108 protein-coding genes (1 of these 108 running past the window's edge) are annotated in these 112,685 nt (G+C 69.4%); 72 read left to right on the top strand and 36 right to left on the bottom strand.

What is annotated here, in order from left to right:
* The 5 genes from ACZ6I3_RS29115 to ccsB all read left to right on the top strand — a co-directional run.
* Positions 1-14: the 3' portion of a polysaccharide deacetylase family protein gene (locus tag ACZ6I3_RS29115; RefSeq protein ID WP_469418591.1), read on the top strand. 1,276 nt of this gene lie to the left of the window's left edge; the window shows 14 of its 1,290 coding nt (coding positions 1,277-1,290); the start codon falls outside the window, past its left edge; its stop codon occupies positions 12-14.
* A gap of 66 nt (positions 15-80) precedes the next feature.
* The gene (locus tag ACZ6I3_RS29110; protein WP_469418590.1) at positions 81-683 is read left to right on the top strand and encodes a TlpA family protein disulfide reductase; all 603 of its coding nucleotides are present in this window, start codon (positions 81-83) and stop codon (positions 681-683) included.
* A 1-nt stretch (position 684) separates the two neighbouring features.
* On the top strand, positions 685-1,458 hold the full coding sequence (locus ACZ6I3_RS29105; RefSeq protein WP_469418589.1) for a cytochrome c biogenesis CcdA family protein: 774 nt from the start codon (positions 685-687) through the stop codon (positions 1,456-1,458).
* A gap of 3 nt (positions 1,459-1,461) precedes the next feature.
* Positions 1,462-3,171, top strand: coding sequence for a cytochrome c biogenesis protein ResB (gene resB / locus ACZ6I3_RS29100; RefSeq protein WP_469418588.1), 1,710 nt, complete (start codon positions 1,462-1,464; stop codon positions 3,169-3,171).
* On the top strand, positions 3,168-4,265 hold the full coding sequence (gene ccsB, locus ACZ6I3_RS29095) for a c-type cytochrome biogenesis protein CcsB (protein WP_469418586.1): 1,098 nt from the start codon (positions 3,168-3,170) through the stop codon (positions 4,263-4,265). The genes resB and ccsB overlap by 4 nt, the downstream gene beginning before the upstream one ends.
* A 78-nt stretch (positions 4,266-4,343) precedes the next feature.
* Here ccsB and ACZ6I3_RS29090 read toward each other — a convergent pair whose 3' ends face one another.
* The 3 genes from ACZ6I3_RS29090 to ACZ6I3_RS29080 all read right to left on the bottom strand — a co-directional run bounded on the left by ACZ6I3_RS29090 (position 4,344) and on the right by ACZ6I3_RS29080 (position 7,081).
* Positions 4,344-5,753, bottom strand: coding sequence for a condensation domain-containing protein (locus ACZ6I3_RS29090; RefSeq protein ID WP_469418584.1), 1,410 nt, complete (start codon positions 5,751-5,753; stop codon positions 4,344-4,346).
* A gap of 135 nt (positions 5,754-5,888) precedes the next feature.
* Entirely contained in the window at positions 5,889-6,341 is a 453-nt protein-coding gene (locus ACZ6I3_RS29085; protein ID WP_469418691.1) for a nucleoside deaminase, read from the bottom strand.
* Between the two features lie 8 nt (positions 6,342-6,349).
* The gene (locus ACZ6I3_RS29080; protein WP_469418583.1) at positions 6,350-7,081 is read right to left on the bottom strand and encodes a MerR family transcriptional regulator; all 732 of its coding nucleotides are present in this window, start codon (positions 7,079-7,081) and stop codon (positions 6,350-6,352) included.
* Between the two features lie 82 nt (positions 7,082-7,163).
* Between ACZ6I3_RS29080 and uvrA the strand changes: the two genes are divergently transcribed.
* Complete coding sequence (gene uvrA, locus ACZ6I3_RS29075) at positions 7,164-9,650, top strand: excinuclease ABC subunit UvrA (protein ID WP_469418582.1); 2,487 nt, start codon at positions 7,164-7,166, stop codon at positions 9,648-9,650.
* 690 nt (positions 9,651-10,340) lie between these two features.
* On the opposite strand, the gene ACZ6I3_RS29070 is transcribed toward uvrA, so the two are convergent.
* A complete protein-coding gene (locus ACZ6I3_RS29070) occupies positions 10,341-10,946 on the bottom strand; it encodes a DUF7848 domain-containing protein (RefSeq protein ID WP_469418581.1) in 606 nt (201 codons plus the stop codon).
* A 152-nt stretch (positions 10,947-11,098) separates the two neighbouring features.
* Here ACZ6I3_RS29070 and ACZ6I3_RS29065 point away from each other — a divergent pair, with 152 nt between their 5' ends.
* From ACZ6I3_RS29065 to ACZ6I3_RS29055, 3 genes are read left to right on the top strand one after another with little or no spacing between them, the layout of a single operon-like run.
* Entirely contained in the window at positions 11,099-12,004 is a 906-nt protein-coding gene (locus tag ACZ6I3_RS29065; protein WP_469418579.1) for a helix-turn-helix domain-containing protein, read from the top strand.
* Positions 11,952-12,065: a DUF397 domain-containing protein gene (locus ACZ6I3_RS29060; protein ID WP_469418690.1), complete on the top strand. Its 114-nt coding sequence runs from the start codon at positions 11,952-11,954 to the stop codon at positions 12,063-12,065. The genes ACZ6I3_RS29065 and ACZ6I3_RS29060 overlap by 53 nt, the downstream gene beginning before the upstream one ends.
* Positions 12,053-13,726 (top strand): protein kinase domain-containing protein, encoded by a 1,674-nt coding sequence (locus ACZ6I3_RS29055; RefSeq protein WP_469418577.1) that lies wholly within the window; start codon positions 12,053-12,055, stop codon positions 13,724-13,726. The genes ACZ6I3_RS29060 and ACZ6I3_RS29055 overlap by 13 nt, the downstream gene beginning before the upstream one ends.
* Before the next feature lie 15 nt (positions 13,727-13,741).
* Here the strand turns inward: ACZ6I3_RS29055 and ACZ6I3_RS29050 are convergent, their stop codons facing one another.
* Entirely contained in the window at positions 13,742-14,059 is a 318-nt protein-coding gene (locus ACZ6I3_RS29050) for a PLD nuclease N-terminal domain-containing protein (protein ID WP_469418575.1), read from the bottom strand.
* 67 nt (positions 14,060-14,126) lie between these two features.
* Between ACZ6I3_RS29050 and ACZ6I3_RS29045 the strand changes: the two genes are divergently transcribed.
* Both ACZ6I3_RS29045 and mqnP read left to right on the top strand, forming a co-directional pair.
* On the top strand, positions 14,127-15,578 hold the full coding sequence (locus ACZ6I3_RS29045; RefSeq protein WP_382827279.1) for a menaquinone biosynthesis decarboxylase: 1,452 nt from the start codon (positions 14,127-14,129) through the stop codon (positions 15,576-15,578).
* Positions 15,575-16,477, top strand: a complete 903-nt coding sequence (gene mqnP / locus ACZ6I3_RS29040) for a menaquinone biosynthesis prenyltransferase MqnP (RefSeq protein ID WP_469418573.1) — start codon at positions 15,575-15,577, stop codon at positions 16,475-16,477. Before ACZ6I3_RS29045 ends, mqnP begins: the two co-directional genes overlap by 4 nt.
* Here mqnP and ACZ6I3_RS29035 read toward each other — a convergent pair.
* On the bottom strand, positions 16,467-17,069 hold the full coding sequence (locus tag ACZ6I3_RS29035) for a rhomboid family intramembrane serine protease (RefSeq protein ID WP_469418571.1): 603 nt from the start codon (positions 17,067-17,069) through the stop codon (positions 16,467-16,469). The two genes, mqnP and ACZ6I3_RS29035, sit on opposite strands and share 11 nt — an antisense overlap.
* 280 nt (positions 17,070-17,349) lie before the next feature.
* Between ACZ6I3_RS29035 and ACZ6I3_RS29030 the strand changes: the two genes are divergently transcribed.
* From ACZ6I3_RS29030 to ACZ6I3_RS29000, 7 genes are all read left to right on the top strand, one after another.
* On the top strand, positions 17,350-18,012 hold the full coding sequence (locus ACZ6I3_RS29030; RefSeq protein WP_469418570.1) for a UbiX family flavin prenyltransferase: 663 nt from the start codon (positions 17,350-17,352) through the stop codon (positions 18,010-18,012).
* A gap of 67 nt (positions 18,013-18,079) precedes the next feature.
* Positions 18,080-18,535 carry an Lrp/AsnC family transcriptional regulator gene (locus ACZ6I3_RS29025; protein WP_033314055.1) on the top strand — a complete coding sequence of 152 codons (456 nt, stop codon included), beginning with the start codon at positions 18,080-18,082 and terminating at the stop codon, positions 18,533-18,535.
* An 89-nt stretch (positions 18,536-18,624) separates the two neighbouring features.
* Positions 18,625-19,788, top strand: a complete 1,164-nt coding sequence (gene mqnE, locus ACZ6I3_RS29020; protein WP_469418569.1) for an aminofutalosine synthase MqnE — start codon at positions 18,625-18,627, stop codon at positions 19,786-19,788.
* Positions 19,789-19,837: 49 nt separating this feature from the next.
* Entirely contained in the window at positions 19,838-20,362 is a 525-nt protein-coding gene (locus ACZ6I3_RS29015; RefSeq protein ID WP_469418568.1) for a GNAT family N-acetyltransferase, read from the top strand.
* A gap of 75 nt (positions 20,363-20,437) precedes the next feature.
* Positions 20,438-20,737: a DUF4229 domain-containing protein gene (locus ACZ6I3_RS29010; protein ID WP_469418566.1), complete on the top strand. Its 300-nt coding sequence runs from the start codon at positions 20,438-20,440 to the stop codon at positions 20,735-20,737.
* A 141-nt stretch (positions 20,738-20,878) separates the two neighbouring features.
* Complete coding sequence (locus ACZ6I3_RS29005) at positions 20,879-20,998, top strand: putative leader peptide (RefSeq protein ID WP_469418564.1); 120 nt, start codon at positions 20,879-20,881, stop codon at positions 20,996-20,998.
* A 68-nt stretch (positions 20,999-21,066) separates the two neighbouring features.
* Complete coding sequence (locus ACZ6I3_RS29000; protein WP_469418562.1) at positions 21,067-22,380, top strand: dicarboxylate/amino acid:cation symporter; 1,314 nt, start codon at positions 21,067-21,069, stop codon at positions 22,378-22,380.
* Between the two features lie 34 nt (positions 22,381-22,414).
* Here ACZ6I3_RS29000 and ACZ6I3_RS28995 read toward each other — a convergent pair whose 3' ends face one another.
* Positions 22,415-22,876, bottom strand: coding sequence for a nuclear transport factor 2 family protein (locus ACZ6I3_RS28995; protein ID WP_469418561.1), 462 nt, complete (start codon positions 22,874-22,876; stop codon positions 22,415-22,417).
* Between the two features lie 115 nt (positions 22,877-22,991).
* Here ACZ6I3_RS28995 and ACZ6I3_RS28990 point away from each other — a divergent pair, with 115 nt between their 5' ends.
* Complete coding sequence (locus tag ACZ6I3_RS28990; RefSeq protein ID WP_469418559.1) at positions 22,992-23,663, top strand: TetR/AcrR family transcriptional regulator; 672 nt, start codon at positions 22,992-22,994, stop codon at positions 23,661-23,663.
* Positions 23,664-23,864: 201 nt separating this feature from the next.
* On the opposite strand, the gene ACZ6I3_RS28985 is transcribed toward ACZ6I3_RS28990, so the two are convergent.
* The 3 genes from ACZ6I3_RS28985 to ACZ6I3_RS28975 all read right to left on the bottom strand — a co-directional run bounded on the left by ACZ6I3_RS28985 (position 23,865) and on the right by ACZ6I3_RS28975 (position 26,526).
* On the bottom strand, positions 23,865-24,197 hold the full coding sequence (locus ACZ6I3_RS28985; protein ID WP_469418557.1) for a barstar family protein: 333 nt from the start codon (positions 24,195-24,197) through the stop codon (positions 23,865-23,867).
* Positions 24,198-24,349: 152 nt separating this feature from the next.
* A complete protein-coding gene (locus tag ACZ6I3_RS28980; RefSeq protein ID WP_469418556.1) occupies positions 24,350-25,198 on the bottom strand; it encodes a MaoC family dehydratase in 849 nt (282 codons plus the stop codon).
* Positions 25,198-26,526 (bottom strand): 3-oxoacyl-ACP reductase, encoded by a 1,329-nt coding sequence (locus tag ACZ6I3_RS28975; protein WP_469418555.1) that lies wholly within the window; start codon positions 26,524-26,526, stop codon positions 25,198-25,200. The genes ACZ6I3_RS28980 and ACZ6I3_RS28975 overlap by 1 nt, the downstream gene beginning before the upstream one ends.
* Positions 26,527-26,621: 95 nt before the next feature.
* Between ACZ6I3_RS28975 and ACZ6I3_RS28970 the strand changes: the two genes are divergently transcribed.
* The 4 genes from ACZ6I3_RS28970 to kstD all read left to right on the top strand — a co-directional run bounded on the left by ACZ6I3_RS28970 (position 26,622) and on the right by kstD (position 33,210).
* Positions 26,622-27,932, top strand: a complete 1,311-nt coding sequence (locus ACZ6I3_RS28970) for an acetyl-CoA C-acetyltransferase (RefSeq protein WP_469418554.1) — start codon at positions 26,622-26,624, stop codon at positions 27,930-27,932.
* 231 nt (positions 27,933-28,163) lie between these two features.
* A complete protein-coding gene (locus ACZ6I3_RS28965; RefSeq protein ID WP_469418551.1) occupies positions 28,164-30,086 on the top strand; it encodes an AMP-dependent synthetase/ligase in 1,923 nt (640 codons plus the stop codon).
* A gap of 127 nt (positions 30,087-30,213) precedes the next feature.
* The gene (locus tag ACZ6I3_RS28960; RefSeq protein ID WP_469418550.1) at positions 30,214-31,335 is read left to right on the top strand and encodes a sugar ABC transporter substrate-binding protein; all 1,122 of its coding nucleotides are present in this window, start codon (positions 30,214-30,216) and stop codon (positions 31,333-31,335) included.
* Positions 31,336-31,398: 63 nt separating this feature from the next.
* Positions 31,399-33,210: a 3-oxosteroid 1-dehydrogenase gene (kstD, locus tag ACZ6I3_RS28955; RefSeq protein ID WP_469418549.1), complete on the top strand. Its 1,812-nt coding sequence runs from the start codon at positions 31,399-31,401 to the stop codon at positions 33,208-33,210.
* Here the strand turns inward: kstD and ACZ6I3_RS28950 are convergent, their stop codons facing one another.
* The 3 genes from ACZ6I3_RS28950 to ACZ6I3_RS28940 form a co-directional block, all read right to left on the bottom strand.
* The gene (locus ACZ6I3_RS28950; RefSeq protein ID WP_469418548.1) at positions 33,211-33,873 is read right to left on the bottom strand and encodes a class I SAM-dependent methyltransferase; all 663 of its coding nucleotides are present in this window, start codon (positions 33,871-33,873) and stop codon (positions 33,211-33,213) included.
* 104 nt (positions 33,874-33,977) lie between these two features.
* Positions 33,978-34,250 carry a hypothetical protein gene (locus tag ACZ6I3_RS28945; protein WP_469418546.1) on the bottom strand — a complete coding sequence of 91 codons (273 nt, stop codon included), beginning with the start codon at positions 34,248-34,250 and terminating at the stop codon, positions 33,978-33,980.
* A 126-nt stretch (positions 34,251-34,376) separates the two neighbouring features.
* A complete protein-coding gene (locus ACZ6I3_RS28940; RefSeq protein ID WP_003992177.1) occupies positions 34,377-34,580 on the bottom strand; it encodes a cold-shock protein in 204 nt (67 codons plus the stop codon).
* A gap of 320 nt (positions 34,581-34,900) precedes the next feature.
* Here ACZ6I3_RS28940 and ACZ6I3_RS28935 point away from each other — a divergent pair, with 320 nt between their 5' ends.
* Positions 34,901-35,749 carry a menaquinone biosynthetic enzyme MqnA/MqnD family protein gene (locus tag ACZ6I3_RS28935; RefSeq protein ID WP_468186512.1) on the top strand — a complete coding sequence of 283 codons (849 nt, stop codon included), beginning with the start codon at positions 34,901-34,903 and terminating at the stop codon, positions 35,747-35,749.
* Positions 35,750-35,840: 91 nt separating this feature from the next.
* Positions 35,841-37,742, top strand: a complete 1,902-nt coding sequence (locus ACZ6I3_RS28930) for a serine/threonine-protein kinase (RefSeq protein WP_469418544.1) — start codon at positions 35,841-35,843, stop codon at positions 37,740-37,742.
* Here the strand turns inward: ACZ6I3_RS28930 and ACZ6I3_RS28925 are convergent.
* Positions 37,657-38,229 carry a hypothetical protein gene (locus ACZ6I3_RS28925; protein WP_469418543.1) on the bottom strand — a complete coding sequence of 191 codons (573 nt, stop codon included), beginning with the start codon at positions 38,227-38,229 and terminating at the stop codon, positions 37,657-37,659. The two genes, ACZ6I3_RS28930 and ACZ6I3_RS28925, sit on opposite strands and share 86 nt — an antisense overlap.
* A gap of 204 nt (positions 38,230-38,433) precedes the next feature.
* Here ACZ6I3_RS28925 and ACZ6I3_RS28920 point away from each other — a divergent pair, with 204 nt between their 5' ends.
* Together ACZ6I3_RS28920 and ACZ6I3_RS28915 are read left to right on the top strand one after the other, a co-directional pair.
* On the top strand, positions 38,434-40,815 hold the full coding sequence (locus tag ACZ6I3_RS28920; protein WP_469418542.1) for a serine/threonine-protein kinase: 2,382 nt from the start codon (positions 38,434-38,436) through the stop codon (positions 40,813-40,815).
* A 97-nt stretch (positions 40,816-40,912) separates the two neighbouring features.
* Positions 40,913-45,394: an FtsK/SpoIIIE domain-containing protein gene (locus tag ACZ6I3_RS28915; protein ID WP_469418541.1), complete on the top strand. Its 4,482-nt coding sequence runs from the start codon at positions 40,913-40,915 to the stop codon at positions 45,392-45,394.
* 87 nt (positions 45,395-45,481) lie between these two features.
* On the opposite strand, the gene ACZ6I3_RS28910 is transcribed toward ACZ6I3_RS28915, so the two are convergent.
* From ACZ6I3_RS28910 to ACZ6I3_RS28900, 3 genes are read right to left on the bottom strand one after another with little or no spacing between them, the layout of a single operon-like run.
* Positions 45,482-46,069 carry a hypothetical protein gene (locus ACZ6I3_RS28910; RefSeq protein ID WP_469418539.1) on the bottom strand — a complete coding sequence of 196 codons (588 nt, stop codon included), beginning with the start codon at positions 46,067-46,069 and terminating at the stop codon, positions 45,482-45,484.
* A gap of 12 nt (positions 46,070-46,081) precedes the next feature.
* Positions 46,082-47,545: a hypothetical protein gene (locus tag ACZ6I3_RS28905; protein ID WP_469418538.1), complete on the bottom strand. Its 1,464-nt coding sequence runs from the start codon at positions 47,543-47,545 to the stop codon at positions 46,082-46,084.
* On the bottom strand, positions 47,538-47,816 hold the full coding sequence (locus ACZ6I3_RS28900) for an SAV_915 family protein (RefSeq protein ID WP_469418689.1): 279 nt from the start codon (positions 47,814-47,816) through the stop codon (positions 47,538-47,540). The genes ACZ6I3_RS28905 and ACZ6I3_RS28900 overlap by 8 nt, the downstream gene beginning before the upstream one ends.
* 236 nt (positions 47,817-48,052) lie before the next feature.
* On the opposite strand from ACZ6I3_RS28900, the gene ACZ6I3_RS28895 reads away from it, so the two are divergent.
* A complete protein-coding gene (locus tag ACZ6I3_RS28895; protein WP_469418536.1) occupies positions 48,053-48,355 on the top strand; it encodes a hypothetical protein in 303 nt (100 codons plus the stop codon).
* Positions 48,356-48,676: 321 nt separating this feature from the next.
* Here the strand turns inward: ACZ6I3_RS28895 and ACZ6I3_RS28890 are convergent, their stop codons facing one another.
* Complete coding sequence (locus tag ACZ6I3_RS28890; RefSeq protein ID WP_193505604.1) at positions 48,677-48,937, bottom strand: WXG100 family type VII secretion target; 261 nt, start codon at positions 48,935-48,937, stop codon at positions 48,677-48,679.
* Positions 48,938-49,606: 669 nt separating this feature from the next.
* Between ACZ6I3_RS28890 and ACZ6I3_RS28885 the strand changes: the two genes are divergently transcribed.
* The 4 genes from ACZ6I3_RS28885 to ACZ6I3_RS28870 all read left to right on the top strand — a co-directional run bounded on the left by ACZ6I3_RS28885 (position 49,607) and on the right by ACZ6I3_RS28870 (position 52,417).
* Positions 49,607-50,665 carry a hypothetical protein gene (locus ACZ6I3_RS28885; RefSeq protein ID WP_469418535.1) on the top strand — a complete coding sequence of 353 codons (1,059 nt, stop codon included), beginning with the start codon at positions 49,607-49,609 and terminating at the stop codon, positions 50,663-50,665.
* Positions 50,666-50,677: 12 nt separating this feature from the next.
* On the top strand, positions 50,678-51,181 hold the full coding sequence (locus tag ACZ6I3_RS28880) for an RDD family protein (protein ID WP_469418533.1): 504 nt from the start codon (positions 50,678-50,680) through the stop codon (positions 51,179-51,181).
* A gap of 103 nt (positions 51,182-51,284) precedes the next feature.
* Positions 51,285-52,154 carry a hypothetical protein gene (locus ACZ6I3_RS28875; protein ID WP_469418532.1) on the top strand — a complete coding sequence of 290 codons (870 nt, stop codon included), beginning with the start codon at positions 51,285-51,287 and terminating at the stop codon, positions 52,152-52,154.
* Positions 52,151-52,417 (top strand): hypothetical protein, encoded by a 267-nt coding sequence (locus ACZ6I3_RS28870; protein ID WP_469418531.1) that lies wholly within the window; start codon positions 52,151-52,153, stop codon positions 52,415-52,417. The genes ACZ6I3_RS28875 and ACZ6I3_RS28870 overlap by 4 nt, the downstream gene beginning before the upstream one ends.
* 579 nt (positions 52,418-52,996) lie before the next feature.
* Here ACZ6I3_RS28870 and ACZ6I3_RS28865 read toward each other — a convergent pair.
* The 5 genes from ACZ6I3_RS28865 to ACZ6I3_RS28845 all read right to left on the bottom strand — a co-directional run bounded on the left by ACZ6I3_RS28865 (position 52,997) and on the right by ACZ6I3_RS28845 (position 57,095).
* On the bottom strand, positions 52,997-53,236 hold the full coding sequence (locus tag ACZ6I3_RS28865; protein WP_469418687.1) for an integrase core domain-containing protein: 240 nt from the start codon (positions 53,234-53,236) through the stop codon (positions 52,997-52,999).
* A gap of 486 nt (positions 53,237-53,722) precedes the next feature.
* Complete coding sequence (locus ACZ6I3_RS28860) at positions 53,723-54,013, bottom strand: transposase (RefSeq protein WP_469418685.1); 291 nt, start codon at positions 54,011-54,013, stop codon at positions 53,723-53,725.
* A gap of 292 nt (positions 54,014-54,305) precedes the next feature.
* Positions 54,306-55,130, bottom strand: coding sequence for a hypothetical protein (locus tag ACZ6I3_RS28855; RefSeq protein ID WP_469418530.1), 825 nt, complete (start codon positions 55,128-55,130; stop codon positions 54,306-54,308).
* Between the two features lie 194 nt (positions 55,131-55,324).
* Positions 55,325-55,981: a hypothetical protein gene (locus ACZ6I3_RS28850; protein ID WP_469418528.1), complete on the bottom strand. Its 657-nt coding sequence runs from the start codon at positions 55,979-55,981 to the stop codon at positions 55,325-55,327.
* A gap of 295 nt (positions 55,982-56,276) precedes the next feature.
* Complete coding sequence (locus tag ACZ6I3_RS28845) at positions 56,277-57,095, bottom strand: hypothetical protein (RefSeq protein WP_469418527.1); 819 nt, start codon at positions 57,093-57,095, stop codon at positions 56,277-56,279.
* Positions 57,096-57,495: 400 nt separating this feature from the next.
* On the opposite strand from ACZ6I3_RS28845, the gene ACZ6I3_RS28840 reads away from it, so the two are divergent.
* Together ACZ6I3_RS28840 and ACZ6I3_RS28835 are read left to right on the top strand one after the other, a co-directional pair.
* Positions 57,496-59,421 carry a glycosyltransferase gene (locus ACZ6I3_RS28840; protein ID WP_469418525.1) on the top strand — a complete coding sequence of 642 codons (1,926 nt, stop codon included), beginning with the start codon at positions 57,496-57,498 and terminating at the stop codon, positions 59,419-59,421.
* Positions 59,422-59,473: 52 nt separating this feature from the next.
* On the top strand, positions 59,474-60,721 hold the full coding sequence (locus ACZ6I3_RS28835) for an LCP family protein (protein WP_469418523.1): 1,248 nt from the start codon (positions 59,474-59,476) through the stop codon (positions 60,719-60,721).
* On the opposite strand, the gene ACZ6I3_RS28830 is transcribed toward ACZ6I3_RS28835, so the two are convergent.
* From ACZ6I3_RS28830 to ACZ6I3_RS28820, 3 genes are read right to left on the bottom strand one after another with little or no spacing between them, the layout of a single operon-like run.
* A complete protein-coding gene (locus ACZ6I3_RS28830; RefSeq protein WP_469418522.1) occupies positions 60,718-61,914 on the bottom strand; it encodes an acyl-CoA dehydrogenase family protein in 1,197 nt (398 codons plus the stop codon). The genes ACZ6I3_RS28835 and ACZ6I3_RS28830 overlap by 4 nt on opposite strands.
* Positions 61,915-61,945: 31 nt before the next feature.
* Positions 61,946-63,211, bottom strand: coding sequence for a PIN domain-containing protein (locus ACZ6I3_RS28825; RefSeq protein ID WP_469418520.1), 1,266 nt, complete (start codon positions 63,209-63,211; stop codon positions 61,946-61,948).
* Positions 63,201-65,219: a hypothetical protein gene (locus ACZ6I3_RS28820; protein WP_469418518.1), complete on the bottom strand. Its 2,019-nt coding sequence runs from the start codon at positions 65,217-65,219 to the stop codon at positions 63,201-63,203. Before ACZ6I3_RS28820 ends, ACZ6I3_RS28825 begins: the two co-directional genes overlap by 11 nt.
* Before the next feature lie 204 nt (positions 65,220-65,423).
* On the opposite strand from ACZ6I3_RS28820, the gene ACZ6I3_RS28815 reads away from it, so the two are divergent.
* On the top strand, positions 65,424-65,861 hold the full coding sequence (locus ACZ6I3_RS28815; RefSeq protein ID WP_469418517.1) for an SMI1/KNR4 family protein: 438 nt from the start codon (positions 65,424-65,426) through the stop codon (positions 65,859-65,861).
* 14 nt (positions 65,862-65,875) lie between these two features.
* Here the strand turns inward: ACZ6I3_RS28815 and ACZ6I3_RS28810 are convergent, their stop codons facing one another.
* On the bottom strand, positions 65,876-66,631 hold the full coding sequence (locus ACZ6I3_RS28810; protein ID WP_469418515.1) for a hypothetical protein: 756 nt from the start codon (positions 66,629-66,631) through the stop codon (positions 65,876-65,878).
* Positions 66,632-67,049: 418 nt separating this feature from the next.
* Here ACZ6I3_RS28810 and ACZ6I3_RS28805 point away from each other — a divergent pair, with 418 nt between their 5' ends.
* The 12 genes from ACZ6I3_RS28805 to ACZ6I3_RS28750 all read left to right on the top strand — a co-directional run bounded on the left by ACZ6I3_RS28805 (position 67,050) and on the right by ACZ6I3_RS28750 (position 75,913).
* A complete protein-coding gene (locus ACZ6I3_RS28805) occupies positions 67,050-67,769 on the top strand; it encodes a hypothetical protein (RefSeq protein ID WP_469418514.1) in 720 nt (239 codons plus the stop codon).
* A gap of 17 nt (positions 67,770-67,786) precedes the next feature.
* A complete protein-coding gene (locus ACZ6I3_RS28800; RefSeq protein WP_469418513.1) occupies positions 67,787-68,671 on the top strand; it encodes a hypothetical protein in 885 nt (294 codons plus the stop codon).
* Positions 68,668-69,975: a CpaF family protein gene (locus ACZ6I3_RS28795; RefSeq protein WP_469418512.1), complete on the top strand. Its 1,308-nt coding sequence runs from the start codon at positions 68,668-68,670 to the stop codon at positions 69,973-69,975. Before ACZ6I3_RS28800 ends, ACZ6I3_RS28795 begins: the two co-directional genes overlap by 4 nt.
* A gap of 44 nt (positions 69,976-70,019) precedes the next feature.
* Positions 70,020-70,976: a type II secretion system F family protein gene (locus tag ACZ6I3_RS28790; RefSeq protein WP_469418683.1), complete on the top strand. Its 957-nt coding sequence runs from the start codon at positions 70,020-70,022 to the stop codon at positions 70,974-70,976.
* The gene (locus ACZ6I3_RS28785; RefSeq protein WP_469418511.1) at positions 70,973-71,896 is read left to right on the top strand and encodes a type II secretion system F family protein; all 924 of its coding nucleotides are present in this window, start codon (positions 70,973-70,975) and stop codon (positions 71,894-71,896) included. The genes ACZ6I3_RS28790 and ACZ6I3_RS28785 overlap by 4 nt, the downstream gene beginning before the upstream one ends.
* A 74-nt stretch (positions 71,897-71,970) precedes the next feature.
* Positions 71,971-72,222 carry a hypothetical protein gene (locus ACZ6I3_RS28780; protein WP_010041603.1) on the top strand — a complete coding sequence of 84 codons (252 nt, stop codon included), beginning with the start codon at positions 71,971-71,973 and terminating at the stop codon, positions 72,220-72,222.
* Between the two features lie 60 nt (positions 72,223-72,282).
* Complete coding sequence (locus ACZ6I3_RS28775) at positions 72,283-72,744, top strand: TadE family protein (RefSeq protein ID WP_469418509.1); 462 nt, start codon at positions 72,283-72,285, stop codon at positions 72,742-72,744.
* Positions 72,745-73,173, top strand: coding sequence for a TadE/TadG family type IV pilus assembly protein (locus tag ACZ6I3_RS28770; RefSeq protein ID WP_469418508.1), 429 nt, complete (start codon positions 72,745-72,747; stop codon positions 73,171-73,173).
* Positions 73,170-73,640: a pilus assembly protein TadG-related protein gene (locus tag ACZ6I3_RS28765; RefSeq protein ID WP_469418507.1), complete on the top strand. Its 471-nt coding sequence runs from the start codon at positions 73,170-73,172 to the stop codon at positions 73,638-73,640. The genes ACZ6I3_RS28770 and ACZ6I3_RS28765 overlap by 4 nt, the downstream gene beginning before the upstream one ends.
* Before the next feature lie 52 nt (positions 73,641-73,692).
* Entirely contained in the window at positions 73,693-74,358 is a 666-nt protein-coding gene (locus tag ACZ6I3_RS28760) for a hypothetical protein (RefSeq protein ID WP_469418506.1), read from the top strand.
* Between the two features lie 5 nt (positions 74,359-74,363).
* Positions 74,364-75,395 carry a hypothetical protein gene (locus ACZ6I3_RS28755; RefSeq protein WP_469418505.1) on the top strand — a complete coding sequence of 344 codons (1,032 nt, stop codon included), beginning with the start codon at positions 74,364-74,366 and terminating at the stop codon, positions 75,393-75,395.
* Positions 75,396-75,685: 290 nt separating this feature from the next.
* Positions 75,686-75,913 (top strand): hypothetical protein, encoded by a 228-nt coding sequence (locus ACZ6I3_RS28750; protein WP_405506973.1) that lies wholly within the window; start codon positions 75,686-75,688, stop codon positions 75,911-75,913.
* A 65-nt stretch (positions 75,914-75,978) separates the two neighbouring features.
* Here the strand turns inward: ACZ6I3_RS28750 and ACZ6I3_RS28745 are convergent, their stop codons facing one another.
* Complete coding sequence (locus ACZ6I3_RS28745) at positions 75,979-76,332, bottom strand: hypothetical protein (RefSeq protein WP_469418503.1); 354 nt, start codon at positions 76,330-76,332, stop codon at positions 75,979-75,981.
* Positions 76,333-76,534: 202 nt separating this feature from the next.
* On the opposite strand from ACZ6I3_RS28745, the gene ACZ6I3_RS28740 reads away from it, so the two are divergent.
* Both ACZ6I3_RS28740 and ACZ6I3_RS28735 read left to right on the top strand, forming a co-directional pair.
* Positions 76,535-76,756, top strand: coding sequence for a hypothetical protein (locus tag ACZ6I3_RS28740; protein WP_469418501.1), 222 nt, complete (start codon positions 76,535-76,537; stop codon positions 76,754-76,756).
* A 20-nt stretch (positions 76,757-76,776) separates the two neighbouring features.
* The gene (locus ACZ6I3_RS28735; protein ID WP_469418500.1) at positions 76,777-77,202 is read left to right on the top strand and encodes a hypothetical protein; all 426 of its coding nucleotides are present in this window, start codon (positions 76,777-76,779) and stop codon (positions 77,200-77,202) included.
* Positions 77,203-77,224: 22 nt separating this feature from the next.
* Here ACZ6I3_RS28735 and ACZ6I3_RS28730 read toward each other — a convergent pair whose 3' ends face one another.
* From ACZ6I3_RS28730 to ACZ6I3_RS28715, 4 genes are all read right to left on the bottom strand, one after another.
* Positions 77,225-78,277, bottom strand: a complete 1,053-nt coding sequence (locus ACZ6I3_RS28730; protein WP_469418498.1) for a hypothetical protein — start codon at positions 78,275-78,277, stop codon at positions 77,225-77,227.
* Positions 78,274-78,927 (bottom strand): hypothetical protein, encoded by a 654-nt coding sequence (locus tag ACZ6I3_RS28725; protein ID WP_469418497.1) that lies wholly within the window; start codon positions 78,925-78,927, stop codon positions 78,274-78,276. Before ACZ6I3_RS28725 ends, ACZ6I3_RS28730 begins: the two co-directional genes overlap by 4 nt.
* A 146-nt stretch (positions 78,928-79,073) precedes the next feature.
* Positions 79,074-80,051, bottom strand: a complete 978-nt coding sequence (locus tag ACZ6I3_RS28720; RefSeq protein ID WP_469418496.1) for a hypothetical protein — start codon at positions 80,049-80,051, stop codon at positions 79,074-79,076.
* On the bottom strand, positions 80,002-80,667 hold the full coding sequence (locus tag ACZ6I3_RS28715) for a hypothetical protein (RefSeq protein ID WP_469418495.1): 666 nt from the start codon (positions 80,665-80,667) through the stop codon (positions 80,002-80,004). The genes ACZ6I3_RS28720 and ACZ6I3_RS28715 overlap by 50 nt, the downstream gene beginning before the upstream one ends.
* 318 nt (positions 80,668-80,985) lie before the next feature.
* Here ACZ6I3_RS28715 and ACZ6I3_RS28710 point away from each other — a divergent pair, with 318 nt between their 5' ends.
* The 4 genes from ACZ6I3_RS28710 (at position 80,986) to ACZ6I3_RS28695 (ending at position 86,463) form a co-directional block, all read left to right on the top strand.
* Positions 80,986-83,964 (top strand): BTAD domain-containing putative transcriptional regulator, encoded by a 2,979-nt coding sequence (locus ACZ6I3_RS28710; RefSeq protein ID WP_469418494.1) that lies wholly within the window; start codon positions 80,986-80,988, stop codon positions 83,962-83,964.
* Entirely contained in the window at positions 83,961-84,692 is a 732-nt protein-coding gene (locus ACZ6I3_RS28705) for a prepilin peptidase (protein WP_469418493.1), read from the top strand. The genes ACZ6I3_RS28710 and ACZ6I3_RS28705 overlap by 4 nt, the downstream gene beginning before the upstream one ends.
* A 107-nt stretch (positions 84,693-84,799) precedes the next feature.
* A complete protein-coding gene (gene mqnC, locus ACZ6I3_RS28700; protein WP_468186648.1) occupies positions 84,800-85,999 on the top strand; it encodes a cyclic dehypoxanthinyl futalosine synthase in 1,200 nt (399 codons plus the stop codon).
* 17 nt (positions 86,000-86,016) lie between these two features.
* Entirely contained in the window at positions 86,017-86,463 is a 447-nt protein-coding gene (locus tag ACZ6I3_RS28695) for a hypothetical protein (RefSeq protein WP_469418492.1), read from the top strand.
* Positions 86,464-86,485: 22 nt separating this feature from the next.
* Here the strand turns inward: ACZ6I3_RS28695 and ACZ6I3_RS28690 are convergent, their stop codons facing one another.
* Positions 86,486-87,553 (bottom strand): chitinase, encoded by a 1,068-nt coding sequence (locus ACZ6I3_RS28690; RefSeq protein ID WP_469418491.1) that lies wholly within the window; start codon positions 87,551-87,553, stop codon positions 86,486-86,488.
* Positions 87,554-87,764: 211 nt separating this feature from the next.
* On the opposite strand from ACZ6I3_RS28690, the gene ACZ6I3_RS28685 reads away from it, so the two are divergent.
* From ACZ6I3_RS28685 to ACZ6I3_RS28670, 4 genes are read left to right on the top strand one after another with little or no spacing between them, the layout of a single operon-like run.
* Complete coding sequence (locus ACZ6I3_RS28685; protein ID WP_469418490.1) at positions 87,765-88,238, top strand: hypothetical protein; 474 nt, start codon at positions 87,765-87,767, stop codon at positions 88,236-88,238.
* Positions 88,239-88,252: 14 nt separating this feature from the next.
* Positions 88,253-90,502 (top strand): bifunctional polysaccharide deacetylase/glycosyltransferase family 2 protein, encoded by a 2,250-nt coding sequence (locus ACZ6I3_RS28680; protein ID WP_469418489.1) that lies wholly within the window; start codon positions 88,253-88,255, stop codon positions 90,500-90,502.
* Positions 90,502-91,596 (top strand): acyltransferase family protein, encoded by a 1,095-nt coding sequence (locus tag ACZ6I3_RS28675; RefSeq protein ID WP_469418487.1) that lies wholly within the window; start codon positions 90,502-90,504, stop codon positions 91,594-91,596. Before ACZ6I3_RS28680 ends, ACZ6I3_RS28675 begins: the two co-directional genes overlap by 1 nt.
* Before the next feature lie 44 nt (positions 91,597-91,640).
* Complete coding sequence (locus tag ACZ6I3_RS28670) at positions 91,641-92,336, top strand: demethylmenaquinone methyltransferase (RefSeq protein WP_469418485.1); 696 nt, start codon at positions 91,641-91,643, stop codon at positions 92,334-92,336.
* A 12-nt stretch (positions 92,337-92,348) separates the two neighbouring features.
* Here the strand turns inward: ACZ6I3_RS28670 and ACZ6I3_RS28665 are convergent, their stop codons facing one another.
* Together ACZ6I3_RS28665 and ACZ6I3_RS28660 are read right to left on the bottom strand one after the other, a co-directional pair.
* Complete coding sequence (locus ACZ6I3_RS28665) at positions 92,349-92,660, bottom strand: PASTA domain-containing protein (protein WP_189728562.1); 312 nt, start codon at positions 92,658-92,660, stop codon at positions 92,349-92,351.
* Positions 92,661-92,793: 133 nt separating this feature from the next.
* A complete protein-coding gene (locus ACZ6I3_RS28660; protein WP_469418483.1) occupies positions 92,794-93,300 on the bottom strand; it encodes a GNAT family N-acetyltransferase in 507 nt (168 codons plus the stop codon).
* A gap of 98 nt (positions 93,301-93,398) precedes the next feature.
* Between ACZ6I3_RS28660 and ACZ6I3_RS28655 the strand changes: the two genes are divergently transcribed.
* Positions 93,399-94,694 carry a geranylgeranyl reductase family protein gene (locus ACZ6I3_RS28655; protein WP_469418482.1) on the top strand — a complete coding sequence of 432 codons (1,296 nt, stop codon included), beginning with the start codon at positions 93,399-93,401 and terminating at the stop codon, positions 94,692-94,694.
* A 273-nt stretch (positions 94,695-94,967) separates the two neighbouring features.
* Here ACZ6I3_RS28655 and ACZ6I3_RS28650 read toward each other — a convergent pair whose 3' ends face one another.
* Positions 94,968-95,813: a C40 family peptidase gene (locus tag ACZ6I3_RS28650; RefSeq protein ID WP_469418480.1), complete on the bottom strand. Its 846-nt coding sequence runs from the start codon at positions 95,811-95,813 to the stop codon at positions 94,968-94,970.
* A 724-nt stretch (positions 95,814-96,537) separates the two neighbouring features.
* On the opposite strand from ACZ6I3_RS28650, the gene ACZ6I3_RS28645 reads away from it, so the two are divergent.
* Genes ACZ6I3_RS28645 through nuoN form a run of 14 tightly spaced genes read left to right on the top strand, consistent with a single transcriptional unit; the run spans position 96,538 to position 112,573 of the window.
* Positions 96,538-96,897 carry an NADH-quinone oxidoreductase subunit A gene (locus ACZ6I3_RS28645; RefSeq protein ID WP_003974383.1) on the top strand — a complete coding sequence of 120 codons (360 nt, stop codon included), beginning with the start codon at positions 96,538-96,540 and terminating at the stop codon, positions 96,895-96,897.
* 13 nt (positions 96,898-96,910) lie between these two features.
* Entirely contained in the window at positions 96,911-97,465 is a 555-nt protein-coding gene (locus tag ACZ6I3_RS28640) for a NuoB/complex I 20 kDa subunit family protein (protein WP_003998928.1), read from the top strand.
* A complete protein-coding gene (locus tag ACZ6I3_RS28635; RefSeq protein WP_469418479.1) occupies positions 97,462-98,205 on the top strand; it encodes an NADH-quinone oxidoreductase subunit C in 744 nt (247 codons plus the stop codon). The genes ACZ6I3_RS28640 and ACZ6I3_RS28635 overlap by 4 nt, the downstream gene beginning before the upstream one ends.
* Positions 98,202-99,524 carry an NADH-quinone oxidoreductase subunit D gene (locus tag ACZ6I3_RS28630; RefSeq protein WP_215119578.1) on the top strand — a complete coding sequence of 441 codons (1,323 nt, stop codon included), beginning with the start codon at positions 98,202-98,204 and terminating at the stop codon, positions 99,522-99,524. The genes ACZ6I3_RS28635 and ACZ6I3_RS28630 overlap by 4 nt, the downstream gene beginning before the upstream one ends.
* Positions 99,521-100,381, top strand: coding sequence for an NADH-quinone oxidoreductase subunit NuoE (gene nuoE / locus ACZ6I3_RS28625; RefSeq protein WP_469418477.1), 861 nt, complete (start codon positions 99,521-99,523; stop codon positions 100,379-100,381). Before ACZ6I3_RS28630 ends, nuoE begins: the two co-directional genes overlap by 4 nt.
* Positions 100,381-101,727: an NADH-quinone oxidoreductase subunit NuoF gene (nuoF, locus tag ACZ6I3_RS28620; RefSeq protein WP_469418475.1), complete on the top strand. Its 1,347-nt coding sequence runs from the start codon at positions 100,381-100,383 to the stop codon at positions 101,725-101,727. The genes nuoE and nuoF overlap by 1 nt, the downstream gene beginning before the upstream one ends.
* The gene (locus tag ACZ6I3_RS28615; protein WP_469418474.1) at positions 101,724-104,228 is read left to right on the top strand and encodes an NADH-quinone oxidoreductase subunit G; all 2,505 of its coding nucleotides are present in this window, start codon (positions 101,724-101,726) and stop codon (positions 104,226-104,228) included. The genes nuoF and ACZ6I3_RS28615 overlap by 4 nt, the downstream gene beginning before the upstream one ends.
* On the top strand, positions 104,225-105,604 hold the full coding sequence (gene nuoH, locus ACZ6I3_RS28610; RefSeq protein ID WP_469418472.1) for an NADH-quinone oxidoreductase subunit NuoH: 1,380 nt from the start codon (positions 104,225-104,227) through the stop codon (positions 105,602-105,604). Before ACZ6I3_RS28615 ends, nuoH begins: the two co-directional genes overlap by 4 nt.
* Before the next feature lie 16 nt (positions 105,605-105,620).
* Positions 105,621-106,259, top strand: a complete 639-nt coding sequence (nuoI, locus tag ACZ6I3_RS28605) for an NADH-quinone oxidoreductase subunit NuoI (protein ID WP_469418682.1) — start codon at positions 105,621-105,623, stop codon at positions 106,257-106,259.
* Positions 106,259-107,101, top strand: coding sequence for an NADH-quinone oxidoreductase subunit J (locus tag ACZ6I3_RS28600; protein WP_469418470.1), 843 nt, complete (start codon positions 106,259-106,261; stop codon positions 107,099-107,101). The genes nuoI and ACZ6I3_RS28600 overlap by 1 nt, the downstream gene beginning before the upstream one ends.
* Positions 107,098-107,397 carry an NADH-quinone oxidoreductase subunit NuoK gene (gene nuoK / locus ACZ6I3_RS28595; protein ID WP_003992252.1) on the top strand — a complete coding sequence of 100 codons (300 nt, stop codon included), beginning with the start codon at positions 107,098-107,100 and terminating at the stop codon, positions 107,395-107,397. Before ACZ6I3_RS28600 ends, nuoK begins: the two co-directional genes overlap by 4 nt.
* Before the next feature lie 15 nt (positions 107,398-107,412).
* The gene (gene nuoL / locus ACZ6I3_RS28590) at positions 107,413-109,326 is read left to right on the top strand and encodes an NADH-quinone oxidoreductase subunit L (RefSeq protein WP_469418469.1); all 1,914 of its coding nucleotides are present in this window, start codon (positions 107,413-107,415) and stop codon (positions 109,324-109,326) included.
* A gap of 5 nt (positions 109,327-109,331) precedes the next feature.
* Positions 109,332-110,927: an NADH-quinone oxidoreductase subunit M gene (locus ACZ6I3_RS28585; RefSeq protein WP_469418468.1), complete on the top strand. Its 1,596-nt coding sequence runs from the start codon at positions 109,332-109,334 to the stop codon at positions 110,925-110,927.
* Positions 110,924-112,573, top strand: coding sequence for an NADH-quinone oxidoreductase subunit NuoN (nuoN, locus tag ACZ6I3_RS28580; protein WP_469418466.1), 1,650 nt, complete (start codon positions 110,924-110,926; stop codon positions 112,571-112,573). The genes ACZ6I3_RS28585 and nuoN overlap by 4 nt, the downstream gene beginning before the upstream one ends.
* The last annotated feature ends 112 nt before the right edge of the window (positions 112,574-112,685 follow it).

Raw genomic sequence — 112,685 nt, 5'->3', positions numbered from 1 at the left:
AAAACGCTGCCTGAAATGCGGTTTTCCGCCCGCAAGGGGGGTGCGCGAGAGCCCCGGAACGGGCATGCGAAACTTTTCACATGAGTGCCGCCAGCCGCGCCCCCCTGCGTAACGCCGCCCTTGCCGCCGGTCTCGCCGCGACCGCACTGCTCGTCTCCGCGTGCGGCTCGGGCGGCACCTCCGGCGGGGGCGGCAACACCAACTTCGTCACCGGCTCCGACGGCACCGCCACGGCCGCCAAGGGCGAGCGCACCCCGGCCCCCGAACTGTCCGGCAAGACCATCGCCGGCAAGACGCTCGACGTCGCCGACTTCAAGGGCAAGGTCGTCGTCCTCAACGTGTGGGGCTCCTGGTGCAACCCCTGCCGCGCCGAGGCCAAGTACTTCGCGAAGGTGTCCAAGGCGTACGCCGACAAGGGCGTGCAGTTCGTCGGCATCAACACCCGCGACACCTCCACCGGCGCCGCCCTCGCCTTCGAGAAGGACTGGGACATCACCTACCCCAGCCTCTACGACCCGACCGGCAAGCTGCTGCTGCGCTTCGACAAGGGCACGCTCAACCCGCAGGCGATCCCCTCCACCCTCGTCCTCGACCGGGACGGGAAGATCGCGGCCCGCTCGCTGTCCGCGCTCAGCGAGGAACGCCTGCTGAAGATGCTCAAGCCCGTCGTCGCGGAGAAGTGACGTGACCGACGTCACCACCCTCGCCGCGGTCGCGGACCCCAACGGCACGGTGCTCAACGGCGCCCTGCTGGCGGCCCTGCCGATCGCGCTGCTCGGCGGCCTCGTCTCCTTCTTCTCGCCGTGCGTCCTGCCGCTGGTGCCCGGCTATCTCTCCTACGTCACCGGGGTCGCCGGAACCGACCTCGCCGAGGCCCGGCGCGGCCGGATGGTCGCGGGCGCCTCTCTGTTCGTCCTCGGCTTCACCGCCGTGTTCGTCTCCTCCGGGGCTCTGTTCGGCTACTTCGGCGACACGCTCCAGGAGCACAAGGACATCCTGTCCAAGGTGCTCGGCGTCTTCATGATCCTCCTGGGCGTCTTCTTCATGGGCCTGATGCCCTGGCTCACCCAGCGAGAGTTCCGCTTCCACCGCAAGCCGGTGGCCGGGCTGATCGGCGCTCCCCTGCTCGGAGCGCTGTTCGGGATCGGCTGGACCCCCTGCATCGGCCCCACCCTCGCCTCCGTGCTCGTCCTCTCCTCCGACCAGGGCAGCGCCGGACGCGGCGCCCTGCTGACCGTCGCGTACTGTCTGGGGCTGGGCGTGCCGTTCGTGCTCGCCGCGGTCGCCTTCCGCAAGGCCCTCGGAGCCTTCGGCTGGATCAAGCGCCACTACGTCTGGGTGATGCGGGTCGGCGGCATCATGATGATCGTGACCGGTCTGCTGCTGCTGACCGGCGCGTGGGACCGCATCGTGCAGGAGATGCAGGTCTGGTCCGACGGCTTCACTGTGGGGATCTGATCGATGAGCAAGACCACCGCCCCCGACCCGGCCCCGCCCGCCGGTGAGGACCAGGACCTGGGCGCCGCCGGCTCCCAGCTCTCCACCGCCCCCAAGGAAGACCTGCCCAACCTGCCCGCCCTGGGCGTCATCGGCTGGGCCCGCTGGTTCTGGCGGCAGCTGACCTCCATGCGGGTCGCGCTGCTGCTGCTCCTGCTGCTCTCCCTCGGCGCGATCCCCGGCTCGCTCATCCCGCAGTCCGGCCAGGACGAGACCAAGGTCGCCGACTTCCGCGAGAACCACGAGACCCTCGGCGAGATCTACGACAAGCTCGGCCTGTTCCACGTCTACGGCTCGGTGTGGTTCTCCGCGATCTACATCCTGCTGTTCATCTCCCTCATCGGCTGCATCGTGCCCCGCACCTGGCAGTTCGTGGGCCAGTTGCGCGGCCGCCCGCCGGGCGCGCCCAAGCGGCTGAACCGGCTGCCCGCCCACACCACCTGGCGCACCACGGCCGAACCCGAGCAGGTCCACGAGGCCGCCCTGGCCCTGCTCAAGAAGCGCCGCTTCCGCGCCCACCTCGCCGGTGACGCCGTCGCCGCCGAGAAGGGCTACGTACGCGAACTGGGCAACCTCGTCTTCCACATCGCCCTCATCGTGATGCTGGTCGCCTTCGCCTGGGGCCAGCTCTACAAGTCCGAGGGCAACAAGCTCGTCGTCGAGGGCGCCGGCTTCTCCAACACGCTCACCCAGTACGACGACTTCAAGTCCGGCAACCTCTTCTCGTCGGACGACCTGGTGCCGTTCAGCTTCAACCTGAAGAAGTTCACCGGCACCTACGAGCGCACCGGCCCCAACAAGGGCACCCCGCGCGTCTACGAGGCCGACCTCACCTACAGCGACGGCCCCTACGGCAAGGACCGCGACACCACCGTCAAGGTGAACCACCCCCTGGAGATCGGCGACTCCAAGGTCTACCTCGTCAGCCACGGCTACGCCCCGGTCATCACCGTCCGGGACGCCCAGGGCAAGGTCGTCTACGAAGACGCCGTGCCGCTGCTGCCGCTGGACGCCAACGTCACCTCCTCCGGAGTCGTCAAGGTCCTCGACGGCTACCGCAACGCCCAGGGCAAGAAGGAACAGCTCGGCTTCAACGCGTTCCTCGTGCCGACCTACGGCGGCCACGCCAGCGGCACGATGCTGTCGCAGTTCCCCGCGCTGGACTCTCCGCTGCTCGCGCTGTCCGCCTACCACGGCGACCTCGGGGCCGACTCGGGCATCCCGCAGAGCGTGTACCAGATGGACAAGACCAACATGAAGGAGTTCAAGGACTCCAAGGGCAAGCTGTTCAAGAGGCTGCTGCGGCCCGGCGACTCCATGACGCTCCCGAACGGCGCCGGTTCGGTCACCTTCGGCAAGACCGTCAAGGAGTGGGCCGGCTTCCAGGTCGTCCAGGAGCCCGGCGGCGGCTGGGCCCTCGCCGGGGCCCTCGCCGCGATCGGCGGCCTCGCGGCCTCCCTGTTCATCCAGCGCCGCCGTGTCTGGGTGCGCGCGGTCCGAGGCGCCGACGGCGTCACCGTCGTCGAGATGGGCGGCCTCGGCCGCAGCGAGTCCGCCAAGGTCCCGGAGGAACTCGGCGACCTCGCCGGGATCCTCTACGACCAGGCCCCGGGCGCGCCCGACCCCGACGACCCCGCAGATTCCCCCGTACCTGCCGAAGGGGCTGAGAAATGACTCTCGCCGCCGCAACCGATCTGGCCGCCGCCGCCAACGAGAATCTCGCGAGCATCAGCAATGTGCTGATCTACTCGTCGATGGCCGTCTACACCCTGGCCTTCTTCGCGCACATCGCCGAATGGCTCTTCGGCAGCCGCAGCAAGGTGGCCCGTACCGCCGCCGCGCTCACCGGGCAGGCCGAGAAGAAGGCGGCCCCGGCCGTCACCGTGAACAAGGCCGGCGGCACCGCCGTCCTGGAGCGGCCGAAGGTCACCGTGCGGGCCGCGTCGGGTCAGCGGGACGTACCGGACGGGCCGGGCGCCGCCGGTGGCGACGAGCAGGGCGACCTGTACGGCCGGATCGCCGTCTCCCTCACCGTGCTCGCCTTCCTGATCGAGTTCGGCGGTGTCCTCACCCGCGCCCTGTCGGTGGAGCGGGCGCCGTGGGGCAACATGTACGAGTTCAACATCACCTTCTCCACGGTCGCCGTCGGCGTGTACCTCGGGCTGCTCGCCCTGAAGAAGAACGTCGGATGGCTCGGCCTGCCGCTGATCACCACGGTCCTGCTCGACCTGGGTCTCGCCGTCACGGTGCTGTACACGGCCAGCGACCAGCTGGTCCCGGCCCTCCACTCGTACTGGCTGTACATCCACGTCTCGACGGCGATCTTCTGCGGCGCGGTCTTCTACGTCGGTGCGATGGCGACGATCCTGTACCTCTTCAAGGACTCCTACGAGAACAAGCTCGCGACCGGCGGCACGCCCGGCACCTTCGCGACCTCGGTCCTGGAGCGGCTGCCGTCCTCCGCCTCGCTCGACAAGTTCGCCTACCGCGTCAACGCCGCCGTCTTCCCGCTGTGGACGTTCACGATCATCGCGGGCGCGATCTGGGCCGGCGACGCCTGGGGCCGCTACTGGGGCTGGGACCCGAAGGAGACCTGGTCCTTCATCACCTGGGTCGCCTACGCCTGCTACCTGCACGCCCGTGCCACCGCGGGCTGGAAGGGCCGCAAGGCCGCCTACCTGGCCCTCCTCGCCTTCGGCTGCTGGCTGTTCAACTACTACGGCGTGAACATCTTCGTCTCCGGCAAGCACTCCTACGCGGGCGTGTAGGCCCGGGCGACGCACGAAGGCCGGTCCCCGCGACTCCACGTCACGGGAACCGGCCTTCGCCGTCTCCAGGCGCGTCTCCTAGGACCGGCCGACGGTGCTCGTGACGATGTCCCGCAGCCGCTCCGCGTACAGCCGCAGGTTCTTGTGGGCGATGTCCGTGTCCGGGTAGCGGCTGGCGAACCACAGGCCCTCGTGGAGCCGGGTGATCCAGGCGCACACCTGGTCGCCGTAGGACACCCGCAGCAGCCCGTACGCGTTCCGGTCCGTCCATTGGTCGGAGCCGGGGATGGCGCGGGTGTCGACGAAGGAGACGATCGAGTAGAGGTCGGGGGAGGTGGGGCGGAAGTCGGCGCCGAGGAGGTGCAGGACCCGGGCGAGGGGGATGCGGGCGAGCCGCCGGTTGGCCTGGAGGGCGGCGCGTACGGTGCGCAGGGCGCTCGGGAAGTCGGGGGCCTCGGACATGGGGATCTCGATCGGGGCGCCGCCCACGTACCAGCCGACCGACTGCGACCACTGGGACTTCACCCGGGTGTGGAACGGCACGACCGTGCGGTAGACGGGCTCGCCGCCGATCTCGTGCACGATCAGGGCGCTGGCCGCGAGGACCCCGACGAGGCTTCCGCCGTACGGGCGGCAGTACGCCTCGAACGCGGCGGCGGCGTCCGCGTCCACGAGCATCTCGCGCATGAACTTCTGCGTGGGCAGCCCGCCCTCGGGATCCAGCCCCAGGTCGATCGGGAAGCTCGGCAGCCGGCCGTCGCAGCGCTGGATGAACTCCCGCCAGCGGGCGACGGTGTCGTGGTCCGCGTCGATGCGGTCGGCGTCCGCGCGCTCGGCCTCGCAGAAGTCGACGTAGCTGCCGACCGGTTCCGGCACCGGTGCCGCCGTCACCTCACCGCCCGCGCGGGCCGCCTCGTACAGCTCGTGGATCTCGGCGGGGATGCGGTGGATGGAGTAGGCGTCGACGTTGCTGTGGTCGAACGCCATGTAGACGCTGGTGCTGTCGTCCCGGACCACCGCCGTGTAGATGAGGTTGGGCCAGCGCAGGGCGTCCGCCGTGGTGTCGAAGCGGTCCTGGAGGTGCTGGGCCAGGGCCGCCGGGTCGGTGAAGTCGCCGGCTTCCTCGCGGTGCAGGGACACCGAGGAGGCGTCGAGCGTGAAGCGGCGGATGGAGTCGCCGGGACCGCCTGCCCAGCGGAAGCCGCTGCGCAGGGTCTCGTGCCGCAGCGTCCAGCCGCGCAGCGCCTCGCCCAGCGCGTCCAGATCGGCCCGCCCCGGGATGTCGAACGCCGCGCCCAGCCAGGTCGGCACGAACAGCCCGTCCTCGCGCACGGACCGCGCCGTCCGGAGATGCGACTCCTGGATGTACGCCGGCGGCCTGGAGTCCTCCGGCAGCGCCTTCGCCGTCGCGACGGTCGCCGGACTGAGTGTCCATTCGACGAGTCGCCCAGGTCGCACCTCGCAACGCTGGATGTCAGTCATTCGCACAGGGCGTCTCCGTTCGCAGGTGGGATAGACCCGACCAAAGGAATGCCGAACTCGCCTCTGGCGACACTGGTTTTCGCCACATTTCAATGGAACGGATGGCATCTCGAACGGTGATACGAGCCCTGAACGGTGCGCTCAGTTGACGCCGATGTCCTCGTTCCACAGCGCCGGGTTGACCGCGATGAAGTCCCGCATCAGGCCGGCGCACTCCGCGTCGTCCAACAACACGATCTCCACACCGTGTTCGGAGAGCCAGTCGTGACCCCCGTGGAAGGTGACCGCCTCGCCGATCACCACCCGGGAGATGCCGAACTGCCGGACCAGACCGGAGCAGTACCAGCAGGGGGACAGGGTCGTCACCATCGTCGTGCCCCGGTACGACCGCTGCCGCCCGGCCGCCCGGAAGGCGGCCGTCTCCGCGTGCAGGCTGGGGTCGCCGTCCTGCACACGCCGGTTGTGGCCGCGGCCCAGCAGGGTGCCGTCGGCGCCGTAGAGGGCAGCGCCGATCGGGATGCCGCCCTCGGCGAGCCCGGCGCGGGCCTCCTCGACGGCGGTGGCGAGCCACGCGCATGCCTGCGCCTGGTCCATGACCTCGTTCATCGGGTCTCCTTCGTCGCTCCGGTGAGCCGGTCGAGGTAGGTGTGGAGGGCCCCGGAGCCCTCGATCATGGCCCTGGTCCGGGCGGTCAGGGCCTCCCCGCGCGCCGCGACGGCCGCGCGCAGGGCCGCACTGCTGCCCTCCCTTCTCAACCCCTCCAGCACCGGCCGGATCTGGTCGAACAGGTAGTGACTGCGGCGCAGGGTGTGCACGAGCCGGGCGTCGCGCACATCGGCCGGTTCGTAGACCCGGTATCCCGTGCCGCGCTCGCGCCGGGGTGCGAGCAGCCCGGCCGCCTCCCACACCCGTAGCGCGGACGTCCGTACGCCCAGCAGCGCGGCCACCTCACCGATGCGCAGCCCGCCGGACCGGGGGAACGGGGCGGGGGGCCCGGCCGCCAGCAGTTCCAGGGCCTCGCTCGCCGCCCCCAGCGAGACGCGCTCCTCGTGCAGGGCGGCATGCGCCGCGTCGACCAGCGCGAGGGCGCCCGCGGCATCCCCCTCGTGCAGGGTCCGCATGATCCGCGTCGCCGCGACCGGCCCGTACCCGCGCATCAGGGTCCGGTACGCCAGCAGCGCACCGCGGTGCACCTCGGTGAAGGCCCGGTAGCCGGACGCGGTCCGGTCGGCCGGCGGGAGCACCCCGGCGTCCTCGTAGTTGCGGATCTGCTGCGTCGAGACCCCGGCCGACCGGGCGAGGTCGACGGGCCGCAGGCGGCGTGCGTTCGTCATCGATTTGAAGGTTACGGCAGCGACCATCACGCCGTATCGCTCAAAAGTCTCAACACCGCACTTCAATGGAAGACTTGAAGGAATGGACTCCTTCATCCGCGTGACCGGCGCCCGGCTCCACAACCTCAGGAACGTCTCCCTCTCCCTCCCGAAGAACAAGCTGGTCGTCCTGACCGGCCTGTCCGGCTCCGGCAAGTCCACCCTCGCCTTCGACACCCTCCACCGCGAGGGCCAGCGGCAGTACATGGAGTCGCTGGGCATGGTCACCGGCCTGGTCAGCAAGCCCGCCGTCGACTCGATCACCGGCCTGTCCCCGTCCATCAGCGTCGACCAGCACCACACCAACCGCAGCCCCCGCTCCACGGTCGGCACGGTCACCGAGGTGTTCACCTACCTCCGCCTGCTGTGGTCGCGCATCGGAGTACGGCCGTGCCCCGGCTGCGGGAAGGAGATCCCGCCGTCGTACGCCGAGGGCGACGAGGACGCCGAGGCCGGGCAGACGCCCTGCCGGCACTGCGGCACGCCCGTGCCCGAGCTGGTGATGGGCTCCTTCTCCTTCAACAAGCCCGCGGGCGCGTGCCCGGAGTGCACCGGCCTCGGCGAGGTGATCCGGCCCGACGTACGGCGCCTGGTCGACGGCACCCGCACGGTCGCCCAGGGCGCGGTGCAGGGCTGGAACGCGAAGTACACCGACTGGAGCCTCCCCGTGCTGCGGGCCGCCGCCGGCCACTACGGCTTCACCTTCGACGCGGACGCCCCGGTCGACGAACTGGGCGACATCCCGAGGGACCTGCTGCTCCACGGCGTCGAAAGCCCCGAGTTCCGGCGGCACTTCCCGGACACCGATCCACCGGCGACCGTGTCGGGAGGCCGCTTCGAAGGGGTCGCCACAGCGCTGCTGCGCCGCTACAACGAGCGCGCCGACGACCCCGAGTACCGCGAACGGGCCGAACAGCAGGGCCTGCTGAAGCATCCCTGCGGGGAGTGCGGCGGGACCCGGCTGCGGCCGGAGAGCCGGGCGGTGACCGTCCACGGACACACCATCGTCGAGGCTGCCCGCCTTCCCCTGACCGACCTCGACACCTGGCTGGCCGGTCTGCGGGAGCGGTCGGACGGGGACGAGTGGCTGCTCGTGGAACCGGTCGTCGCCGACCTGGAGGAGCGGGTGCGGCGGCTGGTCGACGTCGGCGTCGGCTACCTCACCCTCGGCCAGGCCACGCCCAGCCTCTCCGCCGGCGAGACCCAGCGCCTACGCCTCGCCGCCCTGCTCGGCTCGGGCCTCACCGGCGTCCTCTACGTCCTCGACGAGCCGACGATCGGACTGCACCCGTCCGACACCGAGCGCCTGGTCCGCGTCCTGCGCAGGCTGCGCGACCTGGGCAACACGGTGCTGGTCATCGAGCACGACCTGGATGTGCTGCGGGCGGCGGACCATGTCGTGGACGTCGGCCCGGGGGCGGGACGCGACGGGGGCCGGATCGTCGCCGAGGGCACGCCGGAGGAGGTCGCGGAGGCGGAGGGTTCACCGACCGGGGCGTATCTCTCGGGCCGGGTGACACCGCCGGCGTCACGCGAGCGGGGTGGCTGCGGAGGGCCGGCCCTGGTGATCCGGGGTGCCCGGGCCCACAACCTCAAGGACCTGACCGTACGGATCCACCTCGGCCGACTGGTCACGGTCACCGGCCCGTCCGGCTCGGGCAAGTCCACGCTGCTGCTCGACATCCTGGACCGGGCCGCGCGCCGCCGCTTCAACGGGGCCGGGGAGCAGCCCGGCGAGCACGACGGCATCGACGGCTGGGAACACCTGGGCAAGATCGTCACGGTCGACCAGGAGCCGGTGAGCCGGCTGCCACGGTCGAACGCGGCGACGTACTCGGAGGTCTTCACACCCATAAGGGAGGTGTTCGCTGCCCGGTCGAAGGGGGCGCTCACGCCGGGCCACTTCTCCTTCAACACCGCCGGCGGTCGCTGTGAGCGCTGTGAGGGAGCCGGGGTGCTGTCGGTCCACATGCACTTCCTGCCGGCCGTGGACGTACGGTGCCCCGCGTGCCGGGGGCGGCGGTTCCGGCCCGACGTGCTCGGGGTCCGATACGAGGGGTACGACATCGCGGCCGTACTGGAGGCGACGGTGGACGAGGCGCTGGGAGTGTTCCAGGAGGTGCCCGCGGTGGCCGGACGGCTGCGGCGGATGGCCGATGTCGGGCTCGGCTACCTGCCGTTGGGCCAGCCCGCGACCACCCTGTCGGGCGGCGAGGCCCAACGCCTGAAACTGGCGAAGGAACTGGGGCGCAGGGCAGCCGACCGCACGCTCTACGTCCTCGACGAGCCGACGACGGGCTTGCACGCGGCGGATACGACCCGTCTCCTCGGTGTGCTGCAACGGCTGGTGGACGCCGGGCACTCCGTGATCACCATCGAGCACAACGTGGACGTGATGCGGGCGTCGGACTGGCTGATCGACCTGGGGCCGGTCGGCGGCGCCGGAGGAGGCCGGGTCGTGGCGGAGGGAACCCCGCAGGAGGTGTCGACGGCACGGGCGTCCCGGACGGGTGGGTTCCTGACTGGCTGACCTGTGCCGTGCTCTTGGGGCCGCCCGCTTCCTGGCCAGTGTCGTGCTTCCACGGCCTGCCTCAAGGGCGCTTCGCGTCGCCTTCGGCGATGACCCTGCGGGCCACCCTTGACCCAGGCCGTTCCAGCACGAGGAAGAAGCGAGCGAGCGGCCCGGAAAGGCGGGTGGCCAGACCCTGTCTGCGATCTTCACCCCGTTGCTGGGCTGACCGGCGCCGACGGGCGCCCTCGCGCCTCGCCTGCACGCCGGGTGGGCTCAGCGGCGATCGGTGGGTGGTGGGGAGTGGAGCCTTTGGGCACGGTGGCCAGCTCCTACCAGCGGCGCTGCTCCCGCCCTTGGCCCATCCGCTCCAATCACAAGAGAAGCTGCCCTTTTTGAGTGGGTATGGGGTCGACGGGGTTCACCGCCACCCACTGCCGCAGGCCGCTGAGCCCGCCCGGCGTGCAGGCGAGGCGCGGGCGCGCTGCCCTGGCGCCGAGTGGTCGTATGACGGACCGAAGGGGTCGCCGGCCTGGCCACCCGCGTTTCCGGGCCGCTCGCTCGCTTCTCTCCCGTGCTGGAGCGAGGCGAGTCAAGGGTGGCCCGGAGGGCCATCGGCGAAGCCGACGCGGAGCGCCCTTTACTCGGCTCGTGGAAGCACGACACTGGCAAGAAGCGGGCGGCCTCGACAGTTCCTCTCAGTCGGCCTTGTCAGCCCTGCCTCTCCAGTACCGCGTAGTCCGCGAAGCTGCGGCGGTAGCGCAGGTGCCGGGTCTCCTGGGTGTGCCTGCGCTGCCACTCCTCGACCTCGGCGGGGGCCGAGCAGGGCCCGGAATCGGCCCCGCAGTCCGCGTCCTCGCCCGAGACGCAGTACGCCTGGTACTCGGGCAGGGCGGAGTCGTCCTGGACGATCGTGTACGGGACGTACCGGAAGAGCCTGCGCCCTGTCGATTCCCCGCCGTGTTCTTCGCGTTGGTGCTTGCGCAGCAGGACGTTCGCGTCCGTCACGGCACTTCCGTCGAACGCCGCCCGGGCCTTGGCCCGCCGGGTGGCGAGTTCCTCGCAGGCCGTGCAGCCGGGCACCGGGACGGGGGGTCGGGTCGGGTCGCATGTGATCCCCTCCCTGGAACGGCCGTTGGCCGCGCGTACGCCCGCGCTGATCCGTTCTTCCCGTGTCGCCTCGCGGATCCGCTCCGGGTCGGCCTGCCACTCCCGGCCGCCGCCGACCGGGCGCAGCATGACGTACGAGCCGGTTCTGTCCTGGTACTCGCCGACCTTGTTCGTGTGGGGGTCGTAGACGAGCGATCCCGGTTCCATTGCGTGCTCCTCCATAACTCTGGGTGTATCGAGCGTTGCGCAGGGGAATGGGCCGGATCAATGTTTCGGACGTGCGGGTGGTGCACTGTCACGGAGGGGGAGCCGTGAGTCGGCGGAATGGCGGGGTGGGGTCGGGGGTCAGCACGGCGGCCGTGTTCGGGGAGGTGCTCAAGCATTTCCGCGAGGCGGCGTTGCTCACGCAGGAGGGGTTGGCGGGGCGTATCCCGTGCGACCGCTCGCACGTGGCGCGGGTTGAGGCGGGTACGAGGGTTCCGACGGACGGTTTCGCCAAGACCTGCGATGAACTCCTGTCCACGGGTGGGGTGTTGACCCGGCTGTGGGGCCGGATCGACTGGTATCCGCAGGTGGAGCATCCCGACTGGTTCCAACGCCGGGCGGAGATGGATGCGAAAGCGGTCAAGCTGTACGAGTACCAGGACATGGTGGTGCCGGGCTTGCTTCAGACGGCGGACTACGCAAGAGCGCTGCTCTCCCAGAAGGCCAGTGGCGAACTGCTGGAAGACCGGGTCCGCGCGCGGCTGAGCCGACAGCAACGCTTCCTCGCAGCGGACGGTCCGCTGTACATCGCCGTGCTGGACGAGAGTTGTCTGCGTCCCGTCGGGCCCGCAGCCGTGATGCGTGATCAGTGCGCACACCTGCTGAGCCTCGGGCAGCGCCCCAACATCCGGATTCAAGTAGCCCCGGCCGGTCGCTACGACCTCGTCCGCCCCAACAGCTCCATGTCCCTGATTACGCTGCCGCACAGCGAGCAGTGGATCTACTCCGAGTCGCTGAGCCGTGGCTACTTCAACAATGATCCGAACGCCTGCGACAAACAGTGCCAGGCCTATGATGTGCTCAGGGCTGACGCTCCGTCTGCCCCGGAATCGGCCGCATTGATCAGGGAGGCGATGGAAGGGTATGAGCGGGACGATGAACAGCCTCGTCGCAGCTACCTGGATCAAGAGCAGCTACAGCGGAAACGACGCAGGCAACTGCATAGAAATAGCCCCCGGTTTCCCCAACACCGTCCCCATCCGCGACAGCAAAGCCCCTGACAGAGCCGTCCTGTTGGTGTCCCACGAAGCCTGGGCGGCATTCACCTCGTGTCTTCGCTGAAGCCGGACGACCCGCGCTCCATCGGCGACTACCAACTGCTCCGGCGGCTGGGCGCCGGCGGAATGGGCCGGGTCTACCTGGGGCGTTCCCCGGGTGGGCGGGACGTCGCCGTCAAGGTCGTGCACGCCGAACTGGTGCGCAGGCCGGAGTTCCGGTCCCGGTTCCGCCGGGAGGTGGAGGCGGCCCGGTTGGTCAGCGGTGCGTTCACCGCCCCTGTCATCGACGCCGACCCGGACGCGCAGCTGCCCTGGCTGGTCACCAGCTACATCGCGGGTCCGTCGCTGGAGCAGGCGGTCGTAGAGCAGGGCCCCTTCGGTACCGACGCCGTACGGCGCCTCGCGGCGGGGCTCGCCGAGGCGCTCGTGTCGATCCACTCGGTGAACCTGGTCCACCGTGACCTCAAGCCGTCCAACGTGCTGCTCGCTCAGGACGGGCCGCGTGTCATCGACTTCGGGATCGTGCGCAGTGTGGAGGGCGACTCGATCACCGGAACGGGGCACATGGCGGGCTCGCCCGGGTTCATGGCGCCGGAGCAGGTGAGCGGCGACGAGATCACGCCCGCCACCGACATCTTCTGCCTGGGCGCGGTCCTGGCCTTCACGGCGACCGGCGTCAACCCCTTCGGCGGCGGCCTCACTCCCGCCCTGCTCTACCGGGTCGTACACAACGAGCCCGATGTCACCGCCATCAGCGACCCGGCGCTGCGGGCCCTGATCGCCGCGTGCCTGGCGAAGGATCCGGCCGACCGTCCCACGCCGCGCGACATCCTCGCCCGGATCGGTCCGGCCGACGCCGAGAGCACGATGGCCCTGCCGCGCATCGCACCAGGGCGCCAGGCCAGGCCCACACGTGAGGCGGTCCCGCCCCGACCGGTACGACCGGAGACTCGGGTCGCCCCCGCCCCGGCACCTGCCCCTCGTAGCCGACGCGCGCTCCTGCTCTCCGGGGTCGGCGCGCTCGCCGCGCTCGGCGCCGGTGCCGGGGTCTGGCTCAGCCGGCCCGAGGCCGATGACGAAGCCGCCGACCCACCCCAGACCGGCGGTGCCCCGGCCCCGGCCCGACCCGTCGGTCTCTGGCCCCTCGACGAGGCCTCAGGCGCGCTCGCCCGGGACACCGCCGGTGACAACGACGGCACCGCGAGCGGGGTCAGGTGGCGGGCGGGTGGCCAGGGCGCCGCCGAGTTCGACGGGACCGGCAGCCAGATCATCACCGAGGTGCCCGTGCTGAGGACCGGTGCCGGACGGAGCTTCACGGTCGCGGCCTGGGTGCGGCTGGCGACCGAGCCGGGTACCTTCGCCACCGCCGTCAGCCAGGAGGCCGGTGACGCCAGCGGCTTCTACCTTCAGTACTCCAGCGACGAGAAGCGCTGGGCCTTCGCGCGGCCCGGGCAGCGCGCCGTGGGGTACTCCGCGCCCGCCGTGAACACCTGGACGCATCTGGTGGGCGTCTGCGACGGACCCGGACGCAAGCTGCGGCTCTACGTCGACGGCGTGCAGCAGGCGGAGACCCGTGACACCCGGCCGCTTCCCGCACCCGGCGGTCTGATGATCGGCCGCGCGACCTTCGACGGGCGCCCCAGCGACTTCTTCCCCGGCGCGATCAGGGACGTACGCGTCTTCGACAAGGCCCTCACCAGCGCCCGGATCAAGACGCTGATGTAGGCGGCGCGCCGACGGTCAGGGCTCGTCCCGCTTCGGGTCGTCGTCCTTGCCCTTGTCCTCGTCGAGGGACTTCAGGAAGTCGGGGTTGTCGTCGGGCGCGACCCACTGCTGTGAGCGGCTGCCCCGGACTCCGGACCAGCCCTCGGCGGCCGGGCGGCGCTTCTTTCCGGCGATGAGCCAGGAGATCGAACCCACGAGCGGGAAGACCAGCACGAGGAGTGCCCAAATCGGCTTGGGCATGTGACGGATGTCGTCGTCCTTCGTGCTGATGCAGTCGATGAACGCGTACACGCTCAGCGCCAGCGGCACGAGGAACATAAGTACCCGGAGCATGCGGCCTCTCAGCGAAAGCGGGTGGGCGGTTCAGGGCCAGGGTAGCCGCTCGGGGATACTGGACCGCATGGCTTACGACGATCTTCGCTCCCTGCTCAGGGCGCTGGAGCGCGAGGGCGACCTCAAGCGCATCAAGGCCGAGGTGGACCCGTATCTGGAGATCGGGGAGATCGTCGACCGGGTGCAGAAGGCCGGCGGCCCCGCGCTGCTCTTCGAGAACGTGCGCGGGTCGGGCATGCCGCTCGCGATGAACGTGTTCGGCACGGACCGGCGGCTGCTGAAGGCCCTGGAGCTCAAGTCGTACGGCGAGATCTCCGAGCGGATCGGCGGGCTGCTGAAGCCCGAGCTGCCGCACGGGTTCGTCGGCGTGCGCGAGGCCTTCGGCAAGCTCGGCTCGATGACCCACGTCCCGCCGAAGAAGGTCAAGGACGGCCCGGTGCAGGAAGTCGTCCTGACCGGGGACGACGTCGACCTCGACCAGCTGCCCGCCCTGTTCACCTGGCCTAAGGACGGCGGCTCCTTCTTCAACCTGGGGCTCACCCACACCAAGGACCCGGAGAGCGGCGTCCGCAACCTCGGTCTGTACCGCCTCCAGCGCCACGACAAGCGCACCATCGGCATGCACTGGCAGATCCACAAGGACAGCCGCAACCACTACCAGGTGGCGGCCAGGCGCGGGGAGCGGCTGCCCGTCGCCATCGCCTTCGGGTGTCCGCCCGCCGTGACGTACGCGTCCACGGCCCCGCTGCCCGGGGACATCGACGAGTACCTGTTCGCCGGGTTCCTCGCGGGCAAGCGGATCGAGATGGTCGACTGCAAGACCGTGCCGCTCCAGGTGCCGGCGCAGGCCGAGGTCGTCATCGAGGGCTGGCTGGAGCCCGGCGAGATGCTGCCGGAGGGGCCGTTCGGTGACCACACCGGCTTCTACACGCCGCAGGAGCCCTTCCCCGCGCTGAAGATCGACTGCGTGACGATGCGGAAGCGGCCGCTGCTCCAGTCGATCGTGGTGGGTCGCCCTCCGACGGAGGACGGGCCGCTGGGCCGGGCGACGGAACGCTTCTTCCTTCCGCTGCTGAAGATCATCATCCCAGACATCGTGGACTACCACCTGCCGGAGGCGGGCGGCTTCCACAACTGCGCGATCGTCTCGATCGACAAGAAGTACCCGAAGCACGCGCAGAAGGTCATGCACGCGATCTGGGGCGCGCACATGATGTCGCTGACCAAGCTGATCGTGGTCGTCGACTCCGACTGCGACGTCCACGATCTGCACGAGGTCGCCTGGCGGGCCCTCGGCAACACGGACTACGCCCGGGATCTGAGCATCGTCGAAGGGCCCGTCGACCACCTCGACCACGCCTCCTACCAGCAGTTCTGGGGCGGCAAGGCGGGCATCGACGCGACGAAGAAGTGGCCCGAGGAGGGCTACACCCGCGACGGCGGCTGGCCCGACATGGTGGAGTCCGACCCGGAGACGGCGGCGAAGGTGGACCGCCGGTGGAAGGAGTACGGGCTGTGAGCAGCGCCTCTGCCGCCATTCCCCAGCCGGGACGCACCAAGGCGTTCCTGCGCCTGGTCATGATCGAGCACTCGGTCTTCGCCCTGCCCTTCGCCTACATCGCCGCGCTCTCCGCGATGTTCCAGGTCGACCGGAACATCCACTGGGGCCGGCTGCTGCTGGTCACCGTCTGCATGGTGGGGCTGCGCACCTTCGCCATGGCGGTCAACCGGATCATCGACCGGGAGATCGACGCCCGTAACCCGCGGACGGCGCAGCGCGAGCTGGTGACGGGTGCGATGTCGGTCCGCCACGCGTGGACGGGCGCGCTGGTCGCCCTGGTCGTCTTCCTGGGCGCGGCGGCCCTGCTCAACCCCCTCTGTCTGGCCCTGGCCCCCATCGCGGTGATCCCGATGGTGGTCTACCCCTACGGCAAGCGCTTCACGAACTTTCCCCAGGCCATCCTCGGCCTCGCCCAGGCGATGGGCCCGGTCGGCGGCTGGCTCGCCATCACCGGCACCTGGTCCTGGGACGCGGTCATCCTCGGCCTCGCCGTCGGCATCTGGATCGGCGGCTTCGACCTGATCTACGCCTGCCAGGACGTCGAGACCGACCGCGAGATCGGCGTCATGTCCGTCCCGGCCCGCTTCGGCATCCCGGCGGCGGTCTGGGGAGCGCGGGTCTGCCACGCCCTGACGACGGCCCTCTTCGTCTGGTACGCCCTGGCCACCGGCGCCGGCGCCTTCTTCTGGCTGGGCCTGCTGATCGTCGCGGGCGCGTTCCTGTACGAGCACTCGATCGTCAGGCCCCATGACCTGTCCCGGGTGAACAGGGCGTTCTTCAGCGTCAACGGCTTCATCGGGATCGCCCTGTTCGTGTGTGCGCTGCTGGATCTGCTGGTGCGTGGCCTCACCGTATGAGCTCGGGCGGAGCCGGGCGGCGGCGGAACGCGAACGCCGCCGCCACCCCCGCCAGCAGGCCCAGCAGATGGCCCTGCCAGCTGACGCCCGACTGGGTCGGGGCCAGGCCCGCCAGGATCGAGCCGCCCCAGATCGCGGCGATCAGGACGCCGGTCAGGATGCCCAGGGGGCGGCGCTCCAGGAAGCCGGTCACCAGCAGGAAGCCGAAGAGGCCGAAGATCAGGCCGGAGGCTCCCGCGGTGTTGGTGTGGGGCGGGGCTATGAGCCAGACGCCGAGGCCGTCGACGAGGATGATCAGCGCGCAGACCAGCAGGAAACGGCGCAGCCCGCTGAGCGCGGCCAGGAAGCCGAGGACCAGCAGCGGAATCGTGTTCGCGGCCAGATGAGCGAAGCCGAAGTGGATGAAGGACGACGGGACGACGTCCACCAGCTCGGACGGCTCGCGCGGGGTGACGCCGAAGCCGTCCAGCGCGTGGCCGCTCGCCACGTCCACCACTTCCAGCAGCCACAACAGCGCGACCCAGGCCAGCATCAGCTTGCCCGCGGCCATCGCACGGTCGCCGCGAGACCGGCCGGCTTCCACACCCGACATGGCGACCCCCAGTGCTCGCTCGTCCCCCTAGGGGTCCTCGCACTGTGAGCGCCCGGGTCGCGCGGCCTGGTGCCGCACCTCGCCGCGTTGCCGAAACGCCCACGTGGCTCCGCCACGAGGACGCTCCGGCGCCTTGCGATGCACGGCACCAGACCACGCGCCCTGAGCGGGCGCTCACAGTGCGAGGACCCCTTAGTGCAACGGCCCACCCCCCTGCGCCGGTTCCCACCCTGTGACGCCCGATAGGCTCGGTGTTGTGAACCCAGTCAAGCCAGGCGAGATGCCGCGTACGCCTTGGATCGTAGGGGTGTCCGGGGCCTCCGGCACCCCGTATGCCGCTGCCGTGCTGCGGGCTCTCCTCGCGGCCGGCGAGAGTGTCGACCTCGTGGTGTCGCGGGCCTCGCGGCTCACCCTGCTGGACGAGACCGGGATCTCCTTCAGGGACGCCCACTGGCGGGACGACCTGCGGGAATGGCTGTCCCGGGGTGCCGACGGCAAGCCGGACACCTTCGCCGTCGACCTCGACGCCGTACGGCACTGGAGCGCCGGCGACCTGGCCGCCGGGCCCTCCTCGGGGTCGTACCCCACCAAGGGCATGCTGATCGTGCCCGCCTCGACGGCGAGCGTGGCCGGGGTCGCGCTCGGGCTGTCGAAGGACCTGCTGCAGCGGGCGGCGAGCGTGACCCTGAAGGAGGGCCGCCCTCTGGTCGTGGCCGTGCGCGAGACCCCGCTGAACGGCCAGACCCTGCGGCACCTGGTCACCCTCGACGACGCGGGCGCGAGCGTCGTACCGGCCTCACCCGCCTTCTACGCGGGCGCGACGCACATCCAGGACCTGGTGGACTTCGTCGCCGGACGCGTGCTCGACGCGGCGGGCGTGCCGCACCGGCTCTACCGCCGTTGGCAGGGTGAGCTGGGCGGCGGATCACACCGCGCCGGCTGAGCAGGCTGAGCACGACCCCGAACCTCATCGGACCCACAGACAACTTCAGCGGAAGGCTTCGATCGCAATGGACGCGGTGGACAGGCAGCTCATCCAGGCCCTGAGGGAGAACGGCCGGGCCTCCTACGCGGAGCTGGGACGCCTCGTCGGACTGTCGGGACCCAGTGTCACCGACCGCATCAACCGGCTGGAGGCGGCCGGTGTCATCACCGGCTACCGGGCCACCGTCGACGCCGCCTCGCTCGGCCTCGGCGTCACCGCCCTCATCGGCATCTCGCTCTCCGACGCCACCGACCACGAGGACGTGGCGCAGCGGCTGAAGGACCTCTCGGAGATCGAGGACTGCTGGTTCATCGCGGGCGACGACTCGTACATGCTCAAGGTGCGGGCGGCGGATGTCGACGGCCTGGAGAAGATGATCCGGCGGCTCAGCGGCATCGAGGGCGTCTCCCGGACGCGTACGACCATCGTGCTCTCCACCAAGTGGGAGAACCGGGTCGGGGAGCTGCCCGAAGAGGAGTAGGCCGGTAGGCCCGAAGGGCCGTATGGGGGCACCTCCCGCCCGAAGGGTGGGGGCGTACGGTGGGGTCGTCTTCGGAGAAAGGTGTGGGCATGGATCTCGGGCTCAAGCGCGAGCTGGAGGAGAAGGTCAGGTCGGGCGTCCGGCTGACCCGTGAGGACGGCATCGCGCTGTACGAGTCGGACGACCTGGCCTGGCTCGGCGGCCTCGCGCACGAGGTGCGCACCCGCAAGAACGGCGACGTCGTGCACTTCAACGTCAACCGTCACCTCAACATGACCAACGTGTGCACGGCCTCCTGCGCGTACTGCTCCTTCCAGCGCAAGCCGGGGGAGAAGGACGCGTACACGATGCGCATCGAGGAGGCCGTCAAGCTCGCCAAGGCGATGGAGGGCGAGAACCTCACCGAGCTGCACATCGTCAACGGGCTGCACCCGAACCTGCCGTGGCGGTACTACCCCCGGTCGCTGAGCGAGCTGAAGAAGGCGCTGCCCGGCGTCTCGCTCAAGGCGTTCACCGCCACCGAGATCCACCACTTCGAGACGATCTCCGGGATGCCGGCCTCCGAGATCCTCGACGAGCTGATCGAGGCCGGTCTGGAGTCGCTGACCGGCGGCGGCGCCGAGATCTTCGACTGGGAGGTCCGGCAGCACATCGTCGACCACCGCACCCACTGGGAGGACTGGTCGCGCATCCACCGGCTCGCGCACGAGAAGGGTCTGAAGACCCCGGCCACGATGCTGTACGGCCACATCGAGGAGCCGCGTCACCGTGTGGACCACGTGCTGCGGCTGCGTGAGCTGCAGGACGAGACCGGCGGCTTCCAGGTCTTCATCCCGCTGCGCTACCAGCACGACTTCGTCGACGTGAAGGACGGGAAGGTCCGCAACCGGCTTCAGGCGCGGACGCAGATGGCGACCGGTGCGGAGGCGCTGAAGACGTTCGCCGTGTCGCGGCTGCTGTTCGACAACGTGCCGCACGTCAAGGTCTTCTGGGTGATGCACGGGGTGCAGACCGCGCAGCTGGCCTTGCAGCACGGCGCCGACGACATGGACGGGTCGGTCGTCGAGTACAAGATCACGCATGACGCGGACAACTTCGGCACGCCGAACAAGCTGACGCGTGAGGACCTGCTGGACCTGATCCGGGACGCCGGGTTCCGGCCGGTTGAGCGCAACACGCGGTACGAGATCATCCGTGAGTACGAGGGGGCCGACCCGGAGCGCCGGGAGTCGCCTCAGCCGATGCGGGTCTGACTCGTTTCGGGGCGTGCGGGCGCGTTGTCGTAATAGCTACAATCCCCGCATGCCCCTTACCTTCACGCTCGATCCCGCCGTCACCCCCGAGCTGCGTGACGGCATTCTCGATCTGTGGGCCGACGTCTCCAGTGCCGGGGGAGCCGTCGGGTTCGTGCCGCCCGTGACGCGGGAGGACATCCGGCCCTCGCTGGTGAGGCACTTCGCGCAGATGGCGGAGGGCACGGTCAGGCTGCTCGTCGGGCGCGACGAGGAGGGGCGGGTCGCGGCGACCGCGTTCCTGACCCTCAACACGCACCACCTGATGACGCACTGGCTGTGGCTGTACACGGTGATGGTGCATCCGCGGCACCACGGGAAGGGCTACGGCCGTGATCTGCTGGACGCGGCAGCGGAGGCGGCCCGGGGTATCGAGGGCATCGGGGCGATCCGGCTGACCTGCCGGGGCGGGCTCGGTCTCGAGCGGTTCTACGAGTCCTGCGGCTACAAGGAGGTCGGCCGGATCCCGGGTGCCATCAGGGTCGCGCCGGGCGACGACCGGGACGACGTCGTCATGCTGCTGCCGCTGAACTGACCCCCCTGAAAGATCGGCCGCCGGGCGTGCTTCACTGAACACTGGCCCTGTTTGGAACCGGAAGAGTGGATTGAGATGCTCCGCTACACACTGATGCGCCTCGGGATCTTCGTGGGCTGCCTCGTGGTCGTCTGGGGCCTCGTCTACTCCGGCCTCGCCCCGCGTGGCCTCGGCGACAGCAACGGCCTGTGGATCGTGACCCTCGCCCTGCTGCTCTCCGCGCCGATCAGCTTCGTCGTGCTGCGCAAGGAGCGGGACCGTGCCTCCGTGCAGGTCGTGGAGCGGGTCGACCGCATGAAGGCCAACATGGAGGCCAACCGCAGCCAGGAGGACCCGGCCGACGACACGAGCCGGGCGCAGGGCCAGGCCTCGTAAGCTTCCTCACAAACGCGCGCAGCGCCCCGTTTCCGTACATGCTCGGAAACGGGGCGCTTTGCCTTGTATGGGTGCCTGTGCGTTTCTGCCTGTCAAAGCGAGGCTTTGGGGTCCTCAAAGTTCAGGTGTTAAGGTGTCGCTGTGTTGAACTCAGCAGTCGTGCCTCCGCGGCCCCGGAGCGTTCCGCTCCGGAGGCTCGCGCTGGTCGCGCGACTGCACGTGGATCTCTGTCGGTGCGCGTCCGCTAACTGTCGTCTCTGACGTAACGCCAACCCCCGTCGTCTCCCACGTCAGCTCCCCCCTACGCGTCCCCCCAACGGAGTCAGTCCGTGTCCTCAAACACGAAATCCTTCAAGGTGCCCTTCTGGGCCCAGATACTCGCCGGTCTCGTCCTGGGTGTGCTGCTCGGCTGGCTCGCCCGGAACCAGGACCTGTCCTGGCTGACCACGACCCTGGAGAAGGTCGGCGACACGTTCATCGGCCTGCTGAAGCTCGCCGTCGCGCCGCTCGTCTTCTTCGCGATCCTCGTCTCGATCACCAACCTGCGGAAGGTCAACAACGCGGCCCGCCTGGCCTCGCGCACCCTTCTGTGGTTCATGGTCACCTCGCTGATCGCGGTGAGCATCGGTCTCGTCATCGGCCTGCTCACCAACCCGGGCGCCGGTACCGGCCTCACGCCCAAGGACGGCGCGAAGCCCGAGGAGACCGGTTCCTGGATCGACTTCCTCACCGGCATCGTGCCGACGGACGTCATCACGCCGTTCACCGAACTGAACGTGCTCCAGATCGTCTTCATGGCCGCCGTCGCCGGTATCGCCGCCCTCCAGCTCGGCGAGAAGGCCCAGCCGATCCTGAACCTGAGCGAGTCCGTCCTGGAGCTGCTCCAGAAGGCGCTGTGGTGGGTCATCCGGCTCGCCCCGCTCGGCACGGTCGGCCTCATCGGCCACGCCATCGCCACCTACGGCTGGGACCTGATCGGCAAGTACGCGACGTTCACCGTCGACATCTACGTCGGCTGCGCGATCGTGCTGTTCGGCGTCTACCCGGCGCTGCTCGCGACCGTCGCCAAGGCCAACCCGATCCAGTTCTTCAAGGGCGCCTGGCCCGCGATCCAGCTGGCCTTCGTCTCCCGCTCCTCCGTGGGGACGATGCCGCTGACGCAGAAGGTCACCGAGCGGCTCGGCGTGCCGAAGGAGTACGCGTCCTTCGCGGTGCCGTTCGGCGCCACGACCAAGATGGACGGCTGCGCCGCGATCTACCCCGCGATCGCCGCGATCTTCGTCGCCCAGATCTTCGACATCCAGCTGGGCGTCGGCGACTACCTGCTGATCGCGTTCGTCTCGGTGGTCGGCTCCGCCGCCACGGCCGGCCTCACCGGCGCGACGGTCATGCTGACCCTCACCCTCTCCACCCTCGGCCTGCCGATGGAGGGCGTCGGTCTGCTCCTCGCGATCGACCCGATCCTCGACATGATCCGCACCGCGACCAACGTCGCCGGCCAGGCCCTCATCCCGGTCCTGGTCTCCGCCCGGGAGAACCTGCTCGACCGCGAGGCCTACGCCACGGCGGACGGCTCCTCCCTGGACGACCCGTGGGACGAGAAGCGGGACGCGGAGCGCGAGCAGGTGCCTGCCGCGGCATGACGGGACACCGGGGGCACGCCTGACGGCTCGACGGCTACGGCGGAACCTCGCCGAAGTCGCCGAAGTCGCCGACCTCGCCGGCCTCGCCGAAGAGCAGGCGGTGCCCCCGGGCGGTGTCCATGTACTCGCGCACCCGGTGGACCAGCCCGTCCCGGAGCTCGAAGACGAAGCAGTAGTCGTTGGCGTAGTGCCTGCCGTCGGCCAGGGTCGCCGTCATGGTCTCCTCCACGACCACCCGCTCGCCGTCCGCGTGGAACCCGTGGAAGGTGACGGTGACATCGCGTACGAACAAGCGCGGGAAGTCCTCGGCGAGGAAGCGCACGATCGCCTCTCTGCCGACCATGTGGTGCGGAGCCTCCAGCGCGACGGCGGTGGCGTTGCCCGGCGGTGCGCACCACTCCGCGTCCTCGGTGAGGACCTCGAAGATCCGGTCGGCGTCGTGGCTGGCGAACGCCTTCCAGGCGTTCTCGACGACGCTGCGGCTCTGTTGTGACATGCACGGGACCCTAGGCGACCGCGGGCGATCGGGCTGGCGATGTTCCGACAACACCCCCTGGGGTCTCGGGACTCGGCTCGGGGCGATGGCCCGTTCGGACCGTACGCTAAGCCGTATGGGTGCCGTGAAGACCAAGCGGATGCCGCGTGCGGTCCGCGAACAGCAGATGCTGGACGCCGCCGTGCGGATCTTCGGCGGGCGGGGCTACATGGCCGCGTCGATGGACGAGATAGCCGAACTCGCGGGCGTGTCGAAGCCGTTGGTCTATCTGTACCTGAACTCCAAGGAAGACCTCTTCACCGCCTGCATCCGCCGCGAGGCCAAGGCCCTCGTGGCGGCGGTGCGGGCCGGGGTCCGGCCCGATCTGTCCTCCGACCGGCAACTCTGGGAAGGGCTCGGGGCGTTCTTCGCCCACACCGCGCGCAACCCCGACGCCTGGTCGGTCCTGCACCTCCAGGCCCGCACACACGGCGAGCCGTTCGCCGCCGAGGTCGCCGCGATGCGCGAGGAGATCGTCGCGTTCGTGACCCAGCTGATCCTCACCGGTGCCCGCGAGGCCCACCACGACCCCGACCTCCCGGAACGCGAGATCGCCGGCCTCGCCGAGGCCCTGGTCGGCGCCGCCGAGTCCCTCGCCGCCTGGGCCAACGCCACCCCGGGCATCACGGCCCGCCAGGCCGCGACCACGATGATGAACTTCGCCTGGGCGGGCCTGGGCGACCTCATGGCAGGCCGGCCCTGGACACCTCCGGAGGAGGAGCAGCCGGGCGCTCAGCGTGGCGTTTAACATCGCCGATCACTCGCCCTGCTGACCTGCGGTTCTTCCAGGGACAGCGGGGGGCCGTTCTCCCTGTCGATGTGCCCGGAAGCGAGGCGTTGGGTCTGTTGTCAGGGCCGCCGATGACGGTGATGTCACTTCCGCCGCGTGAGCCCCGCAGTGGGTTCGGGCCTGAGGGCCCAGCACCCACCGCGGAGCGATGAGTCGGCACTACTGGTAGCGGATGCGGCGCGGGACAGCGAGGTACTGGCCGTATTCGCTGAGGTAGTCGTCGAGGAGTTCACGCAGCTTCCCGGCCTCTGCCGGGAGCGACGCTGAGAAGGCGGCCCACCCGGTGAAGGTCAGTTCGTACGGCAGGTCGACGAGGCCGGTGACCGCGTCCCAAAAAGCGTTCCAGTTCCGGCCGTAGAAGTCGGGGAACATCAGCTCCCGCTGAAGGAGTTGTTGGAGGCCCTCGGCGTCCCGTACCTCGGTCAGGTCGATGACCAGTGAGTCGGGGACCGTGGGTTCCGCTTCGTTTGTTCCGTCTGTCTCGTCCGTCATCACGGCCAGGATCTTTCCGTAGGTGGTATTGGACGCCCAACGCGGCGTCAGCGGACTGTTCGGCGGCGAGACTCTTCATCAGCGGCCGTTCCTTCACGCGACGTTGCTCGACACCTCGAAGCGTGAAGAACGGCCGAGGTTGAACACCAAGCTCAGACCGGGTAAACATCCCCCGCCACATGCACCCGCTCGTCCCCGTCCCGCAGTTCGAAGCGGTCGTCCTCCGCCGCGTACGTCACCGTTCCGGGCAGCGGCACCGGCGCCCTGAAGTCCGCGCGGACGTGGCAGGAGTCCGGCGCGCCGTGTGCGGCGAGGCAGCGGGCGAGGGTCCACATGCCGTGGGCGATGGCCCGGGGGAAGCCGAAGAGGCGGGCGGTGAGGGGGTGGAGGTGGATCGGGTTGCGGTCCCCGGAGGCGGCGGCGTAGCGGCGCCCGACGTCCTCGGCGAGCCGCCACTCGGCGACGGCGGGGAGGGGCTTGCGGACCTCCTCCGCAGGAGCCCGGGCGGGCCGTCGCGTGCCGTGTCGGGCGAGGTATGTGCTGCTCGACTCCCAGACGAGGTCCCCGTCTTCGCGCACCTCCGTGACGACCGTGGCCTGCGTGCCGCGCCGGTGCGGTGCCAGCCCGGCGACCCGCACCGTGAGTTCGTACGCGCCGGTCGCCGGCATCCCCCGGTGCCGGGTGACCGTGATCGACGTGTGGACCAGGCCCAGCAGCGGCAGCGGGAAGTCCCGGCCGCTCATCAGCCGCATGGCCAGGGGGAATCCGAGCACGTGCGGATACGTCAGCGGCAGCGCGTCCTCCCCGGTCGGGAACCCGCAGACCCGCTCGTACGCCGCCAGCCGCGCGAGGTCGACGCGCAGTCCGGGCAGGACGAGGCGGGTGCGGGGGAACTCCGCGTCGGGGGCGGGCCGTTTGAAGGGGGAGAGCAGGGCGCCGCGGGCGAGGAGCGGCGCGAGGGAGGGGGACCCGGTGAGGACGAGAGCGGCGGCGTCGGCCATCACGCCCCCAGCAGGCTCTGGCCGCAGACGCGCACGACCTGGCCGTTGACCGCGCCCGAGCCCGGGTGCGCGAGCCAGGCGGTGGTCTCGGCGACGTCGACCGGAAGACCTCCCTGGGCGAGGGAGTTCATCCGGCGGCCCGCCTCGCGGATGAACAGCGGGACGGCGGCCGTCATCTTCGTCTCGATGAAGCCCGGCGCGACCGCGTTGACCGTCACCCCGTGCTCCGCGAGCGCGCGCGGCGCGAGGGAGCGGACCAGACCGACGATGCCCGCCTTGCCGGCCCCGTAGTTGGTCTGCCCCGCGTTGCCCGCGAGGCCCGCGATCGAGGCCGTCGCCACGATCCTGCCGCCCCGCCGCAGCGCCCCGGCCTTCAGCAGCGCGTCCGTCGTGCGCAGCACGCTCGCCAGGTTCACCTCCAGCACCGGGATCCAGCGCTCGGCCGGCATGTTCACCAGCCGCCGGTCGCGGGTGATGCCCGCGTTGTGGACCAGCAGGTCAAGGCCGTCCGGCAGCGCCTCGGCGATCCGCGCGCCCGCGTCTGCGGCCGTGATGTCGAGGGGCAGGGCGCTGCCGCCGATGCGGTCGGCGACGCGCCGGGCGTCCTGTTCGGCCCCCGGCACATCGAGGACGACGACCCGGGCGCCGTCCCGGGCGAGTGTCTCGGCGACCGCCTCACCGATCCCGCGCGCGGCACCGGTGACCAGGGCGGTCCGGCCGGTCAGGGGACGGTCCCGGTGGGTGAGGGGGCGGTCCCGGTCGGCGGCGGCTTCGGACTCCTCGCCCGCCCCGACCTCGATGACCTGCCCGCTCACATACGCCGACTTGGGCGACAGCAGGAACCGAAGCGTGGACTCCGCGGCGGACGCGTCCGTCAGCCGGACCAGGTTCACCGTCCTGCCCCGGCCGATCTCCTTGCCGAGGGAGCGTGTGAAGCCCTCCAGGGCCTGCTGGGCGGCGGCCTGGTGATGGTCGGCGGGGTCGAGCGGCGCACCGAGCACCAGCACGCGACCGCTCGGGGTGACCGACCGTATGACGGGATGCAGCGCCGCGTGCACCTCGGCCAGCCCCTCGACGTCCCGCACCCCGCTCGCGTCCAGGACGACGGCGGCGGCCCGGTCGGAGCCGGCCGGGGCGAGTCCCGTACGGGCGAGGACCGGCGCGAGGTCGAGGCCGGACCGGCAGGCGGTGAGGTGACGCAGGCCGCCGTTCAGGGCCGGGTGCTCGGGAGACCAGCGGGTCAGCGCCGCGGGCTGGGGCAGGCCGAGGCGGCGGGTGAGGAGACGGCCGGGCGCGGTACCGGTGAAGCGCAGATAGCGGTCGGCCATTCCAACTCCCAGCTGCCGGAGGACACTCGTTCTTCCTTACTCTGGAGTAAGGTTACCGGAGGTAATGCTACGTCACGGGCGAGGAGCGGGTCGAGATGGAGCAGGTCGAGATGAGCCCCCGGCGGATCGCGCCGTCGGTACGGCGCGTGGCGGTCATCGGCGGAACACGCATCCCGTTCGCCCGCTCCGACGGCCCCTACGCCACCGCCTCCAACCAGCAGATGCTCACCGCCGCCCTCGACGGCCTCGTCGAGCGGTACGGCCTCCAGGGGCCCGGCGCGGTGGGCGAGTTCGTCGCCGGCGCCGTCCTCAAGCACAGCCGCGACTTCAACCTCGCCCGTGAGACGGTCCTCGGCTCGACGCTGCACCCGCGCACCCCGGCCTACGACATCCAGCAGGCCTGCGGCACCGGACTCCAGGCCGTCATCGCCGCCGCCAACAAGATCGCCCTCGGCCAGACGGAATCGGCGGTCGCGGGTGGCGCCGACACGGCCAGCGACGCACCCCTCGGCGTCAACGACACCCTGCGCCGAATCCTGCTGGAGACCCGGCGCGCGAAGTCGGCGGGCGCCCGCCTCAAGGCCCTCGCGAAGGTGCGCCCGTCCCACCTCGTCCCCGACATCCCGCGCAACGCCGAGCCCCGCACCGGCCTGTCCATGGGCGAACACGCCGCCGTCACCGCCCGGTCCTGGGGCATCGGCCGCGAGGCCCAGGACGAACTGGCCGCGGCGAGCCACCGACGGCTGGCGGCGGCGTACGAACGCGGCTTCTTCCAGGACCTGGTGATCCCCTTCCGGGGCCTCGCCCGCGACCAGAACCTGCGCCCCGGCTCGACCGCGGAGAAACTCGCCTCCCTGAAGCCGGTGTTCGGCCTGGACCACCCCGGCCCGACCATGACCGCCGGGAACTCGACCCCGCTGACCGACGGTGCCGCCACCGTCCTGCTGGCGAGCGAGGAGTGGGCCCGGGAGCGCGGCCTGACACCGCTGGCCTACCTGACCGCGTACGAGACGGCCGCCGTGGACTTCGTGGACGGCGATGTCGCGGGCGGCGACGACGGCCTGCTCATGGCACCGGCGTACGCCGTTCCGCGCATGCTGGAGCGGGCCGGGCTGAATCTGGCCGATTTCCAACTGATCGAGATCCACGAGGCGTTCGCCTCCCAGGTGCTGGCGACGCTCGCCGCCTGGGAGAAGCGAGGGCTCGGCACGGTCGACCGCGACCGGCTGAACGTCGCCGGCTCGTCCCTCGCGACCGGGCACCCCTTCGCCGCCACCGGCGCCCGGATCGTGGCCACGCTGGCGAAACTCCTCGCCGAAGCCGAACAGGACGCGCCCGCACGCGGACTGATCTCGGTCTGCGCGGCGGGCGGACAGGGGGTGACGGCGGTCCTGGAGAGGGCCTGAGTGTGCGGCTGCGCCAAAACTGAAAGTCCCTCACGTAACCCCCGAGATTGCACAGGCCCGGCTCCGGACCATCCCCGAACCCGCACAAACCCGCCACGTGAGGGCCGTACGATCCCGTTCCTACCGGCAGTAACCCCTTTCTGCGGGTTCAGCCGGTTGAGCGCCTCGGCGTGCGAGGCACGTACGTCAATGCAGCAAGCAGTTCACCGCTGCACGCCCCAGGAGCCGCCCGTGTCCACTGCGTATCCCTCCTCCGCCTACGGCGACGACGTGTACGGAGGGCCGGTCCTGGTCGAACCCGAGACGCGGCGGCTGGACGGGGTGGTGCGGGAGGCCGCCGTACCGCCGCTGGCGCCGCCGTGGACGCACGGGTCGCTCGCCGACCTGCCGTTCGACAACGCGAGCGCGGAGCCGGACGCCGTGGTGCTCAGCCGCAAGGACGCCGAGGGGAACTGGAGCGACGTCACGGCCGCCGAGTTCGCCGCCCAGGTGCTCGCCGTGGCGAAGGGTCTGATCGCCGAGGGGCTGATGCCGGGCGACCGGGTCGCCGTGATGGCCCGCACGATCTACGAGTGGACGGTCCTGGACTTCGCCGCCTGGGCGGCCGGACTGGTCACCGTCCCCATCTACCCCACGTCCTCCGTCTTCCAGGCCCGCTGGATCCTTCAGGACTCGGGCGCCGTCGCCCTGGTCACCGAGACCGCCGCGCAGGCCGCCGCCCTCGGGCCGGAGCGCGAACGCCTGCCGGACCTCCACCACATGTGGGTCGTCGAGAAGGGCCATGTGGACCGGCTCGCGGAAGCCGGGGCGCACCTGGCCGACCACGAGGTGGAGGTGCGGCGCGGCATGCTCGGCCCCGACACGCTCTCCACCCTCGTCTACACCTCGGGCACCACGGGCCGCCCCAAGGGCTGCGCCCTCACCCACGGCAACTTCTTCGCCGAGGTCGACAACGCGGTCGAACTCCTCTACCCCGTCTTCAGGACGAAGACCAGCGAAGAGGCCTCGGTCCTGCTGTTCCTGCCGATGTCCCACGTCTTCGGACGCATGGTCGCGATCGCCTGCGTCCGCGCCCGGGTCCGGCTGGGCCACGCACCGAGCATCAAGGCGGACCACCTGCTGCCGGACCTGGCGAGCTTCCGGCCGACCTGTCTGCTGGCCATCCCGTACATGCTGGAGAAGGTCTTCAACTCGGCCCGGGCGAAGGCCGAGGCGAGCGGCCGGGTGACCTCGTTCGACCGCGCGGTGTCGGTGGCGCGGCGCTACGGCGAGGCGATGGAGGCCCAGCAGACCGGCACCGGACCGGGCCCCTCCCGCGCCCTGAAAACCGCCCGGGTCTTCTACGACCCCCTGGTCTTCCGCCGTATCCGCAACGCCATGGGCGGCCGGGTCCGTTACGCGATCTGCGGCGGCTCACCACTGGGCCGGCGCCTCGCCGCGTTCTACGCCGGAGCCGGCATCGAGATCTTCGAGGGCTACGGCCTGACGGAGACCACCGGCGCCTCGACCGTCACGCCGCCCCTCAAGCCCCGCCTGGGCACGGTCGGCTGGCCGCTGCCCGGCACCCGCGTCCGTATCGCCGCCGACGGCGAGATCCTCCTCGCCGGCGACCATGTGCTGCGCGGCTACTGGGACCCGGCGGCCGGCGGCGTCGTCCCCGCCGCCCCCGACGGCTGGCTCGCCACCGGCGACCTCGGCGAACTGGACGACGAGGGCTACCTCACGATCACCGGCCGCAAGAAGGAACTGCTCATCACCTCGGGCGGCAAGAGCGTCGCCCCGGCCCCGCTGGAGAACTGGCTGCGGTCCCACCCGCTGATCTCCCAGTGCCTCGTCCTGGGCGACGGCCGGCCCTTCGTCTCGGCCCTGATCACCCTCGACCCGGACGGCATCACCCACTGGCGCCAGATGAACGGCAAACACCCCGTACCGGCCAAACTCCTCGTCGACGACGAGGATCTGCGGGCCGTCCTCCAACGCGCCGTCGACGAGGCCAACAAGATGGTCTCCCGCCCGGAGTCCATCCGCGCCTTCGCCATCCTCCCCGAGGACTTCACCGAGGAGGCGGGCCATCTGACGCCCTCGATGAAGCTCCGCCGCCAGGCGGTACTGCGCGCGTTCACGGACGAGGTCGAGGGGCTGTACGCACGCTGAGGCGGCCGGGCGTGAGGCGGCCTTTGCGATGTCTTCACACGATTTTCTTGACGCCGCACGCCGTCTCCCCTTGGCTTTCGAGCAATCCCGTCGCGATGCCCCCCTCCCCCCACGGAAGGCACCATCAGTGAAAGCGCGTAACACCCGTCGGACCGCTGTGCGCCCTGTCGTCATAGCCCTGGCGGTCTCCGTATCGGCCCTGTCCCTCACCGCGTGCGGCGACGACGGGAGTGACGAGACCGCCGTGGAGAAGGGCAACGACATCACGGTGGGCCTGCTGCTGCCCGACCGGGACACGGCCCGCTTCGAGAGGTTCGACTACCCCCTGATCAGGGACGAGGTCGCCTCCCTCACGGAGAACAAGGGCAAGGTACGGTACGCCAACGCCGAGGCGAGCGTGTCCAGACAGAGTGCGCAGTTCCAGAAGATGATCGACGACAAGGTCGACGTCATCCTGGTGGACGCGCTGAACTCCAAGACGATCGCCACGGACGTCCGGAAGGCCAAGGACGCCGGCATCCCGGTCATCGCCTACGACCGCCTCGCCGAGGGCCCGATCGACGCCTACGTCTCCCACGACAACGAACTCGTCGGGCAGGTGCAGGGCCGCGCCATCATGAGCGAGCTCGGCGAGAACTCCGAGAAGAGCAAGGTCGTCATGATGAACGGCGACCCCGGCGACCCGAACACGGCCCGGTTCAAGGACGGCGCGCTGAGCGAACTCCAGGGCCAGGTGGACATCGTCGAGCAGTACGACACCAAGGAGTGGAAGCCCTCCATCGCCAAGGCGAACATGGAGAAGGCGATCCGGACCGTCGGACTGAACAACATCGCCGCCGTCTACTCCGCCAACGACGGCATGGCGGGCGCCGTCATCGAGGCGATGGAGGAGGCCGGAGCCGGCAAGATGCCGCCGGTGACCGGGCAGGACGCCAACCTGGACGCGGTGCAGCGGGTCGTGTCGGGGGAGCAGTACATGACCGTGTACAAGTCCTTCCTGCTGGAGGCGACCAACGCCGCGAAGATCGCGGTGGCCAAGGTCCAGGGCCGTCAGATCGAGTTCGCCGCGCTGACCCGGGAGACGGTCGACAGCCCGACGGCGAAGAACGTCCCGGCGATGCTCGTGCCGGTGGTCGCCCTCACCAAGGACAACATCAAGGAGACGGTGATCACGGACGGCGTGTACACCGTGAAGGACATCTGCACCTCGAAGTACAAGGCGGACTGCGCGGCGATCGGCCTCGAGTAGCCCTTGACTTCGCGGGGCGCCCGCGCGACATTCCCCACCCCCGTCTGTCGCGCTGGAGCCGTCATGACCACTGACACGAACTCCGCACCACCCGCTGGTACCCCTTCCCAGGCTCCTGCCCGGGCTCCTTCCCGAAGACGAGTGCTGGCCGGAGCCGCCGGTGCCGGGCTCGCGGTCGCCGCCGGGGTGCAGCAGGGCGCCCAGGCCGCCGACTTACCCCCGCTCGGCACCTACGACGTCGTCGTCATCGGCTCCGGCGCGGCCGGGATGACCGCCGCGCTGACCGCCGCCGGGCAGGGGCTGAGCTGCGTCGTCCTGGAGAAGGCCCCGACCTTCGGCGGCTCCGCCGCCCGCTCCGGCGCCGGGATCTGGATCCCCAACAATCCGGTCCTCCTCGCGGCCGGCGTACCGGACACCCCCGCGAAGGCCGCCGCCTACCTCGCCGCCGTCGTCGGCCCGGACATCCCCGCCGACCGGCAGCGCGCCTTCCTCACCCACGGCCCGGCCACGATCTCCTACGTCATGGCCCACAGCCCCCTGCGCTTCCGCTGGATGGAGGGCTACAGCGACTACTACCCGGAGCTGCCCGGCGGCCTGCCGAACGGCCGCTCCATCGAGCCCGACCAGCTCGACGGCCGGATCCTGGGCCCCGAGCTGGCCCGGCTGAACCCGCCGTACATGGACGTGCCCGCCGGGATGGTCGTCTTCAGCGCCGACTACAAGTGGGTCACCCTCGCCGCGGTGAACGCCAAGGGCGCGGCCGTGGCGGCCCAGTGCCTGGCACGCGGTACGGCGGCCGCGCTGCGGGGCGAGAAGCCGCTGACCATGGGCCAGTCGCTGGCGGCCGGGCTGCGTGCGGGACTGCGGTCGGCCGGGGTGCCGGTGTGGCTCGACACGCCGCTCACCGACCTGCACGTCGAGAACGGCACGGTCACCGGAGCGGTCGTCACCCGCGACGGCGTCCCCGGCCTGGTCCGCGCCCGCCGGGGCGTGATCGTCGGCTCCGGCGGCTTCGAGCACAACGCGGCGATGCGCGCACGCTTCCAGCGCCAGCCCATCGGCACGGACTGGACGGTCGGCGCCAAGGAGAACACCGGCGACGGCATCCTGGCGGGGGAGCGGCTCGGGGCGGCCCTCGACCTGATGGACGACGCGTGGTGGGGCCCGGCGATCCCGGTCCCGGGCCAGCCGTACTTCTGCCTCGCCGAACGCACCCTCCCCGGCGGGCTCCTGGTCGACGGGTCGGGCCGGCGCTTCGTCAACGAGGCCGCCCCCTACAGCGACGTCGTCCACACCATGTACGACGCGCGCGGGGCCATCCCGGCCTGGCTGATCACCGACCAGAACTACCGCAACCGCTACCTCTTCAAGGACGTCCTGCCGGCCCTGCCGCTCCCCGCCGGCTGGTACGACTCGGGCGCGGCCCACAAGGCCTGGAGCCTGGACGCCCTCGCGGCCTCGATCGGCGTCCCGGCGGCGGCCCTGCGCACGACCGTCGACCGCTTCAACTCCCAGGCCCGGCGAGGCGAGGACCCCGACTTCCATCGCGGCGACAGCGCCTACGACCACTACTACACGGACCCGTCCGTCCTCCCGAACTCCTGCCTGGCCCCCCTGTGGCTGCCCCCGTACCACGCCTTCCGTATCGTCCCCGGCGACCTCGGCACCAAGGGCGGCCTGCTGACGGACGCCCGGGCCCGCGTCCTGCGGGAGGACGGCTCGGTCATCCCGGGCCTCTACGCCGCCGGCAACGCGAGCGCGGCGGTCATGGGCCACAGCTACGCGGGCGCGGGGTCGACCATCGGCCCGGCGATGACGTTCGGGTACATCGCGGCGAGGGACATCGCGGGGGTGCTCCAAGCCGACAGAGGCTAGCTAGGCGGTGGGCTCCGGTGGCTTGCGGGCCACGAGGCAGGCCTGGGGGACCGGCTCCCCGAGTTCCTCGTCGGCCTCCCGTACGGTCCGGGAGCGCAGGGCGAATCCGGCGGCTTCCAGCAGGGTGATCATCTGCTCCGGCCGGCGCCGCCGGAAGTCCAGTGCCACCTTGTGCCCGAAGGCCTCTTCGTAACGGCGGCGGGGCTCGTCCCCGGCCTGGAAGCCGAGCAGCAGATGCCCGCCGGGCCGCAGGACGCGGTGGAACTCGGCGAAGACGGCGGGCAGGTGGTCGAGGGGGGTGTGGATGGTCGAGTACCAGGACACGACCCCGTCGAGCGAGCCGTCGGGCAGGTCCAGCGCCAGGATCGAGCCCTGCTCGAACCGCAGGCCGGGGTTCTCGCGGCGGGCGATCGCGAGCATCGACTCCGACAGATCGAGGCCGAACATCGACAGCCCCCGGCCCGCGAGAAACGCCGTCACCCGCCCGGGCCCGCACCCCAGATCAGCGACCTCGCCCCCCTCTCCCACCAGCTCCGCGAAACCGGCCAGCAGTCCCCGGTCCAGGGGCGTGGTCCCGTGCAGCCCAGGGAAGTGGGCGGCGTACTCCTCGGCCACGGTGTCGTAGAAGGTACGGGTCTCGATCACGAAGTCGGCGTCGGTCATGCCCCGAGACCCTAGTGCGGGGGCCGGACCGGCTGCCTGCTGTTTGCTTTTCGGGCCCGGGCCAGGTCCTGGCCTGCCCACTCCCCACCCCTCGGCCCCGGGGCCTAGCTGGTCGGCTCGCGACCCTCGCCCTCGTCCGGCCGGTCGTCCCTGGGACCCTCGGCCGCCCTCATGGCTCCGGCCCCTGCCCCCGCTCCGATGGCCGTGCCCAGACCCAGGCCCAGGGCCAGTCCAAGGCCGATGTTGTCGAAGACGGTCATGCCGAGGGCCAGCCCGAGGGCCGTGCCGAGTGACAGGCCGAGTGACACTCCGGTCGCCAGATGGTTGGGCGCGGGAGTTCCGCTTTCCTGCTCGCTGTTCTCTTCATGCCCCTGCATCCGGCCATCTTCTCCCAGAATTAGCCGGAAATTCACTGGTCTCCCCGGAACGGGAGAACCGGAACTGGACGGGAAAAGGCAGGAGCCCCGACGCCTGACGGCGCGGGGCTCCTTGGGTACTACTGATCAGACCGGCGTGACGTTCTCAGCCTGCGGACCCTTCGGGCCCTGCGTGACGTCGAAAGACACCTGCTGGTTCTCCTCGAGGGAGCGGAAGCCGCTCGCGTTGATCGCGGAGTAGTGGACGAAGACGTCGGGGCCGCCGCCCTCCTGGGCGATGAAACCAAAGCCCTTTTCGGCGTTGAACCACTTCACGGTTCCGGTAGCCATAAGCCCTCCTTGGGCCCAAAAGGGTTGCCCTGCTCCAGAACCAGCAAGTGTGAAGATGAATTCTGCACAACTGCATACGTCTGAGAATGACGAGAGCCCGCGGTCACATGCTCCGCAGGCTCTGTACTGCAAGGGAAACCAAACTGCAACTTGCGATGAGCCTAGCACGCAGGCCCCGGAATGCAATAGGGGTCAAGATCACGTCACCCGAATGTTTGAACATCCCGCCGCCACCTGGCTCAGAGGGCCTCTGTCGCGGCTCACGAACCCACGGCGGGGCCGGACGCCGGCCACTGGGCCGAGAGGGCTAGCCTCACGATGTGGACAATCCTCGCACCCGGCCGCGCGTCGGCCACATCCAGTTCCTGAACTGCCTGCCCCTCTACTGGGGGCTCGCCAGAACGGGCACGCTCCTCGACTTCGAGCTGACGAAGGACACCCCGGAGAAGCTCAGCGAGAAGCTGGTGCAGGGCGAACTCGACATCGCCCCGATCACCCTGGTCGAGTTCCTCAAGCACGCGGACCAACTGGTCGCCTTCCCCGACATCGCCGTCGGCTGCGACGGCCCGGTGATGTCGTGCGTGATCGTCTCGCAGGTCCCCCTGGACCGGCTGGACGGCGCCCGCGTCGCCCTCGGCTCGACCTCCCGCACCTCCGTCCGCCTCGCCCAGCTGCTCCTCGGCGAGCGCTTCGGCGTACGGCCGGACTACTACACGTGCCCGCCCGACCTCAGCCTGATGATGCAGGAGGCCGACGCGGCCGTCCTCATCGGCGACGCGGCGCTGCGCGCGAACATGCTCGACGGGCCGCGCTTCGGCCTGGACGTGCACGACCTGGGCGCGCTGTGGAAGGAGTGGACGGGTCTGCCGTTCGTCTTCGCGGTCTGGGCGGCGCGCCGCGACTACCTGGAGCGCGAGCCGGTCCTCACGCGCAAGGTGCACGAGGCCTTCCTCGAGTCCCGCAACCTCTCCCTGGAGGAGGTCGGCAAGGTCGCCGAGCAGGCCGCCCGCTGGGAGGACTTCGACGAGGAGACCCTCGCCCAGTACTTCACGACCCTCGACTTCCGCTTCGGCGGCCCGCAGCTGGCGGCGGTCGCCGAGTTCGCCCGGCGCGTCGGCCCGACGACCGGGTTCCCGGCGGACGTGAAGGTGGACCTGCTGCAGCCGTGAGCGGGCGCTCCTCCCGCACTACTCTGCTGGGAGTGCAGGCGGACGGGGGCCCACCCGGGCCTCCGGACGCCTACGGGGGAGGGGTGACGCCATGCGGCCGCTCGAAGTCGACGAACCCACGGTCGTGGGGCCCTACCGGCTGCTCGGCCGGCTGGGCTCCGGCGGGATGGGCCGGGTCTACCTGGGCCGCAGCGCCGGAGGCCGTACGGTCGCCGTGAAGATCGTGCACCCGCACTTCGCGCTGGACGAGGAGTTCCGGGCGCGCTTCCGGCGCGAGGTCGAGGCCGCGCGCCGGGTGGGCGGCGCCTGGACGGCCTCGGTCCTGGACGCGGACCCGCAGGCGCGGGTGCCGTGGGTGGCGACGGCATACGCGGCGGGCCCGTCACTGTCCGCCGCGGTGGCGGACTTCGGCCCCCTGCCGGCCCACACCGTACGCGCCCTGGGCGCGGGACTCGCCGAGGCGCTGGCGGCGGTGCACGACCTTGGCCTGGTGCACCGGGACGTGAAGCCGTCGAACGTCCTGCTCACGCTCGACGGCCCCCTGCTGATCGACTTCGGGATCGCCCGGGCCACGGACGGCACGGCGTCCCTGACCTCCACGGGCGTCTCGATCGGCTCGCCCGGCTACATGTCGCCCGAGCAGATCCTCGGCAAGGGCGTCACCGGCGCGGCGGACGTCTTCTCACTGGGCGCCGTCCTGGCGTACGCCGCGACCGGCCAACCGCCCTTCCCCGGTGACTCCTCGGCGGCCCTGCTCTACAAGGTCGTCCACGAGGAGCCGGAACTCGGCCTGCTCGACGGGGAGCTGCGGTCCCTCACGGCCGCCTGCCTGACGAAGGACCCGGGCGCGCGACCGGCCCCGGCGGAGCTGGCCCGACGGCTGGCTCCCGAGGGAGCGGCCCGGCTGGTGACGGGCGGGTGGCTGCCGGGGCCGCTGGTGGAGCAGGTGAGCCGGAGCGCCGTACAACTGCTGAACCTGGAGGCGGCGGGGCCGGGAGGCGGGGGGCCTTCGGGGCCGGTGGGGTTCAGCAGTCCTTCTGTGGGGGTGGGGGAGGTGGAGGCAGGGGCAGGGGAGGTGGCTGAGGCTGCCGGGGCCGGGGTGTTCGGACCTCCACCGGTCATGCCGACGTCGCCTCCTGTCGTGCCTCCTCCTGCACTGCCGCCGTCGGCCATGCCGTCATCCGGTGGTCCGTCGGCCGGTGGCCCGTCATCCGGTGGTCCGTCGGCCGGGTTCGCGTCGTCGCCGCTCCCGCCGGCTGCACCGATCCCACCGGCTGGGCCTGCCGCGCCCGGCTGGGCTCCGCCGACCACCGCTGCGCCGGGCGGGGGTGGAGGCTCCTCCGCAGCCGTACCCGCACCCCGGGACGCCGGCCCGCAGGACACGGCCCCGTCGTCCACCGGGCGCCGCCCCGGCAAGGTCACCGTCTCCGTGGCCGCGACGTCCGCGCCGGAGGGCGGCGGGCGGGTGCGGAGGCTGAGCTGCTCGGTCGCGCTGGCGGTCGCCGGGGCGATGGCGGCCGTGACGATCGGGACGGTGTTCGTGTTCGACCTGCTGCCGGGCGGCCGCAACGCACAGGACGACAGGGACACGGCCGCCCCGGGCGCCGACTCCTCACCGTCGGCCGACAGCGGTGCACCCGGTGCGGTGCCCGCCGCCTACCTCGGCACCTGGGAGGGCCAGGGCACCGCCCTGGACGGCAATCTGCCCCTCGGCACGTTCCGGATCACGGTCGAACGGGCCGCCGTCGGCCAGGAGCTGGGCCGGCTCCGCCAGACCGACCAGATCGGCGGCGTCTGTATCGACGTACTGACCCTGAAGCAGGTGACGAAGAAGGAGCTCGTCGCGACGTCCGTGGGCGCGAAGACCAACCACAGCGGCTGCAACCCGGCCGCCACGACCGTCCGTCTCAGCCCGGTGGGCGACGATCTCCAGTACCGGTCGGAGAGCGAGGAGTCGGGCCGGCCCCAGGCTCGGATGTCGAAGGTGCGGTAGCGGCCGACCGGCCTCCGTACTTCACGAACAGGGTGATCAGCAGCGCGGCCGCCGTGAGAGTCGCGACCAGGCCGACGACCCACAGCCAGGGGTAGTGCACGTGCACCCAGCAGGGGCCGCCCTGGCTGTAGCAGTCGCCGCCCCAGTTCCGGCGCCGCTTGGGCCGTATGGTCGTCTTGATCGTCCCGGCGACCAAATACCCCGCTGCCAGCCCGGGCAGAGATGCGGCCACCCACGCCAGCGAACGTGACCTGCTCTTCTTCCAGTTCATCCGGGTGAGCGGCCACACCCAGGTCAGGAAGACCAGTGGCACCAGGGCGCCGACGGTGGCGGCGAAGGCGTACGCGCCGCCGGGCCACGCGGGAGCGAAGTGACCCCAGAGGTCGTGGCTCCAGTACATGTCGAAGAAGACCAGCGGCATGATCAGGGCGACGAAGCAAGGCAGCACCAGGCAGCCGAACAGGCGCTCTCCGACACTGGTCTTCACACGGCGAAGAGACGGCGGACGCCCTGGCCTGTGCACGTATCGCAGGGCGGGCCTGGCCGCCTTCCCCCTCTTCGGCTTCGCCGAACTTCTGCTCATGGCCCCTAACTCCCACCCTCATTCAGGTGCTCACTACTGTGTCTGCGATAGCGAACACCATTAGACGCGACTGACGCGCCACACCGCGTATTGCCGGGAAGGCTCACCATGGAGACATTGCAGCCGGACGATCCAGCGGAGTTGGGCACTTACCGGCTCCTGCGAAGACTCGGCGCCGGCGGCATGGGCCGCGTCTACCTGGCACGTTCACCGGGTGGCCGTACCGTTGCGGTAAAGGTCGTACGTCCGGATCTCGCCGCGGACGGCGACTTCCGTGACCGCTTCCGGCACGAGGTCGAAATAGCCAAGGCCGTCTCCGGCCGCTTCACCGCCCCCGTCGTGGACGCCGACCCGGATGCGCCGCTGCCGTGGTTGGCAACCTCCTACGTGCTCGGCCCAGACCTCACAGACGTGGTCGCCACGCACGGTGCACTGCCGGAGCGCACCGTCCGGGCACTTGCCGCCGGCCTGGCCGCCGCCCTCCAGGAGGTTCACGCGGCGGGGCTGATCCATCGCGACATGAAGCCGTCGAACGTCCTGCTGGCGGCGGACGGTCCGCGCGTCATCGACTTCGGGATCGCCCGGGCGGTGGACGGAAACCGTATGACGCAGACGGGAGTCGTGGTCGGCTCACCCGGCTACATGTCACCGGAGCAGGCGCTCGGTCAGGACATCAGCACGGCGGGGGACGTCTTCTCGCTGGGCGCCGTGCTCGCGTTCGCGGCGACTGGCAGGGGAACCTTCGGCCATGGTGCCGTCTCGCACGCCTCGTTGCTGTATCAGGTCGTGCATGGCGAGCCCGACCTGGAGGGCGTACCGCAGCAACTGCTGGGCCTCGTACGCGCGTGCCTCGCAAAGGACCCGGCACATCGGCCAGCGCCGTCGGAAATCGTGACGGCGCTCGCTCCGCAAGGCGTCGAGGGTGTTCTCAGCGACTGGCTGCCGTCAGCGGTGGCATCGACGATTGCCACGCACGCGGCCGGAATTCTGGACCTGGAGGCTCCGCAGCCGTCTCCGACACCGATTGCCGCATCCTTCGGGCCAGCACCTGCGATGGCGGACGAGACGCCGGCGTCAACGACCACACCGTCGCCTGGGTATGGCTACCCCGCGGTCCCGGGACATGTCAGCACCCCTGTGGCTGCCTACGGCGGTCCGGGGCCCGGCTACGCCACACCGCCCGGCGGCGCCCCCACTCCGGGATACGGGACGACCGCACCAGCCTACGGCGCTCACGAACAACCTTTCGTGGTAGGACCGTCCTCCACCAGGGCCACCGCCTCCACGGGGCACTCCCGCCGCCGCGTCCTCGGTCTAGCGCTCGGCGGAGCCGCCGCCGTCGCTGCGGCGGGCGGGGGGACCGCTTGGTGGCTCGGCCAGGACGAAGACTCCAAATCCACGGCTTCCGGCACAAGCGGCGAACCCGCCGAGGAGAACTTCACCACCCCGCCGGCCGGCGTCGCCCCCCAGCCGCTGTGGCACGAGACGGCAGCGGAGGACAGCACCACCACCGACGTACCGCTCCTCACCCACGAGGGTCTGCTCCTGGTCAGCGGCGACCCCCTGGTGGCCTACGACGTGAAAACAAGCGAGACCCGCTGGTCGAAGCCCGACGTCTGCGCCCCCGGCTCCCAGCTCCTGTTCCATGACGGCAAGGTGTTCCTCACCGATGGCGGCACGGAGGGGGTCCTCGTCGCGCGCGACGTGAAATCCGGCAAGGAAGTGTGGCGTAGCCGCCTCGGCAAGGCACTCGGAGTCGAAGGCACCATCGCCATCGACGACAAGAACGTGTACGTAACGGCCACCGACTATGGCCAAGCCGCGAGTGCCACCAAGTACCGCACTGCGGTCGCCGCCATCAGCCACAGCACCGGTAAGAAGGTGTGGCTCCAGCATCGCGACTGGGGCACGAGGGACTACGACGTCCAAGGAACCGTCTCCGGCAAGTACCTCGTCTACACGGACTCCAACTACAACCTCACCGTGCGCGACACCGCCACCGGTGACCAGCTGTGGACGCAGAAGATCGGCGACGACTGGGCGTGGCAGCCGACGGTCGCGGACGGCCTCGTCTTCCTGCCCGGCGAGAAGCTCACGGCGGTGGACGCGGAGACAGGCCGCACACGGTGGACGCTCTCCCCCAAAGGCCGGCGTGGCTTCAACAACCCGGCCGTGATCGACGGCGTGCTCTACGTCAGTGACTACGACCGCGGTATCTGGGCCGTCGACGTCAAGACGCACAAGCGGATCTGGCTCTGCGAGGACCAGGATCGTGGCGGGGCGGAGTCGTTCGTGCGGGTCGGCACGACGCTCTACTGCGCAGCCGGGCCGCTGTCCGGCGGCGTCATCGCTCTTGAGGCCAAGACCGGCGACGTCCGCTGGAGCTGGACCGATAACAAGGACTCCGGTGCCCCGTGGCAGATAGCCCCGGCGGGAAACCGAGTGTTGGTGACGAACGGGCCGGAGATCTACGCGATGCCGGCAGTGTGACGCCGGGGCGCTGGGGCGCGATTCCGGGGGCTGCCATAGTCTCCGTTAGCTGAAGTTAACGAACGTGGCCACAGGGCCGACGGGGAGGATGACCATCATGCGGATGCTGGTCACGGTCGTACGTGAAGGCGGTGAGCCGGAGGACGTCGTCGTCGCCGCCGACGACACTGCCACGGCAGGTGATGTCGCGGAGGTGCTGGCGCAGGCCGTCGAAGGACGCTTCGCCCCGCGTGGCGGTGGGACGGGGAACGTCGTCGCCATGCCCGGCACCTCACTGGCCTCGTTGCCCGGCTACGGGGCGGCGGTGGCCGGAGCCCCCGGGCTGTGGGCTGACGGCGTGCTGTGCGATCCGGCGTCTCCGGCGGCCGACGTCCTGCGGGACGGCATGCGCGTTTCCGTCGACCGCTCGATAGGCCCGCTGCTGCGCAAGGGCGAGCCCGTCGGACAGTACGAGTTGAGAGTGGCGGGTGGCCCAGGTTCCGGGCGGGTCGTCCGGCTGGGTGTCGGAGCGGCCACCGCGGGATCGGCACCCACCTGTTCGTTGCCGTTGCCGGACGCCGGACTGCCGCCGGTCACCCTCCGATTGACGATCGACCTTCAGGGCAATGTCACCCTCACTCCGGAGGCAGGGGCCGGTCTCCGACTCAACGATGACGCAGTGACGGCCGGGACTCCCTGGCCGCTCGGCGGTGTCGTACGGGTCGGTGACTCACTGCTGGTGCTCGACAAGGTGGCCGAGCCGGACGCGCACCTGTCCGCGATGAGTGAAGGCGGCCTCGCCTACAACCGCCCCCCTCGGCTCTCGCCGCTGCGGCCTCGGCGGCGACTGGCTGTGCCGGTGCCTCCCTCCAAGGGAGAACGAGCGCGTTTCCAGTTCATCATGGCGTTCATGCCCCTGCTGTTCGGGCTGTCCATGTACTTCATCACCAAGCAGATCTACATGCTGCTGTTCTGTCTGATGAGCCCGCTCATGATGCTGGGCCAGTGGATCAGTGAGAACCGCGAGGGAAAGAAGAAGCACAAGACGTCCCTGAAGCAGTACAAGAAGGACCTCGCGGCCCACGAGGCAGAACTCGTCACCCTCAGCAAGGAAGAACAGCGCGCCCGCCGCGAGGACAACCCTGACCCGGCTGAGATCCTCCTCTTCGCGACCGGCCCTCGCCGCCGCCTGTGGGAGCGCCGTCTCACTGACCCGGATGCGATGCAGCTGCGCATCGGGGTCGGCGCCCTGCCTTCCGACGTGGAGCTCGTCTTCGCGCGCGGCGGTGCGTCGCACGACGAGGAACCCCCGGAGCCCCCCACCCTTCCGGATGTCCCCGTGACCCTGCCGCTCGCCCGGCTCGGCGTGGTCGGTATCGCGGGTGACCGTGCCCGTGCCCTCGCCACCGCGCGTTGGCTGAGCGTGCAGGCCGCCGTGTTGCACAGCCCTCGGGACCTGTCGCTGGTGTCGCTGGCCGCGACACCAGCCGCCGGCGCCGAGTGGCACTGGGCGCACTGGCTGCCGCACACCAACCCCGACGACGGACAGGACTGCGTCGCTCTGGTCGGCTTCGACTCGGAGGGCATCAGCCGCAGGGTCAACGAGCTCCTCAACGAGCTTGCTCGACGCAAGGCGGCCCGCGAGCAGCACAACATGACGGGCCAGCTGTATCCGGACGCCAACGTGCTCCTGATCCTTGACGGGGCTCGGCTGCTGCGCCGCGTCCCCGGTGTCCCGCAACTCCTGACCGAGGGACCGCAGTACGGCATCTTCGCCCTATGCATCGACGAGGACGAGCGGCTGCTCCCCGAGGAGTGCAAGGCCGTCGTGGCCTGGTCGCCTGACGCGTCCCACCACGTCCGAGTGCGCGGCTACGGTCTGGAGGCCGCCGGTGACGTCCTGGCTGACCAGGTCCCCTACGAGTGGTGCGAACTCCTGGCCCGCTCCCTCGCCCCCATCCGCGACGTCAGTCGCGACGACGCCGACTCCGCCCTGCCCACCTCGGCCCGGCTGCTGAACCTGCTGAACCTGCCCAACCCAGCGGGTGCCGACGTGGAACGCATCTGGCAGGTGGGCGGTTCGACGACTTCCGCACCGATCGGCCTCGCCGCCGACGGCGCCTTCGTCCTGGACATCCGCCGCGACGGGCCGCACGCGTTGGTCGCCGGTACGACGGGTGCCGGTAAGTCCGAACTCCTGCAGACGATCATCGCCTCGCTGGCGGTGGCGAATCGCCCCGATGCCCTGAACTACGTCCTCATCGACTACAAGGGCGGCAGTGCTTTCATGGACTGCGCTCGCCTGCCGCACACCGTCGGCATGGTCAGCGATCTCGACGCGCACCTGACCGAGCGGGCCCTCGCCTCGCTCGCCGCTGAGTTGCATCGCCGGGAGCGAATCCTCTTCGACGCCGCGGCCAAGGACATCGAGGACTACAACGACACCCGCAAGCTTCGCCCCGAACTGGAACCGATGCCCCGGCTCGTCCTGGTCATCGACGAGTTCGCGTCCCTGGTCGCCGAACTGCCCGACTTCATCGCGGGCCTGGTCGACATCGCACGCCGAGGCCGCTCGCTCGGTGTGCACCTGATCCTCGCCACGCAACGTCCCGCGGGTGTGGTGAGTGCCGACATCCGGGCCAACACCAACCTCCGCATCGCCCTGCGAGTGACGGACGCCTCCGAGTCGATGGACGTCATCGACGCACCGGACTCGGGAGCGATCGCCAAGTCGACCCCGGGCCGTATGTACGTCCGATCCGGAGCCCAGTCCCTGGTCGGTGTGCAGTCGGCCCGTATCGGTGGCCGTCGTCCGGCCACGGGCCAGACAGGCCCGAAGGCCACGCTGATCCCGTTGCCCTGGAACGCCTACGCCCGCCCGCTGCCCAAGCGGGACGAAGCGCAGGACGACGGCACGATGGTCACCGACCTGGCTGTCCTCGTGGACGCGGTACGCGACGGCGCCGAGCGGATGGGCTTCGGCGAACAGCGCAGCCCGTGGCTGCCGCCGCTTGCGGAGTCGGTCACGCTGGACGAGCTGTCCACGTACGGCGGCGCACCGGGCACCGCCCCGGGCGACGACGTGGCCCCGATCCCGTATGGCTTGGTCGACTTGCCGGCGAAGCAAAGCCGCATGCCGGTATCCCTGGACCTCGTGCACGGTGAGCACACCCTGCTGCTCGGTGGCGCTCGCTCGGGCCGCTCGACGGCGCTGCGCACCCTGGCCGGTTCCCTGGCCCGGAACACCTCACCGCTAGACGTGCATGTTTACGGCATCGACTGCGGCTCCAACGCCCTGCTGCCGCTGGTGCGGCTGCCGCACGTGGGCGCCGTCGTGACGCGCGACGAGCCGGACCGGGTCCGCCGTCTGATCCAGCGTCTCCAGGTGGAGGTCGCTCGCCGCCAGCAACTCCTGGCGATGGAGGGAGCGTCGAGCGCGGCGGAACAGCGCGCGGGTGCCTCTCCGGAGGAGCGCCTGCCCTGGATGGTCCTGCTCCTGGACAGTTGGGAAGGCTTCGCGTCGACCTTCGAGAATTACAACTACGGTCAGCTGCTCGAAGCGGCCCAGCGGCTCTTCCGCGAAGGCTCCGCAGCCGGTCTGAAGGTCGTCATGACAGCCGACCGCAGTGGTCTGAGCGGGCATGTCTCCTCGGCCTTCGCCGACCGTCTCGTCATGCGCTTCGCCGACCCGAACGATTACTCCACGGCCGGTCTCCAGGCCCGCGAGGTCCCGAAGAACATGCCGCCCGGACGCGCCCTGCGCATCACGGACACCGGCGTGGACGAGACGCAGATCGGCCTGCTGGCGCAGGACCCGGCCGGCCAGACCCAGGTCCGCGCGCTCCGCGAGATCGCCGAGGAGGCACGGACCCGCCACGGCCGGGTCCCGGCGGGCCGTCGCCCCCTGCGGGTCGACGCCTTGCCAGCGCGCATCACGGCATCGGAAGCGATGGCCTTGGACCCGGACTTCCTCCCGCCGTCCCCTCTGTGGGCGCTGCTCGCCGTGGGCGGCGACGAACTCCACCCCATCGGTGTCGACCTGGAGGAGAACGGACCGGGCTTCGTCATCGCGGGCCCGCCGAAGTCGGGCCGCTCCACGGCACTGCTCTGTGCCGCCGAGTCCCTTCTGCGTTCGGGAACCCCCCTGGTGGTCGTGACACCTCGCCGGTCCCCGCTGCGGGATCTCGAGGGCCGAGAGGGGGTCCTCGGCGTACTCAATGCGGAAAGCTCCGGTGACGACCTGGAAGAGCTCCAGGACCAACTCGATGGCCGGCCGTACGTCGTCGTGGTCGACGACGCCGAACTCCTCTACGACCAGCCGCTGGACGAGCCGTTGGAAGGCGTCATCCGAAAGGGAGCCGACGGCGGCGTAGGCCTGCTTGCCGCCGGCACGACGGACTCACTGTCCGGCCAGTACCGGGGCTTCGCGGTCGAGGCCCGCAAGTCCCGCAACGGCATGCTGCTGACGCCGCAAAGCTCCTCGGACGGCGAGCTGTTCGGCATCCGCCTGCCTGCGAACAGCGGAGGCGGAGGAGCGGGCAGCGGATTGTTCGTGGCTGGCGGGACGTTCGTGCCGGTTCAGGCTGTGATGAACGGCTGACCGAGAGGGCTCCCGCTTCAGTGAGCGGGAGCCCTCAGCGCTGTCTGCCCGACGAGACCAGGGAAGTTCGTTCCGCGAACGCCCTTGTCACTCGGTCTTGCCACTTGCCGACGAGGCGAGCGGTTCGTCCGGGCCGAATGTGCGAAGGATCCAGAGGCGACGCCAAGTCACTGCCACGGCGAGGCCGAGGCAGATGATGGCCAGAGCCGAGGTGCCGTAGGCTGGCAGATTCGCTGGCGGATCTGCCACCCAAGCGCGAGTTAGCACTCGCGACGGGTCATTGCGATCGTACGTGACGATCAATGCCGCATCGGTGTGCGTGTCGGGGTACATCCCTGCGTAGTCCGAAAGCTCAACCTCGCTCCCGGCCCTGGGGCCGGTGACGAGGCGGACCTTTACGTATTTCGGTTTTGAATCGACACCGACAACTGTGGCGGCAGAATCGACCCCGCGGGAACGCAGATCCTCCACCAAGTTGCGCGGAGGAAGCCAAAGGGCCAGAGTGATCCCGACGCACAGTAGAAATATCCCGGACATTGCCATAATGACACGCCGCTGCGGAAGCTTTGGTCGCGGCTTCCATTCAGATGCTTTGGTAGCCGCCGCGCCTGCCGCCTTCACGTGGGGTGGCAGTTGGTACTGGTCTGTATGGCGCTTTCTGTTCTTTTTAGTCATAGCCAGGAAACCTCACGAGAACCATCCGCTCACCGTATTTTTTACGCCTGATGCAGCATCGCCAATCGCCTTCCCAGCACTCTTGGCCGCTCCTGTAACGGCGTTTACAGCCTTCCTGCCAGCTTCCGTCTTGATGGCGTAGGACACGGCGTAACCGACACCGAATCCCACTACGACACCAGCTGCGATGCCCCATCCAACCGGTCCCCCTACAGCAGCGACTGTTGCCGTAGCGGCCCAGGTTCCAGCCATACCAGCTGCCATGCCGCCGACATTAGCGGCAACGGCTACATCTTTTTCTTCGCCGTTGCTGATGTCCCAACCGATCGCACCAACGGTGAGAAGACTCCCGACGAGTGGCAGCTTTCCGCCGGTACGTAGGGCCCGACCCCAAAGTGATGTCGTGCTGGGCGGCCTGAGGCCGGGGACCTTGCCGATCAGCCAGCTTCCCCCATCAGCGATGGAAGCCTCCATTAGCCGGGAAAACGAACCCATTCCGAACTTGGAAAGAATGCGTTCCGCTTCGCGTGCGGACTTCCCAGAAGCTTTGGCAGCGCGACTGGTTGCATTCTTGAATGCTCGCTTCTCTGCCTTACTCATGGCGTTGAGGCGCTGTTCCTTCAACTGAGCCGCTTCATCGCTGAAATTTTGCGCATTCGTCCAGAAATGGCTCGCGTATTTTGATTGAACGCCCAGGACGCTGGCCAGTAGGCCGGCGCTGTCAGACCATGTGTCTGCTGGGTCGAGCAACTTCTTTGCAGCGATCTGCGCATGCTTCCATGCAATGTCCCAAAGATCCGGGTCGTCTCCCTGCATGAGTGCTCGGTTGAAGACTGCGGTGGGCTCGTCCTTAGTGAACTGGCCATGAAAAAGAGCCGCCCTCTTTTCGAACCCTGCAGCTGGGGTCTCGGCGTTGACCGCCGTGGTAAACGCGGCTCCGAAGACCTTCACATCATCCTTGGCTGTCGGAGCGTTAGCGGCGACAACTGCCATCGGCAGGTTCTTGACCAGGTCTGGATCCATCTTGGCGTAGAATGCCGAAGCGAAGTCGGGGTCGCCCTTGTGCTTCGCCAACTCCTCGGCAATGCGATGGAATTCAGGCCCTGCTTTGCTTGGGTCGAGCTTAGCTGCTTCGTTTGCATCCTCTGCAAGTTTCTTGCCCGCGCCCTGTGCTTCACCTATCGTTGCGATGGGTTCGCGAATCTGCACCATGGAGCCGGGCTTCTGAATTCCCTTGTGGTCCAGCTCCATTGCTGCTGCGAGGGCCTGACGGCGGCGAAGCATAGGCAGTTCGTCATCAACCCAGCCAGCAATCTTTCCGATTTCCGTCAGATTGCTCGTCTCTAGCCCAAACTTCTGAAACCTACCGACATATGAGGATCTTGCGCCATATAGCTTCTTGCTGCTGGACTCAAGGCTCTTGATCGTCCTCAAGAGGTTATCTGGGTTGATTCCGGAGAAGTTGGGGTCAGCCACTGGCGGACTCCCCTTCCGCGTTGGCGGCTAGTTGGGGGTCAATCAGTACTGCGGCGGCACCCGAGCCGCTAAGTGCCGCTGCAACTTGCTCAGTAGGGACGATGACCCAAGGCTGGGCCTCTCCCATGGCCTCGACCAGCAGGGGGACGGACGTGAAAGCCAGGGCCACGAGTCGCTCTTCGCCGCCTTCGCCTGCCATGGGCACCAGGATGACGTCGACAGTGCCGTCGCTGAGAGGGGAGCCGTCAGGGCCCTGAGGCACCTCAGTCATGGTGGGTAGTACGAGGGCTTCGGGGGCGTCGCCGGCCGTTTCGGGTGAGGTCATTGCCTCAGGTTATGAGGTGATGGAGTGGCAGGCAATGTGATCTCCTGACGGCCTATCGAGACTCGCAGAGTTGACGCTCGCCGCATGCCACTTCCAGGAGGAGCTAGATCCGCGGTCTCGGAGAGCGCTGGTACGGTGAGTATTCGCGTCGGCCTGAAATGCGATGAACGAGGGTGAGTGTTGTGGCAGATTCAGAGGCTAAGGTGCCCAATCCGCGGAAGGCGGACCTCGAAAGGCTGCGTCGTGATCTAGCCAAGGAGGTGGAGAGCATCAGGAAGGCGCTCAAGGGCCCGACGGAGGAGATTGGTGGCGACACGGTCTGGGTCGGGAAGAACGCTCGAGCCTGGCACAGGGAACTGGACGGACGGCACAAGAAGCTTGGTGAGCAAGTCGACAAGCTGCTTCCCATCATCGACGCGGCCATCCTCAGTGAACCCGAGAAGGTGTCACCGAGCGAGGCGCGGGCGTACAACAAGGAAGTGTGAGCCCGAGTATGCAAAACGGGCTGTAGAGCGGAGGTTCCCACAGCCTTCCTCTTGCGTTTCCTGCTACGCAACAGGCAACAAAGCGGCGTCGTGCCTCCCGGTAGACGTGCTCTTCACAGAGGCTTGAGGTTCAAATCGCCAGGTCGAGAAGCCATAGAGGGAGAGCCAGAGGCCAAAGTCTGGGACGTCTCTCCTTGACGTCCAAGTGCTGCCTGACGCATCTCCGCAGAACCCTTTAATGCCGCCAGGGCACCCCGTCCGAGATCCGTTGGCCTCGAAGGAATGCCCCGGCAGGGTGCGACGTTCGCGTCCCGGCTCTGCTCAGGTCGCGCGCTCGATGTTGTCGGCGCTGGTGTTAGCCGACTTGCTCGCGTCGTTCAGTGTGTCGACCCACTTGTCGAACGTCGGCTTGACGTCGTGCCAGTCGTTGCGGAAACGGTCGGCCTTAGGGCCCTTCCAGTAACCCGAGCTTTGGCTGGTGGCCGTCTCCAGAGCCTTGATGAGGCCCTGCAGGTCGGTGGCCTTCTTGCCGAAGAGCTTGGACAGCTCCCGAAGCTGAGTCAGATCTGCACCGCGATCCATGGCAATCCTCCCCGTGTCACGTGAGTAAACGGACTATCCGCTTGCAACATGGGACGCTACCGCACCAGACGTAGTTGCAGTCCAGCGCCTTGGGGGTTGGGAGTTCGCGTGAACGAGTGGTGTTCATCCCGGTCGGGAGCTCGAGGCGGGGCTGCAAGGAGCGCACGCCTGGGGCAGAGGGGGAGATGCCATGTCAAATCACGACATCAGGGGCTCGTTGGCGGGTCAGCTCACTGACGTCGCCGGCCGACTAATCGACTCACTTGCGAATGCAGCCAAGAAGCGCAGCGCAACGAGGGTGAAGCGCCGGTCGGATTCGAACGCGAACGAAGTCGCCGGATGGCTCAAGGGTAAAGCGCCCCCATGTCGGCGAGGGTAGGGGCGGGGTGGCGTGCCTCACCCATCGATATCCGACATGGCCGGACACCTATTTTGCAATGGCCGCAAGCCCACGGGCGCCACCGTTCGAGGCGTGAGGTGTAGGGAATTAGAAGAATGTGAAAATTTCCGGCAGGATCCGCTTGTGGTTCGTCGAGGGCGCCTTGCTATCGTGTCCCGAAGCGACCATGTGCCCAGAAGGGAAGGAGGCGCATGGTAGCAGGGGAGCGTTAGAGCTCTGCGCCGCAGTAATGACGAATTAATAGGGGGTTCTGCGTGACGTTCAGGGGGATGTCCAAGGATAAGGCACGCAAGCTGGGTGCCGCGCTGGACGTCGCTGACGGCGCACTATCCATTCAGGGTCCGCTAGTGTCCGGAATCCTCGCGAAATGGGAAGGGGATCAGGGAAACCTCAAGCGTTTTCGGCAGGATGCATCCTGGGCCCGCGATCAGGCCAAGGATGTGCGTCGTCGGCTGGGGATCCTGGACGCAGACCCGAGCGCCGAGCTCATGTTCATGGGGCTCACTGGAGTGCTCAAGACCTGGCAGGAATACCAGGAGCATAAGGGTGAAATCGGCGAATATGTGGACGAGTTCAAGGAAATAAAGAAGAATGTGACGATGCCGCTGCGACTAACGAAGGTCGCCTCGGGCATTGAGGCTTCCTTGCAGCTGTACCAGCGTTGGGCTCAGGGGCAGAACGTCGCCGGAGCCAAGGCCGTCCTTGAACTGAACAAGTACTTCGGTATCACCGGTGACCGGCTGAAGCTGAAGAATATCGAGTACATGCGTGAGCTCTTGAAGCTCCAGAAAATTGAGGGTCTTTACCAGCAGCCCTGGAAGTGGCAGCAGGGTCTTCGTACCTTCCTCACTACCAAACTAAAGATCCCCCTGCCGGCCAAGCTGCTCGCTCAGGCGCCCGGGCTCAGTATTCTTGACCGCGTCGGCCTGCCGCTAGCGATCATCCACGGCGTCAAGCAGCTGGTCGCGCCTGACCATAATGGCGTTTTGGGCGGGTTCGACCGCGGCATGGGGTTTGTGGAGGCGGCTGGCGCCGGGGCGGTCCTGGGCGGATCAGCCGCAGCGACAGCCCTTGGTGCCAGCGCGACGGTTGCGGCGGCGGTCCCTGTAGTCGGCTGGGTGGCTCTCGGTGTGGCTGGCGCCTACTTCCTCGGCACGTGGGCGTGGGATAACAGAGAAGCGATCGCGAACACGACCAAGAAGGCTTGGAACGCGACGACTGAGTGGGCGGGGGATGTGGCGGACAAAGGTGAAGAGATTGTCAACGGCGCAAAGAGTGCAGTCACGAATCTAGTCCCCAATACTATCAAGAAGTACAAATTCTGGTAGGAGATGGCTCCGGTGGAATCGAAGGACTTGTTCGGTGTGCCACGGGGTCAGCGCCTGAACCGAAACGCTGCTCTGGTGCCAGCTCCTGCGTCCATGGGGCGTCGCTACGGAGCGGCGGCCATTGACGGAATGCTCGCGATTGTCTGCGCGAGCATCTCCGGGCTGGTGTATGTGCTGAGCGTCCCGGCGTCGGAGGCGCTCCCGATGGCCAGCGGGAATTTGTGGCTGCGGATCTTCATCGCCGGAATCGGCGTCTCGGTGCTCAATCAAGTATTGTTGGTCCTGCTATTCCGCTGCAGCGTAGGCAAGATGCTCGTTGGCACGCGTGTGGTCCGGCTGGCGGACGGCGGTCGGCCACGGCTTTGGCAGCTCCTTGTCCGATGGATCGGCGGTATTGCGTACGGGCTCACGATCCTGCCCCTCGGATTCTTCCTTGGCGGCAGCGATGCACCCCCGCTTGATTTCGCTGGGGTGCGCATCGTGAAGACCGCGGGTATGCGGTCCGGACAGGCCTGACGGCCTCACCTTTAGTCGCGAGAATCACTCGAAACTCTAGTTTCTAAGCCCTCGGGCGACTTCTGAATCGACTGCAGAATATCAAAGGATTCAAGGACTTGGTATGGCAAACCCCGAACTCGACCTCGAGTTGGAAAAGTTCCGTGAACTCGTTGGCAAGGCACTCGCAGAAGGGGGGACTCAGCCACTCATCAAGCTAACGGACGAGGAACTTGCCGTGCTGGACCCCAGCGGTCTCCAGGACGTCGTAGCGCCGACACCGCATCTGATGACGCTGTCCGAAGAGCAGCGCGAGTGGGTTCTGGCAACAGCACTTCGCTCGCTGGTCTCCCGGGGTGCGGTGGAGGTCGCGAACATCTCCGAACTCGACGCTGTCCTGCGGTCCGAGGGGACCGACTCGCAATCCACCGCCGATGTGGACATGCGGGTTACACCTGAGGTCAGCATGGCGCTGACGCTGCGGCGCACGGCCGCACGGGCGCTCGCCGTCGAGCAGCAGACGTCCAGTGGCAGCGTGACCGCCTTCGTTTTCGTGCATTCCCCCGAGCTCTTGCTGATTGAGCAAGTCACCAGTGGCGGCATGCACATCTTCACGCTTGCCAGCAAGGCGCGCGACGCCGCCAGGATCGTCCAGGCGCTGGTAGACCCCTTCGGCACGGCTGACCGAGATGGAAAGGTGCTGCAGCTCGACCAGTCGGCCCTGACCGCCGACACGGTGGACAAGAAGCTGGCCTCCGTGATTGATAGAGCTTTGGTGGTGAGCCAGTTGATCGTGCTCGCCGATGAACCCGGTCCGCTTCTCACGACGTACGCGACCGACTGCGAAGTGTGGGCGGTCAACGTGGACTCACCGCAGGCGCCGACCGGCATCACCGCGCAGGCGATCAGCGAGCGCACACTTGAGGGACTTATCATCAAGTTGATCGGCCAGCCAGCCGCACCTAAGAAATGGTCCACGGGGTGGGGAAAGTGAGCTATCGCGTCGAAGAGTGCAGGAAAGATCTCAACAACTTGAAAAGGTTCGCGAACGAGATCGACAAGACGCTGGACGCGGTGGACGCGGCGTCCGGCGCCGAGACCTGGCAGGGCCCGGCTGCCGACAAGTTCCGTTCGGAATGGAACGTCAGACGGAAAGCGATCCACGATGCCCTGGACGCGGCACGGGGGCAGTACAATAAGATCTTGCAGCGCGTGCAGGACGAAGAGGACAAGAAAAAGACTGGTGCTGCGAAGTAGGTAGTGTTATCGAACCCGTCCTGCACGTCACGGCCATTGATGAGGTTCCTGATGACCGACGCGAACTCACACGTCTACGAGGCGCACTTTGTCCGAACGCCCTTCCAATTGCTCAGCGGATTGAAGTGGAAGAAGCTGGTTGCCTTCCGCGTCGACAGGGAAGGGGTACTGCTAGGGGGTGCTCCTGCACGTTACGAGGCCCAACTCGCCCACGTTCCATGGAGCGACATAACATCCGTGGTGGTGTGGCATCAGCGCACAGCTGGGAACGGGATCAACTACATCGGAGTGCAACGGAAGCCCGGAGCGCCCGCTTTGCCTGGGATGAACAGCGGCGTCAGTCGAGAACGGGCCGAGAAGTTGGCCCCCCATGTGGACTACGAGCTGTTCCTGGCTAGCCGCCCCATCAACCTCTGGCGGTTGGACCCAGAACGGCTCCAAGCTGCGGTGGACACGTTTGCACCTCAAGTTCCCGTACTCGTCTACTCTCAGCCGCACCTCCCATAGATTCCGCGTGCTTGCTGACGTTGAACCGCTCCGGGGTCGTTGGAGGCTCTATACGTTGCCTCCAGCCGCCGGTCAGGGCTGGAGTGGAGCGCAGTGGCTGGTCTGGTGCTCGCGGGGCGGGATGCCTCCGATAGCCGTATGGAGGCGCTGGTTGTTGAAGCAGTCGCCCCATTCAGTTGTGGCGAGTTCGATGTCGGCCAGGCCGTGCCAGGGTTGACAGGGCTTGATTAACTCCGTCTCGTAGAGGCCGATCTGGGACTCCATGAGGGCGTTGTCCAGGGCGTCACCGACGGTGCCGATCGAAGCATCGATGCCAGCCTCGACGAGATGACCAGGCCGGCGCGGTGGTGGTCGGCCATTGAGAAGCCGACGATCTCGCGGGTTGCGAGGTCCAGCCAGGTCGCCAGATACAGCCAGCCCTCATCGGTGGTGATGTAGGTGATGTCGCCGAGCAGAAGTCGCGGCAGAGCAGGTCCGGGGCGGGCACCGCCCTTCTGGCCGGGCGGGTCAGGATGCGGCGCTTGCGCTGTGTGACACCGCTGATGCCGCGTTCGCGCATGACGCGCTCGATCCGTTTGCGTTTCACCCGATGTCCGAGCCGACGCAGCCGACGTAGATGCGTGGCACCCCGTAAACGCTGCGGGAGGCGTGGTGCAGCAGGTGATCTCGTGCGCCAGGGCGTCATCGGCGGTTTTCCTCACTGGCCAGCCACGCGCAGAAGGAGGAGCGGGCCACCTTCCACTCACCTTCGCGAAGAAGACCGCTACTCTTCGCAGCACCTCGATCGTCTCCGCATGCTCAGCGGCCAACCTCCGCAATCGGCACAGCTCTTCGCGTTCGGCCGTCGTCAGCGCTCCCGGCGCCCTCTGTACATGGTCGATCGTGCCCCTGCTTGACCCAGTTCCGCAGGCCCTCGGCACTGACCCCGATCTGACGGGTCACCTCGGTGACGGTCTTCCCGGAGGAGCGCACGAGCGCGACCGCGTCCCGCTTGAACTCCTCCGTGTACCGCCTGCTGCGGTTGCTCTTACTTCCTACCTGGCTTGTCTTCCTTTTTGGAACCTCATGTCCCAGTCTCCAGGTGTCCACGATCAAGGGGAAGGCTCACTTTCGTCCGGCCTTGCCAGGGCATCGAGCTGCCACATCCACGTTACGGAGAGCTCTTAGCTCGGGTGGAGCCGGTACTCAAGCCCCTCATCAGCGGTCCGTCGATGCTTCCGGCCCCGGTGCCCCCCCTCGGATCATCAACAACAGGAGGGGAAGCCATGCCGGACCGGAAGGCCGGAAGCCCATTGCGCCGCCACGAAAACGGTAGCGGGGGAAGGACGTGCTATGACTCGATCCTCTCAGGGAATCGAGCCTCCATCAGACCCGAAGCGGTTCATCGATTGACGGCCTGGATTTCTTGGACGGTGACGTTCTGGTCGTTGCCGAAGGTGCCGTTGGGGAGTTGTGTCGGGTTGGGGTTGCCCGTGCCGGTCCAGGTGATCTCCCAGGTAACGGTGGCCTGGAGCTTGAAGGTGCCGTTGCCGGACGAGCGGAGGTACCTGATGCCGCACGGCGGGTTCCGGTCGGCCTTGCCCTTGGCGTAGGGCTCGCCGATGGAGCCGTCGTCATTGATCGTGCACTCGCCGGAGGCGGGGTAGGTCTCGGCGTCGGGTGTGCCGGGCTCCAGTTTGAGCGAGACCGGCTTGGCGATGGTAGTGGCCTGGATGCCGAGGCCGCCCACGTTGAGCGCGGCGGTGACGGAGACCTCCTTGAACCTGGCTTTGTCCAGCCAGGCCCAGGTGGGGAGGTTGACCTTGGTGGTCGCCTCCGGGGCGAGGTCTACTTCGGTCGTCGGCAGTTGGATGCGGTTGTAGGCGAGTTCGGCGAGGACTTGCGGACTGACCGTGTTCTCCACGGGCGGGGCGGCACCGTTCTCGACCCAGAAAGGCGGCTTGTCACAGAGCTGGGCCTCAGGCTCCGTCCAGCGGTCTTCGTCGCGGACGGCCACCCACCAGTTCCCTTCGTCCTTCTTGTCGAGGTTGTAGTTCTTGTACTTTCCGTCCTTGTATTCGTTGCGGAACATGCCGACAGAAGCCTTGGCGTAGCTGTGCTGGCCCGGAGTGTTGACTGTCTCGTCGTACATGTTCTCGACGTACTTGGAGAACTCCGCCGCGGAGCGCGGTTCGTACCAACATGCGGGTGGGGTCCAGTTGCTCACAGGAGTGACGTTGCCCCTGCCTTGACCGCCGGTGGTGGTGCTTGTGTACCTGATCATGGAGACGAGGTCGCCGCCGGAGCTTTTGCCGCTGGTGTCGACCTCGGCCTCGGACGCGCCAGGGCCCTTTGCTTCTGCGGTGCCGACTGTCATTCCGAGAGCCACGATGAGAACGCTTGCTGTGGCTATGCCACGGGTCACGGCGCGCACGCCTTGTCCCCTCTCTTTGACAGCACCTCTGTGGTTTGCCAGATCCCCTGGCTGTTCTTCTTGAGCTGCGTGCTGTACGTGACGTACGGACTCTCGTCGGACGGCGTCTTGTCCACCGTTCCGGTCTTGCGATTCGTGTTGTGGGCCTTGCTTTCGTCGGCGCAGTAGACGACCGCGGCCGTGTCGTTGTCCGCGACTTTGACGTTCGGGCTGAAGTAGCGCGTAACGCCTGTCCAGGTAAGGTCCTCGTCCAGCCAGGCCTGGACCCACTTCTGCGCGCTCACGAGCGCTTTGCCCTGGCGGTAGTACGCGAGTGTCGCCGAGTTCGTGTCACCACGTAGGATCGCATCGTCCACCGCGTTCACCGTCTGCGTTACGTCGGACAGCACCGCATCCTCGGTCGGATCACCCGTCTTCCAGCTCTCGAACTTGTTCTCCACGCCTTTGGGAAACGTGATCTTGGGCCTGTCGGTGGGGCCGGATGCGCTGGCGCTTGGTGAAGTCGGCTTCGCCGCGTCGCCCGCATCGACGCCTGCGATCTTGTCGTTGCTCTTCGAGCTGTTGTCCCCGCTTCCGCAGGCCGTCAACAGCAGTGCTGCCGTTGCCGCCAGTGCGGCAGCAACGGGCAATGGGCGGCGCTTCACAGTGGCTCCCCGTGAGACAGAAGTTCAGTCAAAGCACTGACGGTATCGGTGAGGTTCCCGGTTTCACCAGAGCGGACCTCAACGAGAACAGGGGCAAATCCGGGTGCATCAGGGCTCTCGTGGGCCGGTTGTGTCCTGATCGTGCCCAACCAGGGGGCAGCCCCGGATGCGGCAGTGTGCGGCTTCCGGGTCATGGTCGTGAGGTGTCTCGATTCGCTAGTGCGGTGTCCCGCACCTTGGGCGAGCCGGTGGGACAGGGAGTACGCCCCCGTGTGAGTGGATGCGTGCGCTGCGCTCAGTACAGCGCGCCGTTCGGCACCTCGACCTGCCGGTACTCGACCCACCGGCCCAGCCGCTCATCACGGCCGGCCATGACGAACAGGACGAACGGGGCCGGAAGGCCGATCAGGGCCACCGTCCACTGGCGGCTGTCCGCGGGGCGCGGGATCAGCGCGCCGAGGAGGTTGCCGACGGCGGCGCCCGCCAGGAGGCCCCAGAGCGCGCCGCCCGGGAGGAACACTGCCGGGAAGCCGTCGCGGGGGAAGTCGAAGGCGTAGCCGCTTGCCAGGCCTGCCACCAGGCCGATGAAGGTGCAACAGAGCACGGTGACCGCTGTGAGCTGGTCTCGGACCTGGGTGGCGAGGGCGCCCTCGCCTTCGCTCCGTGGCTCGCGGAACACCCCTCCCGAGCCGACGGCGAACAGCGGCACGCCGAGCACCAGCAGGATCGCCGCACCGAACAGGCCGCCGTTCTTGCCCGGGGCGTCCGAAGCCGGGAAGAAGCCCTGTACCTGCCACGCCAGCGCCGCCATCAGCGCGACGTACAGCCCGTAGCCGGCGATCAGCGCCCAGCCCGTGCCGATCCGGGCGCGTCGGGCCAGTGCCAGGGGAGTGTGGAACAGACCTGCCACGGGGAGTGCGATCAGGGCCCAGGCGAAGATGAAAGCGTCGGAGGCGCGGCTCTCGGCCCGGATCGCATCGCGGAGTTCCGGCGGTGTGGGCAGCAGCAGGGCCAGGAGCAGGGAGGCGACCGCCGCTGTCGTGCCTGCCGAGATCCGTGCGGCCTTGGCTCCCTGCGTCCTCCGGACTCTGCCCGTGCCCGTCGCCGAGTTCATCCCTGGCCGTCTCCTGTGAAGCTCCCCGTTCCCCCCATACGCCACCCACTCCGAAACTACACTCGCGCCCCATGCGTAACTCCCGCAGCATGCAAGCGAAGTCGGCCCCCCTTTCGTGCGGAAGGCTCCCTGGCGTGAGGTGCGGGAGAAGACGGATCGTGGGAAGCGGGGTGTGGTCCGCGCCCGGGGGCGGTGACGCACCCTGAGCCCCTCCAGGTCCAAACCCCCCGCCAAGGCCACCTCGAAACCCCGCGCCCGTCACAAACAGTCCCGCGACCCCCGAGCCCACTGGCTGCTCCTCGCCCTCACCCTCCCCCTCGTCTTCGCCTTCCTGATCTTCGAGGGCTGGACTCAGCACGAGGTCGACGCCGCCAAGACGCGGTCGGCGTGCACCTCGCCGGTGCCGGATGCCGTTGCCCGCGGCGGGCCCGTGATCGGGATCAACCGGGACGGGATTCGGACCGGGGGGATGCCCGCCCGGACCGTCGCGCTCACCTTCGACGGGGGGCCGGACCCCGTGTGGACCCCGCGGCTGCTGGATCTGCTCCGCAGGAACAACGCGCGGGCCACCTTCTTCGTGCACGGCGCCCAGGCCGCCCGGCATCCCGAACTGGTGCGGCGGATCCGGGCCGAGGGGCATGAGATCGGGTCCAACACGTACACCGGGGCCGTGCTGGGGGAGTCGTCGGCGCCCCGTTTCGAGGCCGAACTCGAGATGACCCAGAGCGCTCTGGCCGGGACCACCGGGCAGCGGACCAACCTGCTGCGGATGCCGCGGACCACCACACCCGACACACTCTGCGGTCGGGAGTGGGACGCGGCGCGCAAGGCCACCGGGTACGGGTACGTGCTCGTCGCCGCCGACAAGGGCTCGCGCAAGCCGGCGCAGGGGATCGTCCGGCAGTTGAGCCAGACGGAGAGCGCCTACGCGGAGGTGCGCAGGCTGCTGAAGAACCGGGGTGTCGACCGGTTCACCACCGTGTCCGACGGGCTCGGGCTGGTGCCCTACACCTCCCCGTCCCTCCTGGAGCGCTCGCTGGGGCAGGGACTGATCTGGATCACGCGGATCGGGCAGGTCTTCTCCACCGCCATGATCTGGATCCTCGGCGTCGCCGGTGGACTCGGGGTGCTGCGGCTCTTGCTGCTGGCCCTGTTCGCGCGGGCGCATGTGCGCCGGCTGGAGCGGTTCCGGACCGGGGCGCCCTGGATGCGCGACACGTCCGGGCCGGTGACCGTGCTCGTCCCGGCGTACAACGAGGAGGCCGGGATCGGGTCGACCCTGCGGTCGCTGCTCGACTCCAGCCATCGGGAGCTGCAGATCATCGTCATCGATGACGGGTCGAGTGACCGGACCGCCGATATCGCCGAGAACATGGGGGACGCGCGGGTGGAGGTGGTGCGGCAGCCGAACTCGGGCAAGGCCGCCGCCCTCAACACCGGGCTCGCGTACGCCCGGTACGACATCGTCGTGATGGTCGACGCCGACACCGTCTTCGAGCCCGACGCCATCGAGCGGATCGTCCAGCCGCTCGCGCATCCCGCCGTGGGTGCCGTCAGCGGCAACACCAAGGTCGGCAACCGGCGCACCCTGCTGGGCCGATGGCAGCACCTGGAGTACGTCTTCGGCTTCAACCTCGACCGGCGCATGTTCGAGGTGCTGGAGTGCATGCCGACCGTGCCCGGCGCCATCGGGGCGTTCCGCCGGGACGCGGTGATCGGCGTCGGCGGGGTCAGCGAGGACACCCTCGCCGAGGACACCGATCTGACGATGGCCCTGTGGCGGGCCGGGTGGCGGGTGCTGTACGAGGAGTCCGCCGTCGCCTGGACCGAAGTACCCACCACCGTCAGGCAGTTGTGGCGGCAGCGGTACCGGTGGTGCTACGGCACGCTGCAGGCGATGTGGAAGCATCGGGGGGCCTTCTTCGGCCGCGGGACCGCAGGGCGGTTCGGGCGGCGCGGGCTGACCTATCTCGCGCTCTTCCAGGTCGCGCTGCCGCTGCTCGCGCCCGTCATCGACGTCTACGCCGTGTACGGCGTGCTGTTCCGCGATCCGGTGGAGTCGGCCGGGGTGTGGTTCGTCTTCTTCGGCGTGCAGGTCGTCTGCTCGGGATACGCGCTGAGACTCGACGGGGAGCCGGTGCGCGCCCTGTGGTCGATGCCGTTCCAGATCGTCGTCTACCGGCAGTTGATGTATCTCGTCGTCATCCAGTCGCTGGTGGCGTTGCTGGTCGGGAGCCGGCTGCGGTGGCAGCGGATGCAGCGCTCCGGTACGGCCGCTGAACAGATCGGTGGGCCGGTTCCGTATAAGAGCGTGCCTATGCGTTGAACCGACAGCATCCCCCCACAGCATCGCCGAGGTGAAGCAGCGGAATGGGCCGATGAGCGACTGGACCGACCCTGCGGGAGACCAGCGGGCGGGAGACCAGCGGGCCGGGCGGGATCCGAGAAGGGTCCCGTCCGCGTCCCCCCTGGTGCCCCCGCCCTCGATCCGTACCGCCCCCTTGCCCGGCATGTCCTCGCAGGCCGCGCCCGGCCGCTACGACAGCGGCGTCGAGGAGGGTGGCCGAAGGAGCGAGCAGGGCCGGAGGGGGCCACGAGAGCGAAGAGACGGCAGCAGAACCCCCCGCCGCCGGGCCGGACGCGGCCGCCGCTTCGTGCGCACGGCCGCCGTCCTGTCCACCGTCCTGACGCTCGCCGGCGCCGGTACGTACGTCTGGGCCGACACCCGGCTCAACCAGCAGGTCGACCTCGCGACGCTCAGCGACCGGGTGCCGCGCGGCGAGGGCACCAACTACCTGGTCGTGGGCTCCGACAGCCGCGACGGCCTGTCGGAGAAGGACAGGAAGGACCTCAACACAGGCTCGACCGACGGCCGCCGTACCGACTCGGTGATCCTGCTGCACACCGGGGAGAACGGCACCACGATGCTCAGCCTGCCGCGCGACTCCTGGGTGACCCTCCCGCCCTACGTCGATCCCGGCACCGGCAGGAGCTACCGGGCCACGCCGAACAAACTGAACGCGGCGTTCTCGCTGGGCGGCCCCGACCTGCTCGTGCAGACCGTGGAACGCAACACCGGCGTGCACATCGACCACTACGCGGAGATCGGCTTCGCCGGCTTCGTGGGCGTGGTGGACGCGGTCGGCGGCGTGGACATGTGCCTGGACAAGGCCGTACGGGACAAGGACTCCGGAGCCGACCTGCAGGCCGGCTGCCAGACCCTCGACGGCTCCGAGGCCCTGGCCTTCGTACGGCAGCGCAAGCAGGAGGCCCAGGGCGACCTGGGGCGTACCCGCAACCAGCAGAAGTTCCTCGCCGCCCTGGCCGACAAGGCGGCGACCCCGTCCACCCTCGCCGACCCGTCCAAGTCCCTCCCGACCCTGAACGCCGGCCTCGAGACGCTCATCGTGGACGAGGGCACGGAACTGCCCGACCTCATGAAGCTGTTCGAGGGCATGAAGAAGGCCACGGCCGGCGGCGGCAGCCGGCTCAACGTGCCCGTGGCCGACCCGGACCTGCGGACCTCCAAGGGCAGTGCGGTGAAGTGGGACGACCGGCGGGCCCGCGCCCTGTTCGCGGCGATACGGGAGGACCGGCCGCCCGGCACATCAGGCAGCGGCGGCTAGACGAAGGGTGTGCCCGGCTCCAGCCCCGCCAGCACCCTGCCGTACAGCTCCAGGTTGGTCGCCGGATGGACGAACGCGTGCAGGTTCAGGGCCCGCAGATCGCGCACGGTCCGCTGGATCGGCACCTCCTCGTGGAGGGAGGAGGCGCCCGAGGCCGAGCCCAGCAGGTCGGCGGCCTCCAGGCAGAGCCGCGCCACATAGCCGCTGCGCGCCCGGACCCCGGCCCGTTCCTCGGTCGTGTACGGCTCCCCGCTCGCCGCCCGCTCCCCGAGCAGCGTGACGATCTCGTCGGTCAGATGCTCGGCGCAGGAGATCTTCAACGCCGCCTCGGCCGTCTGCAGATGGGTGACGGGGGCCTCGTGCTGCCGCTCGTAGAAGGTGTACGTGATGCCCCGCCGGTGGATCCGCTCGCGGAACTCCGCCAGTGCCGAGCGGGCGAGGCCGAGGGCGTTCGGCGTCGCCCAGACGCAGAACATCAGCAGCACCGGCACCCGGTAGAACGGGTCGTCGGCGTTGGCCTTCGACGCGAACTCCCCGCCGAGCAGCGGGGCGACCGGCAGCACGCGGTGAGCCGGTACGACGACATCGCGCGCCACGACACTGTTGCTGCCACTGCCCGCGAGCCCCGACACCCGCCAGTCGTCGAGGATCTCCAGGTCGGCCACGGGCACGGCCGTCCACACCGTCTCGGGCCGCCCCTCGATCCGGGCGGTCAGCAGATGCCAGTCGGCGTCCCGGCAGCCGGTGGCGAAGGGCGAGGTCCCGTTGACCACATAGCCGCCGTCGCCCGTCGGGACCGCCGTCGCGCTCGGGATCAGGCTGCCGCCGACGCGCACGTCGGGGCTGGTGAAGATCTCGTCCTGCGCCTCGTCCGGGAAGAGCGCGGCGACGTACGCGCAACCGGCCTGGATCAGCGTCATGAAGCCGGCCGAACCGCACGCGGCGGACAGCTCCGCCAGCGCGTCGACCTGGGTGCGCAGACTGCTCTGGTAACCGCCGTACCGCCGGGGCACGTTCATCCGCTGGATCCCGGTACCGGTCAGCGCCTCCACGACCTCCCGCGTTACCCGCCGCTCCCGCTCGGTCCGCAGGGCGTGCCCGCGCACGAGAGGGGCGAGTTCGCGGACGCGCTCGACCAGGCCGGTGTCGGTGGGAGGTACAGGCAGAACGGTGTCTCGCGTGCCCGAAGTCATGGCTGCACCGTGACCTGCCCCCGGCCCGGTGTCAACGGGACCTGATCCTCCGGGAGTTGAACCCGGCCAACGGCGCCTTCAACGAGCCGTACCCCGTCGCGGCCCACACGCTCCGCTCGGCCGGCAGCTCGAAGTAGGGGACCGTACGGCCGTCCTCGTCCGTGTCGGTGAGCACCTCCGGGGCGCGGCGGTCCCGCAGCGCGTCCGCGCACTCCTGGCACACCGCCACGTCCAGCCGGTCCCGGCGGCCGAGCGCACGCCAGCCGGTGCGGAGGGCGGCGCGGCCGTGCAGGGGGTGGAAGAAGCAGCGGGGGAGGGCCGCGTCGTCGCCGGCCAGGGCATCGCGGCCCTCTTGGACCAGGGCCAGGACGCCTGCCAGGTCCGGCAGGCCGCTGGCCTCGTCGAGGACCGTGCCGGCGGCGGCGTACGCGTCGAGGGCGTGCTGGAGACCCGGCGTCGAGGCCAGGTCGGCGGCCTGGGTGGCCTCGCCGAGCGCCAGGACCTCCGCCTCCGCCCGGCGCCGCAGCTCCGCCTCGTCGGCCGCGCGGGCCGTCGCGAACACCAGTTGGGGAATCGCGGGGGCGGCCGGGGCGGGCTTGCGGGAACGGACCGCGGCGCGGGTCGCGAGGGCGGTCAGGGTCAGTACCGGTACGCCGACGAGCAGCCACCAGAGGCGGCCGCCCGAAGCGGACTCGGCCCGCTCCGCTGCCCGTTCCTCGGCCTGCTCCTCCCGTCGTTGCGAGTCGTCGTCCAGGTCCTTCATCGCCTCCGCGTACCGCTGCGTGCCCTTCCCCTCCGCCACCAGCTCCACGGCCTTGGCGGTGAGGTCGGCGAGCCCCGCGTCCCGTGTCTCGTCCAGGAAGCCGGCGGCGGACACGGCGTCCCGGGCCTGGTGGGTGTCGGCGGGCCACTCGTCGCCCGTCAGGGAGTCGGGGAAGTCGCCGTCCGTCGTGATGAGGATGAGCTCGCGCTGGTCCGGGAGCCGGTCACGGACCATCCCGGCCAGGACGTCGGAGTCGCCGTCGAAGTTGTCGCCCCTGGTGAGAGGCATGAGTACGACTTTGATCGGCAGGCCCGTCCGGCGGATCTGCCGCTCCAGCTCCCGCTGCCGGGAGGGTGGTACGGCATCGGCGTACGCCTCGTCGACGTAGACGGGAGAGGTGCGCAACGCGCTCGCGATGCGCTGCCCGGCGCTCGGGGCTTCGCCGTCCGCTGCCCGGGCGGCGGACGCGGTGGTGAGCGCGGTCAGCAGCAGGACCGCGAGGACGGTGGTCAGGCGCTTGACGTCAGTGGACACCTGCGGTCTCCCTCACCTTCTCGATGAGACGGGTGATTCCCTTGGGTACGGCGGTCAGCGGGCCGTCGGTCGCGTCGTAGTACGGCAGGCGGCCGCTGCCCGAAGGGGCGGGCAGCCTCATCAACTGGTCCGGCATCCCGAGCGGATCCGCGATGGCCGAGTCGCGGCACAGCGCGCAGACGGGAAGCAGGCGCCGGCCGGTGCCCTCGGCGGAGACCCGCATGTGGGAGAGGCGCACGCCGGGCCCGTGCAGGGGGTTGACGCCACAGCACAGGTCGTTCCGGTCGCCGGTGAGCGCGGCACGGCCCGCCCGGGCGAGCACGATGACGGCGACCAGGGTCGCGGGGTCCGTCCCGGATCTCCGGGCGCGGTCGGGGTCGCCGTCGACGAGGAGCAGCGCCGCGTCGAGGTGGTCCCAGGCGCCGGCGCGCTCGTCACGGCCGGTGAACTCCCTTGTCAGAGTGGTGAGTTCCGCGTACGCGGTACGCCGGAGGTAGGACGCCGACGGCTCGGTCGGGGCCGTGAGGGGCAGGCCGTGGGTCGGCTCGGGCGCGGGAGAGCGCCACCGCAGCAGGCCGCCGACACCCCACGTCAGTCCGGCCACCACCCCGGACAGCAGGAGTGCCGCGAAAGCGCCCACGAACAGGCCGGGCCAGAAGTCGGTGGCGAACAGGGGCGGGAGGGCGTACTCCTGGTCGGCGTTCGGGGCGGCGGCCGGCGTGGATTCGAATCCCGGACGGTCCGTGCGCGGGGCCTGGTCGACGAAGGTCATGAGCTTGTCGAGGCGCTCGCCGAGGAGATGGTCGTCGGCCTCGTCCGCCCTGCTGTCGCCGAGCGTGACCGCGTCCGGCAGGTCGAAGGACAGGCTGTCGGCGTCGATGCGCAGGCCGTAGTTGTAGACGTCGATCGTGCCGTCGTCCGGGTCGGCCACGACGTACAGCCCGTCCTGGCGCGCCTTGGCGTGCACGGCCGCGGCGAACAGCCACGAATCGCCCGCCGACTCGCTCTCGGGCGTCTGCGGCACGAGGGAGACGTACACCGGGCCGCCGCCGTCGGAGCGCCGGAAGTCGCGGATCCTGTCGTGCAGCCGGTCCATTTGGCGGGAGTCGAGAACCCTCGGGCTCTCCGGGTCGGCGTAGACGGCGTCCTGCTTCAGGCCTGCCGCGACGCGTTCGACCCGGGCGGACATTTCGGCGGGGGTGGGTGGCTGGGCAGCGCTCGACCTGGTCTGGTCGAAGACGACGGGAGCGGCGAGGGCGATCGTCGCGGCGGTGAGGGCGGCCGCGCCGGGCACGAACCACCGAGGGACGCGCCGCTCGGCTCCGGAACGCCGGCGGTGGCGCCGCGCGTACCAGGCCGTCAGCACGATCATCAGCGGTACGCCGGTCAGCAGGATGCCCGTGAGGAACGACTGGTTGTTGCGGTCGGAGGGCCCGATGTACAGGTCGGCGGGCTCGTCGTCCTGGTACTTCTCGCGAGCCGCCTCGGCACGGGCGCCGGCCTTGTCGCCGCCCAGGGCGATGACATCGGCGAACCGCTCGAAGCTGCGCAACGGGCCCGCGTCGTAGGGGAGTTCGTACCGTGTGGCGGTGATGGCGGCATCGGCGGGCACGCGGACGCCGTAGGCCGTGGCCTCCGCGAGGCCCTCCCCCTCGAACAGGACGTACAGCCCGTCCCGCCCGAGCCGGTCGTGCACCGCGCCGAGCAGCTGCTTGCCGTCCGTGCTGCTCTGCATGGGCAGGACCAGGACGTACGTCGGCACGCCGGTCTTCTTCGCGAGCCTGGCGAAGCCGGGGGCGGTGGACCGCGGGACCTCGCGGGGGAGTTGGTCGGTGACGTGGACGGGGTTCTCGCGGAGGCGGTCGGCGAGGTAGGCGGCCTGGGTGACGGGCGCGGCCTCCGCGGCCCGGGCCGGGGTGGCGGTTGCGAAGACACCCGCTACGGCGCAGAGGGTGAGCAGCACCCGGAGGAAACGGAACCGGTCACTGCTCCACACCGGTATTTGCACTGCGTATGCCCTGTTTGTCACGGCTGCTCTCACCGGTATGCCCCCCGCGTTCCGATCGCTGTCCGGGCGGCACTCTACTTGGGGGTTCGCTAGTGCTACAGGTCGCCTGGTCCCCGGCGGGGCTGATCCGGAGGGGTCAACACCGGCCGGTGCAAGGATGGGTGGCGCTTTGCCGGGCTTGGCGCGACAGGGAGTGAGGGCGGTATGTGGCGCGAGTCGTTCGAAGACTTGGTGACGAGCCCCTGGCGCCCTCCCGCCTCCCCCGCCGCCCTCCACGCCGTCGAGACGACCCTGGATCGACCCCTGCCACCCGCCCTCCGCTCTCTCCTCCTGGAGGCCGACGGGATCGAGGGCCCCTACGGCGAGGACATCGTCTGGCCCGCCGACCGCATCCTGGACGACAACCTCGCCTTCCGCACCCGACCCGAACTGCGTCCCCTTTACCGCCCCTTCGACCCGTTGCTGTTCTTCGGTGACAACGGCGGGGGAGACCAGTTCGCCTTCGTACGGGCCCCCGGCACCGATGCCTGCGGCGTTCATGTCCGGGACCACGAGACCGATGAACGCAGCCTCGTGGCGCCCGACCTGGGCAGCTATCTGCGCGAGGCGTTGGGAAGCGACGGGGAGGACTGGTACCGGTAGCGGAACCCGGCCCTTCAGCCCAGCTTCGCGTTCTGCGCCTTCACCACCGCCGCCGGGAGCTTCGCGTCGCCCGGCCTGTCCTGGACCATGGCCATGCCGTCGACGGAGAAGTAGACGGCGAGGACGTCGCCCTTGCGGACGGCCTGGGCGTGCATGGTGTGGGTGATGCCCTTGAAGGTCGTCGTGGAGCGGAAGGCCAGTGACTCGTCACCACCCTCGGCCACCGGCTTCTCGCTGGTGACGGAGTCGTACGCAGCCGTGTCCTTCGCCTTCGCCGTGAAGCCACCGCCGCACGAGTCGACGCCCTTGGCCAGCCCGGCGAAGGCGGACTCGGCCTTGCCGGGCGCGTACGTCGTGAGCGTGATGTACGTGAACTGGCTGCCCTCCAGGACGGAGCGGGTCAGGTCGCCCTGAGGCTCGCCGAGGGGCAGCTGGTTCATCGCGTGGACCAGTGGTGCGCAGGCCGGCTTGTCGACCGTGACGTCCTCCGGGGTCTGGGCGAAGGCGTACTCGTCGTCCTCCTTGGAGGCGGGCTTCACGGAGAGCCCCGGCACGTCCTTCTTCGTGACCATGAGCTTCGCCAGCCGCTCGGCCGGAGTCACCTGCTTCGCCCGGGACGCGGTGGGTCTGGGCTCAGCGGTCGCCGAATCCGAGTCGGCGTCGCCGCCGCACGCCGTCAGCGTGGCGAGGGAGAGCAGGGACAGGGCGGAGGCGGCGAGCGCGGCCCGCTTCATGGAGGACTCCTCGTTGGGGGGCAGACCGAAGATCATGGCACGGCGAATTCCCGCCCTACGTGAGTGAATCGTGTGGGCATCATGGCCGAGGCGTGACGAAAGGGATGGTTGCCGTGCGTCCGTCACTCCGGGGCGGATTCGCTGCCGCACAGGGAGCCGCACCGTGAACGGCCTGTCGGTGTGCCGCCCTCAACGGGTTTGTCCAGGCCCGAAGTTGCAGATGGATAACGGTGCGTGCCGTGAGGTTCAGGACGTAGGACGCGCCTTGAGGGGCTTATGTGCGGCTGATACGGTGCGATGGCTTGACACTCACCCCCAGTGCTGGCTATTCGCCCAGGCAGGGCGGGTGCGTCCGGCCCGTTCCGCAGATTCCGTGCGGGGCAGGCGCGGGTGAAGTGTCCGATTTTGAAGCCAAATTGACAGACATCATCTTGGGTGTACGGGGAGCGGTTGCGTGAAGATCCAAGAGCGTACGGGGGCGGGCGCGGGCCGTTCCGCCTCTCCGGCTCAGCCGTCGGTCGGCGACCGCCTTCCCACACCACCTCGCGAGCGCAAACCGGCACTGGCCGCGCTCGCGGTGCTGCTCATCCTGGTGGGTGCGCTGGGCGCGACGATGCTCGTGCTGCAAGCCGGTGACCGGGTCGAGGTCGTCAAGGTGACGAAGGAGATCCAGGCCGGGGAGTCCGTCGGTACCAACGTCACCTCGGTGATGGTCGCCGCCGACGACAGCATCAACTACGTCACGTGGGACCAGCTGACCACGCTGAAGACCCTCAAGGCCAAGACGACGATCTACCCCGACACGGTCGTGATGGGCCAGATGTTCGGCAAGACGGCGAGCCTGCCCGCAGGCAAGGCCTCCGTCGGTCTCGCCCTCAAGGAGGGCCAGTACCCGTCCGACATCAAGGGCGGTGACACCGTCGCCGCCTACCGGGTCAGCACCAGCGGAACCCCCTCGAACAGCGCCGACGACAGGACCGGCTCGAGCGGCACCTCCTCCTCCGGCGCCATCGTCGACAACGCGCGTGTGAGCAATGTCGCGGAGGACGACGACGCCACCGTGAGCACCGGAAACCTCTCGATCACGGTCCTGGTCGACGAGGACGACGCGGCCGCGCTCGCCTCCGCGGCGGCCGCGAACCAGGTCGCCATCGTGCACGTCCCCGGCAACTAGAAGGCGGCACCCATTCCATGGCGCTCATCGCTCTCGCCGCCGACAAGGGTTCCCCCGGCGTCACCACCGCGGCCGTCGCTCTCTCGGCGGTCTGGCCGCGCCGTGTCCTGCTCGCCGAGGCGGACCCGGCGGGCGGTGACCTCGTCTACCGCAGCGCAGCCGCACACGGCGGACCGCTGAACCCCAACACCGGCATGCTGTCCATCGCCGCGACCGCGCGCCGCGGACTCGTGCCGGACCAGCTCTGGGACCACGTACAGCCGCTCAGCGGCGGCCTCGAGGTGCTCGTCGGACTCGGCAACGCCGAGCAGGCGGCGGGCCTCGCCGGGCTGTGGCCGACCCTCGGGCACTCCTTCGCCTCCCTCGCCGACTCCCCGAACGCCGCCGCGGACGTCATCGCCGACTGCGGCCGTATCTGCGGGGACACCCCTGCCGTCGAACTGCTCCCGCACGCCGCGCTCGTGCTGCTCATCTCGCGCACCGAGCCGGAGGCCATCGCCCGCGTCCGCGACCGCGCCGCCGCCCTCGCCGGCAAGCTGCACGGCGGATCGCGCGGCGTCGCTAGCCTCGGCACCCCGATGATCGGCGTCGTCCTGGTCGCCGACACGGGCACGGCGGGCAAGCTCGCCTCTCAGGTCAACGACATGCTCGTGCACGCCCAGACCGGCGCCCGCGTGGTCGGCACCATCGCCGACGACGCGGCCGGAGCCGACCAGCTGGCCGGCCGCAGGCGCGGCCGTCTCGACAAGTCGCTGCTGATCCGCACGGCCCGCAAGGTCTCGGCCGACATCTACCAGCAGTACGGCGCCGCCTGGGCCGCCTCCGCCCAGGCGAACCAGGCCCACCAGGCCCAGCACCACCACCCGGGCCAGACGCAGGGCCACGCGGGGGCCGGCGCATGACCGCTGTCGACCACCAGTTGGTCAAGCGGTTCCGCCAGGACGCCGGCGACCGTATCGCCGAACAGCGCCGACAGGACCAGGTCAACAACGTCACTCCGATGTCCACGGAGGACGAACGGCACTACGCGCGTGCCGTCATAGCCCAGATCCTGGAGGAGTACGCCCGCGCCGAGATCAACGCGGGCCGTACGCCGCTGGACGCCGAGACCGAGGAGCAGTACGCGTCCGCCGTGCACGCCGCGCTGTTCGGCGTCGGCCGGCTCCAGCCGCTGCTGGACAACCCAGATGTCGAGAACATCGACATCAACGGCTACGACCAGGTCTTCGTCGGATACGCCGACGGCCGTGAGGTGACGGGCGACCCCGTCGCCGAGACCGACGAGGAGCTCATCGAGCTCATCCAGGTGCTCGGCGCGTACTCGGGTCTGTCCTCCCGCCCCTTCGACTCGGCCAACCCCCAGCTCGACCTCCGGCTCCCCGACGGTTCACGTCTGTCGGCCGTCATGGACGTCACCCGGCGCCCCGCCCTGTCCATCCGCCGCGCGCGCATGGGCAAGGTGTTCATCTCCGACCTCGTCGGCAACGGCACGGTGACGCCCGAGGTCGCCCACTTCATGGCCTGCGCGGTCCGCGCCCGCAAGAACATCATGATCGCGGGCGCCACCAACGCCGGCAAGACCACGCTCCTGAGGGCCCTCGCCAACGAGATCCCCCCGAACGAGCGCCTCATCACCGTCGAGCGGGCCCTGGAGCTCGGCCTCGACACCTTCGCCGACCTGCACCCCAACGTCGTCGCCTTCGAGGAACGCCTGCCCAACTCCGAGGGCCAGGGCATGATCTCGATGGCGGAGCTGGTGCGGCGCTCGCTGCGTATGAACCCCTCCCGCGTCATCGTCGGTGAGGTCCTCGGCGACGAGATCGTCACCATGCTCAACGCGATGTCGCAGGGCAACGACGGCTCGCTGTCCACGATCCACGCCAACAGCTCCCACGAGGTCTTCAACCGTATTTCCACGTACGCGTTGCAGGCCAGGGAGCGGCTGCCCATCGAGGCCAGCCAGATGCTGATCGCGGGCGCGGTGAACTTCGTCGTCTTCATCCAGCGGCGCAACAACTACGGCAACGGCGGCCGCCTCCAGCGCATGGTCACCTCCGTCCGCGAGGTCAACGGCGTCGACGGACGCGTCCTGTCCAGCGAGGTGTTCGCGGAGGCTCCCGACGGCCGCGTCGTACCGCACGCCCCCATAGCCTGCGTGGAGGAACTGATGGCACACGGCTACCGGCCGACCGGGACCTGGGGGTGACGGGGATGAACACGACTCTCGCCGCACTCGGCTCGCTCGGCTCCATGGGCGGCCTGTTCTCCACCACCGTCCTGTACTCGATCGGCAGCGGCGTCGCCGTCGGCGGCGGCATCGCGCTCCTGCTCGTCGCCGTACGCGGCCTGCCCGTCAAGCCCGACCACGAGAAGCAGAAGGCCGCCGAGCGGGCGAGCGAACTCATCCGCTTCGCCGGACAGCGAGGCTCGCTCGCGGCCATCGTCGGCCTCGTCGTCCTCCTGCTCACCCGCTGGGCGGTCGCGGGCATCGCGGCCGGCGTCCTCGTCTTCTTCTGGGACCGCCTGTTCGGCGGCGCCGGCGAGGAACGGGCCGCCATGCGCCGCGTGGAGGCCCTGGCCTCCTGGACGGAGTCCCTGCGCGACACCATCGCCGGTGCGGTGGGCCTCGAACAGGCCATCCCGGCCTCCGCCCGCGCCGCGGCCCCGGTCCTGCGCCCCCACCTCGACGCGCTCGTCGACCGCCTGCGCTCCCGCACCCCACTGCCCGAGGCGCTCCAGCAGCTCGCCGACGAGATCGACGACGCCTCCGCCGACATCATCGTCGCGGCCCTGATCCTCAACGCCCGGCTACGCGGCCCCGGTCTGCGCCAAGTGCTCGGCGCCCTCGCCAAGTCGGCCCGCGAGGAGGTCGACATGCGGCAGCGCGTGATGGCCCAGCGGTCGTCCACGCGGCGGTCGGTGCAGATCGTCGTAGCGGTCTCGATCTCCTTCGTCCTCGGCCTGTCGATCTTCAACCGTGAATTCGTGGAGCCGTACGGCACGCCCGCCGGCCAGCTCGTCCTGGCCTGCGTCTGCGGCCTGTTCGCGCTCGGCTTCTGGTGGCTGCGCAAGCTGTCCACCATCGAGACACCCGAACGCTTCCTGGTTCGGGACGAGGCAGCCGTCCAGTTCGTCCGTCCCAGGACGCCGTCGCAGCAGTCGCAGCAGTCCCAGCAACTGCCGCAGGAAGAGGGGGCACGCCGATGAACCTCACGATGCCGCTCGTCGTCGGCGCCGTCATCGGCCTGGGCATCTACGCCCTGGTCCGCGCCCTCATGCCCAGCCGGCGGAGCGCGATCTCACAGGTCGCGCGGATCGACGCGATGCGGGCGCGCGGCTCGGCGTACGAGTCGGCGCGCCGCGAACGGGAGAAGGGGCGCCTCGGCGCGCTGCGGGCCGAAGTCGGCCTGCGGGTCTCCGAGTTCTATCTGCAGCAGGGCTGGGAGCAGCGCTCGCTGCGCGCGGACCTGGCGGTGCTGGAGCGCAGCTGGGAGAAGTTCCTGGCGACGAAGGTGCTGCTGGGTGTGGCGGGCCTGTTCTTCGGCCCGTTCCTGTTCGCCATCGTCTGGACCCTGGGCGTCGGCAGGAGCCCGATCATCCCGGTGTGGCTGGCGCTGCTGTTCGCGGTGGTCTTCTTCTTCCTGCCCGATCTCGAGGTACGGCGGGACGCGGCGGAGAAACGGCGCGACCTGCGGCGCGTGATCGGCGCGTACCTCGACCTGGTGTCGATGAGCCTGGCCGGCGGACGCGGTCTGCCGGAGGCACTGATGGCGGCGGCGGAGGTGTCGGACGGCTGGGCCACCCAGCGCATCCGCAACGCCCTGTCCGACGCCCGTATCACCGGCCTCAGCCAGTGGCAGGCGCTCGGCCAGCTCGGCGAGGAGATCGGCGTCGAGGAACTCAAGGACCTCTCCGCCTCCCTCGCCCTGGTCGCGGACGACGGAGCGAAGGTCCGCGAGTCCCTCGCCTCCCGCGCCGAGACCATGCGGCACCGCGAACTCGCCGAGATCGAGGGCAGCGCGGGCGAGAAGTCCCAGTCGATGCTCGTGGCGCAGCTGCTGCTGTGCGCCGGGTTCCTGGTGTTCCTGATCTTTCCGGCGGCGATGCGGGTGTTCCAGGTGCAGTGAGCCGTGCATGACCCTTGCAGCGACCTTCACAACTCCAGAACTTCCGTGAACCGATTTCGAAAGGACAAGACGTCATGAACGGACGCAACTTCCACACCGGTATCCCTGCCGTGGACTTCCTGGTCACCTTCCTGCAGGCCCGCACCGAGCGTGCCCGCTCCGGCGAGCTGGACCGCGGTGCCTCCGCGGTCGAGTGGGTCATCATCTCCGCGGTCGTCGTGGCGATCGTCGGTGTCGTGGCCGCCATCATCAACGCCGCGCTGAGCGAGGGCGCCAACAAGGTCGGCGACTGCATCAAGGGCGCGGACGCGGGCAAGACCTGCTGATCGCCTGCCCGGCGTAGGCAGAGTCGCAGGGACAGACGTAGGGACAACGGGGTTCACGGGATGCCGGCAGACGTGATCAGACGGGTACGCCGCAGGGTGCGGGCCGCACGGAGAGCGGCGGCCGCCCGCGGTGACTCAGGCATGACCGCGATCGAGTTCGTCCTGCTCACTCCGGTCCTCTTCTTCATGATCTTCGCGACGGTGCAGTTCGCCCTGTACTTCTTCGCGGACCACGTGGCCCAGGCGGCGGCCCAGGCGGGAGCGCGCAAGGCGCGTGCCACGGCCGACGAACACCCGGGTGCGTGGCGGGGCGAGGCGCAGGACGTGGTGGACGCCTACATCCGCCAACTGGGCCCGCAGCTGGTGCTGGGGCCGGACGTGACGATGCTCCAGCCGGACCAGAACACGGTGGGCGTGGAGATCGCTGCGCGGGTGCCGACGGTGTTTCCCGGGCTGGATCTGACGGTGCACGCGCAGTCGGCCGGGCCGGTGGAACGGTTCGTACAGGACGACGGGAACTGAATGTCTGTCCCTTCCCTTCCGCAGGGCCGCTGGTCACAGGACGACCGGGGCCTGTCCACCGTCGAGGTCGTGATCCTCGCCCCGGTGATGATCCTGTTCATCCTCGTCCTGGTGGCCTTCGGCCAACTCGTGGACGGCCGCGGGGCGCTCGACGGAGCGGCCAGGGACGCGGCCCGCGCGGGCTCGATCCAGAAGAACCACGCCACCGCCATGGCCGAGGCGAAGAAGGCCGCGGAGGCGAACCTGACGGACGTCTGCGCGGGTCCCGTGTCGGTCGTCCAGACGAGCGACGGCTTCGAGCCCGACACCATCTTCACGGTCGAGGTGAGCTGCGAGGTGCGAGGCCTCGCCATGCTCGGCCTCGACGTCCCGACGACGCTGACGGCGAGCTTCAGCTCTCCGCTGGACCCGTTCCGGAGGTCGGCGTGAGCCACCACCGCTCGTCCCCGCGCTCCTGGTGGGCGTCCCGCAGCGCGCGTCTGGACGACCGCGGCTCGGGCGCCGGCGCGGTCATCATCTTCACGCTGGTCTTCCTCTCCCTCTCCGCGTTCGTCATCGACGGCGGCCTGTCCATCTCCAAGCGGGAACGGGCGGCCGACATCGCGGAACAGGCGGCCCGTTTCGCCGCCCAGGACATCGACCGCGAGGCCCTCTACGACGATGTGGGCGGCCCCGCTCCGATCAATTTCGAGAACTGCAACGCCCGTGTGAAGGCCTTCGCCCGCGAGATGGACATGACGGGCGCGGACATCGCGGCGACCCACTGCGTGGCGGCGACCGCCGAGCAGGTGGAGGTCGACGTGCAGCTCACCTACTCCCCGGTCTTCACGGGGATGTTCTACGGCGGCGACGTGGTCGTCCACGGGCAGGCGGTGGCACAGAACGAGGTCCAGTGAGGCCCTGTCGCCCTCACTGAGCACCGATCCCCCCCACTGGAGGTACACCCCCATGCGCACACGCACGACCACGGCGGCCGCGACCGCCCTGACCGCGGCGGTGGCGCTGCTGCTGACGGGCTGCGGTGGCTCGGAGACGGCGGACAAGAAGGACGACGAGAAGATCGCGGGAGCGGACGCGGGGTCGGGCTCGGGCTCGGCGAACCCGTCGGCGTCGGCCCCGGCCGACGACATCGACCGGCCGGAGATCAAGCTGCCGGCGGATGTGGAGAACGTTTTCGAGGGCGGCACGACCGGTGACCCCGTCAAGGACGCCGTACTCGCGGACAACGAGCGGATGATCAACTCGATCGACGAGGCCATCACCGTGGACGCCGACAAGCACCCGGCGCTCAAGTTCTACAGCAAGGACGACGCCCTGATCGCGGCCGCGACCTACGTCCAGTCCTTCTACGACGCCGGAACGTCATGGGCCGGCGAGACGCGCTACTACGACCGCGAGGTCACCCTGGACGGCGAGACGTCCGCCACGATGACGTACTGCGGTGACGAGACGAAGTCCAACAGCAAGGACCGCAAGACCAAGAAGGTCAAGCAGGCGCCGGGGTCCGCGGACGACTACGTGTCCTACAACGCGCGCATGCGGAAGAACGCGACGGGTGTCTGGCAGGCCGTGAAGGTGACGTCCGAGCGAGGAGCGGAGAAGTGCCGACCGTGACATGCATGCGTACGCGAGCCGGGGTCGCCGCCGCGCTCGCTCTGCCGCTGGCTCTCATACCGACAGTGGCACAGGCCGGAGGCAAGACGGACCAGGGCGCCAGCCTGGGTGATGCGCAGGGCGGCAAGAAGGGCCAGAACATCACCGTCCGGACCAAGGTGCGGACGACGGTCGACGGCGCTCCCGGTTCCACGAAGTCCGGCTCCCTGTCCTCCACCGACAGCAACTGGACACCCCCGGCCTGCTGGTACGAGCCCGCGTTCTCGCCCAAGGAGATCCAGTCCACGGTGAAGTCGTGGCGGAACTTCGACCTCTCGTTCTTCTACGGGATCGGGGACTTCATCGGCGACTCCCTGGACGTGCGGTACAAGGACGGGCACCCGTACAAGAACTACAACCTGGACAAGCAGGGGGAGGGAATGTTCTGGGCGGCCGCGGTGAACCCCAACCGCAAGGACGAGCCCGAAGCCCTGTCCTGCGACAAGCCGCCCTTCTGGGTCGACGAGGGCGACCCCCCGAAGGAGCCCCTCGCCGTCTCCCCCAAGGTCCTCGCCGAGTACGCCTACGACGAACTCCCCGTCCCCGACACCGAGATCAAGATGGCGCCGACGGGCAAGTCGACCGTCAACCTGCCCACCTGGATCTGGCTCGACAAGGCCAAGTTCAGGAAGCTCTCGGTGACGGCGAGTCTCCCTGGCACGGGCCTGTCGGCGACCACCACCGCCGAACCCGTCTCCCTTCACATCGAACCGGGCACGGCCGACGCCGAGACCTACCCCGCCTCCGGCGAGTGCGCGATCAACGAGGACGGCAGCATCGGCGAGCCGTATGCGAAGGGCAAGGCCGGCAAGACCCCGCCCTGCGGCGTGAGCTACCTGCGCTCCACGGGCGACGGCGAGTCCTACCCGCTGAGCGCCACGGTCACCTGGAAGATCAACTGGACGAGCACGAACGGCGACGGCGGCGACCTCCCCGACGGCACATTCGGTACGACCCAGGACGTGACGGTGCAGGAGATCCAGTCGGTGAACCGCTGATCCGGAACATTCGACGGATCTGCACACCGTTCACCGCAGGGTCGTAGGCATCCCGGACAGGGGCCGCGCTCGGCGTATTTCCCCCGCCGCGCAATACATTCCCGTATCGCGATGTGGCGGAAAATGTGAAGAGAGCGCGGCGCCCGGTGACCAAATGGTCACACCCATGAATTGGGCCCCCGATATCCACCCCACCGTCATAGCCACTGGCTGGCCGCCCCTTCTCCCGGCGTGCTTTGATCGGTCACGCTCGAGCACTTCGAATTATTGAACGAAGGGAACCGCCCCCCATGGCCTTCACCCCGCAGATCGCGACCGCCCAGATGTCCGACGCCGAGCTGGACACCATCGCCGGCGGCCAGGCGGGCGCCGCCGCGGGTGCCGGCGCCGCAGCCGGTCTCTACGTCGAGACCTCGGCCGCCGGTGTCAACGCCGGTGTCGGCGGCGGCGTGGGCCTCGCCGTCTCGCCGCAGGGCGTCGCTGCGGACCTGCACCTCAACGCTGCCGTCGCTTCCTGACGCAGGCACGCGAAAGGCCCCGGATCTCCGGATCCGGGGCCTTTCCATGTCTCTCGGACAGCGGGTCACTTACCCCCGCCGCCCCCCTTGCCGCCCTTACCGCCCCGCTTGTCCTCGGTCTTCATCGCGTCGTTCGCCTTCTTGGCGAGCTCGTCATCAAGCTTCTTGAACTCACGGACAACGGCATCGGACATACTCGCCAGCGCGTCGAGTTGTTGCGTGATGTCCTCGCGCCCGTCTTCCCAGTTGGACTCGAAATCCCCGAGCGCGTCATTGACACTGCCGTCGCCGATGTCGTCCTTGTAGGACTCGAAGAGCTTCTTGGTGTGATTCAGACGGGTCTTGATGGAACGAAGCCGGCGCCCGTAGCCCTCCAGCTCGCTCAGCGGGAGCGCGAGGTCGCTCTTGCCCTTGCCCATACGGCAGTCCCCCAACGTCCGACGCACCCGGTCTCACTTGAACGGTACCCCGGGCCGATCTTTCCGTCGAACGATTGTGCCTTGCACGACTTCGCCGACGATGTCTCCGAGGGGCTGCGTCTGGTCAAGGGCATGGCGGGGGAGGGCACGCTCCTGGAGTGGGCGGGCAAGTCCGCTGACGTGTTCAAGGAGGACTTCGCGGATGTCCCGAAGAACCTCGTGGCCGAAGCTGGAGCGGGCCCAGTCCCTGGCGGACAAGGCCTTGCGCAAGGGCCGTGAGGCCCGTGACCACCTCTCCTCGGCCCAGTCGAAGCTGACCTCGGCCGACTCGTGGGTGACGCGGATGGGCAAGGAGGCGAAGATCGACCTCCACGAGATCGGTGAGGACGCAGCGACCGAATTCGCGGACAAGCACGCCTCTTGAAGTTCTAGGATCGGGGCATCGTGAGCAGCACCTCCAAATACCGCTTCCGCAGTACACGGGGTGGGCTCGCCGCAGCCCTGACGGCCGAGTGGGGAGCGCCCGCTGTCGGTGACGTCCATCTGCAGGTCCACCGGAACGTGCGCCTGGCGCTCCCTCCGGGAATCAACTGGCGGGACGCGGCCTGGCTTTCCTTCGGCCTTGCGGTACACGCACCCGAGCTCGCGTCACGGCACCCGGAAGGGCTGTGCGTCAGAGTTACGTCGTTCGACTTTCCCCCTGATCATTTCCGCTCGGAAGTCGCGGCATTGGCCATGGACGGCTGGCTCCGACAGGAATTCGACCTTCCGGACCGTGGGCTGAGCGTTTCCTTCGACGCGGCAGGGGGCGCCTACAGGTTCCAATGGGGAACGCATGACGAACCGTTCTCGGACGAGCTCGTGAATTAGTTGCGTTCCCTTTCCTCTCGCCTCAGCGGTTGATCGACTGGATCTCCTGGACGTTCATGTCCTGGGTGGTCTCGAAGGTGCCGTCGGGCAGGTTGCCACGGGAGCCGTCGGAGCCTTCCCAGGTGATCTGCCAGGTGACGCTGGCGGAGAGTTGGTACGGGGTGCCGGTCGTGGCGCGGAGGTAGCGGATGCCGCACGGTGGGGTCTTGTCGGCGTTGCCCTTGGTGTAGGGGGTGCCGATGGAGCCGTCCTCGTTGATCTCGCAGTCGCCTGACGCGGGGAACACTTCGGCGTCCTTGGTGCCGGGTTCCAGGTGGAGGGCGACGGGCTTGGCGGTCGTCTCCGCCCACAGGCCCGTTCCGGGGAGTTCGGCGCGGACCTTGACGTCCTGGAAGGTGCCCTTGTCCAGCCACACCCAGGTCGGGAGGTTCACCGTCGACCTGGCCGCCGGCTTCAGCTCCACCTCGGTCTCAGGGACCTTGACCTTGTCGTAGGCGTAGTCGGCGAGGGTCTCGGGCGTAGGGGCGTTGGGCTCGTCGGGGATCTCGCCGGCGTCCTGCCAGAACATCAGCCGGCTGCACAGCGACGTGTCGTCGACCTCGGTCACGTCCGGAGAGACCCCGCGCCAGAAGTAACCGTCCTTGCCGAGGTTGTAGTTCTTGTACCCCTTCACGGTGCCCGGCTTCGTGAAGATGGTGATGGCGTCCTTCTCGTCCCTGAAGTGGTCGGTCCAGAGTTCCGAGCCGTACCAGCCGTCGCGCAGACCGGCGTCGCCGCTGCCGTCGTTCTCCGAGAAGTTCTTCAGCTGCTCGGGGGTGAAGACGGGCTCGTACCAGCAGGGTGGAGGCTTCCAGTTCGTGTCCGTCGATGCGACGGTGCCCTGCTTTCCACCGGTGGGGCCGCTCACTTGGCTGACCTTGATCCGGGACTGCGAGGCGGAAGCGGAGATCTCGTTGTTCTTGGCTCCGCCGCCGTAACTGCCTTCCCCGCCGAGGGCGACGGCAGGCACGGGGGCGAGGAGAGCGACGGTGAGCGAGAAGACCGTGAAGGGCCGGGAGGAGTATGAGGTCCTCACTGTGCGCAGCCACCCCTCTCCGAGTGGGCGGACACTGCCTGCCACACACCCTGGGCGTTCTTGCCCATGGAGATCACGTAGAGGACCTCGGGGTCCGTACCCGCCGGGTTCCCCTTGACCTCGCTGGTCTTGCGGTTCTTCGTGGAGGCCTTGCTCTCATCGGTGCAGTAGGAGAGGGACGCCGCCGCCTTGTCCTTGGCGAGGGTGACCTTGGGGTCGAACACGGGCAGCTTGCCGATGACGGTGAGGTTCTTGTCCGTGTAGGTCCTGATCCACTGCTGGCTCTGCAGGAAGCCGTTCTTCGTGTCGTAGAAGGCGCGGTCCTTGCTGCCGGGATCGTTCTCGATGATCGCCTCGTAGCCCGCCCGGAGCTGCTCCTTGCCGTCGTTGAGCACCGCCTGCTCCACAGGGTCGCTGCTCGTCCAGTTCGCGAATGTCAGCTGGAAGCTGCTGGGGAGCTTGATCACCGGGCGCTTTACGCCGGGTGCCGCGGGCGACGCCGTTGCGGAGGCCGAGGGGCTGCTCGAGCCGTTGCCCGCCCCCTTGATGTCGTCCGACGACGAGTCGTCGCCCCCGCCGCAGGCGGTCAGAAGCAACGCCGCCGTTGTGGCGAACGCTGCGGCAGCGGTGGTCAGAGCGCGGCGGGCCACAGTTGATCTCCCCCGTTGTTTCGGTGTACGCGACAGGGAACGAAGCTATCAACGGAGGGGATTGGACCCTTGAGGGGCAGGGGTGGATTGTGTGGGGAAGGTGAGGAGTGTGGCGTGGCGGTTGCGAACGACTTGAGGGCCGGTGGTCAGCGGTTGACCGACTGGATCTCCTGGACGTTCATGTCCTGGGTGGTCTCGAAGGTGCCGTCGGGCAGGTTGCCACGGGAGCCGTCGGAGCCTTCCCAGGTGAGCTGCCAGGTGACGCTGGCGGAGAGTTGGTACGGGGTGCCGTTCGTGGCACGGAGGTAGCGGACGCCGCACGGTGGGGTCTTCTCCGCGTTGCCCTTGGTGTACGGGGTGCCGATGGAGCCGTCGTCGTTGATCTGGCAGTCGCCGGAGGCGGGGAAGGTTTCGGCGTCGTCCGTGCCCGGCTCCAAGTGAAGGGCGACGGGCTTGGCGGTCGTCTCGGCCCACAGGCCCGTGTTGGGGAGTTCGGCGCGGACCTTGACGTCCTGGAAGGTGCCCTTGTCCAGCCATACCCACGTGGGCAGGTTGACCGTGGATCTGCCCTCCGGCTTCAGGTCGACCTTCGTTTCCGGGACCTCGCCGGCGTCTACCCAGAACATGATGCGGCCGCAGTCCCACGAGTCTGAGTCCATGGGGTCGGGCGCCACACCACGCCAGAAGTAATCGTCCTTGCCGAGGTTGTAGTTCTTGTACCCCTCGGCCGTGCTGTTCTTCGGGCTGTGCATGTCGAAGTTCTCGGCCGGCTTGCCGTCCCGGTAGTGATCGGTCCAGAGCCCCTTGCCCCACCAGGACTTGTGAATGCCGACGTCACCACCGCTGTCCGTGTCCACGAACCTCTTCAGCTGCTCGGGGCTGAGGGCGGGCTCGTACCAACAGGCCGGCGGCTTCCAGTTGGGGTCGACCGTACCGAGGTTGCCCTTCTTGCCGCCGCCACCTCCACCGCTCGGGTACGAGAGCTGGATGTTGGAGACCGAAGCCGACAGTCCGCCTTCGCGACGAGGGATCCCGCGGCCAAGGCCACGATCAGCTTCGCCCGCCCGGAAGAGGTCAGCCTCGGCACTCTTCCGCCTTCCCCTCGACGGTGACCTGCTGGGCACGCCACACCGGCTTGCCTTGGACGGACGCCATGAGGATGGTGAACTTCTGGTAACTGTCCAGGCTTTCCTTCGTACGGTTGATCTTCTCGGACTTGACTTCCTTGCCGTAGACCTTGGACTGGTCCTCACAGAAGGTGACGTTGACCGTCTTGACCTTCTCCGACTCGTCCACCGGGTTGATTTCGGCCTGGTAGTACCGGTCCTTGCCCGTGAGGGTCCAGCCGCCGTCCACGTACTCCTTGATCTGCGAGTTCGCGTACTGGGCAGCCTGGCCCGACGAATAGAACTGGAAGGCGGGATCTGCCGGATCCTGCTTCGTGATGCCGTGGTTCAGCGCGCGGATGTAGTTCGCGGCGTCCTCCAGGGCTGCCGCGCTGTGCTGGTCCGACGGCTTCTCGAAGTCGAAGACCAGGTCCAGGTCCTCGGGGAGGCTCACGTCGGGCCGGTCGGCATCGGTCGGTGCCGACCCGGAGGCCGAGGCGGAAGGGCTGCTTGCTCCCTGGTCCGCTCCCTCGATGTCGTCTGACGAGTCGCCGCCCCCGCCGCAGGCGGTGAGCAGCAGGGCTGCTGTCGCGGTCAGCGTGGCAGCTGTGGTGGTCAGAGCGCGGCGGGCCACGGTTTCTCCCCCGAGGGTGGCGTGTGCGACAGGGAACGAAGCTATCAGGGCTGGGTGTGCCCCTTCGGGTAGCCATGGGGGATTGTGTGGAGTGCGTGAGGGGTGTGCGTGGCAGTTGCGAAGGGGGGTCGGCCCGGGGGTCCGGCCGCCCGCGCGAGTCCAACCCGCTACAGGGGCAAATCGGGTGTCAACCAGGTTCCGTCCCTCCACCCTTCGACGACCTCAATAAGAGTCCATAAGATCTCTGTAGGCTCAGCACACCCCTTACTGCACAGCTCTGCCTCACGGCACTCCACACACGACCCCAGGACACCCGCCATGCCGCGACGCCGCACCTCAAGCTCGTCAAGCTCGACGGGAAGTACCACGGGAGCGACGGCCCCGAGGAATCGGACGCCGCAGCCGGTGAGGATCCGGCGGCGGTCGTTCGGGGACTTCGTCAAGGCGTTCTTCGCCTTTGTCGCGCTGGCCGTTCTGCTCGTCGGCGTGCCGGGCGCGCTGGCCACGCAGATCGGGTGGCCGTTGCCGAACGGGGTGCCGAGCTTCGACTGGCTGCAGCAAGAGATCACCGTTCAGACGTTCCTGAACATCCTCACCGTCGTGGTGTGGCTGGCGTGGGCGCAGTTCACCGCCTGCGTGCTCGTGGAGATGAAGGCCGCGCTGTCCGGTGTCGGCGTGCCGGGGCGCGTACCGGGCGCCGGGCCCAGTCAGTTGCTCGCGCGGCAGCTCGTCGCCGCGCTGCTGCTCGTCGGCGCCACGGCCGCCAGCTTCGCGCCCGGTCTTTCGCAGCTCGGGCAGACGTACGACGCCAACCAGAAGCCCACCGTCGCCTCGGCCCAGCAGACCCCGGGCGGTCTCTTCGCCCAGCAGCAGGGGCAGGCCGCCGACACCGCGTCCGCCCTCGCCGAGCAGGCCTCGCACGCCGCCTCGCACGCGGAGGCCGGCGGCAGCACCGCCAAGCAGGGCGACACGAAGTACTACCGGATCCAGCCGCCCGAGGGGCGTCACCACGACTCCCTGTGGGAGATAGCGGACCGGCACCTCGGTGACGGGCGTCGCTACAAGGAGATCTTCGAGCTCAACAAGGACCGCGTCCAGCCGGACGGTTCCAAGCTCTCCGAGGCCAGCCTCATCCGGCCCGGCTGGATCATGGAGATGCCGGGCGACGCGCGCGGCGGCGACCTCGTCGAGATGCCCGACGAGGCACCCAACGTGTCGCCCGACGTACAGCAGCAGATCAGCGACTACGCGCAGAGCGGCGATCACGCCCAGGGCGGAGGCGGCGCCCAGGGCGGAAGTGACCAGGCGCAGGGCGGCGGCGCCACCCAGGTGTCCGTCCCGGAGCAGCAGCGGCCCGCCCCGGACACCGGTCACCAGCAGGCCACCGCCGTTGACGCCGAGTCCGACAGCGCCTTCGGCCTGCCCGAGGCCCTGCTCACCGCTCCCCTGCTCGCCGCCGGTCTCCTCGGCGCCCTGGGGCGGCGGCGCCGGCAGGCGCTGTGGCAGTCGGCGTTCGGTGCCGTCGGCGGGCGGCGCGGCATGGAGCCGCCCACGCCGACCGGGGACGCCCAGGACGTCCAGGACGCGCTGCTCGTGGGCGCCGACCCCGAGGGCGTACGGCTGCTCGACCGGAGCCTGCGGGGGCTCGCCGCCTCCCTCGCCGAGGAGTCGCGCGCGCTGCCGGTCGTGTACGCGGCCTGGCTGAGCAACGGCGATCTGCACCTCCAGCTCGCCCAGCCCGCCGGGAAGCCGCCCGCCCCCTGGCAGCAGGGGCAGGACCAGACCTTCTGGATGCTGGCCAGGACCGACGCCGAGCGCTACGAGGACACCGACACGGCCGCGCCCTACCCCGGGCTCGTCAGCCTCGGCACCATGGACGACTCGCGGCTGCTGCTCAACCTGGAGGCGGTGCCCGGCATCGTCTCGCTGAGCGGCCGGGAGGCCGACCGGGCCGCCGTCTTCGCCTCCGTCGCCGCCGAGTTGGCGACCAACGGGTGGTCCGACCGCATGACCATCACGCTCGTCGGCTTCGGCGAGGACCTGACGCCGCTCGCCCCGAACCGGATCCGGCACCTCGAGGACATCGAGGCGCTCGTCGAGACCATGGAGGCCGAGACGCGGCAGCGGCGGGGCGCGCTGGGCGCGGCCGGGCACGACTCCGTGCTCACCGGCCGCACCGGGCCCGCCCAGCACACCCGCTGGGCCCCGCACCTCGTCCTGCTCGCCGCCCAGCCGTCCGCCGAGGACGCCGTCAAGCTCGCCGAACTCGCCGCCGACGCCGGGCGTCTCGGCATCGGCTACCTGGTCGGCACCGAGACCGGCGATCTGCCGGGAGCCGCCTGGGAGATGGAGGTCACCGGCCAGGGCAAGCTGCTCGCGCCCCTGCTCGGGCTCGAACTCGACGCCCAGCTGCTGCCCGCCGCCCAACAGCGCGCCGTGGTCGAGCTGTTCACCGACGCCGACCCCGAGCGCGAGACGAACGGGCCCGTCACCACCCCGCCGTTCCTCGTCGACATCAGCGAGCACGGGCGGCCGGCCGTCTACGCCCGTCTCGTCGGGCCGTACGAGATCATCGGCCTGGACACCCCGGACGGGGAGCGCAGCCCGCTGCTGCACGAGGCGCTCGCCCTGCTGCTCCTGCACCGCGAGGGCGTGCACCCGCGCGTGCTGGCCTCGGCGCTGTGGCCGCGCGGCGTCACCGACGACGTACGGGACGCGCTCCTGGACCGGCTGCGGGTGTGGCTCGGGGCCGACCCGGACGGCACGCGGCGTCTCGGCCGGGACGAGACGGGGCGGCTCACGCTCGCCAAGTCGGTCGTCTCCGACCTGGACGTGCTGCGCTCGCTCTACCACGAGGCCACGCAGGGCAAGGGCGTTGACAGCCGGGCCGTGCGCGGGCGGCTGCTCACCGACGCACTCGTGCTGGTGCGGGGGCCGCTGCTCGCCGACCGGCCCGAGGGCCGCTACCGGTGGCTCACCCACGAGATCGTCGACGCGCAGCTGCCGCTGCTGGTCGCGGACACCGGGCTCGCGCTGTGCGAGTTCCACATGGAGAGGGACCGTGCCGAGAAGGCCATCGAGGCTCTGAACGCGGCGCTGCGTACGGCTCCGTCCGACGAGCGGCTGTGGCACGAGCTGCTGCGCGCCACCCACGCCACGGGCGACACGTCCCAGCTCACCGCGCTCGCCACCGATCTCATCGGCCGCAGCGGGGCCCGGGGCCTGCCGCCGCGCACCGAGGCACTGCTCGACGAGCTGCTGCCGACCTGGCGCGACGCGATCGCCGCGGTGGGATGAACACCGGGCTGCTGATCATCGCCGCCGCGCTCTGGGGTGCGGCGGCGGGGTCGTTCCTGCCCCGCGCGGCCTATCGTTTCTCGGCCCCGGCGGGCGAGCCGTGGCGCGACAGCTGTCCCGGCGGGCATGCCCTCAGCGGGTGGCTGGGACGTGCCTCTTGCCCGCAGTGTGAGGAGGGGGCCGGATACGGGCCGCGTACGACCCCCCTGGTGATCGCCACCGCCCTCGTCTGCGCCGCCCTCGCCGCCGCCACCGGCACCCGCCCCGAGCTCGGTGTCTGGCTGCTGCTCGCCCCCGTCGGGGTCCTGCTGACGGCCGTCGACTTCCGGGTGCGGCGGCTGCCCGACCCGCTCACGCTCCCCTTCGCCGGGGCCGCGCTCGCCCTGCTCGGCCTGACCGCGCTCGTGCCCGAGCACGCGGGGGAGTGGACGACCTCCCTGCTCGGCTCGCTCGCGCTGGGCGGCGGCTACTTCGTGCTGTTCCTCATCAACCCCGCCGGCATGGGCTTCGGCGACGTCAAGCTCGCCCTGGGCACGGGGGCGGTCCTCGGCTGGTACGGATGGCCCACCGTGATGCTCGGCACCTTCGCCGGGTTCCTGCTGGGCGCGCTGTACGGCGGCGCCCTCGTCGTCGCGCGCCGAGCCGACCGCAAGACGGCGATCGCGTTCGGGCCGTTCCTGATCACCGGCGCCCTCCTGGGGCTGCTGGTGGGTGCCTACACGGCCTGACGTCCGGACCCCACCACCCGCCCCGGCGACGGCCTGACGTCCGGTCCGCACAACCCCTGGCGTACGCTGGCCTGGTCCGTCCACAACCCTTACGAAAGGGACGCCCGGTGACCGAGAAGGCCGACCTTCAGCCCATCCTCGACCGTGCAGCCGCCGGTGGGCGGATCACCCCGGACGAGGCGCTCGTGCTGTACCGCGACGCCCCGCTGCACGCGCTGGGCGCCGCCGCCGACGCCGTACGCCGCCGCCGGTACGCGGGGACCGAGCACATCGCGACGTACATCATCGAGCGCAACATCAACTACACGAACGTGTGCGTCACGGCGTGCAAGTTCTGCGCGTTCTACGCCCCGCCGAAGGCCAAGGACAAGGGCTGGACGCGCGACCTCGACGACATCCTGCGCCGGTGCGCGGAGACGGTCGAGCTGGGCGGCACCCAGATCATGTTCCAGGGCGGCCACCACCCGGACTACGGCGTCGAGTACTACGAGAAGCACTTCGCCGCCATCAAGCAGGCCTTCCCGCAGCTGGTCATCCACAGCCTGGGGGCGTCCGAGGTCGAGCACATGGCCAGGATTTCGAAGGTGTCGGTCGAGGAAGCCATCCAGCGCATCCACGCCGCCGGGCTCGACTCCTTCGCCGGTGCCGGTGCCGAGCTGCTGCCCGAGCGGCCCCGCAAGGCCATCGCCCCGCTGAAGGAGTCCGGCGAGCGCTGGCTGGAGATCATGGAGATCGCGCACGGACTGGGCGTGGAGTCGACGTCCACCATGCTGATGGGCACCGGCGAGACCAACGCCGAGCGCATCGAGCACCTGCGGATGATCCGGGACGTACAGGACCGCACGGGCGGCTTCCGCGCCTTCATCCCGTACACCTACCAGCCCGAGAACAACCATCTGAAGGGCCGTACGCAGGCCACGCTCTTCGAGTACCTGCGGATGATCGCCATCGCGCGGCTGTTCATGGACAACATCGCCCACATCCAGGGCTCCTGGCTGACCACGGGCAAGGAGGTCGGCCAGCTCTCCCTGCACTACGGCGCCGACGACCTCGGCTCGATCATGCTGGAGGAGAACGTGGTGTCGTCGGCCGGGGCGAAGCACCGCTCCAACCGGATGGAGATCATCGACCTGATCCGCAAGGCCGGGCGGGTGCCGGCCCAGCGGGCGACCACGTACGAGCACCTGGTCGTGCACGACGACCCGGCGAACGACCCCGCCGACGACCGTGTGGTCTCGCACTTCTCGTCCACGGCCATCGAGGGCGGCACGGCTCACCCCGAGCTCAAGCTGCTCGCCCCCAACTAGGGCGCGGCGGGGAAGCGTTGGAGACGATCCACACGGCGGAAGCCGTCCGCGTCACCTGGGACTCCGATCCCGTCAAGAACGGTGCCGTGGTCGTCGGACGGGACCGGATCGGTGCCGTCGGGAAACTCGACGATGTGCGCGGGGCGTTCCCGAAGGCCCGAGTGCGCAGCTGGCCCGGGACCCTCGGCCCCGCCCGCGTCCACGAGGGCCCGCTCCCGGACGCCCCGAGCCCGCGCGAACGCGTCCACGCGGTGCTGAAGCTCGGCGCGGTGGCGGTACTGGAGGAGTACGTCGACTCGGCGGAACTCCGGGCCGCCGCCGAGCGCAACGACGTCGTCGTCCTGCCGAGTGCCCGCCGCCCCGCCCTCGTCCCGACCGGCCGGGCCGACCTCGCGGTCTTCGACGAGGCGGGGGAGTGCGTCGCGACGGTGTGCGCGGGGCGGCTGGTGCACCGGCGGCGCTGAGCCGACGGTCCTTGAGGCCGCGTCAGCCCGTGAACTCCTCGGCGAACGCCCCCGAACTCTGCTTCACCCCACTGCAGTCGGTCGCCGGCTTGTCGGTCTTCGTCCCGTCCGCGCACTGCTGGTCACGGGCCGCCGACCACATCGACACCCACCCGATGCCCTTGCCCTCGGCGAAGGTTCGGACCTCGGCGGCGTCGGCGAGCGTGAAGGTCTCGCCGTCGACGTCGTTGACGCCGATCATCGAGGTGAGCGCCATGCCCCGCCAGGCGGTCGCGTCCGACGTGCCGAAGACCTTCTTCAGCTGGGTGTGCGAGGCCTTGGCGGCCGCGAGGGCGTAGCCGCCCATGTCGCCGTCGAACGAGGAGCCGTAGTTCATCGTCATCAGATTGACCGTGGCGACCTGGACGCCGTTGTCGTTGGCGGAGGCGAGGAGTGCCAGGCTGTCCTTGCCCAGTCCGGACGGCATGACGGGCAGGGTGAAGGAGACCTCCAGGTCCGTACGTTCCTTCTGGAGCAGCGCGATCGCCTTCGAACGCACCGCTATGGAGGCGGAGTCGGCCAGTTCGTCGCCCTCGATGTCGAAGTCGGCCCGGGTGGCACCGGCCGCGTCGAGGGCCTTGCCGTATGCCGCCGCCAGCTCCGACGCGCTGTCGCAGGCCGCCGCGAGCTCCTTGCCGGAGGCGCCGCCGAAGGAGACCCGGACCTGAGCGCTGTCCCCCTTCAGCTTGGCGATACGGGACTTCACCGCCGAGTCGCCGATGGCGTCCGTGCCGTTCCAGCGCGGAGTGCAGCCGCTGCCGCCGGCCAGCACGAACGCCAGGTTGTACGTCGTGGGAGAGCCCGCGGAGTCGGTGCTTGAGGCGTCTTTGGCGTCGACGTAGGGGGCGTACGCGGTGCCGGTGCCGGTGCCGGTGCCGGTGCCGGTGTCGGTATCGGACTCGGAGCCGGACCCGGCAGCGGACGAGGTGCTGGGCGCGGCCGACGCCGGGGGTGCCGGGCGGGCCGCCTCGCCCTGCTCGGAGCAGGCCGCGGTGGCCAGGGCGAGCAGACAGCCCAGTCCGACCGCCGCCCGCTTCCGGTGACTCCTCATAGCGCACGCTCCCGTTCTCGTGAGGTCGTAAAGGTCCAAACCCCTAGTACGTTTCCCGGCAGCAAACGTCTCACGATGATGGGCGCTCAGATCGAGTTCCGCAGGCGTTCCCGAAAACTCTCAGAGAAAGGACAGCTTCGGTCGTTTCTCATGGGTCTCTCACATCAGAACCCAAGTTTATGGCACATAAAGGCCGCCTAATGTCCGGGGAATGCATTCCGAGCCTGCCATCGAGAACCGCGTCACCCGCGGTCGCCGCCGCAAACGCGGCAACGAGTCCGCCGAAGGGCCCGTGTTCGTTGACAACTCCGGACGCCGGGCCCGGCTGCTGCGCCGGATCGGTCTCCTCCTGGGGGTCGTCTGCCTCGGGTACGCGACCGTGCTCGGCGCGGCCTTCATGGGCTGGGGCACCTCGCTCACACCGTCGCAGCTGCTGCCGTTCGCGGGCGCCGGGCCCGGCGGTGGCCGGCCGCAGGACGGAGGGCCGCAGGGCGACGGGCCGCAGGGCGACGGGCCGGGGGGCCCGGGCGCCACCCCGCCGAGCGGTGTCCCCTCGGCTCCGCCCCAGGTCACCGAAGACGGCACCGCCGGTTCCGCCACGTCCCCGTCCACCGCTTCCCCGTCGGCCACGTCCCCGTCTACCACCGCGTCCCCGTCGGCCTCCGCCGCCGCGGGCGCCAGCTGACCGGGGGCCGCCGTATGACCACGACCACCCCCTCCCGCGGCCGCCGCCGCGCCCCCTCCCGGATGGAGCGGGCCGCCGGCAAGGCCGCCGCGCTGCAGAAGCCGCGTGTCATCCTCGCCCTGCTGCTCCTGCTCGCGCTGGTCTGCGTGATGCTCCTCGACGGCTATCTGCGCGCCGAGGTCGGCGGCGACCAGCGCGTGCGCACCGGGGCCAGCTCCAGCGACGTACCGGACGACGTCCTGGACGGCGGGCCGATCGTCACCTTCCGCGGCGGACAGGCCACGACCGTCTCCGTCCCGGACAAGACGATCGCGCTCACCTTCGACGACGGACCCAACCCGACCTGGACGCCCCAGGTGCTGGCGATCCTCGAGAAGTACGACGTGCCCGCCACGTTCTTCCTGGTCGGCTCGATGGTGTCGCGCTACCCGGGCATCGTGTCGGACATGGTCGAACAGGGCCACGAGGTGGGGATCCACACCTTCACGCACGTCGACCTGTCGTACCAGAGCGACGCCCGCGTCCGGCGCGAGATGGAGCAGACCCAGCTCGCCCTGGCGGGCGCGGCCGGCATCACGACCACCCTGTTCCGGGCGCCGTACTCCTCGGAGACGGACGCCATCGACAACTACAGCTGGCCCGTCTACAAGAAGCTCGGCGAGGACGGCTACACCAGCGTCTTCGTCGACACCGACAGCGACGACTGGAGGCGCCCGGGCGCCTCGAAGATCGTCCAGTGGGCCACGCCGAAGAAGAACAAGGGCGCGTCGGTCCTCTTCCACGACGCGGGCGGCGAGCGCTCGCAGACGATCAAGGCGCTGCCGCAGTACATCGAGAAGATGCGGGCGAAGGGGTACACCTTCACCACCATCAGCGGCGTCATGGAACAGGGGCGCGGCACGGGGCAGCAGCCCGGAGCCGGGGGACCCCAGAGCACCGCGAACGGCCCTCAGGGCACCGCGAACAGCCTCCAGGCCGCCCACCGCGAGGCAACCGGCGCGATCCTCTACGAGGGCAAGGCCCTGGTCGCGGCCGTGGCGGTCGCCGAGTGGGCCGTGCCGACGCTGTCCGTCGGACTGATGGTGGTCGGCGTGGCCGTCATGGGCCGCTTCGGGATGATGCTCCTCCTCGCCCGCCGCCACTACCGCCGGCGCAACAGGCGCCGCTTCAGCTGGGGACCGACGGTCACCCGGCCGGTGAGCGTGATCGTCCCGGCGTACAACGAGAAGGAGTGCATCGCCAACACCCTCGCCTCGCTGGCGCGGAGCACGCACCCGATCGAGATCATCGTCGTGGACGACGGCTCCACGGACGGCACGGCCGAGATCGCCGAGTCCCTCGGCATGCCCAACGTGCGCGTCATCCGCCAGGCCAACGCGGGCAAGCCGGCCGCCCTCAACAACGGCGTACGGAACGCGGCTCACGACCTCGTCGTGATGATGGACGGCGACACCGTCTTCGAGCCGGACACCGTACGGCAGCTCGTCCAGCCCTTCGCCGACCCGGAGGTCGGCGCGGTCGCGGGCAACGCCAAGGTCGGCAACCGCACCACCCTCATCGGCGCCTGGCAGCACATCGAGTACGTGATGGGCTTCAACCTCGACCGGCGCATGTACGACCTGCTGCGCTGCATGCCGACCATCCCCGGCGCGATCGGCGCCTTCCGCCGCGAGGCGGTGCTCCAGGTCGGCGGCATGAGCGAGGACACACTCGCCGAGGACACCGACATCACCATCGCGATGCACCGGGCCGGCTGGCGGGTCGTCTACCAGGAGCACGCACGCGCCTGGACCGAGGCGCCGGGCTCCCTCAAGCAGCTGTGGTCCCAGCGCTACCGCTGGTCGTACGGCACCATGCAGGCGCTGTGGAAGCACCGCAAGTCGCTCACGGACAAGGGGCCTTCGGGGCGTTTCGGGCGGGTCGGCATGCCGCTGGTGGTGCTGTTCCAGATCGTCACGCCGGTCTTCGCGCCGCTCATCGACGTGTTCACGGCCTACTCGATGATCTTCATCGACTTCAAGGCGGCGCTGCTGGCCTGGTTCGCGGTGCTCGGGGTCCAGCTGGTCTGCGCGGCGTACGCCTTCCGCCTGGACCGCGAGAAGTACCGCTACCTGCTGATGATGCCGCTCCAGCAACTGGCCTACCGGCAGATGATGTACCTCGTCCTCATCCACTCCTGCGTCACCGCCCTCACCGGCGGCCGGCTGCGCTGGCAGAAGCTGAAGCGGACCGGCGAGGTCGGCACCCCGGCGGGGGCGGGCTGATGGGGGCGCACAGCAGGACGGCCGAGCGGGCACTCCCGGAGGCCGGCGCACGCGATGGCACCCCCGTGCGGGACCGCTACTTCGACACCCTGCGGGCCGTCGCCCTGGTCCGCGTCGTCACCTACCACACCTTCGGCTGGGCCTGGGCCGGGCTGGTCTTCCCCTCCATGGGGGTCATGTTCGCCCTGGCCGGGACCCTCATGGCGAGGTCCCTGCGGCGCCCCGCGCTCACGGTGATCAGGAGCCGCGTCCGCAGACTGCTGCCGCCCTTCTGGTTCTGGGGCGTGTTCGTGGTGGGCGCGATGCTGGTGCACGGCTGGATGCCGGGCTGGCAGATCGTCTACTGGGTGGTGCCGCTCGGCGACCCGCCGGGCAACGCCTGGGGCGAGCAGGCCTGGGAGATCCTCTGGTACCTGCGGACGTACCTGTGGTTCGTGCTGCTCTCCCCGCTCCTGCTGCGGCTCTTCCGGCTCGCTCCGGTCCCCGTGCTGCTGCTGTCCCTGGGCCCGGTCCTGGCCTTCCAGTTCGTGTGGCGGCCGCCGGACGACCGGCTCGGCGCCGCGCTGTGGGACCTGGCGACGTTCCTGTTCTGCTGGCTCCTCGGCTTCGCGCACCACGACGGCGTCCTGGCCCGGCTGAAGCCCGCCGCGCTGCTCCCGCTCGCGTCGGCCGCTCTCGCGTTCGGCGGCTGGTACGCCCTCGCGCACCAGGCCGAGTACGGCACGTACGACCTCGACGAGAACCCGCTCGCGCAGGCCTTCTGGTCGGCCGGATTCGTGACGCTGCTGATGTACGCCAAGGCCCGCTTCCGGACCGACCTCGCGGGACTCGCCCGGTTCCGGCGGCTGGACCGGCTCGTGACCGTCTTCAACGCCCGGGCCGTGACGCTCTACCTCTGGCACGAGATCGCCCTGGTCCTCGCCGTACCGCTGATCGACCGGCTCTGGGACGTGCCCGCGTTCGAGGCGTACCTGCCGCTGGACAGCCAGTGGTTCATGTTCGGGGTCGGCTGGGTGCTGATCGCGGTGTTCGTGCTGCTGTGCGGGTGGGTGGAGGACGTGGCGGCGCGCAGGCCGCCGCGGCTCCTGCCGTGAGGACCCTTCGAGGAACCCTGCGGGTGTGCTGCAAGAATGGGCGCGTGACCCGCGCATCCCTGGACAAGCAGCCGCACGAAGTCGCCTCGATGTTCGACGACGTGGCGGAACGGTACGACCTGACCAACGACGTGCTGTCCCTCGGCCAGGACCGGCGATGGCGCAAGGAGGTCGCCAAGGCGGTCGACGCGCGCCCGGCGCAGAAGGTCCTCGACCTGGCGGCGGGGACGGGCACCTCCTCGCTGCCCTTCGCGCAGACCGGTGCCTACGTCGTCCCGTGCGACTTCTCGCAGGGCATGCTCCAGGTCGGCAAGGAGCGCCGGCCCTGGCTGCCCTACACCGCCGGCGACGCGACGCGGCTCCCCTTCAAGGACGGCACCTTCGACGCCGTCACCATCTCCTTCGGGCTGCGCAACGTGCAGGACACGGACGCGGCCCTGCGGGAGATGCAGCGGGTGACCCGGCCCGGCGGGCGGATCGTGATCTGCGAGTTCTCGCACCCGACCTGGGCGCCGTTCCGCACGGTCTACACCGAGTACCTGATGCGCGCCCTGCCGCCGGTCGCCCGGGCCGTGTCCTCCAGCCCCGACGCCTACGTCTACCTCGCCGAGTCCATCCGCGCCTGGCCCGACCAGCCCGCGCTGGCCGAGCGGCTGGGCAAGGCCGGCTGGTCGCGGGTGGCCTGGCGCAACCTGAGCGGCGGGATCGTGGCCCTGCACCGGGGCTTCAAGGAGAGCTGATCCCTACAGGGCTCACGGGGAGCTGAGGACCATGTACGGGTCGCCCGGCTCGTCCAGCTCCCGTTGCAGGCCGCCCCTGGGCGGTCTCGGGATCCGCGGCTCGTGCACGCCTCCGCCGCCCTCGCCGGGACCGAAGTCGAACCACACGTAGACCATCGAGTCCCGCGGCACCTCGGCCTCGGGCTGCGGGTACTGGCGTACGACGTAGTCGACGACGGCGAGATGGAAGTCGGGCCGGTCCGGCGCGTTGAGGAACAGGCCCCGCGCCCGGGCCGTCTCGCGCGCGTCCACGGCCATCAGACCGACGAGACGCGGTACGCGCACTTCGGGTGCTTTGCGGGATATCTGCACAGATGTCACCCCCAGCGGTACAGGAAGGGTAACTCCGGTCCCGTACCGCCCGGAAGCGACGGATGTCTTTCTGTGACAGTCGACTACGCGGTGTGATGCCGTCGTCTCAGAGGTCGAGCCGGAAGCAGTGCCCCGCGCGCTCCGGGGTGGACGTCGTGAACGTCTCGGCGAGGCGCATTCCCAGCCGCCGTGTGACCGCGATGGACCGGCTGTTGCGGGCGTCGACCATCGCCACCACGCCCGGTACGCCGGCCGCCCGCATCCGCTCCAGCGTCTGCCGCGCGGCCGCGGTGACGTACCCCTTGCCCCAGTGCTCCCGGCCCAGGCGCCAGCCGATCTCGATCTCGCCCTTCGGCCCCCAGTCCCGCTCCCAGGGCTGCGCGCCCGTGAAGCCGATGACCTGTCCGGACCCGTCGAGCATGGTCCACAGGCAGTAGCCGCGCTCGGCGTCGTGCCTGCGCTGGCGTGCGGTGAGCTCCTCGTAGACCGACAGTTCGGCGGCCCTTCCGCCGTGGAACTCCATGACGTCCGGGTCGTCGAAGATCCGGTGCCAGACGAACGCGTCCTCGTGGGTGGGCACGCGCAGTCGCACGGCGGGGAGGGCTGGGTTCACGGAGGCATCCCTTCGGCAGGTGATCGATACCGCTGCATAGACTGCCCATGTCCTGTGCCGGCCGGCACACAGATTCCGAAGCTTGGGGAGATCCCGCCGTGACCGTCGTGACCGAGCCTCTCTCCGAGAACACCGCCGATGTGATCGTCGTGGGCGCGGGGCCGGCCGGCTCCACGACCGCCTACCACCTCGCCAAGGCGGGACTCGACGTCCTCCTGCTGGAGAAGACCGCGTTCCCGCGCGAGAAGGTCTGCGGCGACGGCCTCACCCCGCGCGCCGTGAAACAGCTCGTGGCGATGGGCATCGACATCTCGGAGGAGGCCGGCTGGCTGCGCAACAAGGGCCTGCGGATCATCGGCGGCGGAGTGCGCCTCCAGCTCGACTGGCCGGATCTCGCCTCCTTCCCCGACTACGGCCTCGTCCGCAAGCGCGACGACTTCGACGACCAGCTCGCCCGGCAGGCCCAGAAGGCGGGCGCCCGGCTGTTCGAGCGCTGCAACGTCGGCGCCCCGGTCATCGACGACCGCACCGGCCGGATCACCGGCGTGCACGCCAAGCTCGGTGAGGACAAGCGCGAAGTCACCTTCCACGCGCCGCTCGTCGTCGCCGCCGACGGCAACTCCACCCGGCTGTCCCTCGCGATGGGCCTGCACCGCCGCGAGGACCGCCCGATGGGCGTGGCCGTACGGACGTACTTCGAGAGCCCCCGCCACGAGGACGACTACCTGGAGTCCTGGCTGGAGCTCTGGGACCGCCGGGGCCCGGGGGAGGACCGGCTCCTGCCCGGCTACGGCTGGATCTTCGGCATGGGCGACGGCACCTCCAACGTCGGCCTGGGCGTGCTCAACACCTCCGACTCCTTCAAGGAGCTGGACTGGCGCGAGGTCCTGAAGGCCTGGTGCGCGTCCATGCCGGAGGACTGGGGCTACACCCCCGACCACATGACCGGCCCGATCCGCGGGGCGGCGCTCCCGATGGCCTTCAACCGCCAGCCGCACTACACCAAGGGCCTGCTGCTCGTCGGTGACGCCGGCGGCCTGGTGAACCCCTTCAACGGCGAGGGCATCGCCTACGCCATGGAGTCCGGCCAGATCGCCGCCGACGTCATCGTCCAGGCCCACGCCCGCCCGACCCCCGCGGGGCGTGAACTCGCCCTCCAGCGCTACCCGCGGGTCCTGAAGGACACGTACGGCGGCTACTACACACTCGGCCGTGCCTTCGTGAAGCTCATCGGCAATCCGAAGGTCATGCAGATCGCGGCCCAGCGCGGCCTCACGCACCCGCTGCTGATGAAGTTCACGCTCAAGCTCCTCGCGAACCTCACGGACCCGACCGGCGGCGACGCGATGGACCGCATCATCAACGGGCTGAGCAAGGTGGCCCCGAAGGCCTGATCACGCACGCGGCGCCGGGCCCGGTCGGGCCCGAGCGCCTCGACGCAGTCGGCCGGCGCGCGGGGAGAAGGCCCCAGAAGCCACTCGGGGCACCCCTGCGACCGGCTCGGGCCGGTTTCGAGGTCCGGGGACCTCCGAGCGCGGGCAGGCTGGGAGAACGCCGTCAGGGCGGCAGGAGAGGGCACGCGTGCCACGGGGGAGGGCCGCTGCCTCCGAGAGGCAGCGGCCCTCAAGCCCGTACGCGTGAGATCAGACGACCCGGAGGACGACGACTCAGAGGACGCGTACCGCGCCCGACGCCGGGTAACCCGACAGGTCCTGGATGACGACGCCCTTGGACGGGTTGGCCGCGTCCAGGTACTGGCCGTCTCCGATGTAGACACCCACGTGGTACGCGGAGCCCTTGCCACCCCAGTAGAGGATGTCGCCGACCTGGACGTTGGACAGCGACACGTCCGTGCCGGCCATCGACTGGTCCTGCGAGACGCGCGGCAGGTCCACACCAACCTGCTTGTACGCGGCCTGCACGAGGGAGGAGCAGTCCCAGGCGCTGGGACCGGTGGCGCCCATGACGTAGGCGTCGCCCACCTGTGCCTTGAGGAAGGCGACGACGGTCGCGACGCTGCCGCTGGAGGGCGCCGACACCGACGTGGAGGCAGACGTGGAGGCCGACGCGGAGGCGGAGAGGGTGGCGCGCTCGGAGTTGCGCGTGGCGCGCTCGGCGGCGGCCTTGCGGGCTTCCTCGGCGGCCTTCTTCTTGGCCTCCGCCTTCTTCTTCGCCTCGGCGAGGTCCTTCTTGGCCTCAGTGGCGGCCTTGGCGGCGGCGGCGTCACGCTCGGCGCGCAGCTCGTAGTTCGCGGCCGCCTGCTGGGTGGCGGCAGCGGACTGGGCGACCTGAGTGGACATGTCGGCCGTCAGGGTGGGCAGTTCGATGGTCTGCGTCACCGGCTCGGCGGCGCTCGCCGAGGCCGACGCACCCGCCGCTGCCAGGCTGAGGATGCCACCGGTGACTCCGGCACGCACGGCGATCGTCGAGGTCGCACTGCGGCGGGGTTTCCGGTGGCTGCGTATGTGAGCGGTGTGGGACATGGGAACAACCGGTACCAGGGGCTCCTTCATATCTTCAAGAAACGTGTGCTGCGCCACAGTTGTTCAATCGGCCCCTCAAAACCCCCGTTCGAGCCCCTTTATTGACGCCGTAACGGACATTGCGGGCGCACTGTGACTGGCCTGTGATCACGGCCTTTGATCAATACGCCCGAATTGCCCCGCGCCTACCACCGGTTGGTTTGATTGGCCAAGCCCCGTTCTCATGGGTCTCTCATCGATGTGACGGAGGTCACGGAACGGTCGGCTCGGCTGTCGCGTCGCGCGCCGTAGATCACGGCTCGGTCACGACCTCGCGAAGATCGTGAACGCGTGCACGCGTCCACACCCCGCCTCTCGTGCCCCCTGATGTGTGAACGCGCCACTATCAAGAGATCGAGTCCCTCGCCAATTTGCATGCAAGAGAACTCTCTTGATATTGAGACGCCCCCTCCGGCCTGCGCTGACGAGCCAAAATGTCACCTCTCGTGATCACTCGGACGCTTCGCGTGTGAAGATCACCGCTCATCCGACTTCATGATCGATCGTCAGGTGGTGGAGATCACAAAGGTTGTGTAATACCCCGTGTCGCAGATCACAGAGCGACGGGCATAAGATGCACGCGGTTGGGCTTGTGACCTGCTTCACATGTTCCCGATCTTCGCCGGGGCGGGCGGGGTTCGCGGGACGGACGGGGCGGAAGTGAGCCCGATGCAAACCGCCAGCAGTCAGTGCCGACTGAGAGGAGCGAGGAGCGGTGAACGCGTATGCGCCCATCCTCGTACTGGGAGCCCTCGGGGCAGGCTTTGCGATCTTCTCCGTGGTCATGGCCACGTTGATCGGGCCGAAGCGGTACAACCGGGCCAAGCTCGAGGCCTACGAGTGCGGGATCGAGCCGACCCCCACGCCGGCCGGCGGCGGGCGCTTCCCCATCAAGTACTACCTGACGGCGATGCTCTTCATCATTTTCGATATCGAGATCGTCTTCCTCTACCCCTGGGCCGTCACCTTCGACGCCCTGGGGATTTTCGGGCTCGTGGAGATGCTGCTCTTCGTGCTCACCGTCTTCGTCGCGTACGCGTACGTATGGCGGCGCGGCGGCCTGGAATGGGACTGAGGGGCCTTTAGCCATGGGACTCGAAGAAAAGCTGCCGAGCGGCTTCCTGCTGACCACCGTCGAGCAGGCCGCGGGCTGGGTGCGCAAGGCGTCCGTCTTCCCCGCCACGTTCGGCCTCGCCTGCTGTGCCATCGAGATGATGACCACCGGCGCCGGCCGCTACGACCTGGCGCGCTTCGGCATGGAGGTCTTCCGGGGCTCGCCCCGGCAGGCGGACCTGATGATCGTCGCCGGCCGGGTCAGCCAGAAGATGGCACCGGTACTGCGGCAGGTCTACGACCAGATGCCGAACCCCAAGTGGGTGATCTCCATGGGGGTCTGCGCCTCCTCGGGCGGCATGTTCAACAACTACGCCATCGTCCAGGGCGTCGACCACATCGTGCCGGTCGACATCTATCTCCCCGGCTGCCCGCCACGGCCGGAGATGCTGATGGACGCCATCCTCAAGCTCCACCAGAAGATCCAGACCTCCAAGCTCGGCGTGAACGCCGAGGAGGCGGCCCGCGAGGCGGAGGAGGCGGCGCTCAAGGCCCTGCCCACCATCGAGATGAAGGGGCTGCTGCGATGAGCGACGCGAACGGTACGGGCGGCGCCAACCCCGAGAAGGACCTGTCGGCCTCCAACCTCCCCGGCCGGCGCGGCGAGGGCGGCGAGGAGATCCGCGTCCAGCGCGGCATGTTCGGCGCGAACAACGGCGGCGACACCTCCGGCTACGGCGGCCTGGTCCGCTCGGTCCGGCTCCCGGGCCAGGCGAACCGCCCCTACGGCGGATGGTTCGACGAGGTCGCCGACGAACTGGAGGGAGCCCTGGAGGAACAGGGACTGCTCCCGGAGAACGCCATCGAGAAGACGGTCGTCGACCGCGACGAGCTGACCTTCCACATCGAGCGCGAGCACCTGGTCCGCGTCGCCCGCACCCTGCGCGACGACCCGGCCCTGCGCTTCGAACTGTGCACCGGCGTCAGCGGCGTCCACTACCCGAACGACAAGGGCCGCGAGCTGCACGCCGTCTACCACCTGCGCTCGATCACCCACAACCGGCTGCTCCGCCTGGAGGTCAGCGCCCCCGACAGCGACCCGCACATCCCGTCGCTGTTCTCCGTCTATCCGACGAACGACTGGCACGAGCGCGAGACGTACGACTTCTTCGGCATCGTCTTCGACGGTCACCCGGCCCTGACGCGGATCATGATGCCGGACGACTGGCAGGGCTTCCCGCAGCGCAAGGACTACCCCCTCGGCGGCATCCCCGTCGAGTACAAGGGCGCCCAGATCCCGGCTCCGGACCAGCGGAGGTCGTACTCATGAGCACTTCGCACGCCTCCCCTCGCGAGACCACCGAGGGCACCGTCTACACCGTCACCGGCGGCGACTGGGACGAGGTCGTCGAGTCGGCGGCCCGCGCCGACGACGAGCGCATCGTCGTCAACATGGGCCCCCAGCACCCGTCCACCCACGGAGTGCTCCGCCTGATCCTGGAGATCGAGGGCGAGACCGTCACGGAGGCCCGCTGCGGCATCGGCTACCTGCACACCGGCATCGAGAAGAACCTCGAGTACCGGACGTGGACGCAGGGCACGACGTTCGTGACGCGCATGGACTACCTGACGCCGTTCTTCAACGAGACGGCGTACTGCCTCGGCGTCGAGAAGCTCCTCGGCATCGAGGACCAGATCCCGGACCGGGCCTCGATCATCCGGGTGCTCCTGATGGAGCTGAACCGGCTGTCGTCGCACCTGGTGTGCATCGCCACCGGCGGCATGGAACTCGGCGCCACCACGGTCATGATCTACGGATTCCGTGATCGTGAACTCATTCTCGATATCTTCGAGCTGATCACCGGCCTGCGGATGAACCACGCGTACATCCGCCCCGGCGGACTCGCCCAGGACCTGCCGCCCGGCGCGGTGGACCACATCCGCGAGTTCGTGAAGAAGATGAAGAAGAACCTCCCGGAGTACGACAAGCTCGCCACCGGGAACCCCATCTTCAAGGCCCGTATGCAGGACGTCGGCTATCTGGACCTGGCCGGCTGCATGGCCCTCGGCGCGACGGGCCCGATCCTGCGCTCCACCGGCCTGCCGCACGACCTGCGCAAGACGCAGCCGTACTGCGGCTACGAGACGTACGACTTCGACGTCCCGACCGCCGACACCTGCGACTCCTACGGCCGCTTCCTCATCCGGCTCGAGGAGATGCGCCAGTCGCTCCGGATCGTCGAGCAGTGCCTGGACCGGCTCCAGCCCGGTCCGGTCATGGTCGCCGACAAGAAGATCGCCTGGCCCGCCCAGCTCGCCCTCGGGCCCGACGGCCTCGGCAACTCCCTCGACCACATCAAGAAGATCATGGGCACCTCCATGGAGGCCCTGATCCACCACTTCAAGCTGGTCACCGAGGGCTTCCGCGTCCCGCCGGGACAGGCGTACGCGGCGGTCGAGTCGCCCAAGGGCGAACTCGGGGTGCACGTCGTGTCCGACGGCGGCACCCGCCCCTACCGGGTCCACTTCCGCGACCCGTCCTTCACCAACCTGCAGGCCATGGCGGCGATGTGCGAGGGCGGCCAGGTCGCCGACGTCATCGTCGCCGTCGCGTCCATCGACCCCGTGATGGGAGGCGTCGACCGGTGACCACCTCTTCTTCCGAGCGGGGCGTCAGCCTGGGCATGCCCGAACTGCCCGCGCCCGCCTACCCGGACGACGTCCGGGCCCGTCTGGAGACGGACGCGCGCGAGGTCATCGCCCGCTACCCGGACTCCAGGTCCGCCCTCCTGCCGCTGCTGCACCTCGTGCAGTCGGAGGAGGGACACGTCACGCGCACGGGAATGCGGTTCTGCGCGGACATGCTCGGCCTGACCACGGCCGAGGTCACCGCGGTCGCCACCTTCTACACCATGTACCGGCGCAGGCCGAGCGGTGACTACCAGGTCGGGGTGTGCACCAACACCCTGTGTGCCGTGATGGGCGGCGACGCGATCTTCGAGGAGCTCCAGGAGCACCTCGGCGTCGGCAACGGCGAGACCACCGACGACGGCAAGGTCACCCTGGAGCACATCGAGTGCAACGCGGCCTGCGACTTCGCGCCGGTCGTGATGGTCAACTGGGAGTTCTTCGACAACCAGACCCCGGGCAGCGCCAAGCGCCTCGTCGACGACCTGCGCGCGGGACGGCCGGTCACGCCCACCCGCGGGGCCCCGATGTGCACCTTCAAGGAGACCGCCCGGGTCCTGGCGGGCTTCCCCGACGAGCGGGACGGAGCCGTCGAGTCCGGCGGGAGCGCGGGCCCCGCCTCCCTCATCGGCCTGAAGCTCGCCAAGGGGGAGAGCGCTCCCGCGCGCGTGGTGCATCCGCGCGGTGAGGCGGCCCGGACCGAGACACCTCACGACCCGTCACCGACGGAGCACTTGAGCTCGCACGACGCGCCGCAGGACACGTCGGCCTCCGACCCGGCCCACCCGGCCGGGCCCGCCGCCGAGGAGGGGGAGTGATGACCTTGGCACCCGAGCTGAAAGACATGAGCCCCGAGAAACTGCTCGCACCGGTGCTGTCGGCCTTCTGGGACGAGGACAAGTCCTGGACGCTGGACGTGTACCGAAGGCACGAGGGGTACGAAGGGCTGCGCAAGGCGCTCGCCATGTCGCCGGACGACGTGATCGCGTACGTCAAGGAGTCCGGTCTGCGCGGGCGCGGCGGCGCCGGATTCCCTACGGGGATGAAGTGGCAGTTCATTCCCCAGGGGGACGGCAAGCCGCACTATCTAGTTGTCAACGCCGACGAGTCGGAGCCGGGGACGTGCAAGGACATCCCGCTCCTCTTCGCGAACCCACATAGCCTCATCGAGGGCATGATCATCGCGTGTTACGCCATCAGGTCTTCGCATGCCTTCATCTATCTGCGTGGTGAAGTCGTCCCAGTGCTGCGGCGGTTGCACTCCGCCGTACGCGAGGCGTACGAGGCCGGCTTCCTGGGCGAGAACATCCAGGGCAGCGGACTCGACCTCGACATCACCGTGCACGCGGGCGCGGGCGCGTACATCTGCGGTGAGGAGACCGCACTGCTCGACTCGCTCGAAGGCCGCCGGGGTCAACCGCGGCTCCGTCCCCCCTTCCCTGCTGTCGCGGGCCTCTACGCGTGCCCGACTGTGGTGAATAACGTCGAGTCCATCGCGTCGGTTCCCGCGATCATGACCCGGGGCAAAGACTGGTTCCGGTCGATGGGGAGTGAGAAGTCGCCAGGCTTCACGCTCTACTCCCTGTCCGGCCATGTCGCGGGCCCCGGCCAGTACGAGGCGCCGCTCGGGATCACGCTCCGCCAGCTCCTCGACATGAGCGGCGGCATGCGCCCCGGGCACCGCCTCAAGTTCTGGACGCCGGGGGGCTCCTCGACCCCGATGTTCACCGACGAGCATCTCGACGTCCCTCTTGATTACGAAGGAGTGGGCGCCGCGGGTTCCATGCTCGGCACAAAAGCTCTCCAGTGCTTCGACGAGACGACCTGCGTGGTGCGGGCCGTCACACGCTGGACCGAGTTCTACGCCCACGAGTCCTGCGGCAAGTGCACGCCCTGCCGCGAAGGCACCTACTGGCTCGTCCAGTTGCTGCGCGACATCGAGGCCGGCAAGGGACGGATGTCCGACCTCGACAAGCTGAACGACATCGCCGACAACATCAACGGCAAGTCCTTCTGCGCCCTCGGCGACGGCGCCGCCTCGCCGATCTTCTCCTCGCTCAAGTACTTCCGCGAGGAGTACGAGCAGCACATCACGGGCCGGGGCTGCCCCTTCGACCCGGCGAAGTCGACGGCCTGGGCCGACCGCACGGAGGTGAACGCATGACCGTGACCACCAGCTCTCCCTCCGGCGGGGGAGACGCGGCGGTCCCGCCGGAGGACCTCGTGTCGCTGACGATCGACGGCGCCGAGATCAGCGTGCCCAAGGGCACCCTGGTCATCCGGGCCGCCGAGCAGCTCGGCATCGAGATCCCCCGGTTCTGCGACCACCCGCTCCTCGATCCGGCCGGCGCCTGCCGCCAGTGCATCGTCGAGGTCGAGGGCCAGCGCAAGCCCATGGCGTCCTGCACCATCACCTGCACCGACGGGATGGTGGTGAAGACCCACCTCACCTCGCCGGTCGCGGAGAAGGCCCAGAAGGGTGTGATGGAGCTCCTGCTCATCAACCACCCGCTGGACTGCCCGGTCTGTGACAAGGGCGGCGAGTGCCCGCTGCAGAACCAGGCCATGTCGCACGGCGACGCCGACTCCCGCTTCGAGGGCCGCAAGCGCACGTACGAGAAGCCCGTGCCGATCTCCACGCAGGTGCTGCTCGACCGTGAGCGCTGCGTGCTGTGCGCCCGCTGCACCCGGTTCTCCAACCAGGTGGCGGGCGACCCGATGATCGAGCTGGTCGAGCGGGGCGCGCTCCAGCAGGTCGGCACCGGCGAGGGCGACCCGTTCGAGTCGTACTTCTCCGGCAACACCATCCAGATCTGCCCGGTCGGCGCGCTGACCTCGGCGGCGTACCGATTCCGCTCCCGCCCCTTCGACCTGGTCTCCTCCCCGTCGGTCTGCGAGCACTGCTCCGGCGGCTGCGCCACGCGCACCGACCACCGGCGCGGCAAGGTCATGCGGCGCCTGGCGGCCAACGACCCCGAGGTCAACGAGGAGTGGATCTGCGACAAGGGGCGGTTCGGGTTCCGGTACGCGCAGCAGCGGGACCGGCTCCAGACGCCGCTCGTGCGCAACGCCGAGGGTGAGCTGGAGGCGGCCTCCTGGCCCGAGGCGCTGCAGATCGCGGCCCAGGGGCTGCTGGCCTCCCGGGGCCGCACCGGTGTCCTGACCGGCGGCCGGCTCACCATCGAGGACTCCTACGCGTACAGCAAGTTCGCGCGCGTGGCGCTCGACACCAACGACATCGACTTCCGCGCGCGCGTGCACAGCGGTGAGGAGGCCGACTTCCTCGCCGCCCAGGTCGCCGGGCGCGGCCGGGACCTCGACGGTACGGGCGTCACGTACACCGCACTGGAGAAGGCGCCCGCCGTCCTCCTGGTCGGGTTCGAGGCGGAGGAGGAGGCGCCCGGCGTCTTCCTGCGGCTGCGCAAGGCCTGGCGGGGGCACGGGCAGCGGGTCTTCTCGCTGGCCACGCACGCCACCCGCGGTCTGGAGAAGGCCGGTGGCACGCTGCTGCCAGCGGCTCCCGGCACCGAGACCGAGTGGCTGGACGCGCTCGGGAGCGGCGTCGGCCTGGAGGACGAGGGCGCGGCGGCCTCCGAGGCGCTGCGTGCCGAGGGCGCCGTGATCGTCGTCGGCGAGCGGCTGGCCGCGGTGGCCGGCGGACTCACCGCCGCCGTACGCGCCGCCTCCGCGACCGGTGCCCGGCTGGTGTGGATCCCGCGCCGGGCCGGGGAGCGCGGCGCGATCGAGGCGGGCGCGCTGCCGTCGCTGCTGCCGGGCGGACGCCCGGCCACCGACCCACGCGCGCGTGACGAGGTCGCCGGCGTCTGGGGCGTGGCCGGCCTCCCGCACCGCTACGGCCGCGACACCGGCCAGATCGTCGAGGCCGCCGCGACCGGCGAGCTGCAGGCCCTGCTGGTGGCGGGCGTGGAGATCGCCGACCTGCCCGACCCGGCACGCGCGCGTGAGGCGCTCGACGAGGTCGGCTTCCTGGTCTCCCTCGAACTGCGGCCCAGCGAGATCAGCCGTGAGGCCGATGTCGTCCTGCCCGTCGGCGCGGTCGCCGAGAAGGCCGGCACCTTCCTCAACTGGGAAGGCCGGGTCCGCTTCTTCGAGGCCGCGCTCAAGCCCGACCAGATGACCCGCCGCCTCGCGCCGACCGACGCGCGCGTGCTGCAGATGCTGGCCGACGCCATGGACGTCCACCTCGGACTGCCCGACCTGCGCACCGTGCGCGCGGAGATCGACCGGCTCGGTGCCTGGGACGGCCCGCGGGCCGGCGAACCCCTGGAGACCGCGGCCGCGCTGCCCCGCCCGGCCGTCGGCGAGGCCGTCCTCGCCGGGCACCGGCTGCTGCTCGACCAGGGCCTCCTCCAGCAGGGCGACGAGGCACTCGCCGGAACCCGGCACGCCGCACGCGCGCGTGTGTCGGCCGCGACGGCCGCCGAGGCGGGCGTCAAGGACGGCGACCTCCTCGCCGTGACCGGCTCCCAGGGCGTCGTGGAACTCCCGCTCCAGATCAGTGAGATGCCCGACCGGGTGGTGTGGCTGCCGCTGAACTCCAGCGGTGGCGGCGTCGCCTCCGACACCGGGGCGCGGCCCGGCTCCCTCGTCCGCATCGGCCCGGCGACGCTCGCCGGCGAGGCCCCCAAGGAGGTGGAGGCATGAGCCCGTACCTCCTGGCCGCTGAAGACCTCTCGATGTTCGGCCGCGACCCGTGGTGGCTGGTCGTCATCAAGGCGGTGTTCTGCTTCGCGTTCCTGATGGTGACCGTGCTGGTCTCCATCGTCATGGAGCGCAAGGTCGTCGCCTGGATGCAGCTGCGCGTCGGCCCGAACCGGCACGGCCCCTGGGGCATGCTCCAGTCGCTCGCCGACGGCATCAAGCTCATGCTGAAGGAGGATGTGATCGTCAAGCGCGCGGACAAGGCGGTCTACGTCCTCGCGCCGGTCATCGCGGCCATCCCTGCCTTCATGGCGATCGCGGTGATCCCCTTCGGCCCGGCCGGCAACGAGATCTCGATCTTCGGCCAGCGCACCACGATGCAGCTCACCGACCTGCCGATCGCGATGCTCTACATCCTCGCGGTCGCCTCGGTCGGCATCTACGGCATCGTCCTGGCGGGCTGGAGCTCCGGCTCGACGTACCCGCTGCTGGGCGGTCTGCGCTCCTGCGCGCAGATGATCTCCTATGAGATCGCGATGGGCGCCGCCTTCGCCTCCGTGTTCCTCTACTCGGGGTCGATGTCGACGTCGGCGATCGTGGAGCAGCAGGCCGACCGCTGGTACATCGTGCTGCTGCCGCTCTCCTTCATCCTCTACATCGTCACGATGGTCGGCGAGACCAACCGCGCCCCGTTCGACATGCCGGAGTCCGAGGGCGACCTGGTCGGCGGCTTCAACACCGAGTACTCGTCGATCAAGTTCGCGATGTTCATGCTCGCCGAGTACGTCAACATGGTGACCGTCTCGGCCGTCGCCACCACGCTGTTCCTCGGCGGCTGGCGGGCCCCGTGGCCGATCAGCACCTTCTGGGAGGGCGCGAACCACGGCTGGTGGCCGATGCTCTGGTTCACCGTCAAGGTCCAGCTGCTGTTGTTCATGTTCATCTGGATTCGCGGCACGCTCCCGCGCGTCCGCTACGACCAGCTGATGAAGCTCGGCTGGAAGGTCCTCATCCCGGTCTCGCTGGTGTGGCTGATGCTCGTCGCCACCGTGCGCGCCCTGCGCAACGAGAACTACGACTTCGCCGACATCGTGCTCTACGTCGGCGGCGGCGTGCTGGCCCTGCTGGTGCTCTCCTTCGTCGTCGACATGTTCCGCGAGAAGTCCAAGCAGGCCGAGCAACCGGCCGAAGCCCCGGCGGCCTTCGACCCCATGGCGGGCGGATTCCCCGTACCGCCGCTGCCCGGACAGGAGCTTCCGCCGGCTCCGCGACGCCGCTCACGGCGTGATCGTGAGCTGATTGTCAGTGGTGGGCCCGATACCCAGAGTGACAAATCTCTGGGCGGATCTACGGATGGAAAGGAGGCGTCCGATGGCTGAGGTACCCGAGCGTTCGATGGCTGAGGAACCGAAGGACACCAAGCCCGGTTTCCAGAACCCCGTGGCCGGCTTCGGCGTGACCTTCAAGGCCATGTTCAAGAAGCGGCTGACCGAGCAGTACCCGGAGCAGCAGAAGACCACGGCTCCGCGCTTCCACGGACGGCACCAGCTCAACCGCCATCCGGACGGCCTGGAGAAGTGCGTCGGCTGTGAGCTGTGCGCGTGGGCCTGCCCCGCGGACGCGATCTATGTGGAGGGCGCGGACAACACCGACGAGGAGCGCTACTCGCCGGGCGAGCGGTACGGCCGCGTCTACCAGATCAACTACGCCCGCTGCATCCTGTGCGGCCTGTGCATCGAGGCGTGCCCCACCCGCGCGCTCACGATGACGAACGAGTTCGAGCTGGCCGACTCCAGCCGGGCCAACCTCATCTACACCAAGGAGCAGTTGCTCGCCGGTCTCGAGGACGGCATGGTCGACTCGCCCCACGCCATCTACCCGGGAACGGACGAACAGGACTACTACCGGGGCCTGGTCACCGAGGCCGCGCCCGGCACGGAGCAGCAGGTCGCCCACTCCGAGGGCGAGGTCGTGCAGGAGTCCGACTCCACCTTCGGCGGGACCGAGCCGGCGTCCGGGAAGGTGGTCGGCTGATGACCGCCCAGCTCGCCGCCTACTCCACCTCCACCGGAGAGGCCGTCCAGTTCTGGATCCTCGGCACCATCGCGGTGATCGGCGCCCTGTGCACCATCCTCATGAAGAGGGCCGTGCACAGCGCCCTCTGCCTCGCCGGGACCATGATCATCCTGGCGGTGTTCTACCTCGCCAACGGCGCCTACTTCCTGGGCGTCGTACAGATCATCGTGTACACCGGCGCGATCATGATGCTGTTCCTGTTCGTGGTGATGCTCGTCGGCGTGACCGCGGCGGACTCCCTGAAGGAGACCATCAAGGGCCAGCGCTGGCTGGCCCTGCTGTGCGGTCTCGGCTTCGGAGTCCTGCTGATCGGCGGCATCGGCAACGCCTCCCTCACGGAGTTCAACGGCATCGGCCAGGCGAACGCCGGCGGAAACGTGGAGGGCATCGCCGCCCTCATCTTCACCAAGTACGTCTTCGCGTTCGAGATCACCGGCGCCCTGCTCATCACGGCCGCCGTCGGCGCCATGGTGCTCACCCACCGCGAGCGCACCGAGCGTGCCAAGACGCAGCGGGAACTCGCCGAGGAACGCGTCCGGGAGGGCAAGCAGCTGCCGCCACTGCCGGCACCCGGTGTGTACGCCCGGCACAACGCGGTCGACATCGCGGGCCTGCTGCCCGACGGCACACCCTCCGACCTCACCGTCAGCAAGACGCTGCGCGAGCGCGGCCAGATCCGCGACGTGTCGCAGGAGGCGCTCAACGACCTCAAGGCTCTGGAGCAGCGGTCCGAGGACCGCCTGGAGCGCAGGGCGGTCGGGCCGGCGAAGTTCCAGCGGTCCGAGGAGGCGTCGAAGTGAACCCGGTCAACTACCTCTACCTCGCGGCCCTGTTGTTCACGATCGGCGCCACCGGCGTGCTGATCAGGCGCAACGCGATCGTCGTGTTCATGTGCATCGAGCTCATGCTCAACGCCTGCAACCTCGCGTTCGTCGCCTTCTCCCGGATGCACGGCAACCTCGACGGCCAGATCATCGCGTTCTTCACGATGGTCGTCGCCGCCGCCGAGGTCGTGGTCGGGCTCGCGATCATCGTGTCCCTGTTCCGTGCCCGCCACTCGGCCTCGGTCGACGACGCCAGCCTGATGAAGCTGTAAGGGGTCGGAAGAATCGTGGAGAACCTGATTGCGCTGCTGGTGGCGGCGCCCCTGCTCGGAGCGGTGGTCCTGCTGTGCGGCGGACGCCGGCTGGACGCCGTCGGCCACTGGATCGGCACGGCCCTCGCTGCCACTTCCTTCGTGCTCGGCCTGGTGCTGTTCGCCGACATGCTGGGCAAGGACCCGGACCACCGGGAGATGGGCCAGTTCCTGTTCAGCTGGATCCCGGTCGAGGGCTTCCAGGCGGACGTCGCCTTCCAGCTCGACCAGCTGTCGATGACGTTCGTCCTGCTGATCTCGGGCGTCGGCTCGCTGATCCACCTCTACTCCGTCGGGTACATGGAGCACGACGAGCGGCGCCGCCGCTTCTTCGGCTATCTGAACCTGTTCCTCGCGGCGATGCTGCTGCTCGTCCTCGCCGACAACTACCTGCTGCTGTACGTCGGCTGGGAGGGCGTCGGTCTCGCCTCCTACCTGCTGATCGGCTTCTGGCAGCACAAGCCCAGCGCCGCCACGGCCGCGAAGAAGGCCTTCCTGGTCAACCGCGTCGGCGACATGGGCCTCTCCATCGCGATCATGCTGATGTTCCTGTGGTTCGGCACCTTCGCCTTCGGGCCGGTGCTCGGCACCCACGAGGAGGCCGGGCTCGCCGGTGCCGCCGGTGAGGACAAGCTGACCGCCATCGCCCTGATGCTGCTGCTCGCGGCCTGCGGCAAGTCGGCCCAGGTGCCGCTGCAGTCCTGGCTCGGGGACGCGATGGAGGGCCCGACCCCGGTCTCGGCCCTCATCCACGCCGCGACGATGGTGACGGCGGGCGTGTACCTGATCGTCCGCTCCGCGGCCGTCTTCAACGGCGCCCCGGACGCCCAGCTGGTCGTCACCGTCGTCGGTGCGGTCACGCTCCTGTTCGGTGCGATCGTCGGTTGCGCGAAGGACGACATCAAGAAGGCACTGGCCGGCTCGACCATGTCGCAGATCGGCTACATGGTGCTCGCCGCGGGCCTCGGCCCCATCGGCTACGTCTTCGCGATCATGCACCTGGTGACGCACGGCTTCTTCAAGGCGGGGCTGTTCCTCGGCGCCGGTTCGGTCATGCACGGCATGAACGACGAGGTGGACATGAGGAAGTACGGCGGCCTCAGGACGTACATGCCGGTCACCTTCGTCACCTTCGGCCTCGGCTACCTGGCGATCATCGGCTTCCCGGGCCTGTCCGGCTTCTTCTCCAAGGACATGATCATCGAGTCGGCGTTCGCCAAGGGCGGCACCGAGGGCTGGATCCTCGGCGGTGTGGCCCTGCTGGGCGCGGCCATCACGGCCTTCTACATGACGCGCGTGATGCTGATGACGTTCTTCGGCGAGAAGCGCTGGCAGCCCGACGCGAACGGCCATGAACCGCATCCGCACGAGTCGCCCAAGATCATGACGATCCCGATGATCGTGCTGGCCGTCGGATCCGTGGCCGCCGGTGGGTTCTTCAGCATCGGCGACCGCTTCGTGCACTGGCTGGAGCCGATCACCGGGCACAGCCACGGCGACTCGCCGCTCAGCGCCGCCGCGGTCACCGGCGCGACCGTCACCTGCATGGTCATCGGCGTCGCCCTCGCCTGGGCGCAGTACGGACGGCGCCCGGTACCGGTTGTCGCCCCGCGCGGATCGCTGCTCACCCGGGCCGCCCGGCGCGACCTGCTCCAGGACGACTTCAACCACGTCGTCCTGGTCCGCGGCGGCGAACACCTCACGCGGTCCCTGGTCTACGTCGACCACACCCTGGTCGACGGCGTCGTCAACGGCACGGCGGCCTCGGTCGGCGGCCTCTCCGGGCGGATGCGCAAGCTGCAGAACGGCTTCGCCCGCTCCTACGCGGTCTCGATGTTCGGCGGTGCGGCGGTCCTGGTCGCCGTGACCCTGCTGATGAGGGCGGTCTGATACCGATGTCCTTTCCTCTCCTGACAGCGACAGCGGTGCTCCCGGCCGTCGGGGCGATCGCCACGGCCGCCGTACCGGCCGCGCGGCGCACCGTCGCCAAATGGCTGGCGCTGCTCTTCTCGCTCGCCACGCTCGTCCTGGCGATCGTCGTCCTGGTGCGCTTCGACCCGGACGGCGACCGCTACCAGCTCACCGAGTCCCACTCCTGGATCGCCGACTTCGGCGTCCGCTACGAACTGGGCGTGGACGGCATCGCGGTGGCGCTGATCGCGCTCACGGCCCTGCTCATCCCGTTCATCGTCCTCGCGGGCTGGCACGACGCCGACCCGCTGGAGACCGGCGCTGCATCTCTCAGCAGCTTTGCTGCGGGCCGGTGGCGGCCGACGCAGGGCTTCTTCGCCCTGATCCTGGCCGTCGAGGCGATGGTGATCATCTCCTTCGAGGCCACCGACGTCTTCCTCTTCTACATCTTCTTCGAAGCCATGCTGATCCCGATGTACTTCCTCATCGGCGGCTTCGGGGACCGTGCCCACGAGCACGGCGAGAAGGCGGCGGCGACGCAACGGTCGTACGCGGCGGTGAAGTTCCTGCTCTACAACCTGGTCGGCGGTCTGATCATGCTGGCCGCGGTGATCGGCCTGTACGTGGTCGCCGGGAACTTCTCGCTCACGGAGATCGCCGAGGCCCGGGCCAACGGCTCGCTCGACATGGCGACCAACACCGAACGGTGGCTGTTCCTGGGCTTCTTCTTCGCCTTCGCGGTGAAGGCGCCGCTGTGGCCGCTGCACACCTGGCTGCCCAACGCGATGCAGGAGTCCACCGCCCCGGTCGCCGTGCTCATCACGGCGGTCGTCGACAAGGTCGGCACCTTCGCGATGCTCCGCTTCTGCCTCCAGCTCTTCCCGGAGGCGAGCAAGTGGGCGACGCCCGCGATCCTCGTGCTGGCGCTCATCAGCATCATCTACGGCGCCCTGCTCGCCGTGGGCCAGCGTGACATCAAGCGGCTGGTGGCGTACGCGTCGATCTCCCACTTCGGCTTCATCATCATGGGCATCTTCGCGATGACCAGCCAGGGCCAGTCCGGGGCGACGCTCTACATGGTCAACCACGGCATCTCGACCGCCGCGCTGATGCTGGTGGCGGGCTTCCTGATCTCCCGGCGTGGCTCGCGGCTCATCGCCGACTACGGCGGAGTGCAGAAGGTCGCTCCGGTGCTCGCCGGCACGTTCCTCATCGGCGGCCTGGCGACCTTGTCGCTGCCGGGCCTCGCACCGTTCGTCAGCGAGTTCCTGGTCCTGGTCGGCACGTTCACGCGGTACCCGGTGGTCGGCATCATCGCCACCTTCGGCATCGTCCTGGCCGCGCTCTACACCCTCGTCCTCTACCAGCGGACGATGACGGGCCCGGTGAAACCCGAGCTCGCGAAGATGCCGGACCTCAGGGTGCGTGAACTGGTGGTCGTCGCCCCGCTGGTCGTCCTGCTGATCTTCCTGGGCGTCTACCCGAAGCCCCTCACCCAGATCATCGACCCGGCGGTCAAACAGACCATGTCCGACGTACAGCAGAAGGACCCCAAGCCCGAGGTGGAGGCGGCCAAGTGAGCGCAACAGCCGTCCACAGCCTGTGGACAACGGCGGCCGAACCGATCACGAAGATCGACGCGCCGAAGATCGAATACGGGCAGCTCGCCCCCACCTTGATCATCGTCGGTGCGGCGATCGTCGGGATCCTGGTCGAGGCGTTCGTACCGCGCAAGTCCCGTTACTACGTCCAGATGTTCGTGTCCGTCGTCGCGATCGCGGCCGCCTTCGCGGCGGTCGTGGCGCTGGCGGCCGACGGGTACGCCACGACCAAGGCGCACATCGCGGCGATGGGCGCCATCGCCGTCGACGGACCGGCCCTCTTCCTGCAGGGCACGATCCTGCTGGCGGCCCTGGTCGGCCTGTTCACCTTCGCCGAGCGGCGCCTCGACCCGGAGGCGCACGGCAACCGTGTCGACTCCTTCGCCGCGCAGGCCGCGTCCGTGCCGGGCAGCGAGAGCGAGAAGGCCGCGGTCAAGGCCGGGTTCACCACCACCGAGGTGTTCCCGCTGCTGCTGTTCGCCGTCGCCGGCATGCTGATCTTCCCGGCGGCCAACGACCTGCTGACGCTCTTCGTGGCGCTGGAGGTCTTCTCCCTCCCGCTGTACCTGCTGTGCGCGCTGGCCCGCCGCAAGCGGCTGCTGTCGCAGGAGGCGGCGGTCAAGTACTTCCTGCTCGGCGCCTTCGCCTCCGCGTTCACCCTGTTCGGCATCGCGCTGCTGTACGGCTACGCGGGCTCGATGTCGTACGCGACGATCGCGCAGGTCGTCGACGGCACGGTGCAGGACGTCAACCCGGCGCTCGCCGGCACCATGGGCAACGACGCGCTGCTGCTGGTCGGCGCCGCGCTGCTGGTGATGGGCCTGCTGTTCAAGGTGGGCGCGGTGCCGTTCCACATGTGGACACCGGACGTGTACCAGGGCGCGCCGACGCCGGTGACCGGCTTCATGGCGGCGGCGACGAAGGTGGCGGCGTTCGGCGCGCTGCTGCGTGTGCTGTACGTCGTCCTGCCGGGCCTGCGCTGGGACTGGCGCCCGGTGATGTGGGCCGTGGCGATCATCACCATGCTGGGCGGTGCCATCGTCGCGATCACGCAGACCGACATCAAGCGGCTGCTGGCGTACTCGTCGATCGCGCACGCCGGGTTCATCCTGGCGGGTGTCATCGCGACCACGCCGGACGGTGTGTCGTCGGTGCTGTTCTATTTGGCCGCGTACTCGTTCGTGACGATCGGCGCCTTCGCGGTGGTCACGCTCGTGCGGGACGCGGGCGGCGAGGCGACGCACCTGTCCAAGTGGGCGGGGCTCGGCCGGCGCTCGCCGCTGGTGGCGGCCGTGTTCGCGGTGTTCCTGCTGGCCTTCGCGGGCATTCCGCTCACCTCCGGCTTCGCCGGGAAGTTCGCCGTGTTCAAGGCGGCGGCGGAGGGCGGGGCCGCCCCGCTGGTCGTGGTCGGTGTGATCTCCTCGGCGATCGCGGCGTTCTTCTACATCCGCGTCATCGTGCTGATGTTCTTCAGCGAGCCGCGGCCGGAGGGCCCGACGGTGGCCGTGCCGTCGCCGCTGACCATGACGGCGATCGGGGTGGGGGTGGCGGTCACGTTGGTGCTCGGTGTGGCGCCGCAGTACTTCCTCGACCTGGCGGGTCAGGCGGGAGTCTTCGTGCGCTGACCGCGCGCCTGCCGACGGGCGGGGGGGGGGGGGGGGGGGGGGGGGGGGGGGGGGGGGGGGGGGGGGGGGGGGGGGGGGGGGGGGGGGGGGGGGGGGGGGGGGGGGGGGGGGG

The sequence above is a fragment of the Streptomyces sp. NPDC041940 genome (genome assembly GCF_055589465.1).
The sequence above is the reverse complement of the archived record's forward strand: the minus strand, read 5'-3'. Positions and strand labels throughout refer to the sequence as shown.

Excerpts from the sequence above, each read along its gene's own strand:
- ACZ6I3_RS29110 (WP_469418590.1), top strand. The coding sequence starts at position 81 with ATGAGTGCCGCCAGCCGCGCCCCCCTGCGTAACGCCGCCCTTGCCGCC.
- resB (WP_469418588.1), top strand. The coding sequence starts at position 1,462 with ATGAGCAAGACCACCGCCCCCGACCCGGCCCCGCCCGCCGGTGAGGAC.
- ccsB (WP_469418586.1), top strand. The coding sequence starts at position 3,168 with ATGACTCTCGCCGCCGCAACCGATCTGGCCGCCGCCGCCAACGAGAAT.
- ACZ6I3_RS29085 (WP_469418691.1), bottom strand. The coding sequence starts at position 6,341 with ATGGACCAGGCGCAGGCATGCGCGTGGCTCGCCACCGCCGTCGAGGAG.
- ACZ6I3_RS29080 (WP_469418583.1), bottom strand. The coding sequence starts at position 7,081 with ATGACGAACGCACGCCGCCTGCGGCCCGTCGACCTCGCCCGGTCGGCC.
- uvrA (WP_469418582.1), top strand. The coding sequence starts at position 7,164 with ATGGACTCCTTCATCCGCGTGACCGGCGCCCGGCTCCACAACCTCAGG.
- ACZ6I3_RS29070 (WP_469418581.1), bottom strand. The coding sequence starts at position 10,946 with ATGGAACCGGGATCGCTCGTCTACGACCCCCACACGAACAAGGTCGGC.
- ACZ6I3_RS29050 (WP_469418575.1), bottom strand. The coding sequence starts at position 14,059 with ATGCTCCGGGTACTTATGTTCCTCGTGCCGCTGGCGCTGAGCGTGTAC.
- ACZ6I3_RS29045 (WP_382827279.1), top strand. The coding sequence starts at position 14,127 with ATGGCTTACGACGATCTTCGCTCCCTGCTCAGGGCGCTGGAGCGCGAG.
- ACZ6I3_RS29035 (WP_469418571.1), bottom strand. The coding sequence starts at position 17,069 with ATGTCGGGTGTGGAAGCCGGCCGGTCTCGCGGCGACCGTGCGATGGCC.
- ACZ6I3_RS29030 (WP_469418570.1), top strand. The coding sequence starts at position 17,350 with ATGCCGCGTACGCCTTGGATCGTAGGGGTGTCCGGGGCCTCCGGCACC.
- ACZ6I3_RS29025 (WP_033314055.1), top strand. The coding sequence starts at position 18,080 with ATGGACGCGGTGGACAGGCAGCTCATCCAGGCCCTGAGGGAGAACGGC.
- mqnE (WP_469418569.1), top strand. The coding sequence starts at position 18,625 with ATGGATCTCGGGCTCAAGCGCGAGCTGGAGGAGAAGGTCAGGTCGGGC.
- ACZ6I3_RS29015 (WP_469418568.1), top strand. The coding sequence starts at position 19,838 with ATGCCCCTTACCTTCACGCTCGATCCCGCCGTCACCCCCGAGCTGCGT.
- ACZ6I3_RS29010 (WP_469418566.1), top strand. The coding sequence starts at position 20,438 with ATGCTCCGCTACACACTGATGCGCCTCGGGATCTTCGTGGGCTGCCTC.
- ACZ6I3_RS28995 (WP_469418561.1), bottom strand. The coding sequence starts at position 22,876 with ATGTCACAACAGAGCCGCAGCGTCGTCGAGAACGCCTGGAAGGCGTTC.
- ACZ6I3_RS28990 (WP_469418559.1), top strand. The coding sequence starts at position 22,992 with ATGGGTGCCGTGAAGACCAAGCGGATGCCGCGTGCGGTCCGCGAACAG.
- ACZ6I3_RS28985 (WP_469418557.1), bottom strand. The coding sequence starts at position 24,197 with ATGACGGACGAGACAGACGGAACAAACGAAGCGGAACCCACGGTCCCC.
- ACZ6I3_RS28980 (WP_469418556.1), bottom strand. The coding sequence starts at position 25,198 with ATGGCCGACGCCGCCGCTCTCGTCCTCACCGGGTCCCCCTCCCTCGCG.
- ACZ6I3_RS28975 (WP_469418555.1), bottom strand. The coding sequence starts at position 26,526 with ATGGCCGACCGCTATCTGCGCTTCACCGGTACCGCGCCCGGCCGTCTC.
- ACZ6I3_RS28970 (WP_469418554.1), top strand. The coding sequence starts at position 26,622 with ATGGAGCAGGTCGAGATGAGCCCCCGGCGGATCGCGCCGTCGGTACGG.
- kstD (WP_469418549.1), top strand. The coding sequence starts at position 31,399 with ATGACCACTGACACGAACTCCGCACCACCCGCTGGTACCCCTTCCCAG.
- ACZ6I3_RS28950 (WP_469418548.1), bottom strand. The coding sequence starts at position 33,873 with ATGACCGACGCCGACTTCGTGATCGAGACCCGTACCTTCTACGACACC.
- ACZ6I3_RS28945 (WP_469418546.1), bottom strand. The coding sequence starts at position 34,250 with ATGCAGGGGCATGAAGAGAACAGCGAGCAGGAAAGCGGAACTCCCGCG.
- ACZ6I3_RS28940 (WP_003992177.1), bottom strand. The coding sequence starts at position 34,580 with ATGGCTACCGGAACCGTGAAGTGGTTCAACGCCGAAAAGGGCTTTGGT.
- ACZ6I3_RS28930 (WP_469418544.1), top strand. The coding sequence starts at position 35,841 with ATGCGGCCGCTCGAAGTCGACGAACCCACGGTCGTGGGGCCCTACCGG.
- ACZ6I3_RS28920 (WP_469418542.1), top strand. The coding sequence starts at position 38,434 with ATGGAGACATTGCAGCCGGACGATCCAGCGGAGTTGGGCACTTACCGG.
- ACZ6I3_RS28915 (WP_469418541.1), top strand. The coding sequence starts at position 40,913 with ATGCGGATGCTGGTCACGGTCGTACGTGAAGGCGGTGAGCCGGAGGAC.
- ACZ6I3_RS28910 (WP_469418539.1), bottom strand. The coding sequence starts at position 46,069 with ATGACTAAAAAGAACAGAAAGCGCCATACAGACCAGTACCAACTGCCA.
- ACZ6I3_RS28900 (WP_469418689.1), bottom strand. The coding sequence starts at position 47,816 with ATGACTGAGGTGCCTCAGGGCCCTGACGGCTCCCCTCTCAGCGACGGC.
- ACZ6I3_RS28890 (WP_193505604.1), bottom strand. The coding sequence starts at position 48,937 with ATGGATCGCGGTGCAGATCTGACTCAGCTTCGGGAGCTGTCCAAGCTC.
- ACZ6I3_RS28885 (WP_469418535.1), top strand. The coding sequence starts at position 49,607 with ATGTCCAAGGATAAGGCACGCAAGCTGGGTGCCGCGCTGGACGTCGCT.
- ACZ6I3_RS28875 (WP_469418532.1), top strand. The coding sequence starts at position 51,285 with ATGGCAAACCCCGAACTCGACCTCGAGTTGGAAAAGTTCCGTGAACTC.
- ACZ6I3_RS28845 (WP_469418527.1), bottom strand. The coding sequence starts at position 57,095 with ATGAACTCGGCGACGGGCACGGGCAGAGTCCGGAGGACGCAGGGAGCC.
- ACZ6I3_RS28835 (WP_469418523.1), top strand. The coding sequence starts at position 59,474 with ATGAGCGACTGGACCGACCCTGCGGGAGACCAGCGGGCGGGAGACCAG.
- ACZ6I3_RS28830 (WP_469418522.1), bottom strand. The coding sequence starts at position 61,914 with ATGACTTCGGGCACGCGAGACACCGTTCTGCCTGTACCTCCCACCGAC.
- ACZ6I3_RS28815 (WP_469418517.1), top strand. The coding sequence starts at position 65,424 with ATGTGGCGCGAGTCGTTCGAAGACTTGGTGACGAGCCCCTGGCGCCCT.
- ACZ6I3_RS28810 (WP_469418515.1), bottom strand. The coding sequence starts at position 66,631 with ATGATCTTCGGTCTGCCCCCCAACGAGGAGTCCTCCATGAAGCGGGCC.
- ACZ6I3_RS28800 (WP_469418513.1), top strand. The coding sequence starts at position 67,787 with ATGGCGCTCATCGCTCTCGCCGCCGACAAGGGTTCCCCCGGCGTCACC.
- ACZ6I3_RS28795 (WP_469418512.1), top strand. The coding sequence starts at position 68,668 with ATGACCGCTGTCGACCACCAGTTGGTCAAGCGGTTCCGCCAGGACGCC.
- ACZ6I3_RS28790 (WP_469418683.1), top strand. The coding sequence starts at position 70,020 with ATGGGCGGCCTGTTCTCCACCACCGTCCTGTACTCGATCGGCAGCGGC.
- ACZ6I3_RS28785 (WP_469418511.1), top strand. The coding sequence starts at position 70,973 with ATGAACCTCACGATGCCGCTCGTCGTCGGCGCCGTCATCGGCCTGGGC.
- ACZ6I3_RS28780 (WP_010041603.1), top strand. The coding sequence starts at position 71,971 with ATGAACGGACGCAACTTCCACACCGGTATCCCTGCCGTGGACTTCCTG.
- ACZ6I3_RS28775 (WP_469418509.1), top strand. The coding sequence starts at position 72,283 with ATGCCGGCAGACGTGATCAGACGGGTACGCCGCAGGGTGCGGGCCGCA.
- ACZ6I3_RS28770 (WP_469418508.1), top strand. The coding sequence starts at position 72,745 with ATGTCTGTCCCTTCCCTTCCGCAGGGCCGCTGGTCACAGGACGACCGG.
- ACZ6I3_RS28760 (WP_469418506.1), top strand. The coding sequence starts at position 73,693 with ATGCGCACACGCACGACCACGGCGGCCGCGACCGCCCTGACCGCGGCG.
- ACZ6I3_RS28755 (WP_469418505.1), top strand. The coding sequence starts at position 74,364 with ATGCGTACGCGAGCCGGGGTCGCCGCCGCGCTCGCTCTGCCGCTGGCT.
- ACZ6I3_RS28750 (WP_405506973.1), top strand. The coding sequence starts at position 75,686 with ATGGCCTTCACCCCGCAGATCGCGACCGCCCAGATGTCCGACGCCGAG.
- ACZ6I3_RS28745 (WP_469418503.1), bottom strand. The coding sequence starts at position 76,332 with ATGGGCAAGGGCAAGAGCGACCTCGCGCTCCCGCTGAGCGAGCTGGAG.
- ACZ6I3_RS28740 (WP_469418501.1), top strand. The coding sequence starts at position 76,535 with ATGTCCCGAAGAACCTCGTGGCCGAAGCTGGAGCGGGCCCAGTCCCTG.
- ACZ6I3_RS28710 (WP_469418494.1), top strand. The coding sequence starts at position 80,986 with ATGCCGCGACGCCGCACCTCAAGCTCGTCAAGCTCGACGGGAAGTACC.
- ACZ6I3_RS28705 (WP_469418493.1), top strand. The coding sequence starts at position 83,961 with ATGAACACCGGGCTGCTGATCATCGCCGCCGCGCTCTGGGGTGCGGCG.
- ACZ6I3_RS28690 (WP_469418491.1), bottom strand. The coding sequence starts at position 87,553 with ATGAGGAGTCACCGGAAGCGGGCGGCGGTCGGACTGGGCTGTCTGCTC.
- ACZ6I3_RS28685 (WP_469418490.1), top strand. The coding sequence starts at position 87,765 with ATGCATTCCGAGCCTGCCATCGAGAACCGCGTCACCCGCGGTCGCCGC.
- ACZ6I3_RS28680 (WP_469418489.1), top strand. The coding sequence starts at position 88,253 with ATGACCACGACCACCCCCTCCCGCGGCCGCCGCCGCGCCCCCTCCCGG.
- ACZ6I3_RS28675 (WP_469418487.1), top strand. The coding sequence starts at position 90,502 with ATGGGGGCGCACAGCAGGACGGCCGAGCGGGCACTCCCGGAGGCCGGC.
- ACZ6I3_RS28650 (WP_469418480.1), bottom strand. The coding sequence starts at position 95,813 with ATGAAGGAGCCCCTGGTACCGGTTGTTCCCATGTCCCACACCGCTCAC.
- ACZ6I3_RS28640 (WP_003998928.1), top strand. The coding sequence starts at position 96,911 with ATGGGACTCGAAGAAAAGCTGCCGAGCGGCTTCCTGCTGACCACCGTC.
- ACZ6I3_RS28635 (WP_469418479.1), top strand. The coding sequence starts at position 97,462 with ATGAGCGACGCGAACGGTACGGGCGGCGCCAACCCCGAGAAGGACCTG.
- ACZ6I3_RS28630 (WP_215119578.1), top strand. The coding sequence starts at position 98,202 with ATGAGCACTTCGCACGCCTCCCCTCGCGAGACCACCGAGGGCACCGTC.
- nuoF (WP_469418475.1), top strand. The coding sequence starts at position 100,381 with ATGACCTTGGCACCCGAGCTGAAAGACATGAGCCCCGAGAAACTGCTC.
- ACZ6I3_RS28615 (WP_469418474.1), top strand. The coding sequence starts at position 101,724 with ATGACCGTGACCACCAGCTCTCCCTCCGGCGGGGGAGACGCGGCGGTC.
- nuoH (WP_469418472.1), top strand. The coding sequence starts at position 104,225 with ATGAGCCCGTACCTCCTGGCCGCTGAAGACCTCTCGATGTTCGGCCGC.
- nuoI (WP_469418682.1), top strand. The coding sequence starts at position 105,621 with ATGGCTGAGGAACCGAAGGACACCAAGCCCGGTTTCCAGAACCCCGTG.
- ACZ6I3_RS28600 (WP_469418470.1), top strand. The coding sequence starts at position 106,259 with ATGACCGCCCAGCTCGCCGCCTACTCCACCTCCACCGGAGAGGCCGTC.
- ACZ6I3_RS28585 (WP_469418468.1), top strand. The coding sequence starts at position 109,332 with ATGTCCTTTCCTCTCCTGACAGCGACAGCGGTGCTCCCGGCCGTCGGG.